The sequence below is a fragment of the Synergistaceae bacterium genome (assembly GCA_031267575.1).
GTDB lineage: Bacteria > Synergistota > Synergistia > Synergistales > Aminobacteriaceae > JAIRYN01.
Map to the genome: position 1 here is coordinate 1 of JAIRYN010000049.1, position 89985 is coordinate 89985.

The following is an 89985-nucleotide window of genomic DNA, read 5'->3' on the forward strand; positions in this document are numbered from 1 at the left end:
TACACCGCAGGTAAAAAACTGTCGGGATATTCGTAACCTCTCTCACTCAATTCACGACAAATCCACTCCCTCGCGGCGTATTTGTCTGCCATTTGCGTATATCCGGGCTTACGGTTGTACAGCTTCAGCCATTGAATTTTCTCGTTGAAAGTTTTGGGATGTTTCAGGTCAAGTTTTTTCCCCATTTTTAATTTGTACATCAGCCGCAAATATAGATCATCTGGGAGCCACGAGAAATAGGTTAAAATTTTTGCAAAAACTTTTCTGGGGTTTTTAATGGCTTTAAGAAGCAACTTCCTCATTCTACTTTTGCCCCACTCCTTGTCGAAACGTAATGTTTGCTCAAACCTCTAACTGAGCTTGGCGCATGGGTTTTGGATATAATAACTATCAAAAGGCATGCCTTTTGATAGTCGCTTTTTAGTTTTTCGAGGATCAGCTTGCTGCGCTTCCATGCCTGGACGAATTTTCGGACACCCACTAGGTGAAAGTTTTAGATGGGTTCTGTGTGTTTTGGGACAAAGCTTATAGAAAAACTTAGGAATTAGTAGCTGTAGGTAAAAGGGAGGGCTTCGGCTCTCCCTAATTTTTTTGCAATGTCGAAATGATTCGTGAGTTTGATTCTCGTTCCAAATTTCTCGTTCCAAATTGCCGTGTGTTCCATCTACAACTCTTTTAAACTTGACATACTCCCACGACTAAAGTTATGGGATTCTAAGATCGACAAAGACAGCCTACTGAAACCGGTCTTACGTCTTCTCCTTTAAGAGTGGATGCCCCCACTCTGAGAATATTTACAGCCGCAGTAAACCCGCGGCAGCCGGGCGGTGAAAGCGACGGGGATCGCAGCCGGAGGAACGGAGAGCATCTGAGCAAGTTCCTCCACGGCGATGGTTTCACCACTTTGGCTTCCGATTAGAACAACTTCATCCCCCACCTCGACCTTCTCCAGGTGCGAAACCCCCACGATGCACTGATCCATACAAACAACGCCTCGGATAGGACAACGCTTGCCCCGTATCAAGACCTCTCCTTTGTTCGACAGGGCACGGCTGTACCCATCCGCGTAACCGATGGGAAGAACGGCGACCCTCTCCGTCTCAGGGGTGATATAGGTCAGACCGTAGCTGATACCCGTCCCAGACGGAAGTTCTCGGAGGGCCCCCACGGATGTTTTAAGTTCAAAGCACGGTTTGAAAGGAATGGAGCGGGGACAAAGGGATGACGGAAGGATGCCGTTCAGAATATGTCCGGGGCGCACCGCGTCACGGTACATATGCGAAAACCCGAACAACAGCGCGCCTGAGTTGCAGCAATGCGTCATGCGGACGTTGATCCCTGCGTTTCTTATCGAATCGGCGATAGCGGAAAAGGTCTCAAACTGGCTGTGGGTATGAGTGAGGTTTCCACTGTCCGCTGTGGAAAAATGAGTGAAGATTCCCTCGAAGTCGATTCCCGGCAGGGAGCTTATCCGTTTCGCCGCTTCGAGGGCGGCGTCGGGCAGAAACCCTAAACGTCCCATGCCGCTGTCCACTTTCATGTGAATATGGGCAGGCCGGTTTTGACGCCGAGCGGCTTTGGAACAGGCCTCCGCCATCGTGAAGTCGGTGACGGTCACACGGATACCCCGCTCAACGTAAACATCGGCCGCGTCATAAGGAGAGCTACCCAGGACCAATACAGGATCCTCGATTCCCGCTTCCTTCAGCTCTATTGCCTCATCTGGGGTGGCCACCGCGAAAAAATCCGCTCCAGCGGTTTTGAGGTTCCAAGCCACAGGGACGGCTCCCATACCGTAAGCGTTGGCTTTTATCACGGAGATGACCCTGGAGTTCGAGGGCTCCTTGATAAACTCACGGATCACGCGATAATTGTGCCTGTAGTTTTCCAGGGAAACTTCCATTCTTGTCGAACGGATACGCATGATGTCTTAGCTTAAAGAAGATGTGACATCCCGCGCTTCTGTGGCCATACCGCGGGTCTCCAGCTTCTCGGCAACGCGCGTTTCCTCCGATCCGCGGATCAGTATCCGGCTTGCGGCGGCGTCCTTGATTTTACGTAAGTCAGCAAGATTTTCTATCTTAGGCATCGCTATCCGATCCTTTCAGCATACTAATACCTATTCATAACCAGCAGGTACGTTTCGCATAGTATTCCTTAATTTGGAACGCGTATAACCATCTACCAGACTTCAGAATCGATCGTAAATTCTGTCTTTATCGGCCACCTCCTTATCGTCGAAACACAATCATTGAAACACAATCATGAAAACGCGATCATCAAAACGCGCAGCCTTGTTACCTACTCCGCTTGATACTCCGTATATAATTCACTATAACACATTGTAGCACATTTATAATAGTTTCTCAGGCATATGACATTCTATTATTTGATGGTCATATCTCGAAGTTCCAACAACAGCATATCCTTCCTAAAAGAGTTCCTCGTAAAACCTAAAAGTTTCTTCGACACAGCGGTCCCAGGAAAAAAGAGCGCAACGTTCTCGTCCCAACTGGATCACGTGTTTTCTAATCTCGCTATTATAGGCGACTCGGCAAAGTTGAGCTGCGAGTTCCTCGCTAGAAGTTGGAGAAAACAACAACGCGGCGTCACCGACCACCTCGGGGATAGAACTTGTGTCACTCGCAACGACTGGACATCCGCAACTCATAGCCTCCAGGAGGGGGAAGCCAAATCCTTCATAAAGAGAGGGAAAAGCCAAGGCTGTCGCGTTTTTATACAAGACCGCCAAAATATCGTCGCCTCCTTCATAACGCATAAATTTATCGGCAATCCCTAATTTATCGAATTGTTCCTTTTCTTTATTTGAAAAAACGGATCCGCCAAAGCAGACCACTCTAAAATCTTTTCTCAAATCAGGCGACAAAGCGAACGCGTTAAGCAAACGGTCGAAGTTTTTGTACGAGTGCCTTGGTCCAACGAATAAGAAATACGGCGTAGAAGGCAAAGACATGTCAGAATTCGACAGAGAAGACAAATCATTGTACCCGTGGTGAATAATCTTCACTTTACAACTGTCTCGAAAACCGTACAAATCTAAAAGGTCGTTTTTTGTCGATTCCGAGATGCAGATCAAAGCGTCAGCTCTTTCAAAAGCTTTTTTCTTCATTTCAAACGTTCTATCCTTGGGGAATAAAGAAGAATAGCGTTCGTGTGTAAAATCATGAACTGTCAAAGCGGCTTTCGCTCTGGGCAATCCGCGGAAATCATAATAAGTAGGGTGATAAAGGCAATTTCTTCCACCTTCACGCGCTTCACGCGCGTATTTCGCTTGAAAAAACTTCCAGAGTTCTTTGTTGATAAAGTTTCGTAGGCGCCCTGTATAACGAACGACGGGAACATTCAAGCCCCAATAGCCCCTATAACGACCTTTCACGCTGTCTAATCCGTAACGATTCAGAAACAAGCCCATGAAAAGGTGAACATTGACACCCTCTCGATCCAAAAGACGAACGATCAACTCGCGGAAATATCTCGATATTCCGCCATAGATCTGTTGGAAAATCATATGATCATAAAAGATATTCATGGCTGAAATTTTTATTTCACCGCTTGGAAGCTATAGAGTGTGCCGGGCGTTTTGAATATTTTATTCAATACTTGACTCAGCAAATAACTGACGCCCGGTATTTCCAAAATATAGCGCGCTCCAGTAGCGAGAGGGAAAAAAGCGAGAGGAAAAAAGTGGAATTTTTGACTTATTTTTCTTGCAAACATTTCTTTGACCTCGCGTTTTCTCAGTGGCGCGTAATTGAGAACCGTGTCCCAAAAAGCGTATGTTTTCAGTTTGGAAAAACCCACAGCCTGAATACAATTTTTATAAAACCGCAAGGGATAGGCGTTTTCTTGTCCTGTCAATCGATGCATGGGGTGATTCGATAAAAAAACCTCCAGATCTCCGTCTTTAAAAACGACATGCTCCCGCAAAGCTAAAAAAAGACCGCGCGGTTTCAGAACTCGATAAACCTCAGCGCACATTTTTTGTAAATTTTCGGCATGATGCAACACTTGTCTCGCGATTACGACGTCAACGCACTCGTCTTGCAGCGGGATTTTTTCACCACAGCCGTCTATGATTTCAAATCTTATACCCGTGCTGTCTTGTATTCTCTCCATAGCTTTACGTCCTGTAACAGCCCCGTCTCCTGGTTCAAGCGCCCAAACCTGATAACCACATTCAGCCAAAGCAAAGGATAAAACCCCATTGCCCGCGCCAAGATCCAAAACGAGGCGGTTCGTCTCCTTTTGAGATAAGATGCGCCGTATTTCGGCAAATTCTTCGCTTTGCTTGTAGCGTAGCGCTGCTTCGACTGGGTTGATGTCCAAATAGGAATCCAGCATCAATTGCCGGTATCGATCATCGTCCCACAGTGTTATCGTCGCTTCTTCGTAGGATAAAGGCAACGTATTGACCTCCTTATAGAGTACTAACCGTCTTCAAAGCTGAATCAAATCTTTCAGGTTCAATATAAACATTTTCTTCCTTTGGCGGAACTGACGTATTATAGGTCTCTCCAATCAAATAATGATAAATATGACCTGTTTGAGAAAGCAAAACTCTGTAACTGGAGTCATGATAGTACTGAGTATTGATTTCAAGCACAGGGGTTCCTGGATCACTGAATATGGAATTTGTCAAGCCGGCGCCATGGATACCGACCACAGTTTTAGCGTTGACAAAAACCTCGATCTGTTTTTCAACTGGTAAGTTTTCCAAATAAACTACGGTAAAATTATACTTATCAAGGAGAGAAAACAAATCCTTTTCATTCAATATTGCGCGATAGGGAGCATTCTGGCGACTGATATAAATATTTTTTTTCTTTTTTTGCCGTGTTGTATAAGGAACAATATTTTTATAAATATCCGTAATCCAGTGGGGCAACCATTGTCTTTGATAATGTCGATACCCTCTAAAGTCGACAAGTCTCCAATTATTTATAAAATCGAACACAATAATTTCTTCTGCTTGAATGAATTGATTTGCAGGGATAATTTGTTCTTCTTTTATTCCCAATAACTTCAACCATTGTTTTTGAAAACTCAGCGTATTGGAGAGAATATAAAAATCAGGGTAAAAATGAGATTTTATGAGCAGAGATAAACATCCTAAACAATCAATGAGCCAATGATAATAATTATTTTCCAACCCCATCAGTCCCAAATGAGCGACTTTTCCTTTTACGTAAGTAACATTTTTAAGAAAACGCCGCCATCGCACTGGAGGTATTTGGGGAGGTCTCGTATGATCCACAATCACTTGTCCGTCACTTGTGTACACTTCTTCTCCAGAGGTATAACACAATCCATTTTTTATGCTGCGGACGTAAAATGGGGGAATAGTGGTATCATATCCTTCAAAAAATCGATGTGATTTCCCTTCTATGTCCAGATAATCAGGTAACGAAAATTTCTCTTTCAGAAAAACCATTTCTTCCGTACATTCTATATATGCTATATCGTGAAAGTGGACTCCTCGATTTTTACGAAATTTGTCTTTGACAGCGCGCCATAAATATCTATATGAAGGCATAATTTAAAATTCTCCCGGGATGATATTTTAAATGTTTGAATGAACTTATGACTACATTTTCGTCTTTATTTGAAGGCAGAACTCTTTGACAACCAGCATCAATTCTTTGCAAAAATCGCAAGATTTGTTGAGGCGCAGATGCCACGCAATCCGATATAAAAGTAGTTTCAAACACTCTTTTGAGTAATAAAGCTCAATGGGTTTATTTCTGCAAACCTCCGCCAGCGCGTCGCCGAATTGGTCGCTCCACTCGGACTCCATAAAAACTTTCCAATACAAAAAATGCCCTGGAATTTTTGGAGGGATTTTCCAAGGTTGTTGACCACCTGCGAAGTGGAGAATAGAATTGCGTATGTCATGATAATTCAACATGCGATTAAAACGCGCTTCCAGAAAGTAAACCTCTCCCGCAAACAATACATTAAGAAAATCTTGATCCGCGAAGTCTGCGACGTGAGCGTAACGTTTGAAAAAGTCAAATCCATCCCGCACCAGGTCATATTTCCTTCGAATACGTTGCAGATTCATTAAAAGCACGCCGGCATTAAAATAATTCTCTGGAATATATCGCATCGCCCAGGTCCGGATTTTCTCATGACTGCGACGATCCGACGTGGCAAATAACTGATCTTTAGCAGCCGCAAGCGAAAAATTGTCTATTGGCGTAGCCCAAAGGTCGGATAAATCAAGGTTGACGACAATATCACAATCAAGGTAAATCGCTTTGGGAAGGTTAAAAAGTTCTGGAATTAGAAGGCGATACAGCGTTCCTCTTGAAAGAATGCGCGTTATCTTATCCGGGTTTCCCGATATGCGGAAAACCCGCTCCGAAACATCGATAAAACTTACGCTCTGTTGCCAGCGCTCCGCTGTGTGCTCAAAGCGATGTCTGTTATCGTCGGTCAAGGTGGCATCGTGCAAAATTGTGACGTGAACTTTGTTTTGTGTATTAGAAAACAACGACGTCATCACGACGCCCGCGTAGCGGGAATAAGTCCCTAAGGGGTCGTAAACGGCCAAGACGACTTGAATAACATTTCTTTCTTCTCTTCCTTCAGGCATGGCAAAAACTCCTTACAGTCGTTTATTCATTTTCCTGTCAATGTTTTTCTGACTCTCTTGAGAAACGCCACCCATGAGGAAGGTAAGCACATGACGCACATCGCGCGCAACTCTCTCTTTATCGTCAGGGCTCTCTGTCCGAACGTCACAATAGGCTGATTCAGAGCGACGGAGCGGCTATACAGATTCTGGTTCTGTTTGACGCTCTTCAAGTACAGCTCATGAAGCTCACCGGGATATTTATCCCTGAAAATGTCCTCTGTAGCCCGTAAAATTCTTTCCGGCTCTTCCATTCCCCAGGGAAAAAATAAGCTTCGCACCACGTCGTTGATGTATTGGCGCGTGTCTGCGTTGATCTGAAAGGCGGCGATGTTCGGATGGAGATACCCCTCTCCGAAGTCGTTTAAAGTGATTTTGTCCGCGACGACGCTGTCGAGCAAAAGTTTTGTGGCGTAGGACGTTGAATACTCCTGGACGGAAAATAAATTCACGTCGTGCAAAACGACGACGGCATCTTCTGTGAGATAGGGAAACACGGAAAGAAAGCTCAGCGTCTCCGCAGGGTGTACGTGAGCGGTATCCAACAACAAAAAATCGACGCCGCCTTTTATAGAGTCTTCGATGACCTCCGATACGTCGACCCCCAGATGAAGATTCCATCTGGATTCATTGGGGAAAAGCTCTCGCGCTCTCCACCCGGACATTTGGGACGGATTTCTATAATATTCCCTCGACCAATCCACTGAATGAACGACTATTTCGATGTTGTCTTTAACAGCATTTAACAAGACACAAGTACTGGCACCTGCCGCGACCCCTATCTCCAATATTTTCTTGGGTTTGAGATATCGTACCAGACCGTTGAGAAAACAACTTTCTTCGTAGGTCATTTCCGACATCTTTTGAACTTTGTCATAGATGTCGTCTACAATGTTTTGTTCGCGTTTTTCAAAAACGATACCCGAGTTCTTCAAGCGCATATGAGAACCTCCGAAGATTCATAAGATATCAACGCTGTGTAATCTTGTGTTTTAAATATCTGCCACACTGTAAAACAACTCTTACGGCACTGGCGGTTTTCTGAATAATTCTCAATAACGCGCGAAACGAAAAAGAAGTCCTATTGTAGCTTCCTGCCCACCATTGAGTTTGAAGGCTTTGAATGCGATACCCCCAAGAATAAGGTAAAAATTCACCGATAATATTTTGAAATTCAATAGGAGATGAAAGAATCATTTTACCTGCATCCAACGGGTCGCTGGAAATGGGAAAATCTCCCCAAACACGCGCTTCATTGGCGCTCGGTTCCAGCCAAAATTTTTTTAACAATCTATATAGCATTTCTTTCTCAAAGCGCCAATCTTCGATAGCCACACATCCTTTTTGCATATATTCGCAATATTCGTCTAAAGTCTTTCTATAAATACTCAATCCCCATTTCTGCAGGGGATTGTTGATTGCTTCTTTTAATACAGGAATAAACGTACCTTTTTCGCCTTTTTCGTACCCTAAAACCACGCCATGAGAACCAGAACACATCGTTTCCATAAAAGCCGCCAATCCCTCAAAACAACTCAATGCTCCCGGATCACCATGGCTGCTGAATACATGATATCCACCATACGCGGAAGTATCGGGCATAGAAGTCAACGCGTAATAAAAACCCTCTGGGCGGATGCCGTCGATTTGTAAAACAAATTTCGCTAATTTTTGCTGCATACGACCGCGCCATCCCAAATCAACGTAACCCCACAGTTCTCTTTCTGCCAAGCCTTCCTGTTTTAAATAAGAAAGGACGTTAGCCCGATGGGAAGATGCCTTAGCAAAAATAAGATTTTCAATTTGAGGATCTTGTAAAAGTGCCTTTAAACGGTCTAAGTTCGCGTTCTTATATATTTTTTCGTTCCACAGAGATTTTAAAAAAGAATATCTTGCAAAGACCTGTTCTGTTTCTGGCAAGGAAATATTCAATCGAGCAAAAACTGTCGAAAATGTAACTTCCTGAAAACCTTCAGTCAACCACGTCGATAAGGCGTCTTCAATATCCTGACACGTTTCTATGGAGGCCGGATACCATGCGTGACGACTTCCATAGAGATAGCGTAGTTCAATAGCGCTGAACGCGCGAGACATTCCGACGATTTTACGCGCAATCTCCAAAAGAACTTCCCCATCACGGGAGACAAAATAAAGGCGTTTTAGTTTTAACTTCACCGATTGAGTTAAAATCCAATGCACATAAGCAATCAAAATTGGCGCCGCAACTCCGGCGGCAACGCTTGTTATGGTTGAGTCGCGTACATTTGAGTTTGGATGTGAGATGCGAACCGCACGAGAGATCCCGGCGAGGAAGGACGAAAAACCACAAGTCGCGAGGGCATATTCTTCCATGATAAGCTCATAACGGTTCAATTTGGCCGGTTCGAGCCTCATGGATTTGCAGCCTGCCCCCTTTGCGCCTAGAAAATCAGCGTTTTCATTGTCTCCTCGATGTAGAATATACTGGCAGGCCACACCCGAAATGTCCGACAAACGTCGAAATAACGTCGTGGAAGTCTTATCTTGTCCCTCTTCATTGGAAACCAACAAGATATCTCCCTCTCGATACACTCCGGTATCGACAAGAATTTGTCGGATATCTTCAGCGGGTAAATACATATCGGAAAGGAAAGCTATTCTCCTTCCTCGCGCTCTTTCGGCGTCTATCATCATGGTTGTGATGGGTATCCCGACAGAAAATCTTTTTTCGAGTTCGCGTTCTTTTTGCCGCGCATAGAACAAACTGTTGGATGGCAGGTGTAACATATCTTCCAATTCGCGATAGACGTCGTTCAGGTTCCCCTTGGCGCCGTGGGAAATATACGCTTTTTGCTCCGCCCGCGCCCGGCATTCCATGAATTGTATTTCTTCTAAAGAGGAAAATTCCGCCTTCTTTTTTACCTCTCCGGCCAATAGGAGAAACAAAGAGGTCGGTTTCCCCACAAGCCTTGTAATCGTCGTGTCATAGACATCAAAAGAAGCTACGCGACAAATCATTCAGATGATGCTCCTTTTTGTGCCACCGCTAATATATTTGGAGTAAAAACAAACGCGTATTGTTCCATTTGTTGCGGAGAATATCCAAATTCCCACATGAAATTTCTTTTCCACCAGCTACGAAAAAGACGAGATTTTCTATGGTGAAGGTAATGCCTTAGATTTTTTCGAGAATCAGAGCTCCAATAGGTCAACCCCCAATAAACTAAACCTCGCCAAGATGGTTCAGGAAGATCTTTGCCAATGTTTTGGATAGCAAAAGAATTAAACCCCGCGTTTACACAAACAAATTGAAGAGAGTGAGACGTAAAACTAGAATGATGCGTGTAATCATTATAGCGAAAATAAAGACCAAAAGGTGAACACGCATTCGGAACCTGTAGTATGAGTTTCCCATCAGGGCGCAACGCCGAATAAATCGCTCTCAAAAAACCTATTTGTTTTTCTACGGGAATATGTTCCAAAACATCCAGCAACAAAACGACATCGTAGGTCTGGGGGAAACCTCCAAGGTAGCCCTCAGTGTTGTCGGTAAGAGTCACCTGCAACCCTTTGCTCAAAGAACTTTCGTACTGTGCCGCGTCTCTTTCGATGCCATGTAAGTTTGCAAATCCCATATGTTTTAAAGCAAGCAGAGCGAAACCTGTTCCACACCCCACATCAAGTATGGGCGTGGATGGAGGAGTATCCTTCAATAACGGAGACAGGAAACTTTTGCAATACGAAATCATTTGTGTTTGATGTTCCGCGGTATCATCGTGCCAAAATCGATAATAGACGCTGTAATCATAATCGTTCATTGAGTTAGCTCCGCCTTTTTTATTGAAGGGGCAGAGTATACGATTCCTCCCCAATTGGCATTCCAATTCAATACTTCATGAGAATACAAAACCTCAAAAGGAGACACTTCAAAAACGACGTCATAATCTCTATGAGCCGTTTCCTGGTTGCCTGTACCTACCGCAAATCCGCAATGGTACGATCCTGGAGCCAAACGATGATCCCTAACTTCTACGATATACTCCGCCGTTTCGTTTTGCTTCATATTCAGCGTAGAATCCGTGAAAAAACTTCCAATAGGGTACGCATAATCACTAAAAATCGTCGCGCTCACTCTGGAAGCGGTGATGTCGCGTTTTGCTTTCAATGTCATTCGAAAGCGTAAGGGCGTGTTGGTAGTAATCCCTTTTTCAGGTAGATCAACATAAACCCTACTGATCACCACTTCTTGCGAATAATAGAATTTTCGGGGCAATGTTTCGAGGTCTTCCATATTTTGAAGCGGTTTTGCCTGAAGCACATAAAAATCAACGGCTTTTTTCGTTTCGTCCGCAAAAATCAGCTTCCCTTTTTCCAAGACGAACACCCGCTCGGTAAGCTGCCCAATCGCCCCCATATTATGACTCACAAACAAAATCGTTCGGCCTTCCTTGTGGCTGACCTCGTCCATTTTGCCCATGCACTTTTTCTGGAACTCGGCGTCACCCACAGCCAGGACCTCGTCGATCAGGAGAATCTCCGTGTCCAGGTGAGCGGCCACGGCGAAAGCGAGGCGGACGTACATGCCGCTTGAGTAATGCTTGACCGGGGTGTCCAAAAACCGTTCCACTCCGGCGAAGTCCACGATGGCGTCAAAGTTTTTCTTGATTTCAGCCTTGCTCATGCCTAGAATCGCGCCGTTCAGATAGATGTTTTCCCGGCCCGTCAGTTCGGGGTGGAAGCCTGTCCCCACTTCCAGAAGGCTCGCTATCCGTCCCTTGATGGAGACGCGGCCCATTGTCGGTTCCGTGATGCGAGAGAGGACCTTGAGCAACGTGGACTTGCCCGCGCCGTTGCGACCGATAATACCCACCCGCTCGCCCTGCTTCACGTCGAAAGCTATGTCCGAGAGCGCCCAAAACTCCTCGGTGCTCGGCGCTCGCGTCGTGTTGTTCGTCGTGTTGTTCGAGAAAAGAGGATGCGTCAACCGGTAACCCAGGCGTTTCGCGCGGTCCATCAGCACATCGCGGAACGTGATGTAGTTTTGAGGTCGCTTATGGGCTAACGTGTACTTCTTGCCCAGATTTTCGATTTTGATGACCGTATCCGACATTTGATCTTTTAAATTTTCCTCACTATGGTTCCATCACTGGGGCATTCCAGCCTATTTTCGGTGGTTTTCATCGATCCTTCCTCATGCAGGAGAGTTCAAAGAAAGTCAGATAAAGTCCGCGAAGAAGCGCTCGGTACGGCGGAAGAACTTCACGCCGCTCCAGAAAAGGAGGACAGATGCCGCGATGGAGAGGATGAAGCCCGGAAGGTAGAAGAACCCTGTGCCCTGGACGCACCACCGGAAGCCGTCGATCACTCCAACCATAGGGTTCAAACTGTAGAGCGCGCGCCACCTCTCAGGAACGATGGAGCTAGAGAAGCCCACAGGCGAGACGTAAAGCCCGAACTGCACCAAAAAGGGGACAATATAGCGGAAATCCCGATATTTCACGTTTAGCGCCGACAGCCAAAATCCCACGCCCAAAGCCGTCAGTGTCGCCAGAAGGAAAAAGAACGGGAGGAACACGATGCCGGGTGATGGGGTAAAGCCGTACCACAACATCAAAATCCCCAAAAGCGTTAGAGAGATCAAAAAATCCACCGCGCTGACAATCACGGAACTGGTGGGCACGATCAAACGGGGAAAATAAACCTTGCTGATCAAGCGAGACTCCGCCACTAGAGAGTTTGAACTTTCCTGCATGGCGTTGGCGAAATACTGCCACGGAAGCATCGCGGAAAACACCAGAATCGGATACGGAACACCCTCGTTGGGGAGTTTCGCCAAGCGGCCGAAAACGACGCTGAATACCACCATGGTTAAGAACGGCCGAATGACGCTCCAGGCAATACCTATCGTCGTTTGTTTGTAACGCACCAAAATGTCACGCCACGCCAGAAAGTAAAAGAGTTCTCGGTAACGGATCAGCTCTTTGAGGAAAGCCGATGTCGTTCGGTTGGGTTCTATGATGAAATCGAAATTTTCCAGATTTTTCATTTCCAGATTTTTCATTTTCATTTCCATGTTAGCCGACATTCTTGACACGCTCCAACGAAAAACTGTTCTTGTCTCCCCACAGAAACAAAGACTCCTCCGGCTTCAAATTCCCCAGTAACTTTGCATACTCGTCCGGCGACAATACGAGAACACGGACCTTGCGGGCGATCAAACCCTCCACTTTTTCGACCAGATCATTCAAATATGGTTTATCCACATCTCCCACCAGCGTCAAATCGATAATCCCGCTGTCGATGCCACTGGCGTAATCTCCCGTGATCAACGCCAGCTTGATGCTGCCCAAACGCTCAATAACTCCGTCCACCAACTGGTCGATGCCCATGACTTTCTGCACAATACGTTGTAACTCTGGAAAGAGAGGGTGGCCGCGGTTGGCGCTATAGCTTTTTCTCCTCCCGCCCCCATCTGTTGAGGTATTCCGCAGAAACCCCGCCGCGCACAAACGATTCAGTTCCACCCGCACAGCATTAGTAGATTCCCCGAATTCGTCAGCAAGCCCTCGAAGGTAAGCCGTTACGTCAGGGTTCAAAAAAAACTTCATAAGCAGTTTGACACGCGTCTTTGAAGAAATCAACGACTCTATCATTTGAGTAATTTTATTACTCATTCTTATTTTGTCAAGATAAAAATTGGGTAGTATAGCCTAACATCTGGCAGTCTGTTGCATTTTCCAGATTACCCACCTTCCCTTTATTTTGACGCCTTATTTTAACGTCTGCTACTGTTTGGCCCTTCCCATCCACTCCATATTCAGTGTAGATAACTTTTACCTGTTAGTTATCCTGTTAGTTATCGCCCATGCTGGGCGCGCAAACAAAAAAACCGCTCTCCCCAAAGAAAGAGGTGAGCGGCCTTCGTGTTTAGAACAGGAGAATTTTTACAGAGTCCAATATTTGCGCAAAACCATTCCCATCAGCAACAGACCAATGGCCCCGAAACCCGTGTCGCAACCGCCGCCAGAGGACGACTTGGGAAGATCCTCGCTCGGCGAGGTCTTTTTAACCGCCATCGTGAGAGGGTCGATGACTGTTCTGTCGTCTCCCGTCCAGTCGTAGTCACCGTTGTCCTTGATCGCTACGTTGAAATAGTACGATCTATCGTTGGCAATCTTTGTCGATGGGGGTATTGCGTCGCCGGAGCTTTCCGTCCAGATATACTGTCCATTCGTAATCTCCGCGAGAGAAGGCGCGGAGCCAAGTAAAGCAGTCACGTCGTTACTCTTCAATTTCAGTATAACCAAGTCCTCGATAGGAGACCCCACGAAATCGAGAAGCTGCGCCTTGAAGGTCACGATAGCCGTGTTGCCGCTCTTGGAGACCGCGGTCTTGAATACCGGCAGAGGCACTACGTCCTTCTTGTCGTCGATTTGTTCTTTGTCAGCCGCAGTTAGGCCGCTCAGAACGGCAGTTTCGTTCGCCACAACCACGCCATCCTGAACAATCACGTTCTTATTCATCGCGTCGGGCAGGTCGGACACGCTCGTCAGCGTCTTCGAATCCTTTCCAACTTCGACGTCGTCGTTTGTCAGTGTGACGGTTGGAGTTTCGTCGATGGTGATGATGGAGTCTACCACGTCATCGTTACTGGCAGTTCTGGGGGAAAAGCGCCAAAAATAAAACGAGTCTTCCGCAGCCTCATCCTCGTGCAATGTAAAAGCAAAGATAACCATGCTAACAGCGTCGATAGATATAGGCGAATCAAAAACAATCGTCCCCCCTTCTGGGATTGAGTCAGCGTCGAACTCAGGCCTAGGAAATGGCTGGGTGAGAACAGGAAACTGCAAGTCTGTTTTGTAATGGATCTCTAAATATATTAAACTTCCCTTTAATGGAGCAGTGGCGACGACCTTATCATCGGACGTAACGAACTTCCACTTGATCCCTGTAACCTCACCATCTGAAGTCACATATTCGATATAAGGCGCGAAGTCACTCAGGAACTCATCAGTCGAATGGAATTTGGGAATCACGGATGTGTGTTTTGTCTCCCCATAAACCGGGTGCGTCCACTCGATCGTTTTTCCGTCTAAATTATTTTCCACGCCCTCTCCACCAAAGAACACATTTTGCTTCTCTTGCTGAGGGTAAAATCGAACACAATCCGATATTATTTCAGAAGCCGATAATATTCCATAAGCCAAGTCAAAGGACGTATCGTTGTTCTTGTACACTTTACCGATTTCTTCCAAAGCCCCGTTTAAGACCGTGTAATCGCCGCTTATAATTGTAAAAATTCCTGTTTCTTCGCCCTTGACATCTTCGGAGCTGATGTCGAAGTCCGTAATTCTCACCCTGATTCTCTCAAATTTCGCGTCGTCGTAAACAGTTTTCCATTGCCCATCGACGTTCTCAATATCCGCGCGCGAAAAATGGTCCACTCTCAGCTCAGGTCCAGCCGCCCACGCCGCGCCCGTCAAAGCCAAAATCCCCACCAAAACACAAATAGACAATTTCGTTATCGAATGTCTCACCTTTAAAACGCCCCCCTAATTTTCAAAACATGAATACCTTCCCGCCATTTGGAAAACTGAATGTCTCCTCTGGTTTCGATCACTCCTTTCTTATAGTTCTTTTTTACAAATTTAATACTATTTTACATGATTGTCGTATTCAGGCAAGCCTCTACTCAATGAGCTTGAACGTTTACAAAACTTGTTTTGGAAGGCTATAATAATCTGCAAGGACGTTGACCTGGTTGACCTGGTTGACCTGATCGATATGCCGCCTCACTTGGATGACGTCAAAATCGAGGCACAGTTTCATGGGGGCCGATACCGATTTGAACGACAATATCCCGTCGTTATGGAAGTAACGGCAAACCGGTCTATCCGATCAAAATATGTCCGTACACGCTTCCTGATGACCGGCAGATCGTGCCCATTTACAAAAGAACTTTGCGCTGACTTCAATACTTCACATTTTATGGTTTTACATTTTACGGCTTCACACTTTACGAGCTTCCCGAAATAATATACTATAGAACATAAAAGAGTATCCAAAACGCCTAAATTTTTGGGGCTTATAGAGTGTGCGTCCATATAAGCAAAAAACCCTCAAGTGAGCGTCTGCCTCCACTTTTTAGAAAATAGCTTAGAAAATAGCCGTGAAATTCTGGAGGGATGAGAGTGTTATCAGACAAAAACTTCGGTCGCGAGGACGTTGTGGCAAGCCAGTTCGACAATCGCCGCATGACCGAGCTTTACGATGAACTAGAACGCCACGGGCGACTCTATCACCAGGAAAATAGTCCCATCATCCCTGACGCGGAGTATGACGCGCTTCTGCGTGAGCTTCTGACCCTGGAGCGGGAACATCCCGAATTGGCGCGAAACGACTCGCCCACGAAGCGCGTGGGGGGAGCGGTATTGGAGAAGTTCACGAAAGTCGAACATGAACATCCCATGCTCTCCTTAGATAACGTTTTCGATGAAGATGAGCTGCGGGCCTTCGTGGATCGTCTGGAAACGGCAACCGGCGAGAAAAAAACGTTCGTGTGTGAAATGAAAATCGACGGACTTGCCGTCTCGCTGATTTACGAAGATGGGATCTTCGCGCGAGGAGCCACACGCGGAGATGGCCGGGTCGGCGAGGACGTGACGGAAAACCTGCGCACCATCAAGACCCTGCCTTTGCGACTAAAAACCCCCGTTCCTGGTAGGCTGGAGGTACGAGGTGAAGTGCTGATCACCCGTGAGCGATTCGCCGAGCTGAACCGGGTTCGTGAGGACAACGAGACCCCTCCCTTCGCCAACCCGCGCAACGCCGCAGCAGGGAGTCTGCGCCAACTGGACTCCAAAATCACGGCTTCCCGGGGGCTCTCCATATTTTTATACTACGTGGTCGATGCTGAAGGGCGAGGTATTAGCCAGCAAAGCGACGTACTGCGTTGGTTGACCAACCAGGGATTTCCAACTCAAGAAACCTGGGCTTGTTGTTCTTCTATGGAAGACATGAAGATTTTCATAGAAAAGTGGCGGGAAGACCGTTTCGGTTTGAACTACGTTACGGACGGCGTGGTCATCAAGTTGGACGATATTGCCCTTTGGGATCGCCTGGGCTCGACCTCTCACGCCCCGCGGTGGGCCATTGCCTTTAAATACCCGCCGGAGGTCGTGTTTACACGGGTATTGAGCATCGATATCTCCGTGGGGCGTACAGGGGCGCTGACTCCCGTGGCGAACTTGGAGCCGTTTCGTGTGGGGGGCACCATGGTTCAGCGGGCGGGGCTCCACAATGAAGACGAGGTGAAACGCAAAGACATCCGGGTGGGAGACAGGGTCAAGGTTCACAAGGCGGGAGAGATTATTCCAGAGATCGTAGACGTGGACCAGGACGCCCGAACTGGCGCGGAAGTTCCCTTCGAGATGCCGAAAAAATGCCCCGCCTGTGGTTCGCCCACCGCGCGTCTGCCCGGCGAGGTAGCGGTGCGTTGTCCCAACCGAGCCTCCTGCCCAGCTCAGTTGAAAGAGGGCCTTCATTATTTCGTCTCTCGTGGGGGCATGGATATCCGAGGACTGGGGGACAAGTTGGCTGAACAGCTCGTAGAGAAACAAATCGTCCGAAGCCTGGCCGACATCTACACCTTGACAAAAGAGGATCTGGAGAACCTGGACCGAATGGGAGAAAAATCTGCTCAAAAGTTGGTGGAGGCCATCGATAACTCGAAGAAGCGCCCTCTGTCAGCGTTGATCACCGGACTGGGAATCCGCTTCGTGGGGGACAAGGTCGCCGACATTCTGGCCGATCATTTCGGGTCGATGGAGGCCTTGAGAAACGTCTCCGAGGAAGATCTGGCTCTCGTGAACGGCATTGGGCCCGTGATCGCCTCATCAGTGGAGGCTTTTTTTCGCGACCCTGCTAACCTGGAGCTTTTGAAACGGTTCGAGGAAAACGGTGTCAATATGACCGAGACAACCAGGACCTCGCGGACCTCGCGGACCTCGCGAGAGGAGATTTTCAAGGGGCCTTTTTCGGGAATGACTGTGGTGTTTACGGGGGGGCTTCGCTCCGTCATTCGTGACGAGGCCGCAAAACGCGTGAAGGAACTAGGCGGCAAGGTGACAAGCAACGTCAGCGCCAAGACGTCTTTAGTAGTGGCAGGAGAAAAGGCCGGCTCGAAGCTGGAAAAAGCGAAAACACTGGGGGTCCGCGTTATCGACGAGACAGAGTTTCTGGCTATGCTCCCGACACCTTCATCTCCATCAAGCGCCCCGACTCCATGACGTAACGGCGATCCACCCCTTGAAGCAGATCCAACTCGTGGGTCACCATCAAAATAGAGGTCCCCTCCTCCCTGATGGAGGAAAAAAGTGCCATGATTTCCGCCGTCGTTTCCGCGTCCAAATCGCCTGTGGGCTCGTCGGCAATCAAAAGGTCGGGCGCGCTGAAAAGCGATCTGGCGATGGAGACACGCCTCAACTCACCACCGGAAAGGTTGGAGGGGTATTGGGACGCCAGATGCCCGATCCCCGTTTTTTCGAGGAGTAGACTGGCCCTCCCCTCTGGATGGAGAGAGCTGTTGTGGAAGTAATTGGGGATCATGACGTTTTGTGACACGGTAAAGTTTGGAAGAACACAGTGACCCTGCATGATATACCCTATCTTCGAGCCTCTCTGCCGCGACAATTCTCCGTCGGTCATGGCGGAGTAATCACGCCCCATGAAAACCACCGCTCCCGACGTGGGAGAGGCCATCCCCGCCAGCATATTGAGCAGCGTGCTCTTTCCGCTGCCCGAATGCCCCACGATACAGGCGAACTCCCCTGTCTCCACTTGCAGCGACACGTCGTCCACCGCTAAAAAAGGCCGGTCGCCGCGCTTGTATTCCTTTGTCAGGGAACGGGCTTCGAGAAGCAGACTCATCAGGCTTCACCCCCTCGGATCACCGCGTACACATCCCTATTGCCGGCCCTGATCGACGAGGCCAGGGCGGCCAGAGGTCCCACAGAAAAGGACAATAGGAAGCTCGCAGCAAAAATGAGCGTTATGGTTCCCACAGAAGCCTGTACGTAGGGCATGTTCAGGATTCTGCCGATGTAGATCCTGAAAGGCAACACCAGCAGCCCCGAAAAAAACGTACCTAGCACGCCGCCGTACAGGCCGACAATCCCCGACTCGAACAGGACAAGCCACGCGATTTGCCCCCGCGTCGCGCCCAGAGACCGGAAGATCCCGAACTCCCTGCTCCGTTCGTTGATGGTGACGGAAAACACGATGCCCAGTACCAGAACCACCAAGATCCAAATGACGGCCTCTAGGGCCACAAAAAAAGAAAATAACCTGTTTAGCCCGGCCGCGATGTTTCTGACAAAAAGCCGAGTAGGGACGATAGCGATGCCGTTGCCTCCATAACCATATTGACCGTGAATATTTCTCATCACTTGGTCGATGGTGTATCCGTCGGAGATGCGCAAAAAGATGGAAGACACCGCTCCGGCGGAAAAGGAAACCTTACCCCCCTTGCTGATAAGGTCGCGGGCAGCTCTCCTGGCGGTGTCGAGGTCCATGAAAACGCAGGCGTCGAATCCCATTCCTGTTCTTTCGAGACGGGCCGCCACCCGATACTCGCGGTCGAAAAATTTGAGGGGGCTTCCCACCTTGGCGTCGATGGCATTTCCGACGATAATCTCTCCAGCCGAGACAGCCCCCAAGAAAAAAGTCCTCACCCAAGGCCCGACGATAAAATCCGTTTCCGGGTCATAACCCACAATCTGAACTGGAGATGAACAGCAGTCCGCGTTAAGCGAAGCGACCAGCAGTTGAGGCGAGACGATCGATACCCCTTCCACAGAGGCGATTTTCTCCGTCCAACCCTCGTCAATGCTCAGAGTGCTAGGCTCGCTGCGGAGCAAAATTCCCGACACGGCGTTTTCGTAGCCGCTGGGAACGACCATCATGTCCGCTCCCAGGCGCTTGGACATGTTCTCCGCTCCCTTCATCAGGCCATAGGCGATAAGGGATCCCCCAAAAGACATGAAAGACAACGCCGCCACGAGAATCACAAGGCACGCCGTCCGAAAGGGTCTGCGCTTGAGGTTGCAGAAAACAAAATCGAAAGTTCCGAAACGCGGCTCCATCTCAGTCATCTGCCTCTCTGTCTGCTCAAATAATAGAGGTTTGCCACCGAACCTGTCACCGTGAGCACGCCCAGGACGGAAAGGGCGGGGAAAGCCACCACCCGGCAAGGCATAGCCTCCATCAGGCAACCGCCGATCAAAACGTGAGGGAACAAGAGCACGAGAACCCCCGCCCCTAAGATCCCCAAACTAACTCCCAAACGGACGCTCTGATTCGCGCAGCAAAGCAGAAAGAAACCCAGCAGAACAATGAACATGCCCACACCGATTTCCGCCTGCGCCGTCCAGTGGCACGTCATGAAGCGTTCCTCTATGGGTTGACAGACTTTGAACGCCAACTGAGGCCCCCAAGCCACCGCCACCCCCAACGCGATAGCAACGATGCCACTCAGTATTCGATTTTTCATCCCAGTGCCTCCTCTATTGTTTGTGGCTCCAAAGTTAAAATCACATATAAGATCATCCAAATTTTTGTATTTATGCCTCTTAGATCAATCGTTGCGTATTGTAAATTAGTGTACTCCAACTTGCAATATGCATAAGAAGCAATTCAATCAGCTCAGGATAAAGGTAAGCAAAGAAGTCGGCGTCGAAAATCGATAGGTTTATCACAATTTAAAGTTGATATTTTTTATCGAGTATGATATTCTCTTCTCGCGATAAAGGAGGTGGTGTCCGGTGAAACTCTCTACCGTTACCCGGTATGGTCTTCGTGCTCTTTCCGAGCTATGCGGGCAGAAAGAGGGGGAAAACAAGCCCGTGGCGGTAGGCGACATCGCGCGAAAACAGGAAATACCGCCGAGTTATCTGGAACAGCTTTTTGTGAAACTGCGACGGGGGCGTCTCATCAAAAGCGTTCGAGGAGCGCAGGGGGGATATGTTCTCGCCCGCCCCGCGAAAGACATCACTGTGGCGGAGATCATTAAAGTTTTAGGAGAACCTATCGTCTTCGGAGATTGCCAGACGGACGCCGGGTGCAGACGAAAGACGTCCACCTGTTGTACATACGAGCTTTGGCAGAGGTTGAAGGAATCGGTGGATGAAATCTTGGAAAACACCACACTGGAGGACATTGCCAGTAAAAACAAAAGGATGCCCACACAGGAGGAGTTTTTCGACGCGTGATTATCGGTATTGACGAAACTTAGTCGGTATTGACGAAATTTAGAAGGATTTTTTATAGAAAAGTTTCAAGAGGGGGGAGTTGCGCGATGCAAAACGTCTATCTCGATTATGCCGCCACGACGCCGACGGACCCAGAGGTTCTGAACGTTATGACGCCCTATTTCACGGAGTTTTTCGGAAATCCGTCTTCCATATATTCTCTCGCGTCCAAAAGCCGCGCCGCCATAGAAAAGGCTCGTGGTCAGGTGGCGGCGGCTCTGAACGCGCTGCCGGAAGAGATTTTTTTTACCAGCAGCGGCACGGAGGCGGACAACTGGACACTGAAGGGAACTTTTGAAAAGCTGCAATCTAAGGGCAACCATATTATCACCACACAGATCGAGCACCACGCCATTCTCCACACGGGGGAATATCTCGAAAAAACGAGAAGTGCCAACGTCACATACCTTCCCGTAGACGAGGAAGGGAGTATTCGCATGGCCGACCTCGAAGCCGCTATCACAGATAAAACCGTTCTGGTCTCTATCATGTTCGCCAACAACGAGATCGGCACGATTCAGCCCATCAAGGAAATTGGAGCGCTTTGCCGGAGAAAAGGCGTCCTCTTTCACACAGACGCTGTGCAGGCCGCCGCTCAGGTGGAGATTGACGTCAAAGACCTCTGTATCGACATGATGTCCTTATCCGCTCACAAAATGTACGGCCCCAAGGGCACGGGAGCCCTTTATCTGCGCAAGGGCCTGAAACTGGAAAACTTCATTCATGGCGGTGGCCAGGAAAAGGGCAAGCGCGCCAGTACGGAAAACATAGCAGGCATCATAGGCATGGGGTTCGCCATCGAGAAAATGAAAGCCCACCTGCCCCAGGAAAAGCCTCGTATCAGCGGCCTGCGTGACCGATTGATTGAGGGGGTCTTGAAAACCATCCCTCACGCGAAGCTGAACGGCGCCCGGGGCGAAAAACGTCTGCCGAACAACACGAACTTCAGTTTCATCGGAATCGAGGGCGAGACCCTGCTTTTGGACTTGGACTCCAAGGGCATCTCCGCCTCCACGGGAAGCGCCTGTACGTCGGGATCTTTAGACCCCTCTCACGTTCTGATGGCCATCGGCTTGAAGCACGAACAGGCTCACGGTTCCCTCCGCATGACCCTGGGCCATGGAACCGACGACGGACAGGTGGACTACGTCTTGAGTGTGCTGCCGGAGATCGTGGCCCACAGACGCGAGATGTCGCCCCTGTGGGAAGACTACCTGAAAAGCCTTGGGGAAAAATGAAAACGCAGCCGTGTGTTAGAGAGGTGTAGAAAATGGCATACAGCGACAAGGTCATGGACCATTTTAGCAATCCGCGCAACGTGGGAGAAATCGAAAAACCGGACGGAATCGGCGAGGCGGGAAACCCTAAGTGCGGCGACATCATGAAAATCTATCTGAGGGTGAAGGACAACGTCATCGAAGACGTGAAGTTCAAGACGTTCGGATGCGCTTCGGCTATCGCCTCCTCCAGCATGGCCACGGAAATGATTAAAGGCAAGACCGTGGACGAGGCGTGGGAGCTGACGAACACCGCCGTGGCGGAGGCTCTTGACGGGTTGCCTCCCATCAAGATGCACTGTTCTGTGCTGGCGGAGGAGGCTATTCACAAGGCCCTCAACGACTATCGCGCAAAACAAGGACTCGATGTCGTTCCGATTGTGGAATTCGACCACGATCATGAATTCTGCGCGGTGTAGCGCGGTCGATGGGGAAAAAGACAGGGAAAAAGACGGGAAAAAAGATAGAGAAAAAGACAGGGCAAAAGACAGGAAAGAAGACAGGAAAGAAGACAGGAAAGAAGACGGGGATGGAGACGGAAGCGACGGAAAAACAACGATGCCCCTGGTGCGGCACGGATGATCTGTACGTAAGGTACCATGATGAAGAATGGGGTGTGCCGGTGAAGGACGAAAGGAAACTTTTCGAGTTCATCGTTCTGGAAGGAGCCCAGGCCGGGCTTTCGTGGATTACGATTCTCAGGCGGCGCGAGAACTATCGCGCCGCTTTCGCCGGCTTTGACGTTCAATCGGTGGCCAAATTTGGCGAGGACGATGTAACCCGCCTCATGAACGACGCCGGGATCATACGCAACAGAGCAAAAATTGAGAGCGCGGTAAAGAACGCCCGGACATTTTTGAAAGTCGCGGAGGAATACGGCACTTTTGGCGCGTACCTCTGGGGATTCGTGGATGGAAAGCCCATTGTCAACCGTTGGACAGAGGGAAACCAGATCCCCGCCACTACGCTCTTGGCCGAGAAGATCAGCAAGGACATGAAAAAGCGGGGGTTTTCTTTTTTCGGCCCAACTGTTTGTTACGCCCACATGCAGGCCACAGGAATGGTCAATGATCATTTGACGAGCTGCTTCCGCTACGAGGAATTATTCGGGGATTGACCGACCGACGGTCTGGAAGGTCATGTAGGCTTGCTGTGGCCTATTTGTGGTGTCTACCGAGGCAGATCTTCGCCCTCCAAGGTGGATCGGGGTCGAGATGCGGGGTCAAGGGGGTCAAGGGGGTCAAGATGGATGATAAGTTCTGCGGGATAACGAAGAATAGACTGAAGGGGCTCATATGAGCCCTCTCTCTTTGATTACCACGTTCGATGTTTGAAGAGGTTTCTTGACATACTCCCACGGCTAAAGCCGTTGGATGAGAATCGCTTTATTGTAAAGATGACGCGAGGACCTGAGAGAAATTAACCCCAGCCTCTTACAGCCTTTTGGTTCAAGCCTGACGGTATCGTGAGGGTTTTCTTGATATATACGGGAGTGTGGGGTATTACAGCCCCGCATGGTTAAGCGTGTCAAAATTAACAATCCAACAATTGTCAGCGTTACTGACTGACGAAGGCCTCCATCGAAGGCCTCCATCGAAGGTCTCCATCGAAGGTCTCCATCGAAGATCTCTATCGAAGGTCTCCATCGAAGATCTCCATTGAAGATCTCTATCGAAGGTCTCCATTGAAGATCTCTATCGAAGGTCTCCATTCCGAGCAGAGCCCTTGCCTGAATATGCTGGATATGGCAGCGCTTGAATTGCGCACAGTTTATTACAGGTTTCGTAGGTTTTTTTTGACAGAGAACGCTCTATAGTGAATTGAGATAAAAAACCTGGAACAATCGAGGAGAGCGTTTGAAATGTCTTATGAACTGAAATTCATGAACTCGCGTGGCGTAACGGAAATCTTGAAAAAAGGGCTAACAGGCAACGCTGTTAAAATCATCGGCGTCATTTTGATGGTTTTCGACCACCTTTATCAGATGTTTTGGGTACAAGGCGCACCATACGGGTTCCATTGGCTTGGCAGACCCGTTTTACCGATATTCCTTTTCATGTGCGCGGAGGGTTTTTACCACACGCGCAGCAGGAAAAAATATTTGTCGCGGCTTTTCATTGGATTTATCGGCATGAATACCGCGAATATGGCGCTGACTTTCACCATGCCCAACGACAAGGTGACGCTGATCAACAATGTGTTTGGAACCATGCTATTGACAGCGATTTATCTTTTCTGCATCGAGACGCTGCGCGAGGGCGTCAGGGAAAAACAGGCGAGAAAAATTGTGGCAGGCGCTCTCCTGATGTTCCTTCACGTTCTTTACTCGCTGATATTTATGATTGCCCTGAACACGCTGACGTGGCAATCGGTCGTCGCTCTTTCTTTTATCCCCAACCTCATGGCCACCGAAGGCGGGGTTCCCGCAGTCGTTCTAGGGATACTGTTTTATCTATGCAGGGGGAAACGCCTTACGCAAACACTTGTTCTTTCCACATTCAGCGCGCTGTCTTTCATAACCAATTCAGGACCTTACAGAGTGCAGTGGATGATGATTTTTGCCTTGATTCCTATTTTGCTCTACAATGACAAGCGGGGGATGGGAAATAAAGCCTTTTTTTACGTGTTTTACCCAGCGCACATTTATTTGTTTTATATCATTGCGTGGATTCTCGATAAATAAACACAAGATTGCCCCTTTCCCTGAATAAATCCAAATTGATTTTTATTACAGCGCGGCTCGCCTTGATTCAATAAAAATTCAATAAAAATTCAACAAAAATTCAACAAAAATTCAACAAAACGTCAGCTTTGTTCCGCCTCGCCGCCCCATGTGACGAGGCCCTCTTCGCTTTCTCCATCCAGGTAGACGAAAAAATTTCCCTTGTAAATACGCACCGCCGGGTGCTCACCCAGCTCGTACTCCGTGTTGTCGAGCCAATTCGAGGCGTAGACATTGTTGGACTGCCCAGCGAAAACGGGAAGGTAGAGGATATTGTCCGAGTCCATGTCCAAAAAGAAATGTGACCCATAAGAAAGCTCAGGATTGAAGTTGAACTGAGGCGCGCTGAGCTCCACCAGACACCCGCAGTTGTGGATATCGCCGTACTGGATCGGAACGCCGATGGCCGGGTTGCGACTGCCCCACCGCCCCGGCCCCGCCAGAATATACGACGTGCCTTTCAACTTGTCGTTCAGCGTGCCTACCGCTCGAGCCGCGCCGGAGGGGTCCCATTCGCTCAGGTATTTCAACGGCTCCACGTAGACTAAATAGGGAATGTTCTTAAGTCGTCCGTTGCTAACCATCCGGTCGCCCTGGAAAACGATTTTCGACATCGGGACGTTGGGAACCGCCACCCGGGACATTTCCTGAAAATGGGTCAAGGGACGCATTTGAACCAAGCGGAAGTCCTTACTTGTGGTGTCATAGGTGAATTCCATATCCACGGGAAGACCCAGTTGTCCCTCCATCAATTGGATCAAGTCGCGCGCCAAGTCGAAGAGATACCTCTGCCGCTTGTGGAAGTCGGGAAAGGATACCAGCGGGCGCATCCCCGCCATGGCGGAGGAGACGCTGTAGGGCAACAGCATATCGCTGTCCTCATCGTAAAACTCGATATACTGATCCAGGTCCTTGTGATTGCCCGCGAAGACGGAAAGCCAGTCTCTGATGAAGCCAGTGCGGATTTCGCCCTCATTCCGGTCGATGTAGTCGAAAAACTCCTGACTGGAGCCCGCGATTCTTTCAGGTGAGTTACCCGAAGGCCGCAAGGCGGGATTAGTTAGGTAGAAGCTGCGAGCCGCGCCCCTGTCCACCGCCCGCGTTCCGATGCCGAAACAGATGCACATCAAGCCGTCCTCTTTCTGGATGCGAGGGGAGGGGCGGCGGAAAATACGCGAAAAGATCGTGCCCGCCAGCTTGGGGTAGTAAATGTTGTGGCGATCTTTGCCCACCATAGATTGTACGATGACCGCCATGGATTCGTCGCGGTGAACTTTGCCGTGTTTGCGCCGGTACTTTCGGGCGGAGGGGTTGAATGTGGAAAGCCAGACCGCCCGGAGGCATTCCTCCAGCTTCGCGGCGCGCCACTCTATATCTCGGATGTTGGCGGAAAAAAAGGAGTCGTACTTCCCTGCGAAGGCCAAATCCACGGAGTCCTCCATCAAAGAGCTGGACCGGATGACCAGAGGCGGATTTCCAATAGTCTCAAAATCTCGGAGAATGCGCTCTAGATCCCTTTTCAACGCATCGGAAAATGCGCCGGACGCGAAACGCGCTTGCACGTTTTCCCAGTTCTCGTCGTCGTACAGCTCTTCCAGGCCATTGGCGCACAGGAAATCCTCGAAGACCTCGGTGGAAACCACATGACTCAAAAAAGGAAGGTCTACTTTCGCCTTCAGGTCGGATTCCAGCAAACTCCAGTGAGCGTAAGCCAGACCCTTGGCCTTGCCTCCACATTTACCACCGCCCAAAAGCCAGCCACGGCTCCGATAATAGTCTTCTCCTTCGTAGCTCAAAAAACCTTCGACGGACATTTATTGAACCTCCTTGATTTAAGAGAACACCGGAAAGGCCCTCGACACGCGCTCGCGTCAAGGGCCTCTTTTCACATCATCGCGATAAACGTTCAAACTCACGGGGGCGGCGGTATTAATCGCCGGGGTTATCGTCCAGCGGCGACCGTGTCCCATGCACACGGCGGCGAAACGTAACGAGCGCGATCCGACACAGCCTGGACAGCGTCACAGTATCCCCACACGGAAATCACCAAGTCACGGATAGAAAGTTTGCGGCGTTCCCGAAGTTCGTTCCAGAGGGGGATTGGTAAATATACCCACACGCGGAAAGACGCTCCACCTCCGTTGCCAAAATCCGACAACACGAGATATCCACTCAACTTGCTGAATAAAATCACAGGTAGCGCGCTTTGTGACACCATGCGCTGCAAGTCGTCCAGCGAAAAAGAAAGAGACTCCAGCTCCGCCAATTCCTTGCTTCCCGGCAACGGTGTGAGGGAAAACCATATTTTGGGCGAATGGCTTTGAGCGTCGAACAGGTCTGAAGCCGTCCTCAACCATGTCTTGATCCGGGCGATCGCCTCAAACTCTCCCCGAAACAGAGCGAAACGTACCGCCCAATAGGTCATGTTCAAAATGCCGTCTTTTTCAATGTTCTGCAAGAAAACCGGCTCATTTTGGACCACTGTGTCGTCTTTAAAGGCCGGGTGCTCTTTCAACACGCCCCGCAGGATCAACACCGTGGGTAAATGCTCACCGGGAGGCTGCATCTGAGAAAACAAAGCGTTGCGAATCTGGGAAACCACATTCGGCGTGAGAACCACTCGAGTAGCGTCGTCGACAATCAGAGACTGAGGGCCGTTCTCGTATAAAAAAACTTCTTGAGGATCCCCTCCGGGTTTTCCCCAGATCCATCGCTCATAGTTGCGCATAAAACAGTGTCCCAGAAGGTAGCGGTTATATGGCAACAAAAGAACGACTCCACCGGAGATATCGGGAATGCCGTCAGGAAGAGCCGTTTGCGGCAAGCAAGCTATCGTTCCATTGGACATCAATTCAAAAATCAAACCGCTCCCTCCTTTTTGAACACTCTTTTCATGAGCACTACGAAACAGCATTATCTGAACTTCAAACGACGACGCGTCCACTTTTCAAGATTACCACAATCGAAGCGTATTTTACACCCTCTGCTTGGGTCTCAGTACCTTTTTATGATTTTTCCTCGAAGATGTACCCAATCAACTTAAAAAACGTTGCGTTGATCAAAGCTAAACATAACACATTAGTGTTTTTTCACTCTTCTGAACTTTAGGCACTTCACTCGATTCACTTTGGTTTTTCGCTATTCTAACTTTAGGCTCTTTATCTAATTCACTATAAAAACCAATGCGTCGTTTTCGACTTTTACCTCCACTGCAGCTCCATCCACGACGCCCCCTCCGATCAAACTGCGAGCCAGCTGCGTTTCTACGTTGCGCACGATATAGCGCTTCAAGGGACGAGCGCCATATACGGGGTCGTACCCCGCGTCGGCAATAAAATCCACAGCCTCGTCGCTGAAGGAAAGCGAGATTTGACGATTAGCTAGGCGAGAAGAAAGTCCCTTTAGAAGCAACTGTACGATACCGCGAATCTCCTCTTTGCGCAAGGGTTTGAAAAGGAGCACGTCGTCCACGCGGTTCAGAAACTCTGGCCTGAACGAAGCACGTAGGTCTTCCATGACGCTTTTCCGCGCCTCCTCCCGGATCTCCCCTTCGGAAATACCCTCCAGGAGCGTCGTCGCTCCGATGTTGCTGGTCATGATGAGCACCGTGTTCTTAAAGTCCACCACGTGTCCGTGGCTGTCCGTGATCCGCCCGTCATCCAGAATCTGCAAAAGGATATTGAATACGTCAGGGTGCGCCTTCTCGATCTCATCAAACAGGACGACCGAATAAGGCCGGCGCCGCACCGCTTCGGTCAACTGCCCGCCCTCTTCGTAGCCCACATAGCCGGGAGGCGCCCCGATCAGGCGAGAGACCGCGTGTTTCTCCATGTATTCGGACATATCTACGCGTACCAGGTTATCCTCGGAATCAAACAAGGCCTCGGCTAAGGTTTTCGCCAGCTCCGTCTTTCCCACTCCGGTGGGACCTAGGAAAATGAAAGATCCTATGGGTCGGCGGGGGTCTTTGATGCCGCTGCGGGCGCGGAGCACCGCGTCGGCCACGAGTTCCACCGCCTCGTCCTGTCCGACCACGCGCTTATGAAGAGTCTCGTCGAGCTTCAGCAGCTTTTCGCGCTCGCCCTCCACCAGACGCGTCACGGGAATCCCCGTCCAGCGACTGATGATATCCGCGATCTCGCTTTCGGTGACCTCCTCCCGCAGCAGGCTATCGGTTCCTTGGCCGGTCATGGCCTCCTCTTTGCCCTTCAGCTCTCCTTCCAGCTTCTGGAGAGTTCCGTAGCGCAGTTCGGCCACCTTGTTCAGGTCGTACTCCTGTTCGGCCTTTTCGATCTGCGCTTTGACCTCGTTGATACGAGCTCGCAGTTTTCGGATGCCCGTGATGGCGTCTTTTTCAGCGTCGTACTGGGCGCGGAGAGCATCAGCTTTTTCCCTGGCTTCCTGCAATTCTTTCTGTAAGGTCTTCAAGCGTTCTTGAGAACCTGCGTCTTTTCGGTCTGCGGCCGCGTCCCGCTTCAGTGCCGTCTCCTCAATTTCGAGTTGCATCACACGACGGCCGGCTGCGTCTAGGTCAGAGGGTAGAGAATCAATCTCCGTCCGTATCATGGCGCAGGCCTCATCCACCAGATCGATGGCTTTATCTGGCAAAAACCGGTCGGTTATGTAGCGGTTGGAGAGTGTCGCAGCAGCCACCAACGCGTTGTCACGAATCCGAACGCCGTGGTGGACCTGCAACTTCTCCCGTATGCCCCGTAGAATGGAGATCGTATCCTCTACATCCGGTTGTTCCACGTGGACGGGTTGGAAACGCCGCGCTAGAGCCGCGTCCTTTTCGATGTACTTCCGGTATTCGTTTACTGTGGTTGCGCCGATACAGTGCAGTTCACCCCTAGCCAGCATGGGCTTGAGCATGTTGCCCGCGTCTACGGCACCCTCGGCGGCTCCGGCGCCCACGATGGTGTGAAGTTCATCGATAAAAAGCAGTATCCGCCCGTTACTTTGCTTCACCTCGTTTAGAACCGCCTTGAGGCGCTCCTCGAACTCGCCGCGGAACTTTGCCCCTGCCACCAGCGAGCCCATGTCCAGCGCGAAGACTGTGCGGTCTCTAAGCCCCTCAGGGACGTCACCTCGGACGATGCGTTGAGCGAGCCCCTCCACGATGGCCGTTTTTCCCACGCCGGGGTCTCCGATCAAAACGGGGTTGTTTTTGGTTTTGCGGCTCAAAATGCGGATGACGCGTCGTACTTCCTCGTCGCGGCCGATGACGGGGTCCAGTTTTCCCTCTCGTGCCGTAGCCACCAGGTCACGGCCGTACTTTTCAAGAGCTTCGTAGGTCGCCTCCGGGTCGGCACTCTGGACCCTTTGAGAACCTCGCACCTCGGTGAGAGCCTTTAGGAAGCGTTCCGCCGTCAGCCCCAGCCGGTTCAAAATCTTGCCGAGGTTCGTGCCGGTCCCCTCGTCCAGCATGACCATGAAAAGGTGTTCCACGGAAACGTACTCGTCTTTCAGACCCTTGGCCTTTTCCTCGGCCTTGACCAGAAGGTTGTTCAAGCGTTGAGTCACGTAGACCTTCCCCGCCTCCATTCCTCCGCCAGTTACCTTGGGCTTGTGAGAAATTTCGCCGGTAACGAGCTGGAGCAATACCTCCGGTTCGGTGTTCATGCGGCGCAGCATACGCGGAACGAGCCCTTCTCTGTCTTGCAATAACGCCGCTAGAAGATGTTCTACATCCACTTCCTGATTTTTGTACGACACAGCGATGTTCTGCGCCTCGGCCAATGCCTCCTTGCTCTTTCGAGTCAATTTGTTGAAGTCCATATCTTTACCTCCAATTTGTATTTTTTGTATTTGAAATTACTATTTGACCAATAATGACCAATTATAAATACGTCGTATTGAAGCGTAATCCGCCATTTATCGTATAATAAGCAGTCATATAATAAGTAGCCATAATCAAGCTAACGGTAAAGAGGTGAACGCGTTGAACTCAACTGAAAGAATATACCTGTCTCCGCCGCACATGAGTGGGGACGAGCTGAAAATGATCAAGGAGGCTTTTATCTCGAATTGGATCGCTCCCCTAGGCCCTCACGTGGAGGCATTCGAGCGGGAAACGGCAGAGTACGCGGGAGTTTCAGCTGCCTTGGCTCTCGCGTCCGGTACCGCGGCCCTTCACCTAGCGGGAGAGTTGCTGGGTGTTAGGCGGAGTGACGTGATTTTCTGCTCGTCCTTGACCTTTGCCGCGACCATTGCGCCTCTTTATCACAAAGGAGTGGAGTGCGTCTTTATCGACTCGGAACCTCAATCCTGGAACATGAGCCCCCGCGCTCTGGAGCGCGCCTTCGCCGACGCGCAAAAAGAAAACAGGCTACCCAAGGCCGTGGTCATTGTGAACCTCTACGGGCAAAGCTGCGACATGGACACGATTCTAGAACTGTGCGGTCGCTATAGCGTTCCTGTGATCGAGGACGCGGCGGAGTCCTTGGGGGCGCGCTACAAAGGCAAACAAACGGGCTCTTTCGGAAAATTTTCGGTTTTCTCTTACAACGGCAACAAGATCATCACCACCTCCGGGGGAGGGATGCTGCTCTCCGACGACACGGAGGCCATCACCCGCGCCCGATTCCTCTCGACCCAGGCCAGGGACCCCGCGCCCTGGTACCAACACTCCACACTGGGCTGGAACTATCGCCTGAGCAACGTGCTGGCTGGAATAGGACGGGGGCAGATGCGCCATATCGACGAGCGTGTCGCCGCGCGTCGGCGTGTCTTCAGCCGCTACGTGGAAGCCCTGGGGGACATCGAGGGCGTGGAGTTCATGCCCGAACCCCAGTGGAGCTTCTCCAACCGCTGGCTCACGGTTTTGACTCTCAGGGATCCGGTGACGGTTTCTCCTCTTTCCGTCCTAGAGTGCCTGTCCGGTCTCAATATCGAGGCGCGTCCAGTGTGGAAGCCTATGCACATGCAGCCTGTATTTAAAGACGCGCGTTATTACCCTCATATGGAAAGACAGAGCGAACAGTCGGGGCAGGACGTGTCAGCGGACCTGTTCGTCCGGGGCCTGTGTTTGCCCTCGGGCTCCGGCCTGACAGAAGAGCAACAGGCTCGCGTGATCGAGGGGGTAAAAGAGGCTCTACGCAAGCAATGAAGCGGATTCTGGATTTGTTGGGCGCGTTCACGGGCCTGATTTTGTTGTCGCCATTGTTCTTAATGTTGAGGGTTCTAGTGGCCTCACGTATAGGTTTGCCGGTGATTTTTGCCCAACCGCGGGCGGGACTGCGGGGGAAGCCCTTCGTGCTCTACAAGTTCCGTTCCATGAATGACGTTCGGGACGACCAGGGAAATCTCCTACCCGACGGGAAGCGATTGACGGAGTTGGGGCGGTTTTTGCGCCGTTGTAGCCTGGACGAGCTGCCCCAGCTCTGGAACGTTCTGAAAGGCGACATGAGCTTAGTGGGGCCGCGGCCTCTTTTGTTGGATTACGTGCCTCTGTACGACGAGACGCAGCGCAGACGGCTTGACGTGAAGCCCGGCGTCACCGGCTGGGCACAGATCAACGGACGTAACGCTATCGGCTGGAACGAGAAATTCGACTTGGACGTTTGGTACGTGGACCACTACAGCTTCTGTCTCGACGTTCGTATTCTGCTGGCGACGCTGGTGAAGATTCTGAAACGCGAGGGTATTTCCGCCGCGGGCGAGGCAACGATGCCGCGGTTTGAGGGAAATAGAGAGGGAAATAGAGAGGAAAATAGAGAGGAAAATGGAACGGGAAATGGAAGCAAGTGCCTCAGAGGTTTAAAGGAGTAGTTTCGATGAAATACGCCACAGTCGAAGGAATGAGAATCGACGGGATTTGCGCTTGCGTTCCGGTCTATGCCGTAGACAACATGACGTTCGGGGCCGAACTTTTTGGTTCGGATATCGAAAACGCCATTAAAGCTACGGGAGTACATACGCGAAGAATCTGTCCGCCTGGTGGGGATATAACTGCATTGGACCTCTCTGTCACTGCGGCAAAAACACTTTTGGAAAATCATTCCATTTCGCCCTCTGATATAGGAGGCGTGCTTTTCGTCACTCAAACGCCCGACCACGATATGCCCAACAATGCCTCTTATGCGGCTCACTTGCTGAGGTTGCCAACTTCTTGCGTAGCGACGGATACGACACTCGCCTGTTCCGGGTATGTTTATGGCCTTTGGCTGGGAGCGTTGATGGCGCAGTCAATTCAAGCTCCTCTACTGCTGTTGGCTGGGGAAAACCACAGTTATTTTACGTCTCCTTATGATCGAAGCACCGCTCTCCTGTTCGGCGACGCGGGAACGGCGACACTGCTCGTTCCGGGTGGGAAGGGACGGTGGCATTTCGGCTTTTTGACCGACGGCTCGCGGCACGACGTGTTGACAGTTCCTGAAGGACGGTCTCGCCACCTTTTCAACGAACACTCCTTAGAGTACAGAACCTGGCCGGATGGAGGCGTGAGACGACCCATTGATATTTATATGGACGGCATGACCGTGTTCAACTTCGTGGTGCGCAACGTGCCGGGGTGTCTTTCGTCTCTGATGGAGCGTAACGGCGTCACGGCAGACGAGCTGGACCTGTTGTTGCTGCATCAAGCTAACCTCTACATGATGAAGCAGGTGGCAAAAAAATTGAAATTCCCCCTGGAAAAGATGCCGGTGAGCCTAGACCGCTACGGAAACTCCAGCTCGGCCACGATCCCCGTCACCATTTGCTCGGAACTCCACAAGGCTGTTTCAAGCGGACCTCATCGTGTTCTGGCCTCCGGTTTCGGGGCGGGGCTCTCGATATCAGCCGTTTTGATGGACCTGGGACCCTGTGTCTGCCCCGAAGTCATTGAGTATTCATAAAAAACAAGCCAAAGGATTGAAATGAAATATGGAAGTATTAAATATGGAAGCATTAAATATGAATGTACCTCAATTTATAAACGAAATCGCGGATATTATCGAGGCTGATCCACGAACGCTTTCCCTTGAAAGCAATTTTCGGGAATCGGCCGATTTTTGGTCCTCACTGGTGGCTTTCACGCTGTTGACCTTTCTGGAAGATCAATACGGCGCGACACTCTCCGTTGAGGAGCTCATCGAGTGCCAAACCCTAGGCGACCTTTATTCCAAAGTGTCCCGCGTAGGAGACGAGGCGAAAAAACAAATGGAGCGCGATAAATGACGCAAAATGACGCGCATGCAGCGCAAATAGCGAAAATTATCGGGATCGTGTCCGAGGTTCTTGGAGTGCTTGTCTCTGAGAGCAGCTCTGTAGAAGACGTGCTCGGATGGGACTCTTTGAAGACGCTTCAGCTCGTTATGGCGTTGGAGGAAGCGGGTTATGAGATTCCCTTGGAAAAAATAGCCGAGATCAGGTCGATAAAGGATATTTTAGTTTTTGGGTCTTTCACAAAGACAGAAAGCTGAGAACGACCGATGAGCGATCGATCCAATCGATGGGTTCTCGTCGCAGGGGCGTCGCGGGGAATTGGGCTGGCGACGACGCGGCTTTTGTTGCAGGAGGGCTATTCCATCGTCGCCTCCGCCCGAAACACGGAGACGTTGAAAACAGAGGCATTAAAAGAATTAAAGGAATTAAAGAAATTGAAAGAGGAGTTCGCTAACCTTGGCGAGGACCGCATGAAAATTTTGCCCTTCGACTTCAGCGACATTGAGAAACTTCAGGAATATGCCTTGAACGTGACCCAACTGACCGGAGGCTTATCAGGCCTGCTTTACGCCGCAGGAATGCAGAAGACCTTGCCTTTGACCCAGTCTAATCCTGTCATCGCCCATGAAATTTTTCGCCTGAATACCTTCGCGGCCTTCGAGCTGATTCGGCTTTTCGCCAAAAAGGGAGCCTATAGGGCGGAGGGCGCGTCATTCGTTCTGCTTTCTTCTATGGCGGCGCACGAAGGCGCTTTGGGAAAGGCTCTTTACGGGGCCAGTAAAGGCGCCCTCGAAGGCTTCATCCCCGCCGCCGCCGCAGAGCTGGCTGTCCGCAAAATCCGGCTGAACGCCCTAACCTTGGGGGTGGTTCGTACGGACATGTCGATGGAGTTTCTCGATAAAATGAGCGCGGAGCAAAAAAAATCTTTTGAGGAAGGCTATCCTCTGGGTCTGGGAGAGCCAGAGGACGCCGCGCACTTCATCGTGTATCTTTTTTCGGAAAGGGCGCGCTGGATCACGGGGCAGACTTTTGTTTTGGACGGCGGTCACTCCGTCAGAAAGGGCTGAAGCGGATACTGAAAATGCGCGATTTGGTTATTTACGGAGGGGGAGGACTGGGGAAAGAAGTTTTATCGCATGTCCGGGCAACGGACCCCCAAGGGGCGCAATGGAATGTTCTGGGTTTTATCGACGACTTTCTTCCTGCCGGAACGAGGGTGAGCGGGCATCCCGTTCTCGGCGGATTCGATTGGTTGGCCTCCCGCTCCCACTCGACGGCCGTGGTGATGGGGTTAGCCTCGCCCTCTGCCAAGGCGGATTTGTACGCTAAGCTAAAAGGGAATCCCCACATCACGTTTCCGGCTTTTGTGCATCCCCAAGCTCTGGTAGAATCGTCTGCCATTCTCGCTTCCGGAACGGTGGTGTCTCCTTTTTGTTTTATAGCCGTGGACGCGGCACTGGGCATTTGTTCGTTTTTGAACGTCGGCTCGCAAGTAGGACACGATTCTGTACTGGGAGATTTTTGTTCGGTCATGCCTCACGCCGACGTTTCCGGAAACGTGACGGTAGGGGAGCGAACTCTCATCGGCGCGGGGGCGAAGATCCTACAGGGACTTTCCATAGGGTCGGACGTCATGGTCGGTATCGGAAGCGTCGTCTTGAAAAACGTTTCCGACCACAGCACCATCATGGGATATCCCGCGCGGGTCGTGAAAAGAGAATGAAGTCGTGAAAAGAGAATGAATAGGTATTAGTACGCTGAAAGGATCGAAATGATTATGTCTATCAGTGAATCACAAACTCAGGTAGTGTGGGAAAAGAACCGAGACCCGGCAGGGTTGTTGAGGAAAACCCGTTGTTTTTTCCTGGATTTGGACGGAACTCTTTATCTAGGTGACCGCTGGATTGATGGAGCTTTGGATTTTCTGGATGGCATCCGGCAAAAGGGGAAAAAATTCGTCTTATTGACCAACAATTCCTCTAGAGGTAGCAAAGCCTACTTCGAGCGCCTGGCGGAGATGGGGCTCTCCATCCGACGGGAGGAATTGGCAACCTCCGGCGACGCGACCATCCATTATCTACTGAGGGAGATGTCGGGCAAAGGCGTCTTTTTGATGGGAAACCGAAGCCTGAGGGAGGATTTTGCCCGCTGGGGGGTGCTTCTGGATGAAGAGACACCCCAGGTGGTGGTGTTGGCTTTCGACACCGAGTTTGATTACGCGAAGCTGGTCAAACTGTGCGATTTTGTGCGGCAAGGTAAACCCTACGTGGCCACCCACCCTGACCTCAATTGCCCGACGAAACAAGGGGTCGTTCCTGACTTGGGGGCGCTTCTCGCTTACGTAGAGGCATCCACCGGCCGCAAACCTGATCTCGTCGTCGGCAAACCCAACGGAGAAATTATGGCATACGCCATGAAATTGGCAAACACCCAAAAGGAAGAGTCTGCTATGGTGGGAGATAGGCTCTACACTGACATTCTCGCCGGAGTAAATAACGGACTGTTAAGCGTTTGCGTGTTGAGCGGAGAAAGCAACCTGAAAGAAGTCATCCGAAGCTGCCCTCAGCCCCACCTCGTCTTCGATTCTGTCCGAGAGATGATTCCCTTTATCTGAATTTACGATAAAATGATTCCCTTTATCTGATTATCTGAATTTACGATAAAGCGATGAGAAAGCCAACGGCTTCAGTCGTTGGATGAGGTTGGATGAGGTTGGATGAGGTTGGATGAGGTTGGATGAGATTGGATGAGGTTGGATGAGATTGGATGAGGTTGGATGAGATTGGATGAAAATCGCAACGCCGCCGTTGGCGGCGTTTGTGTTGTATTTGGTTTCTTGCCATATGTCCACTTTCATGTTAAACTTCTTTTATGGCTTATCAATTATGGCTTATCAATGAGAATATTTACAACCACTGCGAGATGCGAGGCGGAACACGACCGGGATATCAATGTGGTTGTAAATATTCTCAGAGTGGGAGCATCCACTCTTAAAGGAGAAGACGTAAGACCGGTTTAAGTCAGCTGTCTTTGTCGATCTTAGAATCACACAACTTTAGTCGTGGGAGTATGTCAATTGAGACGAAACCGACCTGCTACTTGAACAACGGCAGGACCGCCTTGAACTCTGGCGTGGCGGCCTTGCGGAGCAGCCGGTAGACTATGGTTTCTGTGGGAAGGATGAGCGCTCCGTGAGAACGGAGGGTTTCCATTGCCATGAGGTGGTTTTCACGGTCGCGGCTACCGCTAGCGTCAGCCGCCACTACGATTTTCCAACCTTTGTCCAACAGGTCCTCCGCCGTGGTGAAAACGCAGACATGGCTTTCCGTTCCGAAAATCACGATCGTTGGCAGCGAAACCTCCTGAAGAACCTTGAAAAAACCTGGCTCGTCGCAACAGGAAAAGCACACCTTTTCAAAACGACGGGCTCCCTCCGGCAGGGCGGAACGAACCTCCTCCACCGTCGACCCAATGCCCTTGACGTACTGTTCCGTGTACAACACGGGTAACGAAAGGATGTTGGCGGCTTTCATCAACCTGACGGCGTTCTGTATCACGGCCTCGTTCCTGTGAATGAACGGCAAAAGCCGCTCTTGAAGATCTAGCATTAGAAGCGAAGTTTCTTCTCTGTTCAAACGAATAGACATACTTCTGCTACTGAAAACCTACACAAATGTGTAATAGTCCAGATTTTTTTTCTTCTTCTTATAGCTTCTATAAGCTTCTATAGCCTTTGAGAGATGTTTGCTTTTCATCATTCCAAGAATATTGAGGTCCTCGATTGTGATATAGGCCGGCTTGGTCCTCACCAGCACAGAGACTATTTTGTTGATATAGTCTTTTCTTACACAATCAAGTCTGTCAAGTCTGTAGTAGGCTTTCTGGACTTTGATACGCTGTTTGTCTAGGTTCGCAAATTTTACAGTAGCAGGTTTCACCTTCTTTCTATAAATTCATTTGTGAGTTTTAATTTATCTTCCATGTCCCACTTCTGTAGAGTTTTTAGGTAGAGTTTTTAGTTTGATGTCAAGAAATTCTGCCGCTTGCCTCGAACTATATATCTTATCCATAACACCATATTACATAAACACCATATTACATATCCTAATTAATAAAGCTAGAAACAATCTCCTTTTTATTTTATTGTCCATGTTTATTTTATCGTCCATGCGCTTCACGTTCCTGTCTCGCCTTGATGTCAGCTTCCGTGGGTTCCACTAATTGCAACGTCAGGTCCCGGCTCACGGTCTGCCCTCCCAAAATGTCTCTCAGTCCGACCTCCATGGCGTAAGTACCCGGAGCCAAACCATCGAAGGTACAAGAAAAAGCTAACGCTTGGGTGGGAAGTTGCGAGCGCATTTGAGTCGTCATCCTGGCCATCTCGGACTGGAAGGCGATCATTCGGCCGCTTTGGGGCAGTTTGATGAGCACATCCAAGGCCAGGTCAATGTTGTAGTTATCCTCCGTGCCAGGCGTAAGAGGCATCGCGAATCCTGCCGCCTCGGCGTAGATCGTGCAGACGTCGTCCAGTGTGAAACGGGTATCAGGATGAGGAGTGTAATCTCCTAGTCCGACGACATCATCGGCGAAAAGGAGCTTTCGGATGGACAGACTCTCCGCGCCTAAGACGAAAGAAGACGTTATCACTGACATCAAGAGAACGAGGAATGATAAAAAAACTATCTTTTTCATTTTCCGCATTTTTTTTACTTTTCTCACCCTATACTAACCTCCTTAGTACTCGATTCGGTAAAGGATTCTGGCAAGATTCATTATACAATAATTACTGGTAGTCACATTACAGGAAAACACGTCAAAGGAGTGTCCAACGAAAAGTGAAACGCGAAGATCTCCGCGCCAGTAAAAGAATTGTCGTAAAGGTGGGAACCAGTTCCATTACCTATCCCACGGGCAAGGTCAACCTGGGAAAGATGGAACTGTTGGCCCGTGAACTCTCGGATTTGCACAGCGCCGGGCGTGAGTTAGTATTGACCAGTTCTGGAGCGGTGGGCGCGGGAGTGGGAAAACTCAATTGTCCACCTCCGTCGAGCCTACCTGAGAAACAGGCCTTAGCCGCCATCGGGCAGGGCATCCTTATGCACATGTACGAAAAATTTTTCTCAGAGTATTCTAAAAGTGTGGCTCAAGTGTTGCTGACCCGCGACTGCTTCTCGGACCCCGAACGCTACCTGAACTCGCGCAACACGCTTTTTTCTCTGCTGAACTTCGGGGTCATTCCCATTATCAACGAAAACGACACCGTAGCCGTGGACGAACTCAAGTTCGGGGACAATGACACGCTCTCCGCGATGGTAGCCTGCAACGTGGAGGCCGACTTGCTGATCATCCTTTCGGATATCGATGGGCTTTACGATTCAGATCCCCGCAGGAACCCGTCCGCGCGGCTAATCCCAGAGGTGAGCGAACTCACGCGGGAGATGTTGGTGAACTCGAAAAGCAAGGGCAGCTCCTTGTCCAGTGGGGGAATGTTTACCAAGCTCTCCGCGGCGCGTATGACGATGGTGGGCGGAATTCCCCTGGTGGTGGCTTCTAGTGACGAGCCCAATATTATACGGCGCGTAGCCGATGGGGAAAATATAGGAACCCTTTTCCTCCCTTCCCGGGAGGGCTACGCCTCGAAGCGGCAGTGGATAGCCGTGGGCAGCGCCGCGACAGGAGCGGTCACGGTGGACGACGGCGCGGAGGAGGCTTTGCTGCGCCGGGGCAAGAGTCTTTTGCCCTCCGGGGTGACGAAAATCGAAGGGTCTTTCAAGATCGGCGACGTGATCGGCGTGAAGAACCTGGCGGGCGTCGAAATCGCGCGGGGCATTAGCAACTACGGCCGCGACGATGCCGAGAAAATCAAAGGCCGGCACTCCAGGGAGATCGAAGAGACCTTGGGACGCCGGGATTACGAAGAACTGATACACCGCAACAACATGGCGATATTGTTGTAGACGTAAGTCACTAGAAAGGAGACGGAACAAACATGTCCAGCAGGGACGAATTGGAGAAGATGGGTCTGAAAGCGAAAGACGCGGCGCGGCGGTTGGCAACGATGCCGACGGAGACGAAAAACGCCGCGCTTCGGGCGATGGCCGAGGCTCTGAGAAAGAACGGAGAAGCGATTCTAGAGCAAAACAAACTGGACCTAGAGGATGGGCGGGCCGCGGGGCTGACCGACGCTCTGTTAGACCGCCTGGCGCTCGATGGCTTTCGAGTGGAAGCGATGGCGAGAGGACTGGAGGAGATCGCGTCCTTCCGCGACCCTGTGGGCGAGGTTCTGGGAATGTGGAACGGCGAGAAAGGTATTCGTATCGGGCGGATTCGCGTACCGCTGGGGGTGATCGGAATCATCTACGAGGCACGCCCCAACGTCACGGCGGACGCGGCGGGGCTTTGCCTGAAGTCAGGCAATGCGGTGATTTTGCGGGGTGGAAAAGAGGCTCTACGCTCTAACACGGCCATCGCGGGAGTTCTCTCCACAGCTGCGAAGGAAAACGGTGCTCCCCAAGGAAGCATTCAACTTCTGGCTACGCCTGATCGAGATTTATCCGTGGCCTTGATGCAGTTGCAGCACCTCGACGTTCTGATTCCCAGGGGTGGCTCGAAGCTCAAGGAATCGGTGGCGCAAAACGCCCGGGTTCCCTACATCATGACGGGGGAGGGGAACTGCCACACCTTTGTAGACGCCTCGGCGGACATCGAGAAGGCCATAGCGATTGTTATCAACGCAAAATGCCAGAGACCTGGCGTTTGTAACGCCATGGAGACCTTGTTGATTCACAAAGACATCGCGCCCCGCTTCATCCCCGTGGCCTTGAAAGCCTTGGCGGACCGAGGCGTGGAACTGAGGGGCGACGAGACGGTTCGCAAGCTCTTCCCCTCCGCCAAACCTGCGATAGAGGCAGATTGGGAGACGGAGTTCGAGGACCTCATCCTAGCCGTAAAAGTCGTGGAAAGTTTGGATGAGGCTATGGAGCACATTTATCGTTACGGTACACGGCATAGCGAGGCGATCATCACGGAGAACTACACTAACGCCCAAAAATTTCTCTCTGAGGTGGATGCGGCAAGCGTTTACGTCAACGCATCTACTCGGTTCACGGACGGCGGAGTCTTCGGCTTCGGAGCGGAAATGGGCATCAGCACTCAAAAACTTCACGCCCGTGGTCCCATGGGAGTGGAACAATTGACTTCCACGAAGTTCATCATCTACGGCAACGGTCAGATCCGGGGATAAAAAATTTATAAATTTAAAGTGGAAGCTATTTAAAGTGGAAGCTATTGAGATGAGGGATTGGGTCAGGTGACAAGATATTTGAACGATGCGCCACATTCACTTCTTATTTTAAAAAGACATATCTTAAAAAGACATTAGGAGGTTATAGTGAGCATGATGTCGTGTATTGTTAAAAAGAGCGTCTGGACAGTTCATTTAATTTATTTAATTTTTTTAGTTACATTCCTGACGAGGAGCGCGGGGGCGCTAGAGATGCCGGAGCTGGAACGTATCTGTTCTTCCGGGACGGTAGAGGAACTGAAGCAGATTTTGGAAAACGTCTCGGCGGATATCGTTCTCGAAAACGGCAACCACCCGTTGCACGTTGTCGCCGAGTACGCCTCCGACTCCGCCATGGTGGATCTTTTGGTGAATCGGGGGGCCTCGATCCACGAGGAAGGACTCGAAAGGTTAACACCTCTGATGCTGGCCGCGGCCTATAATCCTCACTCACAGATAACGGAAGCCCTCATCAGGGCAGGCGCTCCCGTGAACTCCGCCGACAGGCAGGGGCGCACACCCCTTTATCTGGCCTCGGCGTCCAATGAATCTTCCGAGGTGGTGGGGGCTCTTCTCAGATGGGGTGCGCAACCCAACGTTAGAGACCGAAGCGGGAGAACGCCCTTGTGGGTGGCGGCTACCCGCGCCAAGGCGGACATGGTAGAGCTTCTCCTGGACATGAACGCGAAGGTGGATGAACCCAACAACGAGGGTGTCACCCCGCTCCTAATTGCCTCCGAAAAGCCCGACTCGGCTGTTTTGCGCTTTCTCGTGGAGGCGGGCGCTGACGCCAGAGTGAGGGGAAAGAACCGGTACACCCCCTTGATGAGCGCCGTGGCGGCTGGAGCCGACCTAGAATCGGTCCGCGCCCTAATCGCTGGCAAATCTGATGTCAATGCCGAGGACGACCAAAATCGGAGCGCAATTCTACTTCTCGCTTCGCGCAAAGATGGCGATCCTAATGTCGTATCCGTCCTGGTGGAAGCGGGGGCCAACCCGAACGCCATGGATTCCTCCATGACGACGCCCTTGATGGAAGCCTGTAAACAAAAAAATACACCGTTGGTCAAAGCCCTCCTGAAGCTAGGAGCAAAGGTCAGCCTTCGCGACCGTAATTCCTGGACAGCTCTGATTCACGCGGCCTCCAAGGGAGCTCCGGAGGAGATTTACGCGCTCTTGAAGGTTTACGGCGCCGACATCGACGAATGTACCAACGAGGGTGCCTCCGCTTTAATGGTCGCTCTGGAGTCCAAAGTAGGGGAAGAGGGATTCACGGCCCTGTTGAAGCAAGGAGCAAATCCCAACTATAAATCCTACGATACCGTTTCCGTTCTGATGGGGGCCGTCGCTATCGACGACGTGGAGGCGGTGAAAGTCCTGCTGGCCAACGGCGCGGACCCAAACCAGTCCACCTGGGATGGACTGACCCCTCTGATGCTGGCGACCCAGAGACTGAAGGAATCGAAGATGTTTGAGATCTTCGCCTCGGCCGGAGCAGATCTGAATTGTCAAAACGTTCAGGGTACAACAGCCCTCATGATAGCGGCCACGGCAGGGAATGTTCCAGCTGTCGAAAACTTGGTGGCCTTGAGCGCTGATTTGGAGGTTCGGGACTTAGATGGCTTGACGGCGCTTGCCCACACCGTTCAGGTTCGTGAAGAAAGCCAGGAGAACCTCGACGTTTTGGATCGCCTAATTGCCGCTGGAAGTGATGTCAATACCCGAGATCAGAGGCTCTCAACGCCCCTGATGTACGCCGCCCTGAGAGGGAAGCGCGAGACGACCCAAAAATTGCTGGAAGCGGGATCCCAAATAGACGCCACAGACTCCGTGGGATGGACGTCCTTGCATTTCGCGGCACGCAGCGAGTTGGGCCTAGAGGTTCTTCGCCTTTTGATCGAGACCCAAAGCAAAGTGGACATTCCCGACAGCGGCGGCACCACACCCTTAATGGTGGCGGCGTCCTACAACAACACGGAGGCCACGCGACTGCTTCTGGACGCGGGGGCCAACGCCAAACGCGCTGACAACACGGGACGCAACGCTTATGAGTACGCCGGCCTGAAAAACGCCTCCGACACCAGACGACTCATCGAGGAAGCCCAGGAGGAAACCAGGTAGGCAGACAGAAGTATTTATTTTTAGAGAAATGAGAATTAAGAGGCGATAGAGCTTAAAAAGTGTGGATTTTTTGCCAAGACAAAAAATCCACATTAATATATATTATAGAGACAAAAAAGATTCTGTTTTTCCTCTTATTGTGTTATCCTTATAATTGCTATTGCATAAATATCGAACAGAGGTGTTGGGGTATGGCATTGAGAGGAAGAAAAGCTCGAAAGATCAACATTGACGTCCCAGTTGACAGCGATTTGCCGATCAGGCTTAAAAGCGTCTCTGAGCAGACAAAACTGTCCTACTGTGAACTTCTCGAAAAATGGCTTTTCACGGAGGAACGCGAGAACCAAGCGAATGAAAAACATCGCGAGGAAGAATTTTTGAAATGGACGCAGCAGTTCGAAGCTAGATTGGCCGATATTCAAAGCCAACTTTTCGCCCTTTGGAAAAAACCCGAGGAAGAGGGGGGACCTAGTGAACAGGACTACCGCCGTGTTCTTCTCCAAAGAATTAGGAATCTTCGAAACGAGGGAATGTCTTTCGTTAAAATATCCGAAATGTTCAACAAAGAGGGAGTGCCGACAGTGAGCGGGACGGGCAAATGGTACCCCAGCTCGATTTCCCAGTTTCTAACGACCAATGGGACATTTTGACAAGATAGATTAAGATATAAGGATAGATTAAGATATAAGATATAAGATAGATAAATTAAATAAATTTAAGTTAAATAAATTGATTTTCTGTGGCAGGCCGCTCTGACCGAGGAGAGCTATTTTTGTGTTTTTATGTTTTCAAGACAACGCCGTTTCAGGTGTGGTTAGGGGGTTATGCCACACTAACAAGGGGAGGTACAAATTGTTATGCTTTGGAACAAATCTTTGGAAATTGGGATCCCAGCTATTGATCTTCAGCACAAAGAACTTTTCAAGCAAATCGATATCTTGTCCGACGTTACCCAAAAAGATCGTGTTCCCCAAACGTTGAAATTTCTGGAAGAATATGTGAGAAAACATTTCAACGACGAGCAGGCGTGGCATTCCAGGTCGAATTACCCCAAAGCTGAACTACATAAAAAGATGCACGTCGGTTTCGTAGCGGCTTTTGAAAAGATGAAACACGAGTACGACTCCGACCCTAGCAACGTGGCCGTGTTACATAAAATCAACAAAGCCGTTTTCGATTGGCTCAAAACCCACATCATGGTGCACGACAAGGATTTTGCTACTTATTACAAGACACGGCAGACGCAGTAAAACTTTCGAGCGCGTGTGAGCGTCATTGTGGCGCTATGGCAGGCTATAAGCTGCCATAGGTATATGTTACTTCGCTCAGTAGCGGATATCCCTCTCGATTCCGCCTTGTATTCGACATTTATAGGATACAATTTACAATCGGCGTCGAGAACTCGAGCAAAAAACCATGGTACGTTGTCTCATGTTCCGTGGGGGTGATTGGTGTTGCAATTGGCATATTGAATTTGTATCAGGAAAACGCGACCGGGATTCTCGGTACACTTGGGAGGCAGTACAGGCATAATGCAGGCAGACAGGATTCGTAATTTGGCTATCGTGGCCCACATTGATCACGGCAAGACAACCCTCATCGACTCTATTTTCAAAGCGGCCCAGACATTCAAAGAGCACGCGAAAACGGTGGAGCGCGTCATGGACAGCGGCGCGTTGGAGCGGGAACGGGGCATCACCATCCGCTCGAAACCCTGTACCGTAGAGTGGGGAGGCTATCTGATCAACATCATTGACACGCCGGGACACGCGGATTTCTCCGGGGAGGTGGAACGTATTCTCTCCACCGTCGATTCGGTCATCTTGATTGTGGACGCCAATGAAGGTCCTATGCCCCAGACCCGTTACGTTCTGAAGCACGCTCTCTCCATCGGCATGAAACCCATCCTGTTCGTCAACAAGGTGGACCGGGAGGGAGCAGACCCCCAAGGTGCCCTCAACAACACCTTTGATCTGTTCTTCGAGCTGGGCGCCACAGATGAGCAAGCGGATTTTCCCGTGCTCTACGGATCGGGCCTGAATGGATGGGCGATAAAGGACCTCTCCAGCCCCGACCGCGACAGCATGAACGATCTTTTTCAGGCCATCATTGACTACGTCCCGGCCCCCAACGTAAGATCGGAGGAACCTTTTCTCATGCAGGTCAGCACCTTAGCCTGGAACGAATACGTGGGGCGCATCGGTTGCGGCAAGATTCTTCAAGGCAGCATCCACAAGGGAGAACCCTTCTTACGGACCTCCACCAAGTGGCTGACGGCGGAACACAGCGGCACTAACTGGGAGATCACGGGAACGGAAAACGCTAGAGTCGCTCAACTGTGGGTGACGCGGGGGCTGGACCGGGTGGAGGTGGAGGAGGTTACAGCCGGAGACATCGTGTGGCTGACGGGTTCGAACGAGATTGACATCGGCGATACCTTCTCCGCCTTGGAACTGGAGGGCAAGCCCCTTCCCCCTTTGGCCATCGAGGAACCCACCGTGTCTATGTTTTTTCTGGTAAACTCCGGTCCTTTCGCCGGACGGGAGGGACAAGCGATCACCCTGCGCCAGCTCAAAGCTCGCCTTGATCGGGAGATGCACGCCAACGTGTCGCTGCGCATGGAGGACCTGGGGCGCCCCGACGGTGTCAAGGTATCGGGACGGGGCGAGCTGCAACTGGGTATTTTAATCGAGGAAATGCGGCGCGAGGGGATGGAGTTCTGCGTCTCCAAGCCCGAGGTTATCACTGAGACCCAGGACGGGCAGCTCATGGAACCCTACGAACAACTGATCGTGGACGTCCCCGAAGAGCACCAGGGCGTGGTTTTCGAGAAACTAGCTAAGCGGAAGGGAAAAGTGAAGAACATCGAGAATCAAGCCCGGGGCCTCCTGCGCATCGAGTTCGAGATCCCCACCCGAGGGCTGATTGGTTACCGAGGAGAATTTCTGACCGACACCCGAGGTTTGGGTATCATGTCCAACTGTTTCGCCGGCTATGGACCTTGGGCGGGAGACTTGACGAGTCGGAGCCGTGGAGCGCTGGTTAGCCTGGACACAGGAGAGGCTACGGCCTACCAACTGGAGAACTTGCAGGATCGCGGAACGCTGTTTATCGCTCCTCTGGAGCCGCTCTATAACGGCATGATCGTGGGCGAGAACAGCCGTCCTGGGGACATGCCCTGTAACCCCACGAAAAAAAAGCAGCAAACGAACCATCGTTCCGCCACCAAAGAACTCACGACCAAACTGGACGTTCCGCGGCGCATGTCCTTGGAAAAGGCTATGGAGTGGATCGAAAACGACGAGCTGGTGGAGGTGACGCCCCAGTCCGTGCGGTTGCGTAAGAGTATTCTAGATGAGCAAGAACGCCGTAAAGCGGCGAGACGAAACTGAAGGCGCAAGCGAAGGGGATTTGAAGATGGAGACGGTGGCAATGCAGAACAAAGCGCCGAGGGGCGTGCGGGATATTTTGCCCGACGAGTCGTGGAAATGGGCCTACGTGTTGGACGTGGTGACGCGGACGATGAGCGACTTCGGCTACTCCGAGGCGCATCTGCCTATTTTCGAGCATACAGAACTTTTTTCACGAGGAGTAGGGGACACCACGGATATCGTGGAGAAGGAGATGTACACATTTCTCGACCGGGGAGGCAGGAGTGTCACTCTCCGCCCCGAGGCCACGGCAGGCATGGTCCGCGCGGCCTTGGAACATAACCTTTGCGGGCAGAATCTCTCCAGCAAACTTTGGTGCTGGGGTCCTATGTTCCGCTACGAGCGCCCTCAAAAAGGCCGCTACCGTCAGTTCTACCAGATCGACGCGGAGTGTCTGGGACTAGTCGGCCCCGTCGCCGACGTAGAAATTATTTCGCTTTCCGCCGAGATCTTCCGCCGCCTGGGTCTCAAAAATTTGGAGGTGGTGATAAACTCCGTGGGGTGTCCCAAGTGTCGCCCTACCTACCGCCAGGTGCTGATCGACTACTTTGTGTCGAAAAAGGGCGAACTTTGCGAGACCTGCCTGGGGCGCTTGGAGCGCAACCCCTTACGGGTACTTGACTGTAAGGTGCCGGATTGCGGGCGCGTCGCCGATGCGGCCCCCGCTGTCTATGAACATCTGTGTGACGAGTGCGCCGCCCACTTCCAGGAGGTCAAGGCCGGTTTGGCACGGTTGGGATTCTCCTACAAACTAGACAAAAGGTTGGTGCGAGGACTGGATTACTACACCAAAACCGCCTACGAGATTCTGTCGGGAGATCTGGGCGCACAGAACGCTGTTTGCGGTGGAGGGCGTTACGACAATCTCTCGGAGTCCATTGGTGGACCTCACCTGCCCGGCGTGGGTTTTGCCGCTGGGATCGACCGCATTGTATTGGTCATGGAGCAGCAAGGTGGAACTTTCGGCGAGCGCCCGCGCCCCGTGGTTTACGTGGCCGCACAAGATGACTCCGCCCGAGGATTAGCGCAGACCCTAACCTACAAGCTCCGCATGGAGGGTTTCGCCGCCGAACAGGACGCGGGAGACGCGTCTCAGGGAGCGCGCAGTTTCAAGGCTCAGATGAAAAGCGCGGGCAAGGTAGGTGTCGCTTGGACTTGCATCATCGGAATCTCCGAGCTGGAGAAGAACGCCGTAACGGTGAAAAACATGGAAAGCGGGGAACAGGTCCTTGTTCTTTTAGAGGAGGTCGTTTCCCACATTCGCCGAGAGAGCGGCAAGAGATAAAAAAACCGGATAAAAAAACCGGGGGGCGAAAGAATGTCGGTCTTGCTCCGCCTCTTTGCCCCACATCTAGAAATCTACATCATCAGAACGTCCGATTCTTGTTAGGCCGATGTTAAGCCGATTTGAAGATAATCTCGCCGTCGGGTGACTCGTGCGCGGCGTAGACATATCCCCAGGAGCACAGATCAATCAAAACAGGTTTTACGGTCTCGCCGAGTTCCGTCAAGGAATATTCGACCTTTGGAGGAACCGCGTCGAAGACCTGACGGCTTACTAACCCGTCGCGCTCTAACTCCCTCAGTTGCTGGGTGAGCATTTTTTGCGTGATATTGGGAAGGCGGCGCTTTATTTCGCTGGTCCGCAGCTTTCCCTTTCTCAAATGATACAGCACGAGAGCCTTCCATTTGCCGCCAATGATCTCCAGCGCCAAGGCCAACGGGCATTCATACTCCATGTATTTCATCCTCTCTCCCTCTCTTCTTGCCGGCGCATAATGCATTCAATAAAAGGCCTAAAGATAAGTACCCCAAGTGAATCCAATAAAAAGCCTAAAGACAAATCCCCCTATAAAACCATAGGCACTTAAAAGTACCTACTATCTTTTTTGGAATGAAGCTCCTAATATACTCGTAACGTCATAATATTCTATAGTGTGTAAATGGTTTTCACAAGAGGGAGAAGCAATTATTTGACTATACTCCGAATAAGCAAATTTGACTTATTTTTTCGCAATTTTTTATTGTAACTGCAAGTAGCCCTTGGGAAATCTAGCTTTTTGTTGGAAATTCTAAAAACAGAAAAACAGAAGGAGGAAGTTGTCATGCACTTTTTCGAGTTTACCGAAGAGCAAAAGATGTTGCGTAAAGCGATCAGAGAGTTCGTAGAGGCCGAGATAGCACCAAAGGCGGCGGAGTGGGACGAGCAGGATGTGTGTCCTGTGGACCTCATGAAAAAAATGGGTGAGCTGGGCATCAATGGAATTTTTGTTCCCGAGCAGTACGGCGGCGCTGGACAGGGTTTTGTGGCACGCGCGATATGCCTCGAGGAGATTTCCCGGCACTCGGCGGGGTTGGGTATTGCCATGATGACCCATCATATGGCTCCCTATCCCATCCTCCTTTTCGGAACGGAGGAACAGAAGAAAAAATACCTCCCTGACCTTTGTACGGGAAAGAAGATTGGCGGACTTGCGGTCACCGAGCCGGGAGGCGGCTCGGACTTCAGCGGACAGAAGACCACAGGCGAGAAAAAGGACGGGGGCTGGTTGCTCAACGGAAGAAAGTGCTTCATCACCAACTCGCACATCGCCGACGTGACGGTTCTTACGGCCAAGACCAGCGTGGACGATAAGGGACGCAACAAACTCTCTGCTTTCATCGTCGAAAAGGGCACGAAGGGCTTCGAACCCGGCCGTAAAGAGCACAAGCTGGGACTCCGCGGCTCGGTGACGGGGGATGTAGTCCTGACGGACGTGCAGGTCCTGGACGATGCGCTGCTCGGCAAAGAGGGCGGCGGAGCGAAGATCGGGATGGAGGCCATTGGCGAGGTCGGTCGCGCGGGAATGAGCGCCATCTGCGTCGGCATCCTGAGGGGCTGCGTAGAGGAAGCGGTGAAGTTCGCGAACGAGCGCATCGTTTACGGAAAACCCATCGCCAAACTCCAGGCCGTTCAGTTCGAGGTGGCGAAGATCAGGGCGGATTACGAAGCCGCTCGGCTTTTGACGTACTACGCGGCTGGCTTGAAAGACGCCGGCATTCCCTGCGCCAACGAGGTCGCCACGGCGAAGTACGTCTCGACGGAGACGGCGGCAGCGTCCTCGAAACGGTTGATGGACCTGATGGGCGGTTACGGCGTCATCAACGAGTACCCCGTGGGGCGTTTCCTGCGCGACGCTCTGGCGTCCATCCCCTCGGGCGGCACCTCCCACATCATGCAGGTCATTATGGCGGCCAATACCCTAAACGGATTCCAGCCCTAAATCATGGCCTACAACGTTGTTGTCTGCGTCAAACCTGTACCGGATCCCAAACATTACGACAAGGTCACCATTGACCCCGTCAAGAAAACCATCACGCGCACGGGGATTCCGACTTTGGTCAATCCGGTGGATAAAAGCGCTATCGAATTGGCTTTGCAGTTGCGTGAGCGCTACGGCGGCAGCGTCGTTGTGATCTCCATGGCCCCACCCAACGCCGATGAAATTTTACGTGAGGTTTTGGCGATGGGGGCGGACGAGGCTTATCTGTTGAGCGACCGCGCTTTTGGCGGCGCGGACACGTTGGCCACGTCCTACACCTTGTATCACGGGATAAAAAAGATAGAAGCCGCCAAAGGGTTTTCCTTCGATTTTGTCCTGTGCGGCAGTGAAAGCGCAGATGGAGCCACCGCCCAAGTCTCATCACAGCTCGGAGAGTGGTTGGGTTCCCCCCACCTGTGGAACGTGTTCGAGCTGGAGGGCACGTCGGAAGAGGCGTTTGCTCTGAAGACGAAGATGGAAAACGGCTACATGGAGTGGGTGGGCTACACGCCTTTGGTGTTGGGCGTGGCGAGGGAGATCCGGAAACCCCGTTTCACCTCAATCATGGGAATCATGAAGGCGAAGAACAAACCCCTAACCGTTTGGGGCCGCGCCGACCTGAGCGAGGCGGAGGACACGTATCTGGGCCTGGCGGGTTCCCCCACTCAGCCGGGTGAAATTTTCTCGCCGGACCTGAAGCGTTCGGGAGAGCTGTTTACGGGAACGTCCGAGGAAATCGTGGGACGTGTCGTAACGATTCTCAGGTCTAACGGCGTCGTGGTAGGTGGTTGAGTCATGAGCGAAAAAAGCAAAAAAATATGGGTTCATGCCGAAGTTGTGGACGGGAAAATAGCAAATGTGGCCTTCGAGCTTCTGTCCAAAGCTCGCGATCTGGCCGAGGCGATGGGTGAGGGCACGGAGGTCGAGGCGACTCTCACAGGAAGCGGTCTGGAGAAAGAAGCCGAGCGCCTGGCCGAATGGGGCGCGAAGGCGATCTACTTGGCGGACGATCCCGACCTTCAGATGTATTCTCCTTTGACTTTCATTCCGGTTTTGGCGGAACTAGCGGCTAAACACCAACCGGATATCTATCTTTTCGGGGCTACGGCCATCGGTTCGACTCTGGGGCCCGCTGTGGCCGCGCGTTTGAAGACGGGAACGGCGGCGCATTGCATCGATCTGCGTATCAACGAGGAGAAAAAACTGGTGGCTCTCGTTCCCTCTTTTGGCGGCAAGGTCATCGGGGAAATTCTCTGCCCTAACAAAAATCCTCAAATGGCCAGCGTCAAGCCAGGGATCTTCACCAAAAAAGACCCGACTCCAGTTCCGGTGCGCATCGAAAAGCTGGATACATCATTTTTAAAGAAGCTCGATGCGCGAGGGCTAAAGCCGGTCAACGTCGTTCGGCGTCCCCCCGCGGGATTGCCCCTGAATGAGGCGGACGTCGTCGTGTGCGGCGGCTTTGGGGTTGGAAGCCAGGAAAACTGGCACTTGTTGGAGAAGCTCGCCGAATACCTCGGAGGCGCCACGGCCTGTACGCGCCCCGCCGTGGACGAGGGCTGGACGGATGAGCACTGTATGGTGGGGACCAGCGGGCAGAGCATTCGTCCCAAAGTCTACATCGGGTTCGGCATTTCCGGTGCGACCCATCATATATGTGGCATGAACGAGTCCGGCGTTGTCATTAGCGTCAACCGCGACGCGGAAGCCCCTATTTTCGAGGTTTCGGACGTTCGAATCGTGGCCGAGGTGAACAGCATTCTGCCCCTATTGACGGAGGCTGTCAAACCTAAGTTCTAAATAGCCTAAGTTCTAAATACTTCTAAATACAAAGGGAGGTTTCATGTATGAATAATTTGCTGGTGGAAGTGGAAGATGGAATCGCGGTAGTGACCATCAATCGCCCCAAATCTCTCAACGCCCTCAACAGCGAGACGCTTGCGGAACTTAATGAATGTTTCAGCGGCATCGAGAAGCGAGACGATGTGAAAGTCCTTATTCTGACGGGATCTGGAGAAAAATCTTTCGTGGCGGGCGCGGACATTACCGAAATGGTCAACGCGACGGCTATCGAGGGCCGCAAGATGGCTTTGCTCGCCAAAGTCACCTTCGAGAAGCTGGAGAACATGCGCCAAGTGACCATCGCCGCGGTGAACGGTTTTGCTTTGGGCGGAGGATGCGAGATCGCCATGTCCTGCGATATTCGCGTCGCGTCGGAAAACGCCAAGTTCGCTCAGCCCGAGGTCGGTTTGGGTACCATTCCCGGTTTCGGCGGCACGCAGCGCCTGGCTCGCCTTGTCGGCAAAGGCCGCGCGAAAGAACTGATCTTCACCACCGACATGATCGACGCTCAGGAAGCCTATCGCATCGGTCTCGCCAATAAAGTCGTGCCTTTGGCCGGACTCATCGACAAGTGCAAAGAGATGGCGAAGAAGATCATGGCCCAGAGCAGCTACGCCGTCTCTCTGGCAAAGGCCGCCATCAACGTGGGTCTCGACGTCGATTTGAACAGCGGTTTGAAGCTCGAGGCGGACCTCTTCGGCCTCACTTTCGCCACCGCGGACAAGAAAGAGGGCATGTCGGCCTTCGTGGAGAAGCGCAAGGAGAAGAAATTCACCGACTTTTAAGGTGGCTTCCAAAAAAGAAAAGAAGGTAACAGAATGTCGAAAAAACCGATTATCACCGCGGCCGAGGCCGCTCAATGGGTCAAAGACAGCGATACCGTTACCACGAGTGGATTTGTGGCCAGTTGTATGCCTGAGGCTTTGAGCAAGGCCCTAGAGCAGCGTTTCTTAGACACTGGGTCGCCGAAAAACTTGACGTTATTTTACGCCGCGGCTCAAGGAAACCGAGACGGCAGCGGCGCGGACCACTTCGCCCATGAGGGCATGACCAAGCGGGTCATCGGCGGACATTGGAACATGGTTCCCAACCTGGGCAAAATGGCCATCGAAAACAAGATCGAGGCCTATAACCTGCCGCAGGGCGTTCTGTCTCAGCTTTTCCGAGACATCGCGGGGCACAAGATCGGAACCATCACCCACGTGGGCCTGAACACTTTCGCCGACCCCCGCGTCGAAGGGGGAAAGCTCAACAGCATCACCAAAGAAGACATCGTTGAAGTCGTCACCCTTTGTGGACAGGAAAAATTGCTCTACAAACCCATCCCCGTGAATATCGCCTTTATCCGCGGCAGTTACGCGGACGAGAACGGTAACGTCACGGTGGAGCGGGAGGTTGCGTCATTAGAAGCCACGTCCATCGCTCAAGCCACCAAGAACAGCGGTGGTAAAGTCGTCGTTCAGGTGGAAAAAGTGGTAGCGGCTGGCGCGTTAGATCCTCGGCTTGTTAAGATTCCAGGGATTTACGTGGACGCAATCGTCGTTGCCGAAGACAAAGCGGATCATGCCCAGTGCGTCGGGTGCGAGTACGACGGCGCGATGAGCGGCGACTTCCGCGTACCCCTGAGCAGTTTGAAGTTCCCGCTGCTGGACGCCAAGAAAATCATCGGGCGCAGGGCGGCGATGGAGCTTACCGCCAACACCGTCGTCAACCTGGGTATCGGCATCCCAGAGTATATCTCCATGGTGGCCAACGAAGAGGGCATCGGGGATTACATGACGCTGACCGTGGAAGCGGGTCCCGTTGGGGGCATGCCCCAGGGCGGGCCGAAGTTCGGTGGCTCGGTGAACCCGGACGCCATTCTCGACCAGGCCGATCAGTTCGATTTTTATGATGGAGGAGGCGTGGATTTCGCCTTCTTGGGATTGGCTCAGGCCGACAAAGACGGCAACATCAACGTCAGCAAGTTTGGTCCGAGAATCGCGGGATGTGGCGGATTCGTCAATATCACCCAGAACGCCAAAAGGGTGTTTTTCTGCGGCACCTTCACGGCCGATGGTCTCAAAACCAAGGTGGCGGACGGCAAGCTCCTCATTACCCAGGAGGGCAAGGAGCGGAAATTCATCGACAAAGTGGAGCAAATTACCTTCAGCGGCGTGTATGCCGTTAAGACTCGTCAACCTGTTTTGTACATTACCGAGCGAGCGGTTTTTGAACTGCGAGCCGATGGAGTTTATCTCATCGAAGTGGCGCCGGGCATCGACGTGAAAACCCAGGTAACCGATCTCATGGGTTTTGTGCCGAAGATGGACGGGGCGGCTCCCAAACTGATGGACTCTCGTATTTTTACCGATGCGCTGATGGGCTTGAAAAAGTAACCCGTAATTGTTCAAGCTCAGGGGGGCAGAGCCCGTTCGGCCAAAAGCGGCCTCACTGATCCCCCTGAAACCCCCATCAAAAACCTTTGCTAGGTGTGAATCAAGCGGGGAAGGTATTTGAACAGTTACAAGTAACCCGGCCTGACAAGCTGGTTTTGAAAACTCTAAGGTCAACGTATAGTATATAGATAAGTGTCTATTCATCTTTATTTATATCGAACTCCTTCTTATTGACATCATGATAATAGCTTGTTATGCTTATTTCGTATCTTGAAAACTGAATATTCGTACCTTGAAAACTGAATATAAGAGGTTGTTCGGAGAAGTTCCGAACGTAAAATATTCAACGAAAACATCGATATTAAAACCGAAAACCAAGGTTATATCGATAATTAAAAAGAGTTTATCCTTTGGATAAACTTTGCGAGATTCAGCTTTTCCTTAGATCATATGGTCTTCGGAATACTATGCGAAACGTATCTGCTAGCTATGAGTAGGTATTAGTACGCTAAAAAATCGGTAAAGAAGGCCTCTAGATGAATACAGGGATTTTGATCCTTTTGTTGACTTTCGTCTTGTTTGGCGTCTTGGCGTTCAAACAGTTGAATGCGCTCATTTTGGCCCCCATCGTGACGATTTTCGTGTTGGTTTGTTTTGGTATGCCCATCTTAGGCAGCTTGAGCTGGCCAACATCCGCCATAAACGTAGAAGGTGCGGTGGAGGCGACGGAAGCGGGGAACGCCTCTTCGACGTTCTACTTCGGGGATGGCCTGATCGGCGCGTTCATGCCCAACGCCGCGAAGTACGTTACACAGTACTTCCTGGTATTCTTCGTATTCTTCGTAGGGGCGCTATTCGGAGCCGTGTATCAGTTCACCGGAGCAGCTAAGTCCATCGCAAAGTGGATGACCGGTATGTGCAGTGGTCATTTCGTGGCGGGCATCATCATGACGATCACCGGGGTTCTAACCTATGGCGGCATCAGCGGCTTCGTGGTGTTTTTCGTCATCTACCCTATCGCTCTTCACGTTTTTCGTGAAGCGGGCGTCAGCCGCCGCCTTATTCCCGGAGCCATTTCGGCGGGCACATGGACCTGGTCCATGTACGGCCCAGGTTCTCCGGCGATCCAAAACGTCATCCCCGTTACCAACCTGGGGACTACGCCCATGGCGGCGCCTATTCCCTCCGTCATTATCACGGTTCTCACTTACATGTTGATTTTTGGGTGGCTGGAATACCGTACCGCTTCTTTCAAGAAAAGGTGCTTCCCCTTCGAGGATGACGCCATTCGCGTGAAGCTCACCGAAGAAGAGCTTCGGAGCGAGGAGAAAGACGAAGACTTGCCCAACGTGTGGCTTTCTTTGTTTCCCATGGCGTTGATCCTGTTTCTTTTCAACGCTCCAATCTTCAAGAACGCTCAGGGTGTTCGCGCGGGCTTGCCGGTGGAAGTAGCTGTCTTCGCGGGAGTGGTCTTTGCCACAGCCACGATGTGGAAACGCGTCAACGACGGCATTAACGGCTGGGTTCGGGTGTTTAACAAAGGAGCGGCTGACAGTGGCGTGGCGATCCTCAACACGGCCATCGTCGTGGGCTTTGGCGGGGTGGTTCAGCAGACTCAGGGGTTCAAGGATCTGATCACCTGGCTTCAAAGCATCCAGATGGACCCGTTGTACTTCGTCTTCTTCACGGTGGCTGTGGCGGCCGGCGCCTGTGGCTCCGCGTCTGGCGGTTTGGGCGTTGCCTTCAACGCGTTGAAAAACACCTATATCGAAATGGGCGCTCAACTTCCTTATGTCCACCGTATCGCGGCCATCGCCTGGCACCCTGGACAGCCTTCCCCACCAGGGCGCACAGATCACCTTGTTGGGCATCTGCAAGTTGAACCACAGAGAGGGTTACTGGGACATCTTCATCACCCAAATTATCATCCCCATCATCGCGGGCGTCGTGTTTATTTGGCTGGGCCAGATAGGGCTGTAATTTGAAGTCATTATTATCTAAAGTCTGAAAGGCCATCGGGGTGAGATATTTCTAGTATCTTGCCCCGATATTATTTGATTTTTTGATTTAAGGGGGGTATCGTCGTGCAGGATAAAGTCGTGCGGGATAAAATAGAAACCCTTTCGACGCTGAAGGCCAAACTCACCGCCGGCGGTGGAGAAAAGAAGGTGGCAAAACAACATTCTCTCGGAAAAATGACGGCGCGGGAACGAATCGCGGCGTTGTTTGACGAAGGGAGTTTTGTGGAAATCGATACATTCGTGGAGCAGAGATGTGTTTATTTCGGCATGGATAAAATGGAGATTCCCGGAGAAGGAGTCATCACGGGTTACGGCACCGTTAATAACCGCCTGGTCTACGTTTTCGCGCAGGACTTCACGGTCATTGGGGGTACATTGGGAGAAATGCACGCGAGCAAGGTCTGCAAAATCCTCGACCTCGCGATAAAGGTTGGCGCTCCGGTGGTGGGTATCAACGATTCGGGAGGAGCCCGCATTCAAGAGGCAGTCGACGCGATGCGAGGGTACGGAGATATCTTTTACCGCAATACTATCGCGTCGGGCGTGGTGCCTCAGCTTTCGATCATCATGGGGCCCTGCGCGGGAGGGGCGACCTATTCCCCCGCGCTGACTGATTTCATTTTCATGGTGGACAAAATTTCAAATATGTTCATCACCGGCCCTCAGGTGATCAAAGCCGTCACCGGAGAAGACGTGACGGTGGAAACCCTTGGCGGGTCAATGACCCACAATGCTGTTTCAGGAGTGGCGCATTTTGTCTGTCCAAACGAGATAACGTGTCTGGCTGGAGTGCGTAAATTGCTCGGATTTCTTCCCTCAAGCAACAGAGAGCTTCCGCCGCTTCTCGAATGTTCGGACTCCTGCGACCGCCTTTGCTCCGAACTCGACACGATCCTTCCAGACTCCTCGAACCGGACGTATAATATGAAAAGCGTCATTATATCAGTGGTAGATTATCATGATTTCTTTGAAGTCCAACCCTATTACGCGCAAAATATCATTACCGGTTTCGCTCGTGTCGGTGGACAGGCGGTGGGTATCATCGCCAGTCAGCCGCAGGTCATGGCGGGGTGCATAGACATCAATGCCTCCGACAAATCTAGTCGTTTTATATCGATTTGCGACAGTTTCAACGTGCCTCTGCTGAGTTTTGTCGATGTTCCGGGCTTCATGCCGGGAACTAACCAGGAATATGGTGGCATCATCCGTCACGGAGCCAAGCTGCTTTACGCCTATTCCGAGGCGACCGTGCCCAAGGTGACCGTTATCGTTCGCAAGGCATACGGCGGAGCCTACATCGCGATGTGCTCGCGGCATTTGGGGGCAGATATGGTGTTGGCTTGGCCAACCGCTGAAATTGCGGTGATGGGGGCCGAGGGAGCGGCCAATATCATTTTCAAGAAAGAGATCGAATCGGCGGAAAATCCCGACGCGCTGCGAAAAGCCAAAATCGACGAGTACACCGCGGAGTTTTCCAACCCTTATCAAGCCGCCAAGCGCGGTTACATCGACGATGTCATCAATCCTTCCGAGACCCGAAAACGTGTCGCTTCGGCACTGAGAATGCTCATGGCAAAATGCGAGAGCCGCCCCGCCAAAAAGCACGGTAATTTCCCTGTCTGATGAAAAGAGTCTAATGAAAAGAGTCTGATGAAAAGAGAGGGATGCCTGGGAGTATTCGCGGATCGTATTTGTCACGGAAGACGCGAAAGAAGGCCTCAAGCGTTCCTCGAAAAGAGAAAGCCAAAGTTCAAGAAAAAATAAACACAAAACGTCCGGGTAGAGTAAATACTCTCCCGGATGTTGTTTTTCTTGGAAGTTGTGTGCTCGACGTCACTCTTTTAATTTAGCCTAATACGAGTCCGTTATTGTGGCGCCACGTGCTAACCATGTGAAATACCTAGAAAACTCTATCGGAGAAAGCATCGAAAAGAAACGTTTAATTGTGTCACGTGAAGGAATACCATAGGGCAAATGCAAAAATGTAGAAAATCATTTCTTTTTGCTCTCACCAGAGAATGCAATATCATTGAAACCATCAGCGCCGCAAATCACAGCGCACAAAGTAATAATTAAATGTCCATCTCAACCAGACGTTCCCTCAGCCGAAAATATCGTGCTTCCGGTCTTTGCCAATACTCTTCTTCTATACATCTATACATCGTCACTCCTGAAAATGGATTATTTACCGCCATCGTCTGCACGATTTCCATCCCCATATCCGTGTCCGCGAAATGGCAAACCACGAGCTGCGCAACCCGCAGTTTCGCGTTTTTTCACGCGTGGCGCATACGTCTCATCAACTCAACGCAACGACCGAACTACCTCAAGGGAGAGTTCGACATTCTCCGCGACAATTTCGGGAGGCGTTCCCTTATGTAGCATTCTTTTTGCTATTGCAATAGCCTTGTTGTATTCGCCTCTTGCTTCACCTATTACTTCGCCTTCTGCTTTGCCTTCTGCTCTGCCTTCTGCTTTGCCTTCTGCTTTGCCTTCCGCTTTGGCATCGTCGATTTCGGCCATTTTGTCCATCTCAGCCAGACGCTCCCTCAGCCGAAAATATCGTGCTTCCGGTCTTTGCCAATACTCTTGCTCTGTGCGTCGCAACTCCTGAAAAATTGGATCCTTTACCGCCATCGTCTGCATGATTTCCACCCCCATATCCGTGTCTGCGAAATACGCACCCCACACTCCAAGTCGGTCCTTTTCCGTTAAAGGTTCATCAGCTTTCACTTTCTTTAGAAGATTTTCCAGTATCGTCTCGAATTTCGGAAGCTCCACAAATGCAAGAACTTCATGCCGTGACAATATTTTTCCGGTTTTGGGGTTCATCAGCATAAAATCCCATATCGCTTGCGAGTCCTTGCTGAAAAGGTTAAACCCCGTCAACGAGATCGATATCGTCGGTTTCAGGTCGGAGTACCTCCCACCTTTTTCGAGCTGCCCGCTGAAATCTTGTGCCCAATAGAAGATCTCACGCTCGACGAAAGAAGAGTGTTTCCGCCTTTGCAGCTCAATAATTTGTTTGCGCCCATTCTCGTCTGTCGCGTGAATATCCAGGCGCGACAGCTTAAGTTCTTGGCCGCTTGGCGGGAGCTCCGAGTTCTCAATGGTAAGAGACACAATCCGTGGATGCTCCACAGAGACAAAGATGCAGTTGAGCAGATCCATCAGCAACGGCACGCGTACCCGACGACCCAGCAGAAATTTGAAAAATCTGTCATCCTGCCTGTCTACTGCATAGGGAAGTTTTCCCTCTTCCAAAAGACGAAACATCTCATCCCGCTCGGCGTCGGTAAGCCGCAGCAAAGGGTCCTGGTCCGTTTCCATTATCTCTCTCATGTCTTTACTCTCCTCAATCTCCTCACTAGACTTTCAAGTTTCGTTGTTTTCACTTTATCAAAGCACTTTTGAGATCGGCGTCGGTATTTGAGACTCATAATAGCGATACCCATGTGGATTTTATCATTGCTTGATTGACAAGAGGGAAAAACGTGGTATTATTCTTCCAATTTAACAATTTATAAACCGTTGACGTGGAAGTAAAGGTGCGACGTGCAGCTACAGAGAGCCGAACGAGGTGAGAGCCGGCGCAACGCAGCGCATTAGAATGGTCCGCTGAGGGCGCGGTCAAAGGGAGCGTAACACTTTCCCAAGTATTCTGCGACGTAACGCATACGTCAGTTGCGGGGAATATGATGGTATTCCGCAAGCGTTCAAGGTCTTTTTATCCGATTCTCACCTGGCAAGAGTTTTCGTTAGGGAGGTCTCGGGGAGGGCCAGTGAGGTTGTTTTTGGCCGATAAGCAGAAAGCCAGCGACGAAGGAGTTGTGCGAATCGTTTAGTTTCTTCATCTAGTTTCTTCATCAACGGCCTCCGCCCTCCTAAACTTGAACAAATACGGTATTCCTAAAAGAGCGCACAGGCGTATGCAGGCATATGTCTGTGAATCAAGGTGGCACCGCGGGAAATCGAGAAATCGAAGCCCGTCCTTGACAATATTTTGTCGAGGGTGGGCTTTTTTGCTGCCCTCGCGAAGGAGGAGTTTTTGTGATCAGACCAACGTTGGAGGAGGCAAGGAACCTATCGCAGGGCAACACGCTCGTGCCGATAGCGATGGAGCTTTTCGCGGACATCAAGACTCCGGTCGAGGTGTTCAGGACGCTCAAGGACAGGGGGCGTGAGGCCTACATCCTGGAGAGCGCGGCGAGCGGTGAGAGCTGGGGGCGCTACACGTTTCTGGGGAGTGCTCCGGTGCTGGAGGTATCGGGCAGGGAGGGCCGCGTGATCGTTAAATACCGCGGGGTCGAGGATATTCTTCCCGGAGACGCGCATTCGGCGCTCAAGGAGTTCGTCGGTTCGTACAGAAGCCCCCGCATCGCCTACATGCCGCCCTTTACCGGGGGATTCGTCGGATATTTCGCGTATGAGTACATCAGGCACACCGAGCCGACGCTCAAATTGACGGATTCGGATTCCGTGGGGTTCGACGATTTTCGCCTCATGCTCTTCGACCGAGTTATAGCGTTCGACAACTTCCGCCAGAAGATCATCCTCACCGTCAATATCCCGACGAACGAGCTTGAAAAGAGCTATATCGACGGTGTGGCCGCGCTGAAGGACATGGAGAACCTCGTCAAGTCGAACATCTCGGAACGCGTTCAGGAGAGTTCCGCATCGGCTCGCTTCACCACGTCATTCACCAAGGAGGCGTTTTGCGCCGCGGTGGAAAAGGCCAAACACCACATCCACGAGGGCGATATTTTCCAGTGCGTTCCCTCCATCCGCTTCAAGTCCCCTTACAGCGGCGACTTGCTTCAGCCCTATAGGATACTGAGGACGACGAATCCGTCGGCGTACATGTTCAACGTCTGTTTCAGCGACATGGAGGTCGCCGGAGCGTCTCCGGAGACGCTTGTGTCGCTGAAGAACGGCGTGATCAGCACGTACCCCCTCGCCGGGACATGCCGCCGCACCGACGACGACGAGGAAACCAAGACGCTCATCGAGGCGCTGACGCACGACGAGAAAGAGCTTGCCGAACATGACATGCTCGTGGACCTCGGACGTAACGATTTGGGCAAGATATGCCGCTTCGGAAGCGTGAGGGTTGACGAGTATCGGAGCGTAAAGAAGCTCAGTCACGTCTGTCACATAGCCTCAAGGGTGACGGGGGAGCTGAAGGAGGGGTACGAGGCCCTGGATGTGATGGCCGCGGTACTTCCCGCCGGAACTCTGTCGGGCGCGCCGAAGAAACGCGCCTGCGAGATAATCGACGACATCGAGGAGGAACGCCGCGGTGTCTATGGCGGAGCGCTAGGATACATTGATTTCGCTGGAAACATGGACTTGTGCATCGGCATCAGGATGGCGGTGCTGAAGGATGGATTTGTCTACGTCCAGGCCGGCGCGGGCGTTGTGGCGGACAGCGTGCCCGAACGGGAGTATGAGGAATGTCTGCGCAAAGCCAAGGCCATGATGGAAGCTATCAGAGAGGCCATGAAGGGAGGGTCGGGATATGATTCTGCTGATAGACAACTACGACAGCTTTACCTATAACCTGTACCAGCTCGCCGGGATGATCAACCCGGACATCATGACGGTCAAGAACGACGAACGGACCGTCGATGAAATTGCTCGTCTTGCTCCAAGCCACATTATTATCTCGCCCGGTCCCGGTAGGCCGCACGACGCCGGTGTATGCGAGGACGTGATCACGCGATTCGCCGCCGCCATACCGATACTGGGGGTATGCCTTGGCCACCAGGCCATATGCGAGGCGTTTGGCGCGGAAATAACGTATGCTTCTCGTTTGGTGCACGGAAAAGCAAGCGCTGTGCGAGTCGACGAGAGCGCGACGATATTCCGAGGCCTCCCCCCGGTGATAAAGGCTGCTCGCTACCACTCCCTCGTTGCCCGCAGGGATACGATTCCGAACGAGCTGGCGGTCATCGCCGAGGACGAGTTCGGGGAGGTGATGGGCGTCAGGCACCGGATCCACGGTGTATACGGCGTGCAGTTCCACCCGGAGTCCATCTTGACCCAAAACGGCGACGTGATCATGAAGAACTTCCTATTGATCGGATGCCGGTAATGCGTTGTATAGGTGAAGACATCAGCAAAAAACATAACATTCAATCCCTTCTACTTCGTAGTTTTATTAATTACATTGGTAAGGGATTGCATTATGGATATGCTATCACATTTAAATTGATGATATTTAAATTGATGACACTTAAATTGATGACACTGACGGTTCGTCTAGGAAAACCGTCAGTGGACAAGAGAGAATTCGCGAGATTCTCAAGAATTTCTATAATAATTGATGAGGCAGCCGTCTATCAGGATTTGGCGTTCAACGTCTGTCAAATTCCCGATCGTCAAATGGATTCTCACGATTTTTTCCCCGATGACGTAGGCCTTTATATCATCGGATTTTTCCGTCAACGCTTTTTTTATTCCGGGGAAAATGAGATAGTCGCCTAGCTTGAAACGCGTTGCGTCTTCGGTCAAGAAGGGGATAATACCCCAATTGATCAGGTTGGAGCGGTAACGTTTAGTCGCGTATTCCTTGGCTAGGTTGGCGGACGCGCCCAAAACTCTTTGGCACGAGGCAGCCTGCTCCCGTGCGGACCCGTCTCCGGGTTTGTTGGCGTATATCGCGCTGCCGATACTCATACGCTTTGGGTCCACGCCTTGGCAGCCCGGTATCGCCATGATTTTTCGGCAAATTTCGATGAACTCGGCCGAATTTGCTCCTTTGTCCCTTGTCTCTTCCATTGCGCGCGCGTTTTTCGCTCTCTCCACGTAACCGGCGTCTTTGCGGCTCAAGGTGAACTCGGCCAGGCGCAGAGGGTTCGAGCGATAAGATGAAGTCTCCCCGGAGGGAATTAACTCGTCCGTCGTCGTTACAGGATCCGTGATGTAAGACGCGATTTTGACCAGCAGATCATCGGCCAGCGAGGAGATTTTCGGCCAGTCTTTGATGTTGGGGCCGAACACCAGAGGAGAGTCGGGCAGGGGTTTCCCTGTTCCGTCATACACGCGTTTCATGTAAACGTTTCGGTCGAAAAAGAAGGAATGTCTTCCGTAACGGGTTTCCAGTTCGTCCGCCGCGGTCAGCCGTCCGCCGTTCATGGCGGTGGCGGCGATCGAGCGCGCGTCCATCAAGGCCACAGAGGCAATTTGCCCCTCTCCGGGCTTGGAACCCTCGCGATTCGGGAAATTGCGAGTCGTGTGGCGAATGGAAAACTCCCCGTTCGCCGGGGTATCTCCAGCGCCGAAACAGGGACCGCAAAAAGCCGAACGCACGATGACGCCAGCGCTCATGAGCTTCGCTATGGCACCGTTTCGGCTCAACTCCACATACGATGGCTGGCTATCGGGGTATAAGCTCATGGAAAAAGCGCCGTTGCCGATGGACGCGTCGCCCAGGGTGTCGACCACAGCCATGACGTTTTCGTAAATACCTCCGGAACATCCCGCCACAATGGCCTGATCGACGAAAATACCGCCGTTTTTGAACTTGCCTCGCAACTTGAAGTCGAGGGTTGAAATTCCTAAAATTTTCGCGCCATTCTCCTCGGCCTCAGCCAAAATCTCCGGCGCGTGTTTTTGGAGCTCACGTATAGTGTAGACGTTGCTTGGGTGGAAAGGCATCGCGATGCACGGTTCGATTTCGGAAAGATCCACGTGGATCATCCCGTCGTAATAAGCGACTCCGCGAGGCGCGAGTTCTTTGTAATCTTCCTCCCGTCCATGAGCTGTGAGATATTCGCAGACCTTGTCGTCCGTTTTCCAAATGGAACTCCAACAGGTTGTCTCAGTGGTCATGACGTCGATGCCGTTGCGGTAGTCCACCGACAGGTTCGCCACCCCGTCCCCCAGGAACTCCATCACCTTGTTTTTGACGTATCCATTCTCGAAAACCGCTTTGATAAGGGAGAGAGCCACGTCGTGGGGCCCCACCCCCCTCCGGGGCTTTCCGGTCAGGAAGACCCCCACAACTTCGGGGTACGGGAGGTCGTAAGTCTTGCCCAGCAACTGTTTGGCGAGTTCGCCCCCTCCTTCCCCCACGCCCATTGTGCCCAGGGCGCCGTAGCGGGTGTGGCTGTCCGAACCCAGAATCATCTTGCCGCAACCCGCCATCATCTCCCGGTTGTACGAGTGGATAATCGCCAGATGCGGAGGAACGTAAATTCCTCCGTATTTTTGAGCGGCCGAGAGCGCGAACATGTGATCGTCTTGGTTGATCGTCCCACCCACCGCGCAGAGGCTGTTATGACAATTCGTCATCACGAAGGGCAAAGGGAATTGCTCCATTCCACTGGCCCGCGCCGTCTGGATGATGCCGACGTAGGTGATATCATGGGAAGTGAGGGAGTCGAACCCGATTTCCAAATTTTTCTCGTTTTTCTCGTTTTTCCCGTTTTCCTTGTCGCCCTTATTGTGAGTGACTAGAATCGAATAGGTTATTGTGCCCTTTTTCGCCTCTTCACGGTTGAAAACCACTCCATTCACTTCATCTTTATCCACTCCATCAAGCGCGGATTGCGATTTTTCGATTTCTCTTTCCGGCAGGATATCGGAGCCGTTGACCACGTAGACACCTGTGTCGTAGAGTTTTATCATGATATGGATCACCTTATCCGTTCATAAAAGCGTTTATAAAAGCGTTTATAAAAGAAGAGAGACGACGAAACAGAACGCCGCCGCGAAAGACACGCTGGACGGGACAGCGACGAAAATGAGTTTCGGGAAAAGCGCCGCGCGCTCATCGTCTTTTGAGCAAGCTCCCAAAATCAAGCTGCCTCCTGAGGAAAACGGCGATATGGCGGACGATTGCGAGCCTATGACGATACACGTGAAAAGGATCATAGGTGAAATGCCGGTGGCTTGCGCGACGGCGGGAACCAGCGGGAATAAAGCGGGGCAGACCACGCCCAGGGTACTGCTGAAGAAGGACATGAAAGCGCCGATTACCCCAAAAGCGACGGGGATGAAAGTCACGGAAATATTCGAGCTGACCCAACTGGACAATAAGTTTATTGTACCGGCCTTTATGGCCACGGCGATCAACATGCCCACACCGCAAATCATGATCAGCGTCTCCCAAGGGATTTTTGCTATTACTTCCTTCTGTGGGGCCAATTTGAAAAGCAACGCGATCACCGCCATAACAAACGCGATTAGTCCCACATCGACTCTGGCGTTGAGAAAAGTTATCGTCGCGTTGTCCGGCGCTATGATATGGGCCAGGGGCGGGACCAGAATCAAGATGATCATAATGAACATCAAATACAAATTGAAGATCTGTTTTTTGTTGAATTTTTCGGGTTTATCCATGTCCTCGATGCGTGCCATATTCTTGCCGCCTCCGGATAAGAAGAAAAACCCGGCTATCAGCAACAGCGAAAAAATTATGGACGCGACGAACACCACGGCGGAATACCGAAACGAATCTGGAGTGTACCCGGCGTTATCCATCAACCCCCTGAAAACCACGCCGCTACCGCTGGTCATGAAGTTGGCGCCGCTCAAGGCCCCGCAATTCACGGCTATGGCTCCGATCAGCTTGCTCACCTTGAGTTTATCGCAGAGAATCAGCGCGATGGGCGCGGAGAAGGCCAAAACCGAGAAGAAACCGGCGCCCAAAGCGGCGATGAACGCGGCGGAGAAATAAATAATGAAGGGAAGCAGGTAAGGCGCTCGTCTGCAGGAATATAGGATACGCGCGGAAATTTTTTCCAGCGTGCCGTTGAGAAGGGCGAAATTATAAAACAGCGAGACCGCGAGGATGACGAAAAAGATACTCACGGGCCACATTCTCACAATCTCTCCAGGGCTCAGGTCGAGCACGAAGCACCCCAGCAGGTACGCGAACGCGATGGCGAAAATGCCCGTGTTGATTTTGGTGACATACCCCAGCGCTATGGCTGCCATGATCGCCGATATAATGTAAACACTTATCATGAGCAAGTTACCTCCTTCTTATGTGTATGTTCATTTCATATACTCAACAGCTTGGCGGGAATGTTTCTGCTCATCTCAAACAGTTGAGCGTCGTCTATTCCGTTATCCGAGAGGTACTGGAGGTACTCTTCCAAAGCCAATTCCCAGTGGGGGTTCTCCACTTGGCCGCCATCGGTGGAAATCAGGACATTTTTGTATCCCACTGTCCTGATGACCCGCAGGTTATCCTCCAGGTTGTTCTTATAAACGCCGCCGCCCATGGGCTGGGCGTAACATCTTTCGAGGTACACACCGTAATCTTTCGTGATTTTGATCTGATCTTCGAGAGACATGCCGACGATGTGAAACTCCGGATGAGTGACGACGATTTTATTGATGCCCATGTTCTTGGCCGCCTCGACTACCGTGAAAATTTCCTTTGGGGCCAGGTGCGCGGTGCCCAGCGCCACATCATAATCCTTGATGATACGCAGTATCTCCCTTAGAGGCTCGACGATCTTACCATCGGAAACGCACTCTATACCTCCGCTGTTTCCGTCTTTTCCGTCCTTGACGAGCTGGTTGACTGCGTGAGTGGTGGGCAGCCACACCACCTTCGCCCCCATTTTCAAGGCGGTTTCCACTGCCACGGGGTTGAGACCACCCACGGCTTTGTTGAGTGTGATGCTGCCAAACATCGTGAAGTTGTTGCTGCCTTTGTGGAGAATTTTATTGAACTCATTGACAAGAAAAGCCCTGTTCATGGTGGTTCCATGGTGCGATTTGATAACCACCGCTCTTGCCTTGACTTTGACCGCGGCGTTCATCAGCTCGATGTCCGTATACGCCCTCTTTCGAATATCCGGTGCCGAATGCACGTGCATATCAATGATGCCTTCAAGCGATATTTTCCTCATCCTTACTCACCTTTCCCATCTCATTTTTCTCAGAAACATGTCCGATATTCGGTATACGCATGCCCCCCATCGGCGTTTCTTTTTCGCTCCCACCTTTCAAATCCCACCTTTCAAAATAGTTTGCCTGTCCTCGCTCGCAACTGCGGTTACATCAGCGACGCGGCGGCTAAAAACGCTTTTAACTAGGCCTCCAGGTGCTTCTTCATTAGTTGTGCGGCTGTCTCCGCGTCCTTTGCGATAACGCGAGCAAGCACATCGCGAGCAAGCACATATGGAAGTTTTTTGGGTATTCTCCAACCATCGATTCATCATCGTTGTGTTCTTCCTAGACTTTTTACTTCAACATTCGCAAAGTGTACACATCCACAAGCTCTATAATATTACTCATTAAAAAATATTCAAGCAAGATCTTAAGTCCGTACATTTCTATAATGTCTTTTGCGGAAAACCTAACCACCACTTCAGGATAGAAGCATACAAATTAAAGGATTGGCGTATGATCGAGCCGAGCAAGAGCGATTTCTGTAAAATGTGAATTTATTTCAATGCCAATATAGTGCCGACCGAGCTTTTTTGCTGCGACGCAAGTAGTGCCTGAGCCGGCAAACGGGTCTATAACGACACCTTCTGCTGGAGTAACCAAAGCTACAAGGCATTCCATTAGCTTTAGCGGCTTCTGTGCTTCATGTAACCCACGATCATCTTTTTCAGCGGCAATTCGCAACACATTTGAGCATGTGGTAGAAGAGGCAAACATATTGTCGTTATAAATCTTCAAGGCATTTTCATTCCATGCGCCTACGCTGTTATTAAGTATGTTGTCCACTATGGTACCCCCCGTTCTGTATGGCTTTTGAAACCAAAGAATAGGCTCAAACAAGGGTCGTAAATTCGCAACACGCCACCCTTCCCAATTTTCGGCGGAAACGGCGTCGCCTCTTCTCTTGAATATTTCGGATACTCTTTGCGCCCTGTGAGGTGCAGACGCTTTCTCCCACGCTAACATATCCTTAAATGTGAATCCGCAATCTTCTAATGCGACAGTGCATCTGTGAGCGTATCTTCGACCAGCAAAGATAAAACACGTTCCGCCTGGTTTGAGTATGCGAAGCCAGTCTTTTGCCCATTGAGAACACCATTCCTGATACTCTATCGGTATTTTCTTGTCGGCTTCACTCCACCCATTAAGCGGTTTACCGCGACGCTTAAACAGTCCACCGGACTTTGTTTGAGCGATTGAAGAGCCCCCTAATGCCATGTTGGTGTTATTATGAAGCACATCCCAATCATCATAGCAAATACCGTAGGGTATATCCGATATTATAGCGTGTGCATAATTATCGGGAATCGTTTTGACTATATCGATTGAATTTCCTGTAACGACAGTATCAATCACAACGAATCCCCCTTATGTATTGCGCAATTTGCCGAATTTTTTCGTCAATTTTTTTGCCTTTATTAGTTCATCAATGGCTTGTTCTCGGGAATATGTTCGTATTTCGGCTATTTGCTCTTCCCAATATAGTAATTATTTCCTTAATCGTTGTGATCAAACCGAGCTGATTTTCCTACCTTTATTTCACCGCCCGGCCGTGTTGTCATAGCAGATGAATTTCTTTTATGATTTTCAACGTATCCCCGAAAAGTTTGCATAACTATCACCTCCATTTTTTCTTTTGATTTTATCACCTACCGTATTCAGATTTACTCCTCTTATGAGAAGCTGAAAGATCGAATCATAACACATGTCGTACCGGCGGAAGTTTTCAAGCTCAGCTTATTTCACTAATCGCCGCGCAAGGTTTTTACATGTTATACATCTTATCAAGTTATCAAGGCAGTGACGATTTATCCAGATTTTTATGTATACTAGCCAAGTAAGCGGAAAGATCGGGCTTTGGGCATTCCAAGAACAAGGGCAGCCGTCCGCGGTCAACAGAAAGACCCTTTTTCAGGCCCTCCTAGAGGCGCGGCAAACCTACGGGCGTAAACGCGTCGTCGTTGTGGACGCGTCCCGTAAAACGGCCAATTATGATCAATTGATCGCAGTCTCGATGGTTTTAAGGAAATTTTTTGTGTCTAAGACGCAAAAAAACGAGTGTGTGGGGATCTTGCTGCCGGGCAGTATCGCAACGGTGGCGCTTTTTCTGTGGCTCTCGCGTTGGGGGCGTGTTCCCGCCATGCTGAACTACACGGCAGGTGTGAAGAACATCCGGGCTTGTTGCGCGGCGGTCCGCGTCAAAACCATCGTGACATCGAGGCGTTTCGTCGAGACTGGAATAATATTGGCTCTCAGGCGATACAAGATATCGCGCAACGTATTGACAGAGCGTATAAACTGTTCTTCAGCAATCTGAAACGCGGGGTTAAAACGCCCCTTCCGAGTTTCAAAAAGGAGAAGACATAAGACCGGTTTCAGTCGGCTGTCTTTGTCGATCTTACAATCCCATGACTTTAGTCGTGGGAGTATGTCAAATGAAAGAACAGGGCTATGTGGAAGTCTCCATCCCTAAGAAAATTCTCTTCGTTCCTAGAATCCCTCTATGTTCCTAGAATCTCTCTATGTTCCTAAAATCCCTCTATTAGTTTCGGGAAAGACGGATTACCTGGAGATAACGGAACTGGCTGAAAAGGCGTGAAGAACTGTACAAGCTAAAAAATCCAAAGTGGCATTTCAGGAATATCATTCAATATAGCACTTTACCTTAATAAATTTTTATGCCAGTTACTCAGGGTTTGAAATGTTCCTTTGACATACGTAGGCTTTGCGATTCAAATATGCCTTTTTCCTCATAAAAATGAGGGCGCGTCACTTGCCTAGATGCTTACATGAGCGTATGATTAGTAATCAGATTTTCTGTTATTTTCTATTATGGAGGAGGTTGGTTATGGAGCCATTGGTATTGGACATGGTTCATTTTTCGGAGGTTAAGCAACGGAATCCGCAAAATGTGTACGCGCAATCTAGTGCGATGTCTTTTGAGGAACTGTTGTCTTCGTCAATGAAGCAGGTCAACGACCTTCAAGTAGAGTCGGACAACATGGTTCGCAAACTGGCGACGGGGGATGTGGAGGATATTTCCGAGGTCGTTCTGGCTTCTTCCCGGGCGGAGATCGCTTTAAAGATGTGCATGGAGTTGCGCAACAAGCTACTAGACGCTTACCAACAATTGTCTAGAATGTCGGCCTGATCCTCGGTCCGCGTAGAAAATTATGGAGAACTTGAAACAGTTACTGTCCAGGTTCTTTTTCTTTTGGGCGGGGCTGAAAACGTGGCAAAAGGCTTCTTTGTTTGGAGCCGCTTTTGTTGTAGTGAGCTTGCTCGGAATGATGATATTCTGGGCAGGTCGGACTACTTATGTACCGCTATTTTCGGGATTGGAGATAACGGATCAATCCGCCATCGTGGCTTATCTCCGAGACAACAAGATCCCCTACCGTTTGGAGTCCGCGGCTAACGCCATCCTTCTTCCCAGAGACCAGGTCGATGATACGCGCCTTTCTCTGGCGCAAGAGGGGCTTCCCAAGGGAGGGGGTGTGGGTTTCGAGATTTTCGATCAATCCAAAATGGGCATGAGCGAATTTCAACAGAGAGTCAGTTACGTCCGAGCGTTGGAGGGGGAGTTACAACGTACCATCGGCCGGATGGATGTTGTGGACTCCGCGATAGTCAACCTCGTCCTTCCTAAACAACAACTGTTTCTCGAACAACAACAGCCCTCCACAGCTTCCGTGTTGGTGCGCCTGAGGCCAGGAACCCAATTGGGGCTAAGCCAGATCAAGGCTATCCTCCACTTGGTGTCGAGAAGCGTGGACGGACTGCAGCCCGAAAACGTGACGTTGGCGGATACGACGGGCCGGATCCTGTCGGATATGGTGGCGGACGAGATGATTCTTTATTCGCCAGACGGGAGCAACACCATCACCTCGGTTCAAAGGGAACTGGAGCGTCAACGCGAAAAAGAACTGGCTCTCAACGCCCGTTTGATATTGGAACGTGCCTTTGGTCCGGGACGCGTTGTGGTGAGCGTGAAAGTGGATCTCGACTTTGACAAGAAGACCAGCACTTCCAAAGTATTTTTTCCCGACGGAGAGACGAGACGAGGAATTCCGCTCAGCGTGCAACAAACAGAGGAAAGCTACTTGGGGCGGCAACAGCCTCCTGGTGGGCAGCCTGGAACTACTTCCAACATTCCTGGCTACGCCGTCAATACGCAAGCCATGGATAATGAATATAATAAAACGGAGACCACAACCAACTATCAAACCAGCACACAGGAAAGCGTCGAGACTGTGACCCCTGGAGGGATCAAACGTTTGACAGCAGCGGTTCTCTTGGACGGAAATCTGGACGAGGCTGAGCTTGCGATGTGGAGGGAACTTACCGCCTCCGCCATCGGTTTCAACGAGGCGCGAGGTGACAGAGTTATTGTCAGGTCGAGGGAGTTCGACAAGACTTGGAGCGATGATTTGCTGGCGGAACTCCGGAAAGAGAGGATGTGGCGTCTGATCGTGGCGTCCATTGTCGCTCTCACGGTGATTACATGTGCGGGTCTGACGGGTTATTGGTGGTGGCGCAGGCGTAAAGCGCGTTTGGCGTTAGATTCGATTCAAAAGGAGAGCAAACACGTGCCCACAATTCAGGAAATGCTGATGTCTCCAGATTTGCTCGCGTTCCAAGGAGAAATGGCTGTTTTGGAAGAGCAATTGAAGGCCTACGCTAGGAACAACCCCTCCGAGGTCGCGAATCTTGTCAACGAGTGGATTTCATTGGAGGCTTAACCTATTGAAAGATGTGGATACCTTGTTTTTTACGTGTTCTTTAATGTTAGTTTGCTCGATGTATGATAAAGGAGTCCTTCTATGGCGAAAACTTCCAGATTGAGCAGTGTGGCCAGTAATGTCTCCAATAGAGAAAAGATTGCGGTTCTCATGGTGGCTTTGGGAAATGATATCGCCGCTGAAGTATACAAGTTGCTCGACGATACGGCCATTGAGCTGATCACTCTCGAAATCGCCAATTTAAGAAAAATCACCTCCGATTTGAAACTGGAGGTCATGAAAGAAGCCCAGGAAGTTTTGATGGCGCGCGAGTTTATGGCTCGCGGAGGCGTGGAGTACGCACGAGACGTTTTGGAGCGCGCATTAGGGCCGGAACGAGCTCAGAATTTGCTCACCCGAATCACGGCCAGTTTGCAGGTCCGGCCGTTCGATTTTATGCGTCACACGGATCCACAGCAGGTACTAGGCTTTATTCAAGGGGAACACCCCCAGACGATAGCGCTGATTTTGTCCTACCTGGACGCTAGTCAGGCGTCTTTGATCATCAGCGGCCTCCCCGCCGTAATGCAGGCCGAAGTTGCCAAGCGCATCGCCAAGATGGACCGGATCACTCCTGAGGTTTTGCGGGAGGTAGAACGGGTTTTGGAACGTAAATTGAGTACAGTTATGGGCCAGGATTTTACCCTGGCGGGAGGCATCGACGCGGTGGTTGCCCTCATCAACAGCGCGGATCGTACCACAGAACGCAACATCATGGAATACCTGGAGGAAAACGATCCCGAACTGGCGGAGGAGATCAAGAAACGCCTCTTTGTGTTCGAGGACATTATTCGCTTGGACGACCGCTCGTTGCAGCGAGTGCTGCGCGAAGTGGACATGAAAGAATTGGGATTGGCTCTCAAGGGCGCTACGGAAGAACTACGCATGAAATTTTTCAAGAACATGTCGAAAAGGGCGGCGGAAATGCTCCAAGAGGACATGGAATACATGGGCCCGGTGCGTGTCAAGGACGTGGAGGAGTCACAGCAGAAGGTCGTCAACGTGGTCCGGTCTCTGGAAGAGGCTGGAGAGATCATTATAGCGACTGGAGGAGAGGACGAGTTAGTTGTCTAGGTTGCGCCAGGGAGTTTTACGTGCCGTTCGCCTTCTACCGGACATTGTAAAAATAGGCGCCGAGCTTGAGACTGCTCTTCCTTCCGACCAGAAGGAAGAGCAGATTTCAATTGGAAAGCCTCCCGCCCAAAAAACGACGGAGTCCGTTTCGGGAAATATCGAGCGAACATCCCCCGAAATTTCTCACGAGGGCATGCGCGCCTCCGCTTCTTCGAAGTCCGAAACAAAAAACAAAGAAAAAAGTAAGGAAAAAAATAAAGAAAAAAAAGAGACCCAAAACGAGAGTGACGCCGCCGACCCCTACAAAAAATTGAAGGACCGAATCGCGGAACTCGAAACGCAGTTGAAAAGCGCTAATGCCGAAAAACAGAACCTTTCCAGCAAAATTACCTCACTGGAAACGGATGTGGCGGGAATCAAGGCTACTTTCGCTCAAAAAGAACGAGAGCTGGCCGCAAACGTTGAGGCCGCGAAGGAACAAGCCCGAACCGAGGGGCGCGCGCAAGGACATGAAGAAGGCTTGAAAAGCGGATACGATACGGGTTTGGGAAAAGCCCGCGCGGAGATCGAAAAGCAGTATCGAGAGAAATTTTCGAAGCTCGTGACGGCGCTGGAGGGAATCTCTGCCCATTTGGAGAAAAATTTCGCCGAACTAGTCTCCTTGAACGAGCCGCGGATGCTTCGACTTTGGCAGGGGATGTTGTCTAGGATGTTGCGCCATGAGACAAACCTTTCCCCTGAAGGAATCTTGAGCGTTCTATCGGATATTTTGTCACGTTTGAGCGACAAGAACCATATTCTGATCTATGTCTCCCCTGAGGACATGGCGCTGTTAGAAGACAGATTGGAAGGAGAATTTGGAGACGTTTTGAGGGGCGCGAAACACTTGGAGCTGAAGCCGGACGCCAGCGTCGATAAGGGCAGTTGCCTTGTGGAGACGAACCTGGGGGTTTACGACGCCCGTTGGCGTACCCAGCTCGGACAGATCGACTCAGCTGTCGAGAACCTCTTCCAACAATTAGGGAGAATACCAGCGGACGCAAACACGCCAAACGCGGCGAACACTCCGGAGGTCGCCAATGAGTAACCGTTCAAACCCTTTTCGTCCGACTCTCACCTGGCAAAGGTTTTTGCTGGGGGCTCTCGGGGGGGCCAGTGAGGCCGCTTTTGGCCGAATGGGCTCTGCCCCCCTGAGCTTGAACAATTACGTCAATGAGTAGGGTCGATTTATTTTCGGTGCTGGAGTCGGATTTAGAACAGCTCCAGTTGATTCGGATTAACGGTCGTGTGACGCAAGTCGTGGGTCTGGTGGCAGAGTCTCAAGGGCCGGACGTGCGGGTGGGAGACTTGTGTAGGATCTCCTTTCGGAATGCCGCCAACGGCCTGGACGCGGCGGTCGTTGGGTTTCGAGAAAACCGGGTGCTCTTGATGCCCCTAGGTGATCTGAGGGAAGTGGGGCCCGGTTGCGATGTGATGTCCACGGACCGGCCCTTGGGTGTCGCCGTGGGAAACGCTTTGCTGGGACGCATTCTAGACGGATTGGGCAATCCCATGGACGACAAGGGACCTGTGGTGGCGACAGATTTTTACCCTCTACACGCAACACCCCCTCATCCCTTACGCCGGCAGATGGTCGAAAGCCCTCTTTCCGTGGGTGTGAAGGTAATTGACGGGCTTTTAACTCTGGGCACGGGTCAGCGCATCGGCATATTCGCCGGCTCCGGAGTGGGTAAAAGCACACTCCTGGGTATGATGGCCCGCTATACCACCGCCGATATCAACGTGATCTCTTTAGTAGGAGAGCGGGGACGCGAGGTGCGAGAATTCATCGAGCGGGATCTGGGCAAGGAGGGGCTGAAGCGGTCCGTCATCGTCATCGCCACGTCGGATCAGCCGCCCTTGATCCGTTTGAAGGCCTCCTTGACGGCGACGGCTATCGCAGAGTTTTTTCGGGACGCCGGTAAAAACGTCCTTCTGATGATGGATTCCGTGACGCGTGTGGCCCGCGCTCAGCGGGAAGTGGGCCTGGCCATCGGCGAGCCCCCAGCCACGCGGGGCTATACCCCGTCGGTCTTCGAGTTTTTGCCTCAACTTCTGGAAAGGGCCGGAGCGGGAGAGCGCGGCAGCATTACCGGCATATACACGGTGTTGGTGGAGGGGGATGACATGAATGAGCCCGTGGCGGACACCGTGCGAGGTGTCTTGGATGGTCACATCGTCCTGTCTAGAAGGATAGCGGCCCGTAATTTCTACCCTTCCGTCAGCATTCTGGAAAGCGTCAGCCGCGTCATGCCGGCCATCGTCTCCCAGGAACACTTGGCGGCCGCCGGCCGCGTGCGAGACCTCATGGCTACCTACGCGGAGTCAGAGGACCTGATCAACATCGGAGCTTATAAGGCGGGGGCTAACCCTCGCGTGGACTGGGCCTTGAAGCATTTGGATGCCGTTCGCGAGTTTTTGGCGCAAAAAGTTGGGGAGTCTTCTTCTTTTGAGGAAACCGTCAATCAGCTCCTCGCCCTGGCGCTGGAAAGTTGAAAAAATAAAGTGAAAATATCGAAAAAAATATTGAAAAAATAAAGTGAAAATAGCGTAGACATAAGGAGGTTTTGACGCATGAAACAGCGGATCCAGCGGTTCGGCCGGATACTGAAGATTCGTGAAAACGACCGCCAGGCGGAACAGATTATTTTGGCGGAGGAACGCCAGGAGGAGGACTCCGTACTATGCCGCCTCGACTCTTTGGGACGGGAAAAATCGGAAGCGCTGGAGATTTTTGCCGGAGAAGCGGAGCGAGTAGTTTCCCTTCAAGAGATATGGCTTCAGAGGCAGTGTGTCGACGTCATCGAAAAACATATCGATAAGAGCAAGGAAAACCTGAACGATGTACGGCGCAGAATTTCCGACACGGAGACGCGCTTATTGGAACGGCATCGGGATGTGCGCGTCATGGAGAGCTACGTGGACCGCCTGAGGGACGACGCCTATAAGGCCCTGCTCGAGGCAGAACAGGTGGAGTTGGACGACCTGGCCGTGACGCGTTACGGTCACGTCTCTCAAGTCATGGGCGTGTCAACAAAACACACGAAAAACGCAAAAAAAGAGGGTAGCAGATGAAACCCGACCTGACCTCGATGAATAAAGCGCTGGACCGTATCGAACAGATCTCTAAGAAGTGGGGCGTGCCGTTCGAGCAGCGGCGCCCGGATCAAACGTCGGAGGTCCGTTTCGTCGATCTTCTGGAGGCGGAGAGAAAAAAAAGGAATAAGAACGAGGGGAAGAGCGGAAAGGCCGCGGGTCGGTTGAACCGGTCAAACACCGGGGTGGCCATGAATAACCTTAGCATGAATAACCTTAGAAAGAAGATCGCTCTTCTCGCCGACGAGTACAATATCGACGAGGAGCTGATCCGCGCTGTCATACAGGTGGAATCGGGCTGGAACACCGACGTGGTTTCCTCCAAGGGAGCGATGGGCTTGATGCAGCTCATGCCGCGCACGGCGGAGATGTTGGGAGTGGAAGACGCTTTCGACCCGGAGCAGAATTTGGAAGGTGGGGTAAAATATCTCTCTCAATTGACCGATAAGTATGAAGGGGATGTGGAGAAGGCTTTGGCGGCCTATAACGCGGGTCCTTCACGGGTAGACGCGGCAGGAGGGCCTCCTTTTTCTGTAACTCGGAGGTACGTTGATAATATTATGGCATTGTACCATCATTACCGGGAGGAAGAGTCATAATGGCCGAAGAACGACGAATCGCCCCGCCTGGCGGAGAAACTGCCCAAACCCCTCCGAGAGCGTTGTCCACGAAAAAAAAGAAAAAACGCAGCAAGAGTCGTTTGCTTTTTTTCTTGTCGTTGTTGGCGTTTGGAGCAGGAACAGGATTGCACTTTAGCGGTTTGTGGGATGCCAGACCCCTGGTGTGGAGTATTGTTCCTCAAGTTCCTTACGTAGGTACTTCTGTTTCTCGTTTTTTCGACATCCCGGAACAATACACTCTGACGGTAGCCCAGCGGCGCGCTTTTGAGCTGGAGGAGTGGCAAAAACGTCTTGATGAGCGAGAACGCAAATTGGGAGCGAAAGAATCCGCTGTCGACACGGCCTCCGGTGACCTGGGAGCGCGTATGGAAAATTTGAATCGTCAGGCGAGCGCCGCGCAAAATCGAGAGGAGTCCGTTAACGCGGAAAAAAACTCAGAACAGCAATTGATTGACCAAGTAGTCAGGACTTATCAGGATATGTCCGCCCGTAACGCGGCGCAAATCGTGGAGCAGGTGACGGAGCCTTTAGCAGTGGAATTGTTGCAGAAGCTTCCCGCGGACGCCCGCGCGTCCATTTTGGGGAAAATGGATCCCAGAAAGGCGGCCAGGCTTACGGAGCTGATGGCGGGAGGCCAATAACGGCGAAGGAAGGTAAGATCAGTGCCAAACATAGGAAACGCGTTTTTTTCAACTCCTATCGCGACTCCTATCGCGATTCCTGTTGCGACCCCTGAGCAAAAACCCACGGGCGCGGCCGGCGTGAGGGAGTCGGAAGGAAAAATCGGCGATAAGGGACTTCAAGAAGAAGTTATGCCCTTTTTGTCCGTTCTCACTCAATTCGCCGAGGACCTGAGACCCAATAAGAATACCATCGTTGACCCGATGGCTTGGTTCAACGCAAATAACAATGAAAACAAAAACGGCAACGAAAACGTAACAGATGAAACGCCGCTGTTCGTAAGGGAGGGAAATAATCCTTTTTTTTCGAAGTCCGTTTTGGATTTGTTGCCCTCTCTCGGAAAGGATCTGGACAATCACTTAGAAAATAACTTAGAAAATAACTTAGAAAAAAACACAGAAGAGGCATCACCTTTTGAGTGGGTAAACACAGTCTTAAGCGAATTGGATGCATTGAGTAAATTGGATGAATCTGAAGACCGAGTTCTGTCTCGTGAAGACATAAGTCGCCTCGAGGCGATGTTGGCAAAATTCCGCAAAAATGATTTGGAAGACGATGATTCTCTGTTCAAAACAGCTTTTGCCGATTTAAAATACACAGCGAATAACTGGCAAAAGCGCCAGGAAAAGGATGAAACGCCGTTTTTCGGGCAAGCGAACGAGATTCTAAATGAATTGGGTGAAACCGGAGATCGAGTTTTGTCCCGTGAGAATATAAGCCGCATTGAGGCGATGTTGGCGACATTTCGCGGCGTAAAAGACGACTTGAAAAATGATTTAAAAGGCAACTTGAAAGGCGATTTAGAAGACGACGATATTCAATTATCTCTCAAGACAGTTCTTACCGATTTAAAACTTCTTGCGGATAGTTGGACAAAACACCGAAAGAAAGGCGAGACTTTGCCTCTGAAAGATTTGAGAGGACAAGGCGCTTTGGATGGACAAGAGCAAGAAAAAACAGAGGAAAGGAATCTTCCTCTTCGTGAAACTCTTCTTCTTACACCTCTTCTTGTGGAAGATAATCCCAAGGGCGAAACGGCGGATCTCTCGAAATCGCGGGTTTTTTCCCACTTTGCTTCGTACCTTGAAACAGATCTCTCCTTGAAAATGAAAGAAAAAGAAAAAGGGAACGCGGATGCGTCTGAGGAAAAAACCGAGTGGGACGAAAGACTTTCTTCAGCGATTTCTCGTATTCCTGAACAAGGGGAATTGGCTGTCCCTACCTTTTCCGAGAGAACTTCACCTCGAAACGAGTTCTCCACCGAACGCGACGTGGTTGAGGGTTCTCCTCAGGAAAAGCTGGGTTCTTTGAATCGAAACACCGCCAACGTAGGCGCGAATTTGGCGAGTTCGGCAGATGCTAAAGAGGATAGCCCTTTATCGGGCAGCGAAAACGAGAAAGGAGCTTCGGTAAAACCCAAAGCGGAGGAACATAAGTCAGGATTTGAACAGTTTTTTGATGGAGTGCGACGCGGCGAAACACGAGGAGATGTTCACAGAGAGAGCCTGAACTTGGCGAAAGACGCACCCCTGCCCAGGAACGAAGCGCTGCGCGAAGGTCTGGATAACGTGGTTCGGTTTATCCGCGTCAGCGGAGAGCAGAAAGCCGCTTTGATCGTCGATCCTCCCGCTTTGGGCCGGATCAGCGTGGAGTTGACCAATAATGCTGTAGGACTGGAAGCCTCCATCAAAGTGGGCAGCGAGCAAGCGCGCCAGTTGATACAGGACCAGCTCGCCCAACTGAGGTGGTCTTTGGCACAACAGGGAGTGCAGTTGACCCATTTTTCGGTGGACGTCCAGCAGGACAACGGACGCCGGGAACAAGGCCAGAATTCGGATCGGAGAAGGGTCGAAGCCTCGACTAGAAACGACATGGACGAGGGCGAAGAGACGGTATTCAGGGTAGATCTAGACCAAGGCCTTCTTTATTGGGTGGCGTGAAGCGCTGAGGTAAATTTAAGGCACTTGATCTTTAGACCATAACAGGCGGGAGGAATTGAAATGGCTGTAAATAGCACATCCGACGCGAGTTCGGCAATAAGCTCGGACCAATTGGCTTCGGCTTCGCGTGCCGTGACGAACGAACTGGGTAAAGACGCGTTTTTAAAGTTGCTGATCGCGGAGCTTTCCAATCAAGACCCCATGAACCCCATGAGCGACCGGGACTTTATCGCTCAGATGGCGCAGTTTAGCTCGTTGGAGCAGATGACCAACATGAATACGGAATTGGAAAAAATGTCTGGAGCCGGGCAGTATTCGGCCGTGAACTACATAGGCAAGCTCGTCGTGTTCGATTACGAGGCCCCCGACGGCACGGTGACGTCTGTGGCGGACACGGTAGTGGCGGTGTGGTATGACTCCCAGGAGGGCGCCATACTTGAAACCGATCAATGTGGGGAGATTCCTCTGAAGAAGATCGACGGGGTGCTTTCCGCCTGATGATTGATTCCCTCTACTTAAGATTCGCTCAGTAAAAAAGCTCGAAGAGTTGCCCGACGGGGTAGCCATAAAGAACCGCTCCGGAGAATCGTTCGTATAAGCGCTTCTTGCCGTCCTCCAAAACCTGGGGGTGTACTCCCAGGTAAATGGAGACGGACGCTTCCACATAAGCCGCCAATTTGTCGCAAACCTCGATCAGCTGCCCATCTAGGGGATTGTACTTGTCATGGTTGAGTTCTTTCGGAATGTCCCCTTTATGACACAGAAGGGGTTGATCTTCCCGCTGTGTTTTGTTCGTGAATTCGTTCTCGGTATAGTAACGCAGCTCTTGAACCCAGTGACTCGGAATCAGCGGAAAAATCCGCTCCTCCATGGACTCTCGTTCGTAGCGGTGGATCAGGGCGTCCAGCCCCTCCACCGAGGCTTTGACGGGAGAGACGATGTCTCGGGTCAATACTTCAGGCAGGTCGTGAAAAAGCCCACCGAAAAAGTTATTGTAAGCGCGGCGCGGACAAACCCCTATCTCGATGGAAACAAGATAAGAAACCACGGCCACGAAAAGAAGATGTCCCAGCACGGAGGTCTGAGGGATCCTCGGGGTTTGGGCCCACCTCTTCTGAAAGGTCAACTGCCCCACTAAAGAAACAAACCCCCATAGCTTGGATGACGCGGGAGCCAAGAGCATCTCTCGAGCGGTAGTCACGTCGATGTTCTCGATTTGTTCTTCGATTTCTTGACGGGTTTGCTCGATACCGTACATATTGGCGCTCCAATGGAGGATGAAATCGAACTCCCACTTGGTAGCTAGGTAGTGCGCTGAACGCAAGACGCAGCTCTCCAACGACGGCGTCCGGGTTTGGTGATACTTCCGAAAACGTTCGGCGAAAGAGGCAGAGAGGCCGTTCAGGTCTTGTTCGAGCTTGTGAAACACCCATTCGTTAAGCTGGTCGCGGGTATCCTGGTCTTGCATCAGTTTATGAAACACCGGCGGACGGATATCCGTGACGACTACCCGATGCAGGAACTCGAAGACCCCGCCGTCGATCAGCGCCAGCCAATCGACGGCGCGCCCCGCGTCCTCCTCGCGCTTGCCCAACACCCAAGCGATAACCATCTTATGAGCCTGCTTGCCCAGTTCAGTGAAAACGGCGGGGTGAGGGTGGTCATTCCATCGTTCGATGCTGGCGGCGGAAAAAAGGCGCTCCAGAAGAGGACGGGTAATCATGTTCTGTTTCCGTTTGCATCGGAAGAAGAAGAAGAAGAAGAAGAAGAGGAAGAAGAGGAAGAAGAAGAAAGCGCCTTTGACACCGTCTGTTGGGCTTGAGCTTGGGCCTGGTAAAACTGCTGGACGATCAGCGCGGCCGCGTAGCCCGCCCCTATCCCGTTGTCGATGTTCACCACGGTGACGCCCATAGCGCAGGAGTTCAGCATGGTCAAAAGCGGCGCGATACCCCCTAAGTTGGCGCCGTAACCGGTACTGGTGGGGACAGCTACCACGGGACAGGAAACCAATCCCCCCACCACGGTGGGCAGCGCACCCTCCATACCCGCCACAGCCACGATGGCCTTGGAGGATTGCAATTCCTCCATGTGGGACAACAGGCGATGCAACCCCGCGACGCCCACGTCGTAAAGACGCAAGACATCACAGCCCATGTACTCGGCGGCGACGGCGGCCTCCTCGGCTACAGGAACGTCGCTACTCCCGGCAGTGAGAACAGAGAGGCCCTTGTAATGAGGGCTTTCTTGCCTTTTGACCCCCGTCGTTTTTGCCTTGGCGTGCAACACCGCGTCGGGCAACACAGAAGCGATAACGTTGTGCTGGTAGGCCGACACTCTAGAGAACAGGATGTTTTCCCGGGAATCGCGCAGGGCGCTGGCAATGCTAACCAACTGTTCGTCGCTTTTACCGGGACAGTAAATAATCTCCGAAAATCCCGTTCTTGCCGACCGGTTGGTGTCCAATTTCACCTCTCCGACATCCTTGAAGGGGATTGTCTTCATAAAGTTCAGCACTTCGTCCATATTCATGTTCTTGTCATCACACTTCATCACTCTTCTTTCTTCACCGTTGCCTCCGTCTCCACCTTAACCTCAAATTTCTCTTCTATTTTAGCCTCTTTATCCTCTAAGCGCGTAACGAGGATCTGATCGATTTTGTAGTTGTCGATGTCCATCACCTCAAAGCTATAGCCCCCAAAGCTCACCAAGTCCGTGCGGCGAGGAATCCGGCGCAGCATGTAGGTCAAAAATCCTCCCACAGTCTCGTAGTTTTCCGAGCTGGGAAATTCTTCGATCTTGAACGCGCTCATCACATCGTCTATGGGTGTGCCCCCTTCCACAAGCCAAGAGTGATCATCCCGTTTCATGATCTGCTCTTCCTGTCCCGCGACATTGCCCATGAGCATCACCATGATGTCTTTCAAAGACAGAATACCCACTACCAAAGCGTATTCATTCAACACCACCGCCAAGTCCTCACCCCGACCCTTAAACTGGTCCATAGCCTCCGCCAGGGTGAGGGTGTCAGGAAGGATCAACGGGGGTCTAATCTGCGCGGCGTCCGTCAATTCCAGACTTCTGCTCTTGAGTAGACGGGATAAGAGGTCTTTCGAGTCCACATAGCCAATCACGTGGTCGATGTTTCCCCGACACACGGGATAGGTGGTGTGGGGATGCTCCGCCACCTTGACCCGAATGCTCTCCTCGCTTTCGTGAATGTCAAAGTAAACGACGTTCTCCCTCACCGTCATGGCTGAGGGCACGGTGCGGGAGTCCAGTTCGAACACGTTACCGATCAGTTCCTTTTCCTGGTTACGAAGCACGCCCGCCAGAGCCCCCGCCTCCATCATCGCATAGAGATCGTCTGACGTGACGTCGTCGCGCCTCTTCTCCGTCATGCCCACAAGTTTGAAAACGGCGTTCACCAAGGCGTTCAAACTCTTGCTTAGGGGACTGAAGAAGGTAATCAGTTTTCGCATTGGCATCGCCCACCGCAGGGCCACCGCCTCAGGAAAAGCCATTGCCACACGCTTAGGGATTACGTCCGCGAAAAGAACAAACGCCAGTGTTATCATAAGAAAAGAGATAAGGGAAGCGGTTTTTTCCGCCGAGGAACGCGAGATGAAATCTGGGAAAAGAGCGGCGATGCGGGGAGACAGAAAGGAATCGCTCACGATACCCCCGAAAATCGCGACGGCGTTCAGCCCGATCTGGACCGTCGTGAAGAACATCCCCGACTGTTCCTGAAAAGCAAGAACCTGGGACGCGTCGGTCTTGCCCTCGCTCAAAAGAACCCGCAGCTTCACCCGGCGGGAAGCCGCCAGGGAAATCTCCCCCATCGACAAAAACGCGCTGCTGACGATTAGTAAAAATACAATCACAACTCCGTATAACATGGATCCGTACCTCCTTTGGCCTATGATCCTAGTCATGGAGCTAGTTTAACATAAAGCCTCGTGTTAGCGCTACTTTCTCCTCTTCTCCATCTCAGAGAAAGACTTTTATGGCTCCCTATCCGGTGTAGAAAGGGGTGTCAGCCTGTGGAGAGGACAGCTCTGGCCGTCGTCGCGAGATGGCGGTGAAACTGGCCTCAGTGAAGCAGGAAGTCAACTTTGAATCTGTTTAGACAGATTTGAATAGCTCTAACGGAACGGAGGTGTAGGTATCAACGTTTGAAGGAGTTTATAACAAATAAAAGAAAGAAGGGGGAAAGGAAGGTAGAAAAGAAGATAGAAAATAAGGTGGAAAAGAAGGTGGAAAAGAAGGATGGACAGTTATGTGATAAGGATCATCCAAGATCTCGGATGATCCTTGAATCTCTCAAGTTTCTTGTATCGAGACAAAAACTTTATAGCGTTAGACTCGCGATATTCAGCGTTTCAGGAGAATCTCCTCATCGTCCTTATTTATAAGCGCTACTCCTTCTTTGCGAAATTCAAACCTGTCGATTCCAGACAGGAATGTGAGAAATCTCTCCTCCTGATCCATAAGTTCCTTCGAACCAGCCATTTTGGTCGAGATCCCGTTTGTGATCAGGATTTTGTAACCGGACGCGATCCACAATGACGTGAAGTTGTTGATGGAAGCCTTTCCACTGAGTTTTCCATCAGAGTGAAAGGTGAGGGTCACGGTGGAACCCGGAATGACCTCTAAGTCGGCAATACTCGCAACCTTCCACTCCAGTTCGGTCGGAAAGCTCGGGTCCGACAGCCATATTTCTCTATCAGGTCGCCAGATATCATAGCCCAAATACTCCTTCCCTCCGATCTCAAGGAAAACCTCCTTTCCCTTGTTCCACAATGAGGTCGACGGATCGTTTTCAGCCTCGTACTTTGCTCCGGAAGCGGAAATGGCGCTCTTCATCGCGTAATTCTTGCCATCGACAGTCAGGGTGAAATCGTCTTCGTCCGAAAAGTTTCTTATGAGGACATATTTCGGGTAATTGTGACCGCTTATTTTGAGCACGGCGGTAGCGCCATCGCTCAGGAAAAAAGTCGACGGATCACCTTCAGCCTCAAATCTCTCCCCCGAATCGGTTGGCACGCGCTTCATCACACACGGCAAACCTTCGGGGAAAACCACGAGTTCGTCTTCTGAAGAGTCAGCCGCCCAAACCGTGTCCGCCATAAGCGTCAAAGTTATCACAAAAATAGTTCCTAACTGCACCCCCAACCGTAATGTTTTGAAAAATTTTTCTAATCCCGTCATCATCAAGTCTCCTTATCTTCCAAAATTTTACGCGCCCCAATGAAAATCACTGAAAACCACGTCAAAATAGTCTCACTTCTTTCCGTTTTTATCATCCGTCTTTTTTCTGTTATTTTTTCTTAAATTCAGGAAAGAGCTGATATAGCGCGCACGCATGATATAATAACACTATCGTATTTTTTGGGGGTTTTTATATTTTAAGTTGAACAGGAGGAGATTTTATGGCAAAGGCGGTAGTAGATGCCGATACCTGTGTGGGGTGTGAGGCATGTGTGGGGACGTGCCCAGTGGAAGCCATCGCTATCGATGAGGGAAAGGCGAAAGTGAACGCCGATACCTGTATCGAGTGCGGAAGCTGTGTTTCAACTTGCCCAGTCAGCGCGATTTCTCAATAAGTCATTCAAAAAACACTGCTGCCAGCTTTTGCGAGTTGGCAGCGGTAAATAAAAATCATCTCACACGATCCAACCTAACCCAACCCAACTCAACCTAACCCAATCCGATCCAACCCAATCTAAATCAATCTAAATCAATCTAAGCCTTGTTCTGAACATAGCGATTTGATTATGATAAAGCAATGAGAAAGCCAACGGCTTCAGCCTTTGGACGAGAATTGCAAAGCCATCGTTGGCGGCGTTTGTTTTGTATTTTGTTTATTGCCATATGTCTACTTTCATGTTAAACTCTTTTTATGGCTTATCAACAATGGATTCATTCGAACACATCTGTGTTCAATATTGCCTAGATATTGCCTAGATATTGGCTAGCATTTTATCTGGTGTCCAAAATATCGGCGCAAGATGCCTGTTGGTGATGCAGAAATACGACTCAAAGAACTTTTATACGAGAAAGCTGATGAAATCGATGTTCAGATTGCGAAGCTTGAGATCATGCCGAATCACGTTCACGCCTTTGTCAAAACGCGGCCAATCCTACGACTTTTGTCGTGGGAGCATGTCAAGAAGATGGGTTGTGTTCGCGTGTGGGGACGGGAATGCGACTTGATAAAATGCGCTTGAATAAAATGCACTTGAATAAAATGCACTTAAATGGAATCGACGTCAACTACTACGACAAAGGTTCGGGGGACGCGGTTTTGTTTTTACACGGCTGGGGGTCCGATTTTTCGGTGCTCCTGCCTTTTTTGGATCGCCTGGCGGCTGAGCGGAGAGTTTGCGCGCCCAATTTGCCCGGCTTCGGAGGAAGCGGGGAACCACCCGTTCCCTGGGGAGTGGATGATTACGCAGACTTCGCCATCGCCTTTTTGAAAAAACTGGGAATCGAGGCCGCGGACTTGATTGGACATTCCCACGGAGGAAGGATCATCATCAAGCTGACAAGCCGGAGCCCTCTTCCCTTTCGTGTCTCGAAGGCGCTGCTGGTGGGCAGCGCAGGCATCAGACCCCAAAAGACAGCGAAGCGACAGCTCCGCCTGGTTCTCTATAAAACCGTCAAAAGCTTTTTATCGCTACCTTTTTTGAAAAAGACATTCCCCGGCCTTCTCGAAAGCTGGTGGCGCAAAAACGCCTCGTCCGACTATCGCAACGCGTCCCCTCGGATGCGCGAGTGTTTCGTGAAGATCGTGAACGAGGACCTGACTCCCTTTCTCTCCTCCATCGCCTGCCCTACCCTTCTGATCTGGGGGGAGAATGACCGAGAAACACCCATCGACAACGGAAAACTTATGGAGCGCCTCATCCCTGACGCCGGCCTGGTCGAGTTGAAAAACGCCGGCCATTATCCTTTTCTGGATCAACCTTTCGTGTTTGGCAAGGTGCTCGATTCTTTTTTCAAGCTAAAAGGTGGAACACCATGATCGCCGTTGGTTATAGGGAAATTTTGTCTCTCGTTTTTCTGTGCGCCCATTGCGTTTCCACTCTACGCTGGTTGCACATGTTTCAACTGAACTCCTATAAAGTTGGAGTTCAGCTTCGATGGCTTGCTCAAAACAAAAGATATTGGTTACAAGACAATGGGATAGCGCTTTGTGTTTTTCCCTTCTCATTCCTGGTCTCATTCCTGGTCTCATTCCTGGCTCCGGATGGCGCTTCGCTAGCCTCTTGGGCCTTCATTCTGCTGTTCGCGGGGCAGTGTTGGCGCAACCGACCTTGCCGGATGAAGATGAAAAAACCTCTGGTCTACACGAACCGCATCAAGAGGATGCTGGCGACATACACGATTTTAGTTTTGGGAACCGTGTTTCTTGCTTTTCGAGCTGGAAGCCTCGAAATTCAGGCAACTGAGCTTGCCGTCGCTCACCTCCTCGCGCCGGGCTTTATCCTACTGGCCAACGGAATCAACGCGCCTCTCGAAAAAGCGATCAACCATCGATACGTGGAGGACGTGAGACGAAAACTCCGTGAACACCCCGGTCTTATGGTCCTGGGAGTGACAGGGAGTTATGGTAAGACGAGTACGAAGTCCTTCCTACATCAGCTATTGTCATCCAAATACGATGTTCTGACGACGCCGGAGAACTTCAACACGACGCTGGGGGTCGTAAGAACATTGCGCGAGAGGCTGAAACCCTATCACGAACTCTTCGTCTGCGAAATGGGGGCGAGAAACGTGGGGGACATCCGAGAAATTTGCGACCTGGCGCGACCCACTCACGGAGTGATCACCTCAATCGGCCCTCAGCATCTGGAGTCTTTCAAAACTTTGGAAAACATCGTCAAAACAAAGTTCGAGTTGGTCGATTCCTTGCCCAAAGACGGAGCAGCGTTTTTGAACCTGAACGACGAGCGCGTCCGAGCCGAGGCGTCTCGCCTCGATGAAAGCGGGTGTAAGACCGTCACCTACGGTTTTTCTGACAGCTGTGATTATCAGGCACGGGATATGAAGGTCTCGGTGGAAGGATCTTCCTTTTCAGTAAAGTTGCCCGACTCCACGGAGATGAGGATCGAGACGAGTCTGATCGGTGTCCACAACATCACCAACGTGCTTGCCGCTATAGCTGTAGCGGATTTCATGGGGGTCGATCGAAGGGATATCATCGTCGGAGCGAGCAGGCTGAAGGGAGTTCCTCACCGGTTGCAACTGATTTGCCGAGGTGGAGACATCGTTATTGATGACGCTTACAACTCCAACGCGGCCGGAGCGAAGGCCGCCCTCGACGTGCTGGCTCTTTTCGAGGGCTATAAAATTTTGGTCACGCCCGGCATGGTTGAGCTGGGACCCCGGCAGAACGAACTCAACGAAAACTTTGGAGCACAGGCGGCCGAGATTTGTGATTTTGTGATTCTCGTAGGACAGAGGCAAACGAAAAGCGTCTACAATGGACTGCTCCACGCCCATTACCCGGAGAGCCGGATTTTCGTCGCGGCCAACCTTGGCGAGGGGCTTTCTCGGCTTTCCGCAGTCGACGCGGGCGCCAGACAAAAGGTTATCCTGCTGGAAAACGATTTGCCGGATAATTATTGAACGTGAGGTGACAAAGCTAATATGAAGATTCGCGTAGGCGTTTTTTTCGGAGGCAGGAGCGTGGAACATGAGGTCTCCATCATATCCGCCATGCAGGCCATTGCGGCTTTCGACAGGACAAAATACGATGTTGTTCCTGTTTACATCACAAAAAACGGGGACCTATTCGTCGGCGAGCACCTCGATAAAATTGAAAAATATCGGGATATCCCCTCGCTGCTGAAAAAAAGCCAGCGTGTTTTTTTTCATAGAGATGGAGACCGGTTTCTCCTGGTACAGTACCCCATGAAACGTTTTGGAAGCTCCGTCCGCGCTGAGATCGACGTGGCTTTCCCGATCACTCATGGTACGAATGTAGAGGACGGCGCCTTACAGGGTTATTTGAAGGTCTTCTCTATCCCTTTTGTAGGATGCGACGTAACGGCCTCCGCTGTGGGTATGGACAAGTATCTCATGAAAGCACTTTGCAAAGAGAATGGGCTTCCGGTCCTGAACTGTAGTCGGGTTTATATGAAAGCTTTTTACGGCGACAAAAACGGAACGATTACTGACGTCGAAGGAAGCCTCCCCTACCCGGCAATTGTGAAGCCCGTAAATTTGGGGTCCAGTGTCGGCATCCGCAGAGTTGGAAATACTCAGGAGCTGATGGACGCGCTGGGCTACGCTTTTCAGTTCGCCGATACGGCCCTGGTGGAGCCGGCTATTCAGAACCTGAGGGAGATCAACTGCTCCGTCTTAGGTGATCGAGAATCCGCTATGGCCTCTGAATGCGAAGAACCGATCAACTATGACGCCATTCTGAGCTACGAGGACAAATACCTGTCGGGCGGCAAAACAAAAGGCATGAGCGCGGCGAAGAGGAAACTGCCTGCCGACATTTCCCTGGAGGTGCGTCAGCGGGTTCGGGAGCTGGCGGTGGAGACTTTTCAGCTTCTCGGCTGTAACGGGGTCACCAGGATTGATTTTTTGATGAACGCGAGCAGCGGAGAAATCTGGATCAATGAAATCAACACCATCCCTGGATCGCTGTCTTTTTACCTCTGGGAACCCGTGGGAATGCCTTTCACGCGGTTACTGGACGAGTTGGTTCGTTTGGCATTTAAAAGACGGCGCGAGGAAGCGGAGATTGTGTACTCTTTTGACGCCAACATCCTCGCTCAATTTGAGGCGGATGGAATCAAAAGTGGAATCAAAAATGGAATCAAAAATAAAAAGGTAGTATAACATACGCTATGGGCGAAGCAAGCCATCCGCGTCCTAACGTTCAGAAGTTCAGTCAGAAGAGTTCAGTCAGAAGTTCAGAACGTTTTAGTCATGCTTTAGCCTTGAAGGCGCGAAAGAAGCCCAAAAGCAAGGAGTCACGCGCGCGGCTCCCTGCTTTTGGTTTTTTTGTTTTTCGTGCGAAGTTGCCCTCTTTGAAATTGAATTTGAAATTGAAAATTGAATTTGAAATTGAAGTTGCCCTCTTTGAAATTGCCGGCTACCCTCGGATGAGGCTCAGTACCGACTGAGGAAGCTGGTTAGCCTGGGCCAGCATGGCCGTGCCAGACTGGGATAAAATCTGTAAACGCGTGAAGTTCAGCATCTCTATGGACATGTCCGCGTCGCGAATACGGCTCTCCGCCGCCGTCAGGTTTGTCCCAGTGGTCGTCAGATTTGTGACCGTGTGCTCCAGAGAGTTTTGGTACGCGCCGATCTTCGCCCGCTGTGTGGAAACCTTACCGAGCGCAGTATCCAGAATGGTGATGGCTC

At 51.2% G+C, this 89985-nt stretch carries 80 protein-coding genes and 2 pseudogenes; 49 read left to right on the plus strand and 33 right to left on the minus strand.

All coding sequences use genetic code 11. The features are described 5' to 3' along the window. The 14 genes from LBJ36_07600 to LBJ36_07665 form a co-directional block, all read right to left on the minus strand. Positions 1-185, minus strand: a 185-nt coding sequence (locus LBJ36_07600) for a hypothetical protein (GenBank protein MDR1378901.1), incomplete at its 3' end; no start/stop codon positions are given. Between the two features lie 578 nt (positions 186-763). Further along, entirely contained in the window at positions 764-1924 is a 1161-nt protein-coding gene (gene alr / locus LBJ36_07605) for an alanine racemase (GenBank protein MDR1378902.1), read from the minus strand. Positions 1925-1930: 6 nt separating this feature from the next. Next, positions 1931-2089, minus strand: coding sequence for a hypothetical protein (locus LBJ36_07610; GenBank protein MDR1378903.1), 159 nt, complete (start codon positions 2087-2089; stop codon positions 1931-1933). A gap of 342 nt (positions 2090-2431) precedes the next feature. Next, on the minus strand, positions 2432-3550 hold the full coding sequence (locus LBJ36_07615) for a glycosyltransferase family 4 protein (protein MDR1378904.1): 1119 nt from the start codon (positions 3548-3550) through the stop codon (positions 2432-2434). 11 nt (positions 3551-3561) lie between these two features. After that, positions 3562-4425, minus strand: coding sequence for a class I SAM-dependent methyltransferase (locus LBJ36_07620; protein ID MDR1378905.1), 864 nt, complete (start codon positions 4423-4425; stop codon positions 3562-3564). 13 nt (positions 4426-4438) lie between these two features. Continuing rightward, positions 4439-5554: a glycosyltransferase family 61 protein gene (locus tag LBJ36_07625; protein MDR1378906.1), complete on the minus strand. Its 1116-nt coding sequence runs from the start codon at positions 5552-5554 to the stop codon at positions 4439-4441. Between the two features lie 51 nt (positions 5555-5605). After that, positions 5606-6574: a glycosyltransferase family 8 protein gene (locus tag LBJ36_07630; GenBank protein MDR1378907.1), complete on the minus strand. Its 969-nt coding sequence runs from the start codon at positions 6572-6574 to the stop codon at positions 5606-5608. Positions 6575-6642: 68 nt separating this feature from the next. After that, positions 6643-7596: a class I SAM-dependent methyltransferase gene (locus LBJ36_07635; protein ID MDR1378908.1), complete on the minus strand. Its 954-nt coding sequence runs from the start codon at positions 7594-7596 to the stop codon at positions 6643-6645. Between the two features lie 28 nt (positions 7597-7624). Further along, positions 7625-9652 carry a hypothetical protein gene (locus LBJ36_07640; protein ID MDR1378909.1) on the minus strand — a complete coding sequence of 676 codons (2028 nt, stop codon included), beginning with the start codon at positions 9650-9652 and terminating at the stop codon, positions 7625-7627. Further along, a complete protein-coding gene (locus tag LBJ36_07645; GenBank protein MDR1378910.1) occupies positions 9649-10452 on the minus strand; it encodes a class I SAM-dependent methyltransferase in 804 nt (267 codons plus the stop codon). Before LBJ36_07645 ends, LBJ36_07640 begins: the two co-directional genes overlap by 4 nt. Next, the gene (locus LBJ36_07650; GenBank protein MDR1378911.1) at positions 10449-11744 is read right to left on the minus strand and encodes an ABC transporter ATP-binding protein; all 1296 of its coding nucleotides are present in this window, start codon (positions 11742-11744) and stop codon (positions 10449-10451) included. Before LBJ36_07650 ends, LBJ36_07645 begins: the two co-directional genes overlap by 4 nt. A gap of 105 nt (positions 11745-11849) precedes the next feature. Beyond that, positions 11850-12719 carry an ABC transporter permease gene (locus LBJ36_07655; protein MDR1378912.1) on the minus strand — a complete coding sequence of 290 codons (870 nt, stop codon included), beginning with the start codon at positions 12717-12719 and terminating at the stop codon, positions 11850-11852. Continuing rightward, positions 12709-13242, minus strand: a complete 534-nt coding sequence (locus LBJ36_07660; protein ID MDR1378913.1) for an ArsR family transcriptional regulator — start codon at positions 13240-13242, stop codon at positions 12709-12711. Before LBJ36_07660 ends, LBJ36_07655 begins: the two co-directional genes overlap by 11 nt. Positions 13243-13578: 336 nt before the next feature. Then, a complete protein-coding gene (locus LBJ36_07665) occupies positions 13579-15171 on the minus strand; it encodes a hypothetical protein (protein MDR1378914.1) in 1593 nt (530 codons plus the stop codon). Between the two features lie 717 nt (positions 15172-15888). Here LBJ36_07665 and ligA point away from each other — a divergent pair. Further along, positions 15889-17922, plus strand: coding sequence for an NAD-dependent DNA ligase LigA (gene ligA / locus LBJ36_07670; GenBank protein MDR1378915.1), 2034 nt, complete (start codon positions 15889-15891; stop codon positions 17920-17922). On the opposite strand, the gene LBJ36_07675 is transcribed toward ligA, so the two are convergent. The 3 genes from LBJ36_07675 to LBJ36_07685 are packed head-to-tail and all read right to left on the minus strand — an operon-like array spanning position 17876 to position 20183. Next, the gene (locus LBJ36_07675) at positions 17876-18562 is read right to left on the minus strand and encodes an ABC transporter ATP-binding protein (GenBank protein ID MDR1378916.1); all 687 of its coding nucleotides are present in this window, start codon (positions 18560-18562) and stop codon (positions 17876-17878) included. The two genes, ligA and LBJ36_07675, sit on opposite strands and share 47 nt — an antisense overlap. Next, positions 18562-19785 (minus strand): FtsX-like permease family protein, encoded by a 1224-nt coding sequence (locus LBJ36_07680; GenBank protein ID MDR1378917.1) that lies wholly within the window; start codon positions 19783-19785, stop codon positions 18562-18564. The genes LBJ36_07675 and LBJ36_07680 overlap by 1 nt, the downstream gene beginning before the upstream one ends. Continuing rightward, a complete protein-coding gene (locus LBJ36_07685; GenBank protein ID MDR1378918.1) occupies positions 19782-20183 on the minus strand; it encodes a DUF4418 family protein in 402 nt (133 codons plus the stop codon). Before LBJ36_07685 ends, LBJ36_07680 begins: the two co-directional genes overlap by 4 nt. 271 nt (positions 20184-20454) lie before the next feature. Between LBJ36_07685 and LBJ36_07690 the strand changes: the two genes are divergently transcribed. The 6 genes from LBJ36_07690 to LBJ36_07715 all read left to right on the plus strand — a co-directional run bounded on the left by LBJ36_07690 (position 20455) and on the right by LBJ36_07715 (position 24900). Continuing rightward, positions 20455-20901, plus strand: coding sequence for an Rrf2 family transcriptional regulator (locus tag LBJ36_07690; GenBank protein ID MDR1378919.1), 447 nt, complete (start codon positions 20455-20457; stop codon positions 20899-20901). A gap of 86 nt (positions 20902-20987) precedes the next feature. Next, entirely contained in the window at positions 20988-22178 is a 1191-nt protein-coding gene (nifS, locus tag LBJ36_07695; GenBank protein MDR1378920.1) for a cysteine desulfurase NifS, read from the plus strand. 32 nt (positions 22179-22210) lie between these two features. Next, positions 22211-22636, plus strand: coding sequence for a Fe-S cluster assembly scaffold protein NifU (nifU, locus tag LBJ36_07700; protein ID MDR1378921.1), 426 nt, complete (start codon positions 22211-22213; stop codon positions 22634-22636). Then, positions 22617-22799 carry a hypothetical protein gene (locus tag LBJ36_07705; protein ID MDR1378922.1) on the plus strand — a complete coding sequence of 61 codons (183 nt, stop codon included), beginning with the start codon at positions 22617-22619 and terminating at the stop codon, positions 22797-22799. Before nifU ends, LBJ36_07705 begins: the two co-directional genes overlap by 20 nt. After that, entirely contained in the window at positions 22747-23334 is a 588-nt protein-coding gene (locus LBJ36_07710) for a DNA-3-methyladenine glycosylase I (GenBank protein ID MDR1378923.1), read from the plus strand. Before LBJ36_07705 ends, LBJ36_07710 begins: the two co-directional genes overlap by 53 nt. Before the next feature lie 744 nt (positions 23335-24078). Next, positions 24079-24900 (plus strand): conjugal transfer protein TraX, encoded by an 822-nt coding sequence (locus LBJ36_07715; protein MDR1378924.1) that lies wholly within the window; start codon positions 24079-24081, stop codon positions 24898-24900. Between the two features lie 122 nt (positions 24901-25022). Here LBJ36_07715 and LBJ36_07720 read toward each other — a convergent pair whose 3' ends face one another. The 3 genes from LBJ36_07720 to clpB form a co-directional block, all read right to left on the minus strand. After that, the gene (locus tag LBJ36_07720) at positions 25023-26753 is read right to left on the minus strand and encodes a PEP/pyruvate-binding domain-containing protein (GenBank protein MDR1378925.1); all 1731 of its coding nucleotides are present in this window, start codon (positions 26751-26753) and stop codon (positions 25023-25025) included. A 128-nt stretch (positions 26754-26881) separates the two neighbouring features. Further along, positions 26882-27802, minus strand: coding sequence for a hypothetical protein (locus LBJ36_07725; GenBank protein MDR1378926.1), 921 nt, complete (start codon positions 27800-27802; stop codon positions 26882-26884). Between the two features lie 299 nt (positions 27803-28101). After that, positions 28102-30717: an ATP-dependent chaperone ClpB gene (gene clpB / locus LBJ36_07730; protein MDR1378927.1), complete on the minus strand. Its 2616-nt coding sequence runs from the start codon at positions 30715-30717 to the stop codon at positions 28102-28104. Positions 30718-30919: 202 nt separating this feature from the next. Between clpB and LBJ36_07735 the strand changes: the two genes are divergently transcribed. Genes LBJ36_07735 through LBJ36_07770 form a run of 8 tightly spaced genes read left to right on the plus strand, consistent with a single transcriptional unit; the run spans position 30920 to position 36700 of the window. Then, positions 30920-32047: a DegT/DnrJ/EryC1/StrS family aminotransferase gene (locus tag LBJ36_07735; protein ID MDR1378928.1), complete on the plus strand. Its 1128-nt coding sequence runs from the start codon at positions 30920-30922 to the stop codon at positions 32045-32047. Next, positions 32044-32709, plus strand: a complete 666-nt coding sequence (locus LBJ36_07740; protein ID MDR1378929.1) for a sugar transferase — start codon at positions 32044-32046, stop codon at positions 32707-32709. Before LBJ36_07735 ends, LBJ36_07740 begins: the two co-directional genes overlap by 4 nt. A 5-nt stretch (positions 32710-32714) precedes the next feature. Next, on the plus strand, positions 32715-33776 hold the full coding sequence (locus LBJ36_07745; GenBank protein MDR1378930.1) for a ketoacyl-ACP synthase III: 1062 nt from the start codon (positions 32715-32717) through the stop codon (positions 33774-33776). Between the two features lie 58 nt (positions 33777-33834). Beyond that, on the plus strand, positions 33835-34098 hold the full coding sequence (locus LBJ36_07750) for an acyl carrier protein (protein ID MDR1378931.1): 264 nt from the start codon (positions 33835-33837) through the stop codon (positions 34096-34098). Further along, positions 34095-34343 carry an acyl carrier protein gene (locus LBJ36_07755; protein ID MDR1378932.1) on the plus strand — a complete coding sequence of 83 codons (249 nt, stop codon included), beginning with the start codon at positions 34095-34097 and terminating at the stop codon, positions 34341-34343. Before LBJ36_07750 ends, LBJ36_07755 begins: the two co-directional genes overlap by 4 nt. Before the next feature lie 9 nt (positions 34344-34352). Next, the gene (locus LBJ36_07760; GenBank protein MDR1378933.1) at positions 34353-35153 is read left to right on the plus strand and encodes an SDR family oxidoreductase; all 801 of its coding nucleotides are present in this window, start codon (positions 34353-34355) and stop codon (positions 35151-35153) included. Between the two features lie 14 nt (positions 35154-35167). Beyond that, the gene (locus LBJ36_07765; GenBank protein ID MDR1378934.1) at positions 35168-35809 is read left to right on the plus strand and encodes a NeuD/PglB/VioB family sugar acetyltransferase; all 642 of its coding nucleotides are present in this window, start codon (positions 35168-35170) and stop codon (positions 35807-35809) included. 54 nt (positions 35810-35863) lie between these two features. Beyond that, complete coding sequence (locus tag LBJ36_07770; GenBank protein MDR1378935.1) at positions 35864-36700, plus strand: HAD-IIA family hydrolase; 837 nt, start codon at positions 35864-35866, stop codon at positions 36698-36700. A gap of 481 nt (positions 36701-37181) precedes the next feature. On the opposite strand, the gene LBJ36_07775 is transcribed toward LBJ36_07770, so the two are convergent. Together LBJ36_07775 and LBJ36_07780 are read right to left on the minus strand one after the other, a co-directional pair. Further along, a complete protein-coding gene (locus LBJ36_07775; protein ID MDR1378936.1) occupies positions 37182-37733 on the minus strand; it encodes an isochorismatase family protein in 552 nt (183 codons plus the stop codon). A 511-nt stretch (positions 37734-38244) separates the two neighbouring features. Then, complete coding sequence (locus tag LBJ36_07780; protein ID MDR1378937.1) at positions 38245-38739, minus strand: hypothetical protein; 495 nt, start codon at positions 38737-38739, stop codon at positions 38245-38247. A gap of 182 nt (positions 38740-38921) precedes the next feature. Between LBJ36_07780 and proB the strand changes: the two genes are divergently transcribed. The 7 genes from proB (at position 38922) to hisS (ending at position 48205) form a co-directional block, all read left to right on the plus strand. Further along, a complete protein-coding gene (gene proB, locus LBJ36_07785; protein MDR1378938.1) occupies positions 38922-40043 on the plus strand; it encodes a glutamate 5-kinase in 1122 nt (373 codons plus the stop codon). Between the two features lie 32 nt (positions 40044-40075). Continuing rightward, entirely contained in the window at positions 40076-41329 is a 1254-nt protein-coding gene (locus tag LBJ36_07790) for a glutamate-5-semialdehyde dehydrogenase (GenBank protein ID MDR1378939.1), read from the plus strand. Between the two features lie 252 nt (positions 41330-41581). Beyond that, a complete protein-coding gene (locus LBJ36_07795; protein ID MDR1378940.1) occupies positions 41582-43489 on the plus strand; it encodes an ankyrin repeat domain-containing protein in 1908 nt (635 codons plus the stop codon). Between the two features lie 191 nt (positions 43490-43680). Beyond that, positions 43681-44139 carry a hypothetical protein gene (locus LBJ36_07800; protein ID MDR1378941.1) on the plus strand — a complete coding sequence of 153 codons (459 nt, stop codon included), beginning with the start codon at positions 43681-43683 and terminating at the stop codon, positions 44137-44139. 207 nt (positions 44140-44346) lie between these two features. Next, positions 44347-44739 carry a hemerythrin family protein gene (locus LBJ36_07805; protein ID MDR1378942.1) on the plus strand — a complete coding sequence of 131 codons (393 nt, stop codon included), beginning with the start codon at positions 44347-44349 and terminating at the stop codon, positions 44737-44739. Between the two features lie 282 nt (positions 44740-45021). Next, a complete protein-coding gene (typA, locus tag LBJ36_07810) occupies positions 45022-46881 on the plus strand; it encodes a translational GTPase TypA (protein MDR1378943.1) in 1860 nt (619 codons plus the stop codon). A gap of 25 nt (positions 46882-46906) precedes the next feature. Beyond that, positions 46907-48205 (plus strand): histidine--tRNA ligase, encoded by a 1299-nt coding sequence (gene hisS, locus LBJ36_07815; GenBank protein MDR1378944.1) that lies wholly within the window; start codon positions 46907-46909, stop codon positions 48203-48205. A gap of 112 nt (positions 48206-48317) precedes the next feature. Here hisS and LBJ36_07820 read toward each other — a convergent pair whose 3' ends face one another. Continuing rightward, positions 48318-48668: a helix-turn-helix transcriptional regulator gene (locus LBJ36_07820; GenBank protein MDR1378945.1), complete on the minus strand. Its 351-nt coding sequence runs from the start codon at positions 48666-48668 to the stop codon at positions 48318-48320. Between the two features lie 357 nt (positions 48669-49025). Here LBJ36_07820 and LBJ36_07825 point away from each other — a divergent pair, with 357 nt between their 5' ends. From LBJ36_07825 to LBJ36_07855, 7 genes are all read left to right on the plus strand, one after another. Further along, positions 49026-50183 carry an acyl-CoA dehydrogenase family protein gene (locus LBJ36_07825; protein MDR1378946.1) on the plus strand — a complete coding sequence of 386 codons (1158 nt, stop codon included), beginning with the start codon at positions 49026-49028 and terminating at the stop codon, positions 50181-50183. Positions 50184-50186: 3 nt separating this feature from the next. Continuing rightward, positions 50187-51014, plus strand: coding sequence for an electron transfer flavoprotein subunit beta/FixA family protein (locus LBJ36_07830; protein ID MDR1378947.1), 828 nt, complete (start codon positions 50187-50189; stop codon positions 51012-51014). 3 nt (positions 51015-51017) lie between these two features. Further along, on the plus strand, positions 51018-52022 hold the full coding sequence (locus tag LBJ36_07835; GenBank protein ID MDR1378948.1) for an electron transfer flavoprotein subunit alpha/FixB family protein: 1005 nt from the start codon (positions 51018-51020) through the stop codon (positions 52020-52022). A 47-nt stretch (positions 52023-52069) separates the two neighbouring features. Next, positions 52070-52849, plus strand: a complete 780-nt coding sequence (locus LBJ36_07840) for an enoyl-CoA hydratase/isomerase family protein (protein MDR1378949.1) — start codon at positions 52070-52072, stop codon at positions 52847-52849. 33 nt (positions 52850-52882) lie between these two features. Beyond that, complete coding sequence (locus LBJ36_07845) at positions 52883-54442, plus strand: 3-oxoacid CoA-transferase (GenBank protein MDR1378950.1); 1560 nt, start codon at positions 52883-52885, stop codon at positions 54440-54442. A gap of 536 nt (positions 54443-54978) precedes the next feature. Next, complete coding sequence (locus LBJ36_07850; GenBank protein ID MDR1378951.1) at positions 54979-56427, plus strand: hypothetical protein; 1449 nt, start codon at positions 54979-54981, stop codon at positions 56425-56427. Positions 56428-56541: 114 nt separating this feature from the next. After that, positions 56542-58086 (plus strand): methylmalonyl-CoA carboxyltransferase, encoded by a 1545-nt coding sequence (locus LBJ36_07855; GenBank protein ID MDR1378952.1) that lies wholly within the window; start codon positions 56542-56544, stop codon positions 58084-58086. A 681-nt stretch (positions 58087-58767) separates the two neighbouring features. Here the strand turns inward: LBJ36_07855 and LBJ36_07860 are convergent. Next, positions 58768-59805 (minus strand): Rpn family recombination-promoting nuclease/putative transposase, encoded by a 1038-nt coding sequence (locus LBJ36_07860; GenBank protein MDR1378953.1) that lies wholly within the window; start codon positions 59803-59805, stop codon positions 58768-58770. Positions 59806-60579: 774 nt separating this feature from the next. On the opposite strand from LBJ36_07860, the gene LBJ36_07865 reads away from it, so the two are divergent. Next, the gene (locus tag LBJ36_07865; protein ID MDR1378954.1) at positions 60580-62022 is read left to right on the plus strand and encodes an anthranilate synthase component I family protein; all 1443 of its coding nucleotides are present in this window, start codon (positions 60580-60582) and stop codon (positions 62020-62022) included. Continuing rightward, positions 61982-62557: an aminodeoxychorismate/anthranilate synthase component II gene (locus LBJ36_07870; GenBank protein MDR1378955.1), complete on the plus strand. Its 576-nt coding sequence runs from the start codon at positions 61982-61984 to the stop codon at positions 62555-62557. Before LBJ36_07865 ends, LBJ36_07870 begins: the two co-directional genes overlap by 41 nt. 209 nt (positions 62558-62766) lie before the next feature. Here LBJ36_07870 and LBJ36_07875 read toward each other — a convergent pair whose 3' ends face one another. From LBJ36_07875 to LBJ36_07890, 4 genes and pseudogenes are all read right to left on the minus strand, one after another. After that, on the minus strand, positions 62767-65094 hold the full coding sequence (locus tag LBJ36_07875; protein ID MDR1378956.1) for a hydratase: 2328 nt from the start codon (positions 65092-65094) through the stop codon (positions 62767-62769). A gap of 45 nt (positions 65095-65139) precedes the next feature. After that, on the minus strand, positions 65140-66435 hold the full coding sequence (locus tag LBJ36_07880) for an SLC13 family permease (GenBank protein MDR1378957.1): 1296 nt from the start codon (positions 66433-66435) through the stop codon (positions 65140-65142). 35 nt (positions 66436-66470) lie between these two features. Next, positions 66471-67331, minus strand: coding sequence for a DUF6282 family protein (locus LBJ36_07885; GenBank protein MDR1378958.1), 861 nt, complete (start codon positions 67329-67331; stop codon positions 66471-66473). A gap of 538 nt (positions 67332-67869) precedes the next feature. After that, positions 67870-68727, minus strand: a pseudogene (locus LBJ36_07890) (site-specific DNA-methyltransferase). Positions 68728-69193: 466 nt separating this feature from the next. Here LBJ36_07890 and LBJ36_07895 point away from each other — a divergent pair. The 12 genes and pseudogenes from LBJ36_07895 to LBJ36_07950 all read left to right on the plus strand — a co-directional run bounded on the left by LBJ36_07895 (position 69194) and on the right by LBJ36_07950 (position 80100). Beyond that, a complete protein-coding gene (locus LBJ36_07895; GenBank protein ID MDR1378959.1) occupies positions 69194-69688 on the plus strand; it encodes a hypothetical protein in 495 nt (164 codons plus the stop codon). A 531-nt stretch (positions 69689-70219) separates the two neighbouring features. Beyond that, positions 70220-70522, plus strand: a complete 303-nt coding sequence (gene fliE / locus LBJ36_07900; GenBank protein MDR1378960.1) for a flagellar hook-basal body complex protein FliE — start codon at positions 70220-70222, stop codon at positions 70520-70522. A gap of 22 nt (positions 70523-70544) precedes the next feature. Next, entirely contained in the window at positions 70545-72113 is a 1569-nt protein-coding gene (gene fliF / locus LBJ36_07905; GenBank protein ID MDR1378961.1) for a flagellar M-ring protein FliF, read from the plus strand. A gap of 81 nt (positions 72114-72194) precedes the next feature. After that, positions 72195-73226 carry a flagellar motor switch protein FliG gene (gene fliG / locus LBJ36_07910; GenBank protein ID MDR1378962.1) on the plus strand — a complete coding sequence of 344 codons (1032 nt, stop codon included), beginning with the start codon at positions 72195-72197 and terminating at the stop codon, positions 73224-73226. Then, positions 73219-74313: a hypothetical protein gene (locus tag LBJ36_07915; GenBank protein MDR1378963.1), complete on the plus strand. Its 1095-nt coding sequence runs from the start codon at positions 73219-73221 to the stop codon at positions 74311-74313. Before fliG ends, LBJ36_07915 begins: the two co-directional genes overlap by 8 nt. Continuing rightward, entirely contained in the window at positions 74306-74446 is a 141-nt protein-coding gene (locus tag LBJ36_07920; protein MDR1378964.1) for a hypothetical protein, read from the plus strand. Before LBJ36_07915 ends, LBJ36_07920 begins: the two co-directional genes overlap by 8 nt. Beyond that, the gene (gene fliI / locus LBJ36_07925) at positions 74439-75761 is read left to right on the plus strand and encodes a flagellar protein export ATPase FliI (GenBank protein MDR1378965.1); all 1323 of its coding nucleotides are present in this window, start codon (positions 74439-74441) and stop codon (positions 75759-75761) included. Before LBJ36_07920 ends, fliI begins: the two co-directional genes overlap by 8 nt. A 78-nt stretch (positions 75762-75839) precedes the next feature. Further along, the gene (locus LBJ36_07930; protein ID MDR1378966.1) at positions 75840-76340 is read left to right on the plus strand and encodes a flagellar FliJ family protein; all 501 of its coding nucleotides are present in this window, start codon (positions 75840-75842) and stop codon (positions 76338-76340) included. 260 nt (positions 76341-76600) lie between these two features. Then, positions 76601-76960, plus strand: a pseudogene (locus LBJ36_07935) (lytic transglycosylase domain-containing protein). Next, positions 76960-77622 carry an MgtE intracellular region gene (locus tag LBJ36_07940; protein ID MDR1378967.1) on the plus strand — a complete coding sequence of 221 codons (663 nt, stop codon included), beginning with the start codon at positions 76960-76962 and terminating at the stop codon, positions 77620-77622. The pseudogene LBJ36_07935 and the gene LBJ36_07940 overlap by 1 nt, the downstream one beginning before the upstream one ends. Positions 77623-77643: 21 nt before the next feature. Next, entirely contained in the window at positions 77644-79602 is a 1959-nt protein-coding gene (locus LBJ36_07945) for a flagellar hook-length control protein FliK (protein MDR1378968.1), read from the plus strand. A gap of 60 nt (positions 79603-79662) precedes the next feature. Next, the gene (locus LBJ36_07950) at positions 79663-80100 is read left to right on the plus strand and encodes a flagellar hook assembly protein FlgD (protein ID MDR1378969.1); all 438 of its coding nucleotides are present in this window, start codon (positions 79663-79665) and stop codon (positions 80098-80100) included. Positions 80101-80128: 28 nt separating this feature from the next. Here the strand turns inward: LBJ36_07950 and LBJ36_07955 are convergent, their stop codons facing one another. From LBJ36_07955 to LBJ36_07970, 4 genes are all read right to left on the minus strand, one after another. Next, positions 80129-81325, minus strand: a complete 1197-nt coding sequence (locus LBJ36_07955; GenBank protein ID MDR1378970.1) for an HD domain-containing protein — start codon at positions 81323-81325, stop codon at positions 80129-80131. Beyond that, positions 81322-82131, minus strand: a complete 810-nt coding sequence (larB, locus tag LBJ36_07960; GenBank protein MDR1378971.1) for a nickel pincer cofactor biosynthesis protein LarB — start codon at positions 82129-82131, stop codon at positions 81322-81324. The genes LBJ36_07955 and larB overlap by 4 nt, the downstream gene beginning before the upstream one ends. Before the next feature lie 20 nt (positions 82132-82151). Further along, on the minus strand, positions 82152-83498 hold the full coding sequence (locus LBJ36_07965; GenBank protein MDR1378972.1) for a hemolysin family protein: 1347 nt from the start codon (positions 83496-83498) through the stop codon (positions 82152-82154). A gap of 475 nt (positions 83499-83973) precedes the next feature. Next, a complete protein-coding gene (locus LBJ36_07970) occupies positions 83974-84813 on the minus strand; it encodes an META domain-containing protein (GenBank protein MDR1378973.1) in 840 nt (279 codons plus the stop codon). 218 nt (positions 84814-85031) lie between these two features. Between LBJ36_07970 and LBJ36_07975 the strand changes: the two genes are divergently transcribed. From LBJ36_07975 to LBJ36_08000, 6 genes are all read left to right on the plus strand, one after another. Beyond that, positions 85032-85205 carry a 4Fe-4S binding protein gene (locus LBJ36_07975; protein MDR1378974.1) on the plus strand — a complete coding sequence of 58 codons (174 nt, stop codon included), beginning with the start codon at positions 85032-85034 and terminating at the stop codon, positions 85203-85205. A 378-nt stretch (positions 85206-85583) separates the two neighbouring features. Continuing rightward, on the plus strand, positions 85584-85829 hold the full coding sequence (locus LBJ36_07980; protein MDR1378975.1) for a transposase: 246 nt from the start codon (positions 85584-85586) through the stop codon (positions 85827-85829). Then, on the plus strand, positions 85757-86626 hold the full coding sequence (locus tag LBJ36_07985; GenBank protein MDR1378976.1) for an alpha/beta hydrolase: 870 nt from the start codon (positions 85757-85759) through the stop codon (positions 86624-86626). The genes LBJ36_07980 and LBJ36_07985 overlap by 73 nt, the downstream gene beginning before the upstream one ends. Then, entirely contained in the window at positions 86623-88233 is a 1611-nt protein-coding gene (locus tag LBJ36_07990) for a hypothetical protein (protein MDR1378977.1), read from the plus strand. The genes LBJ36_07985 and LBJ36_07990 overlap by 4 nt, the downstream gene beginning before the upstream one ends. Before the next feature lie 21 nt (positions 88234-88254). Further along, positions 88255-89457, plus strand: a complete 1203-nt coding sequence (locus tag LBJ36_07995; protein MDR1378978.1) for a D-alanine--D-alanine ligase — start codon at positions 88255-88257, stop codon at positions 89455-89457. Between the two features lie 8 nt (positions 89458-89465). Continuing rightward, positions 89466-89744: a hypothetical protein gene (locus LBJ36_08000; GenBank protein ID MDR1378979.1), complete on the plus strand. Its 279-nt coding sequence runs from the start codon at positions 89466-89468 to the stop codon at positions 89742-89744. Here LBJ36_08000 and LBJ36_08005 read toward each other — a convergent pair. Next, on the minus strand, positions 89714-89985 hold a 272-nt coding region (locus tag LBJ36_08005), incomplete at its 5' end, for a flagellin (protein MDR1378980.1). The genes LBJ36_08000 and LBJ36_08005 overlap by 31 nt on opposite strands.

Coding starts and splice junctions, on each gene's coding strand:
- LBJ36_07875 (MDR1378956.1), bottom strand. CDS start 65,094: ATGATAAAACTCTACGACACAGGTGTCTACGTGGTCAACGGCTCCGAT.
- LBJ36_07650 (MDR1378911.1), bottom strand. CDS start 11,744: ATGTCGGATACGGTCATCAAAATCGAAAATCTGGGCAAGAAGTACACG.
- LBJ36_07685 (MDR1378918.1), bottom strand. CDS start 20,183: ATGAAAAATCGAATACTGAGTGGCATCGTTGCTATCGCGTTGGGGGTG.
- LBJ36_07830 (MDR1378947.1), top strand. CDS start 50,187: ATGGCCTACAACGTTGTTGTCTGCGTCAAACCTGTACCGGATCCCAAA.
- clpB (MDR1378927.1), bottom strand. CDS start 30,717: ATGGACTTCAACAAATTGACTCGAAAGAGCAAGGAGGCATTGGCCGAG.
- LBJ36_07850 (MDR1378951.1), top strand. CDS start 54,979: ATGAATACAGGGATTTTGATCCTTTTGTTGACTTTCGTCTTGTTTGGC.
- LBJ36_07820 (MDR1378945.1), bottom strand. CDS start 48,668: ATGAAATACATGGAGTATGAATGCCCGTTGGCCTTGGCGCTGGAGATC.
- LBJ36_07940 (MDR1378967.1), top strand. CDS start 76,960: ATGGCCGAAGAACGACGAATCGCCCCGCCTGGCGGAGAAACTGCCCAA.
- fliF (MDR1378961.1), top strand. CDS start 70,545: ATGGAGAACTTGAAACAGTTACTGTCCAGGTTCTTTTTCTTTTGGGCG.
- LBJ36_07895 (MDR1378959.1), top strand. CDS start 69,194: ATGTATACTAGCCAAGTAAGCGGAAAGATCGGGCTTTGGGCATTCCAA.
- LBJ36_07715 (MDR1378924.1), top strand. CDS start 24,079: ATGTCTTATGAACTGAAATTCATGAACTCGCGTGGCGTAACGGAAATC.
- LBJ36_07765 (MDR1378934.1), top strand. CDS start 35,168: ATGCGCGATTTGGTTATTTACGGAGGGGGAGGACTGGGGAAAGAAGTT.
- LBJ36_07655 (MDR1378912.1), bottom strand. CDS start 12,719: ATGTCGGCTAACATGGAAATGAAAATGAAAAATCTGGAAATGAAAAAT.
- hisS (MDR1378944.1), top strand. CDS start 46,907: ATGGAGACGGTGGCAATGCAGAACAAAGCGCCGAGGGGCGTGCGGGAT.
- LBJ36_07865 (MDR1378954.1), top strand. CDS start 60,580: ATGGAGCTTTTCGCGGACATCAAGACTCCGGTCGAGGTGTTCAGGACG.
- LBJ36_07645 (MDR1378910.1), bottom strand. CDS start 10,452: ATGAACGATTATGATTACAGCGTCTATTATCGATTTTGGCACGATGAT.
- LBJ36_07800 (MDR1378941.1), top strand. CDS start 43,681: ATGGCATTGAGAGGAAGAAAAGCTCGAAAGATCAACATTGACGTCCCA.
- LBJ36_07920 (MDR1378964.1), top strand. CDS start 74,306: ATGAGTAACCGTTCAAACCCTTTTCGTCCGACTCTCACCTGGCAAAGG.
- LBJ36_07735 (MDR1378928.1), top strand. CDS start 30,920: ATGAGTGGGGACGAGCTGAAAATGATCAAGGAGGCTTTTATCTCGAAT.
- LBJ36_07745 (MDR1378930.1), top strand. CDS start 32,715: ATGAAATACGCCACAGTCGAAGGAATGAGAATCGACGGGATTTGCGCT.
- LBJ36_08000 (MDR1378979.1), top strand. CDS start 89,466: ATGGGCGAAGCAAGCCATCCGCGTCCTAACGTTCAGAAGTTCAGTCAG.
- ligA (MDR1378915.1), top strand. CDS start 15,889: ATGACCGAGCTTTACGATGAACTAGAACGCCACGGGCGACTCTATCAC.
- LBJ36_07965 (MDR1378972.1), bottom strand. CDS start 83,498: ATGTTATACGGAGTTGTGATTGTATTTTTACTAATCGTCAGCAGCGCG.
- LBJ36_07990 (MDR1378977.1), top strand. CDS start 86,623: ATGATCGCCGTTGGTTATAGGGAAATTTTGTCTCTCGTTTTTCTGTGC.
- LBJ36_07740 (MDR1378929.1), top strand. CDS start 32,044: ATGAAGCGGATTCTGGATTTGTTGGGCGCGTTCACGGGCCTGATTTTG.
- LBJ36_07835 (MDR1378948.1), top strand. CDS start 51,018: ATGAGCGAAAAAAGCAAAAAAATATGGGTTCATGCCGAAGTTGTGGAC.
- LBJ36_07660 (MDR1378913.1), bottom strand. CDS start 13,242: ATGAAGTTTTTTTTGAACCCTGACGTAACGGCTTACCTTCGAGGGCTT.
- fliG (MDR1378962.1), top strand. CDS start 72,195: ATGGCGAAAACTTCCAGATTGAGCAGTGTGGCCAGTAATGTCTCCAAT.
- LBJ36_07775 (MDR1378936.1), bottom strand. CDS start 37,733: ATGTCTATTCGTTTGAACAGAGAAGAAACTTCGCTTCTAATGCTAGAT.
- LBJ36_07755 (MDR1378932.1), top strand. CDS start 34,095: ATGACGCAAAATGACGCGCATGCAGCGCAAATAGCGAAAATTATCGGG.
- LBJ36_07840 (MDR1378949.1), top strand. CDS start 52,070: ATGAATAATTTGCTGGTGGAAGTGGAAGATGGAATCGCGGTAGTGACC.
- LBJ36_07860 (MDR1378953.1), bottom strand. CDS start 59,805: ATGAGAGAGATAATGGAAACGGACCAGGACCCTTTGCTGCGGCTTACC.
- fliE (MDR1378960.1), top strand. CDS start 70,220: ATGGAGCCATTGGTATTGGACATGGTTCATTTTTCGGAGGTTAAGCAA.
- LBJ36_07870 (MDR1378955.1), top strand. CDS start 61,982: ATGATTCTGCTGATAGACAACTACGACAGCTTTACCTATAACCTGTAC.
- fliI (MDR1378965.1), top strand. CDS start 74,439: ATGAGTAGGGTCGATTTATTTTCGGTGCTGGAGTCGGATTTAGAACAG.
- LBJ36_07975 (MDR1378974.1), top strand. CDS start 85,032: ATGGCAAAGGCGGTAGTAGATGCCGATACCTGTGTGGGGTGTGAGGCA.
- LBJ36_07675 (MDR1378916.1), bottom strand. CDS start 18,562: ATGAGTCTGCTTCTCGAAGCCCGTTCCCTGACAAAGGAATACAAGCGC.
- LBJ36_07825 (MDR1378946.1), top strand. CDS start 49,026: ATGCACTTTTTCGAGTTTACCGAAGAGCAAAAGATGTTGCGTAAAGCG.
- nifS (MDR1378920.1), top strand. CDS start 20,988: ATGCAAAACGTCTATCTCGATTATGCCGCCACGACGCCGACGGACCCA.
- LBJ36_07625 (MDR1378906.1), bottom strand. CDS start 5,554: ATGCCTTCATATAGATATTTATGGCGCGCTGTCAAAGACAAATTTCGT.
- LBJ36_07610 (MDR1378903.1), bottom strand. CDS start 2,089: ATGCCTAAGATAGAAAATCTTGCTGACTTACGTAAAATCAAGGACGCC.
- LBJ36_07955 (MDR1378970.1), bottom strand. CDS start 81,325: ATGATTACCCGTCCTCTTCTGGAGCGCCTTTTTTCCGCCGCCAGCATC.
- LBJ36_07790 (MDR1378939.1), top strand. CDS start 40,076: ATGTCCAGCAGGGACGAATTGGAGAAGATGGGTCTGAAAGCGAAAGAC.
- LBJ36_07950 (MDR1378969.1), top strand. CDS start 79,663: ATGGCTGTAAATAGCACATCCGACGCGAGTTCGGCAATAAGCTCGGAC.
- LBJ36_07795 (MDR1378940.1), top strand. CDS start 41,582: ATGCCGGAGCTGGAACGTATCTGTTCTTCCGGGACGGTAGAGGAACTG.
- larB (MDR1378971.1), bottom strand. CDS start 82,131: ATGAATATGGACGAAGTGCTGAACTTTATGAAGACAATCCCCTTCAAG.
- LBJ36_07780 (MDR1378937.1), bottom strand. CDS start 38,739: ATGTCAGTGATAACGTCTTCTTTCGTCTTAGGCGCGGAGAGTCTGTCC.
- LBJ36_07640 (MDR1378909.1), bottom strand. CDS start 9,652: ATGATTTGTCGCGTAGCTTCTTTTGATGTCTATGACACGACGATTACA.
- LBJ36_07710 (MDR1378923.1), top strand. CDS start 22,747: ATGGAGACGGAAGCGACGGAAAAACAACGATGCCCCTGGTGCGGCACG.
- LBJ36_07805 (MDR1378942.1), top strand. CDS start 44,347: ATGCTTTGGAACAAATCTTTGGAAATTGGGATCCCAGCTATTGATCTT.
- alr (MDR1378902.1), bottom strand. CDS start 1,924: ATGCGTATCCGTTCGACAAGAATGGAAGTTTCCCTGGAAAACTACAGG.
- LBJ36_07880 (MDR1378957.1), bottom strand. CDS start 66,435: ATGATAAGTGTTTACATTATATCGGCGATCATGGCAGCCATAGCGCTG.
- LBJ36_07615 (MDR1378904.1), bottom strand. CDS start 3,550: ATGAATATCTTTTATGATCATATGATTTTCCAACAGATCTATGGCGGA.
- LBJ36_07705 (MDR1378922.1), top strand. CDS start 22,617: ATGAATTCTGCGCGGTGTAGCGCGGTCGATGGGGAAAAAGACAGGGAA.
- LBJ36_07970 (MDR1378973.1), bottom strand. CDS start 84,813: ATGATGACGGGATTAGAAAAATTTTTCAAAACATTACGGTTGGGGGTG.
- LBJ36_07680 (MDR1378917.1), bottom strand. CDS start 19,785: ATGACTGAGATGGAGCCGCGTTTCGGAACTTTCGATTTTGTTTTCTGC.
- LBJ36_07750 (MDR1378931.1), top strand. CDS start 33,835: ATGAATGTACCTCAATTTATAAACGAAATCGCGGATATTATCGAGGCT.
- LBJ36_07995 (MDR1378978.1), top strand. CDS start 88,255: ATGAAGATTCGCGTAGGCGTTTTTTTCGGAGGCAGGAGCGTGGAACAT.
- LBJ36_07885 (MDR1378958.1), bottom strand. CDS start 67,331: ATGAGGAAAATATCGCTTGAAGGCATCATTGATATGCACGTGCATTCG.
- typA (MDR1378943.1), top strand. CDS start 45,022: ATGCAGGCAGACAGGATTCGTAATTTGGCTATCGTGGCCCACATTGAT.
- LBJ36_07720 (MDR1378925.1), bottom strand. CDS start 26,753: ATGTCCGTCGAAGGTTTTTTGAGCTACGAAGGAGAAGACTATTATCGG.
- LBJ36_07930 (MDR1378966.1), top strand. CDS start 75,840: ATGAAACAGCGGATCCAGCGGTTCGGCCGGATACTGAAGATTCGTGAA.
- LBJ36_07770 (MDR1378935.1), top strand. CDS start 35,864: ATGTCTATCAGTGAATCACAAACTCAGGTAGTGTGGGAAAAGAACCGA.
- LBJ36_07635 (MDR1378908.1), bottom strand. CDS start 7,596: ATGCGCTTGAAGAACTCGGGTATCGTTTTTGAAAAACGCGAACAAAAC.
- LBJ36_07845 (MDR1378950.1), top strand. CDS start 52,883: ATGTCGAAAAAACCGATTATCACCGCGGCCGAGGCCGCTCAATGGGTC.
- LBJ36_07760 (MDR1378933.1), top strand. CDS start 34,353: ATGAGCGATCGATCCAATCGATGGGTTCTCGTCGCAGGGGCGTCGCGG.
- nifU (MDR1378921.1), top strand. CDS start 22,211: ATGGCATACAGCGACAAGGTCATGGACCATTTTAGCAATCCGCGCAAC.